80 protein-coding genes and 1 riboswitch are annotated in these 92,440 nt (G+C 68.1%); of the genes, 41 read left to right on the top strand and 39 right to left on the bottom strand.

What is annotated here, in order from left to right; genetic code table 11:
• Nucleotides 1-885: 885 nt before the first annotated feature.
• A complete protein-coding gene (locus tag ACL03I_RS22875) occupies nucleotides 886-2,346 on the top strand; it encodes a CCA tRNA nucleotidyltransferase (protein WP_379249615.1) in 1,461 nt (486 codons plus the stop codon).
• A gap of 5 nt (nucleotides 2,347-2,351) precedes the next feature.
• Here ACL03I_RS22875 and ACL03I_RS22870 read toward each other — a convergent pair whose 3' ends face one another.
• The gene (locus ACL03I_RS22870) at nucleotides 2,352-3,167 is read right to left on the bottom strand and encodes a hypothetical protein (protein WP_364434333.1); all 816 of its coding nucleotides are present in this window, start codon (nucleotides 3,165-3,167) and stop codon (nucleotides 2,352-2,354) included.
• A 139-nt stretch (nucleotides 3,168-3,306) separates the two neighbouring features.
• Between ACL03I_RS22870 and ACL03I_RS22865 the strand changes: the two genes are divergently transcribed.
• The 3 genes from ACL03I_RS22865 to ACL03I_RS22855 are packed head-to-tail and all read left to right on the top strand — an operon-like array spanning nucleotide 3,307 to nucleotide 5,633.
• Nucleotides 3,307-4,062, top strand: coding sequence for a LamB/YcsF family protein (locus ACL03I_RS22865; RefSeq protein WP_364434330.1), 756 nt, complete (start codon nucleotides 3,307-3,309; stop codon nucleotides 4,060-4,062).
• Nucleotides 4,063-4,071: 9 nt separating this feature from the next.
• A complete protein-coding gene (locus ACL03I_RS22860; protein ID WP_355078840.1) occupies nucleotides 4,072-4,779 on the top strand; it encodes a 5-oxoprolinase subunit B family protein in 708 nt (235 codons plus the stop codon).
• On the top strand, nucleotides 4,776-5,633 hold the full coding sequence (locus tag ACL03I_RS22855; protein ID WP_355078841.1) for a 5-oxoprolinase subunit C family protein: 858 nt from the start codon (nucleotides 4,776-4,778) through the stop codon (nucleotides 5,631-5,633). Before ACL03I_RS22860 ends, ACL03I_RS22855 begins: the two co-directional genes overlap by 4 nt.
• On the opposite strand, the gene ACL03I_RS22850 is transcribed toward ACL03I_RS22855, so the two are convergent.
• Nucleotides 5,603-7,288, bottom strand: coding sequence for a DUF4185 domain-containing protein (locus ACL03I_RS22850; RefSeq protein ID WP_412806912.1), 1,686 nt, complete (start codon nucleotides 7,286-7,288; stop codon nucleotides 5,603-5,605). The two genes, ACL03I_RS22855 and ACL03I_RS22850, sit on opposite strands and share 31 nt — an antisense overlap.
• Before the next feature lie 242 nt (nucleotides 7,289-7,530).
• Between ACL03I_RS22850 and ACL03I_RS22845 the strand changes: the two genes are divergently transcribed.
• On the top strand, nucleotides 7,531-8,001 hold the full coding sequence (locus ACL03I_RS22845; RefSeq protein WP_355078843.1) for a hypothetical protein: 471 nt from the start codon (nucleotides 7,531-7,533) through the stop codon (nucleotides 7,999-8,001).
• Here the strand turns inward: ACL03I_RS22845 and ACL03I_RS22840 are convergent.
• Complete coding sequence (locus ACL03I_RS22840; protein WP_379249605.1) at nucleotides 7,994-9,343, bottom strand: MFS transporter; 1,350 nt, start codon at nucleotides 9,341-9,343, stop codon at nucleotides 7,994-7,996. The two genes, ACL03I_RS22845 and ACL03I_RS22840, sit on opposite strands and share 8 nt — an antisense overlap.
• Before the next feature lie 62 nt (nucleotides 9,344-9,405).
• Nucleotides 9,406-9,870, bottom strand: a complete 465-nt coding sequence (locus ACL03I_RS22835) for an NUDIX domain-containing protein (RefSeq protein ID WP_355078844.1) — start codon at nucleotides 9,868-9,870, stop codon at nucleotides 9,406-9,408.
• A gap of 235 nt (nucleotides 9,871-10,105) precedes the next feature.
• Between ACL03I_RS22835 and ACL03I_RS22830 the strand changes: the two genes are divergently transcribed.
• Both ACL03I_RS22830 and ACL03I_RS22825 read left to right on the top strand, forming a co-directional pair.
• Complete coding sequence (locus ACL03I_RS22830; protein ID WP_412806918.1) at nucleotides 10,106-10,894, top strand: pirin family protein; 789 nt, start codon at nucleotides 10,106-10,108, stop codon at nucleotides 10,892-10,894.
• 113 nt (nucleotides 10,895-11,007) lie between these two features.
• Nucleotides 11,008-11,511, top strand: coding sequence for a DUF4190 domain-containing protein (locus ACL03I_RS22825; protein WP_355078845.1), 504 nt, complete (start codon nucleotides 11,008-11,010; stop codon nucleotides 11,509-11,511).
• On the opposite strand, the gene ACL03I_RS22820 is transcribed toward ACL03I_RS22825, so the two are convergent.
• Nucleotides 11,480-12,004, bottom strand: a complete 525-nt coding sequence (locus ACL03I_RS22820) for a hypothetical protein (protein ID WP_355078846.1) — start codon at nucleotides 12,002-12,004, stop codon at nucleotides 11,480-11,482. The genes ACL03I_RS22825 and ACL03I_RS22820 overlap by 32 nt on opposite strands.
• A 134-nt stretch (nucleotides 12,005-12,138) precedes the next feature.
• Here ACL03I_RS22820 and ACL03I_RS22815 point away from each other — a divergent pair, with 134 nt between their 5' ends.
• The 3 genes from ACL03I_RS22815 to ACL03I_RS22805 all read left to right on the top strand — a co-directional run bounded on the left by ACL03I_RS22815 (nucleotide 12,139) and on the right by ACL03I_RS22805 (nucleotide 15,516).
• The gene (locus ACL03I_RS22815; RefSeq protein WP_355078847.1) at nucleotides 12,139-12,990 is read left to right on the top strand and encodes a Scr1 family TA system antitoxin-like transcriptional regulator; all 852 of its coding nucleotides are present in this window, start codon (nucleotides 12,139-12,141) and stop codon (nucleotides 12,988-12,990) included.
• Between the two features lie 10 nt (nucleotides 12,991-13,000).
• A complete protein-coding gene (locus ACL03I_RS22810; protein ID WP_412806911.1) occupies nucleotides 13,001-13,375 on the top strand; it encodes a DUF397 domain-containing protein in 375 nt (124 codons plus the stop codon).
• A gap of 122 nt (nucleotides 13,376-13,497) precedes the next feature.
• Entirely contained in the window at nucleotides 13,498-15,516 is a 2,019-nt protein-coding gene (locus ACL03I_RS22805) for a M13 family metallopeptidase (RefSeq protein WP_412806910.1), read from the top strand.
• A 49-nt stretch (nucleotides 15,517-15,565) separates the two neighbouring features.
• Here the strand turns inward: ACL03I_RS22805 and ACL03I_RS22800 are convergent, their stop codons facing one another.
• The 8 genes from ACL03I_RS22800 to ACL03I_RS22765 all read right to left on the bottom strand — a co-directional run bounded on the left by ACL03I_RS22800 (nucleotide 15,566) and on the right by ACL03I_RS22765 (nucleotide 24,458).
• Nucleotides 15,566-16,648 carry an ABC transporter ATP-binding protein gene (locus ACL03I_RS22800; RefSeq protein ID WP_355078850.1) on the bottom strand — a complete coding sequence of 361 codons (1,083 nt, stop codon included), beginning with the start codon at nucleotides 16,646-16,648 and terminating at the stop codon, nucleotides 15,566-15,568.
• 26 nt (nucleotides 16,649-16,674) lie between these two features.
• Nucleotides 16,675-18,003: an ABC transporter substrate-binding protein gene (locus ACL03I_RS22795; protein ID WP_355078851.1), complete on the bottom strand. Its 1,329-nt coding sequence runs from the start codon at nucleotides 18,001-18,003 to the stop codon at nucleotides 16,675-16,677.
• A 19-nt stretch (nucleotides 18,004-18,022) separates the two neighbouring features.
• On the bottom strand, nucleotides 18,023-18,814 hold the full coding sequence (locus tag ACL03I_RS22790; RefSeq protein ID WP_355078969.1) for a carbohydrate ABC transporter permease: 792 nt from the start codon (nucleotides 18,812-18,814) through the stop codon (nucleotides 18,023-18,025).
• Between the two features lie 71 nt (nucleotides 18,815-18,885).
• Nucleotides 18,886-19,815, bottom strand: a complete 930-nt coding sequence (locus ACL03I_RS22785; protein ID WP_356963207.1) for a carbohydrate ABC transporter permease — start codon at nucleotides 19,813-19,815, stop codon at nucleotides 18,886-18,888.
• A 165-nt stretch (nucleotides 19,816-19,980) separates the two neighbouring features.
• Nucleotides 19,981-20,883: a L,D-transpeptidase gene (locus ACL03I_RS22780; RefSeq protein ID WP_379249588.1), complete on the bottom strand. Its 903-nt coding sequence runs from the start codon at nucleotides 20,881-20,883 to the stop codon at nucleotides 19,981-19,983.
• Nucleotides 20,884-21,191: 308 nt separating this feature from the next.
• The gene (locus tag ACL03I_RS22775) at nucleotides 21,192-22,565 is read right to left on the bottom strand and encodes a cytochrome P450 (RefSeq protein WP_412806909.1); all 1,374 of its coding nucleotides are present in this window, start codon (nucleotides 22,563-22,565) and stop codon (nucleotides 21,192-21,194) included.
• A 44-nt stretch (nucleotides 22,566-22,609) separates the two neighbouring features.
• Nucleotides 22,610-23,824: a serine hydrolase domain-containing protein gene (locus tag ACL03I_RS22770; protein WP_412806917.1), complete on the bottom strand. Its 1,215-nt coding sequence runs from the start codon at nucleotides 23,822-23,824 to the stop codon at nucleotides 22,610-22,612.
• Between the two features lie 109 nt (nucleotides 23,825-23,933).
• Nucleotides 23,934-24,458, bottom strand: coding sequence for a DUF6764 family protein (locus ACL03I_RS22765; RefSeq protein WP_355078854.1), 525 nt, complete (start codon nucleotides 24,456-24,458; stop codon nucleotides 23,934-23,936).
• Between the two features lie 186 nt (nucleotides 24,459-24,644).
• Here ACL03I_RS22765 and lppU point away from each other — a divergent pair, with 186 nt between their 5' ends.
• Both lppU and ACL03I_RS22755 read left to right on the top strand, forming a co-directional pair.
• Nucleotides 24,645-25,268, top strand: coding sequence for an LppU family putative lipoprotein (gene lppU / locus ACL03I_RS22760; RefSeq protein WP_356963201.1), 624 nt, complete (start codon nucleotides 24,645-24,647; stop codon nucleotides 25,266-25,268).
• Nucleotides 25,269-25,309: 41 nt separating this feature from the next.
• Nucleotides 25,310-26,755, top strand: a complete 1,446-nt coding sequence (locus ACL03I_RS22755; RefSeq protein ID WP_355078856.1) for an MFS transporter — start codon at nucleotides 25,310-25,312, stop codon at nucleotides 26,753-26,755.
• A 53-nt stretch (nucleotides 26,756-26,808) separates the two neighbouring features.
• On the opposite strand, the gene ACL03I_RS22750 is transcribed toward ACL03I_RS22755, so the two are convergent.
• Nucleotides 26,809-27,483, bottom strand: a complete 675-nt coding sequence (locus ACL03I_RS22750; RefSeq protein ID WP_355078857.1) for a S1 family peptidase — start codon at nucleotides 27,481-27,483, stop codon at nucleotides 26,809-26,811.
• A gap of 525 nt (nucleotides 27,484-28,008) precedes the next feature.
• Here ACL03I_RS22750 and ACL03I_RS22745 point away from each other — a divergent pair.
• The 9 genes from ACL03I_RS22745 (at nucleotide 28,009) to ACL03I_RS22705 (ending at nucleotide 37,542) form a co-directional block, all read left to right on the top strand.
• Nucleotides 28,009-28,863 (top strand): MlaE family ABC transporter permease, encoded by an 855-nt coding sequence (locus tag ACL03I_RS22745; protein ID WP_355078858.1) that lies wholly within the window; start codon nucleotides 28,009-28,011, stop codon nucleotides 28,861-28,863.
• 4 nt (nucleotides 28,864-28,867) lie between these two features.
• Nucleotides 28,868-29,731, top strand: a complete 864-nt coding sequence (locus ACL03I_RS22740; protein WP_355078859.1) for an ABC transporter permease — start codon at nucleotides 28,868-28,870, stop codon at nucleotides 29,729-29,731.
• A gap of 7 nt (nucleotides 29,732-29,738) precedes the next feature.
• On the top strand, nucleotides 29,739-31,235 hold the full coding sequence (locus tag ACL03I_RS22735; protein WP_355078860.1) for an MlaD family protein: 1,497 nt from the start codon (nucleotides 29,739-29,741) through the stop codon (nucleotides 31,233-31,235).
• The gene (locus tag ACL03I_RS22730; RefSeq protein WP_355078861.1) at nucleotides 31,232-32,275 is read left to right on the top strand and encodes an MCE family protein; all 1,044 of its coding nucleotides are present in this window, start codon (nucleotides 31,232-31,234) and stop codon (nucleotides 32,273-32,275) included. Before ACL03I_RS22735 ends, ACL03I_RS22730 begins: the two co-directional genes overlap by 4 nt.
• Nucleotides 32,272-33,273: an MCE family protein gene (locus tag ACL03I_RS22725; RefSeq protein ID WP_412806908.1), complete on the top strand. Its 1,002-nt coding sequence runs from the start codon at nucleotides 32,272-32,274 to the stop codon at nucleotides 33,271-33,273. The genes ACL03I_RS22730 and ACL03I_RS22725 overlap by 4 nt, the downstream gene beginning before the upstream one ends.
• Nucleotides 33,270-34,379, top strand: a complete 1,110-nt coding sequence (locus ACL03I_RS22720; protein ID WP_355078862.1) for an MlaD family protein — start codon at nucleotides 33,270-33,272, stop codon at nucleotides 34,377-34,379. Before ACL03I_RS22725 ends, ACL03I_RS22720 begins: the two co-directional genes overlap by 4 nt.
• Before the next feature lie 8 nt (nucleotides 34,380-34,387).
• Complete coding sequence (locus ACL03I_RS22715) at nucleotides 34,388-35,479, top strand: MlaD family protein (protein WP_364434286.1); 1,092 nt, start codon at nucleotides 34,388-34,390, stop codon at nucleotides 35,477-35,479.
• Nucleotides 35,476-36,654 (top strand): MlaD family protein, encoded by a 1,179-nt coding sequence (locus ACL03I_RS22710; RefSeq protein WP_355078864.1) that lies wholly within the window; start codon nucleotides 35,476-35,478, stop codon nucleotides 36,652-36,654. Before ACL03I_RS22715 ends, ACL03I_RS22710 begins: the two co-directional genes overlap by 4 nt.
• A gap of 132 nt (nucleotides 36,655-36,786) precedes the next feature.
• Nucleotides 36,787-37,542 carry a hypothetical protein gene (locus ACL03I_RS22705; RefSeq protein WP_355078865.1) on the top strand — a complete coding sequence of 252 codons (756 nt, stop codon included), beginning with the start codon at nucleotides 36,787-36,789 and terminating at the stop codon, nucleotides 37,540-37,542.
• Between the two features lie 77 nt (nucleotides 37,543-37,619).
• Here ACL03I_RS22705 and ACL03I_RS22700 read toward each other — a convergent pair whose 3' ends face one another.
• From ACL03I_RS22700 to ACL03I_RS22675, 6 genes are all read right to left on the bottom strand, one after another.
• Nucleotides 37,620-38,192, bottom strand: a complete 573-nt coding sequence (locus ACL03I_RS22700) for a ribonuclease H family protein (protein ID WP_355078866.1) — start codon at nucleotides 38,190-38,192, stop codon at nucleotides 37,620-37,622.
• Between the two features lie 10 nt (nucleotides 38,193-38,202).
• A complete protein-coding gene (locus ACL03I_RS22695) occupies nucleotides 38,203-38,673 on the bottom strand; it encodes an SRPBCC family protein (RefSeq protein WP_355078867.1) in 471 nt (156 codons plus the stop codon).
• A 138-nt stretch (nucleotides 38,674-38,811) separates the two neighbouring features.
• Complete coding sequence (gene lhgO, locus ACL03I_RS22690; protein WP_412806907.1) at nucleotides 38,812-39,996, bottom strand: L-2-hydroxyglutarate oxidase; 1,185 nt, start codon at nucleotides 39,994-39,996, stop codon at nucleotides 38,812-38,814.
• 22 nt (nucleotides 39,997-40,018) lie between these two features.
• Entirely contained in the window at nucleotides 40,019-40,669 is a 651-nt protein-coding gene (locus tag ACL03I_RS22685) for a hypothetical protein (RefSeq protein WP_364434274.1), read from the bottom strand.
• Nucleotides 40,670-41,016: 347 nt separating this feature from the next.
• Entirely contained in the window at nucleotides 41,017-41,808 is a 792-nt protein-coding gene (locus ACL03I_RS22680) for a TIGR03084 family metal-binding protein (protein ID WP_412806916.1), read from the bottom strand.
• Between the two features lie 112 nt (nucleotides 41,809-41,920).
• The gene (locus ACL03I_RS22675) at nucleotides 41,921-43,276 is read right to left on the bottom strand and encodes a DUF445 domain-containing protein (protein WP_364434270.1); all 1,356 of its coding nucleotides are present in this window, start codon (nucleotides 43,274-43,276) and stop codon (nucleotides 41,921-41,923) included.
• Nucleotides 43,277-43,545: 269 nt separating this feature from the next.
• Between ACL03I_RS22675 and lon the strand changes: the two genes are divergently transcribed.
• Nucleotides 43,546-45,873, top strand: a complete 2,328-nt coding sequence (gene lon / locus ACL03I_RS22670; RefSeq protein ID WP_355078977.1) for an endopeptidase La — start codon at nucleotides 43,546-43,548, stop codon at nucleotides 45,871-45,873.
• A gap of 381 nt (nucleotides 45,874-46,254) precedes the next feature.
• On the opposite strand, the gene ACL03I_RS22665 is transcribed toward lon, so the two are convergent.
• Both ACL03I_RS22665 and ACL03I_RS22660 read right to left on the bottom strand, forming a co-directional pair.
• Nucleotides 46,255-46,707, bottom strand: a complete 453-nt coding sequence (locus tag ACL03I_RS22665) for a PaaI family thioesterase (RefSeq protein ID WP_355078872.1) — start codon at nucleotides 46,705-46,707, stop codon at nucleotides 46,255-46,257.
• Nucleotides 46,704-47,288: a TetR/AcrR family transcriptional regulator gene (locus tag ACL03I_RS22660; RefSeq protein WP_355078873.1), complete on the bottom strand. Its 585-nt coding sequence runs from the start codon at nucleotides 47,286-47,288 to the stop codon at nucleotides 46,704-46,706. The genes ACL03I_RS22665 and ACL03I_RS22660 overlap by 4 nt, the downstream gene beginning before the upstream one ends.
• A gap of 189 nt (nucleotides 47,289-47,477) precedes the next feature.
• Here ACL03I_RS22660 and ACL03I_RS22655 point away from each other — a divergent pair, with 189 nt between their 5' ends.
• The 3 genes from ACL03I_RS22655 (at nucleotide 47,478) to ACL03I_RS22645 (ending at nucleotide 51,372) form a co-directional block, all read left to right on the top strand.
• The gene (locus tag ACL03I_RS22655; protein WP_412806906.1) at nucleotides 47,478-48,548 is read left to right on the top strand and encodes a DNA polymerase IV; all 1,071 of its coding nucleotides are present in this window, start codon (nucleotides 47,478-47,480) and stop codon (nucleotides 48,546-48,548) included.
• A 37-nt stretch (nucleotides 48,549-48,585) separates the two neighbouring features.
• Entirely contained in the window at nucleotides 48,586-49,581 is a 996-nt protein-coding gene (locus ACL03I_RS22650) for an oxidoreductase (RefSeq protein WP_355078875.1), read from the top strand.
• Between the two features lie 270 nt (nucleotides 49,582-49,851).
• On the top strand, nucleotides 49,852-51,372 hold the full coding sequence (locus ACL03I_RS22645) for an alpha/beta fold hydrolase (RefSeq protein WP_412806905.1): 1,521 nt from the start codon (nucleotides 49,852-49,854) through the stop codon (nucleotides 51,370-51,372).
• A 12-nt stretch (nucleotides 51,373-51,384) separates the two neighbouring features.
• On the opposite strand, the gene ACL03I_RS22640 is transcribed toward ACL03I_RS22645, so the two are convergent.
• On the bottom strand, nucleotides 51,385-53,265 hold the full coding sequence (locus ACL03I_RS22640) for an ABC transporter ATP-binding protein (RefSeq protein WP_355078877.1): 1,881 nt from the start codon (nucleotides 53,263-53,265) through the stop codon (nucleotides 51,385-51,387).
• Nucleotides 53,266-53,951: 686 nt separating this feature from the next.
• Between ACL03I_RS22640 and ACL03I_RS22635 the strand changes: the two genes are divergently transcribed.
• From ACL03I_RS22635 to ACL03I_RS22615, 5 genes are all read left to right on the top strand, one after another.
• The gene (locus ACL03I_RS22635; RefSeq protein WP_412806915.1) at nucleotides 53,952-56,741 is read left to right on the top strand and encodes an FAD-binding and (Fe-S)-binding domain-containing protein; all 2,790 of its coding nucleotides are present in this window, start codon (nucleotides 53,952-53,954) and stop codon (nucleotides 56,739-56,741) included.
• A 363-nt stretch (nucleotides 56,742-57,104) separates the two neighbouring features.
• Nucleotides 57,105-58,028, top strand: a complete 924-nt coding sequence (locus tag ACL03I_RS22630; protein WP_412806914.1) for a DNA-3-methyladenine glycosylase family protein — start codon at nucleotides 57,105-57,107, stop codon at nucleotides 58,026-58,028.
• 205 nt (nucleotides 58,029-58,233) lie between these two features.
• Nucleotides 58,234-58,704: a DNA-directed RNA polymerase subunit beta gene (locus ACL03I_RS22625; protein WP_364424856.1), complete on the top strand. Its 471-nt coding sequence runs from the start codon at nucleotides 58,234-58,236 to the stop codon at nucleotides 58,702-58,704.
• Between the two features lie 178 nt (nucleotides 58,705-58,882).
• A complete protein-coding gene (locus ACL03I_RS22620; RefSeq protein WP_355071076.1) occupies nucleotides 58,883-59,107 on the top strand; it encodes a DUF397 domain-containing protein in 225 nt (74 codons plus the stop codon).
• Nucleotides 59,108-59,196: 89 nt separating this feature from the next.
• Nucleotides 59,197-59,394: a hypothetical protein gene (locus ACL03I_RS22615; protein ID WP_355071078.1), complete on the top strand. Its 198-nt coding sequence runs from the start codon at nucleotides 59,197-59,199 to the stop codon at nucleotides 59,392-59,394.
• Between the two features lie 46 nt (nucleotides 59,395-59,440).
• On the opposite strand, the gene ACL03I_RS22610 is transcribed toward ACL03I_RS22615, so the two are convergent.
• From ACL03I_RS22610 to ACL03I_RS22600, 3 genes are read right to left on the bottom strand one after another with little or no spacing between them, the layout of a single operon-like run.
• A complete protein-coding gene (locus ACL03I_RS22610; protein ID WP_355071079.1) occupies nucleotides 59,441-60,187 on the bottom strand; it encodes a succinate dehydrogenase/fumarate reductase iron-sulfur subunit in 747 nt (248 codons plus the stop codon).
• 2 nt (nucleotides 60,188-60,189) lie between these two features.
• A complete protein-coding gene (locus ACL03I_RS22605) occupies nucleotides 60,190-62,130 on the bottom strand; it encodes a fumarate reductase/succinate dehydrogenase flavoprotein subunit (protein ID WP_412806904.1) in 1,941 nt (646 codons plus the stop codon).
• A 25-nt stretch (nucleotides 62,131-62,155) separates the two neighbouring features.
• Nucleotides 62,156-62,986: a hypothetical protein gene (locus ACL03I_RS22600; protein ID WP_355071083.1), complete on the bottom strand. Its 831-nt coding sequence runs from the start codon at nucleotides 62,984-62,986 to the stop codon at nucleotides 62,156-62,158.
• A gap of 317 nt (nucleotides 62,987-63,303) precedes the next feature.
• On the opposite strand from ACL03I_RS22600, the gene ACL03I_RS22595 reads away from it, so the two are divergent.
• Nucleotides 63,304-63,546 (top strand): hypothetical protein, encoded by a 243-nt coding sequence (locus ACL03I_RS22595; RefSeq protein WP_412806903.1) that lies wholly within the window; start codon nucleotides 63,304-63,306, stop codon nucleotides 63,544-63,546.
• Nucleotides 63,547-63,757: 211 nt separating this feature from the next.
• On the opposite strand, the gene ACL03I_RS22590 is transcribed toward ACL03I_RS22595, so the two are convergent.
• The 4 genes from ACL03I_RS22590 to ACL03I_RS22575 all read right to left on the bottom strand — a co-directional run bounded on the left by ACL03I_RS22590 (nucleotide 63,758) and on the right by ACL03I_RS22575 (nucleotide 68,826).
• Nucleotides 63,758-64,045 (bottom strand): hypothetical protein, encoded by a 288-nt coding sequence (locus ACL03I_RS22590; protein ID WP_355071084.1) that lies wholly within the window; start codon nucleotides 64,043-64,045, stop codon nucleotides 63,758-63,760.
• A gap of 191 nt (nucleotides 64,046-64,236) precedes the next feature.
• Entirely contained in the window at nucleotides 64,237-65,199 is a 963-nt protein-coding gene (locus ACL03I_RS22585; protein ID WP_412806902.1) for an alpha/beta fold hydrolase, read from the bottom strand.
• A gap of 328 nt (nucleotides 65,200-65,527) precedes the next feature.
• A complete protein-coding gene (locus tag ACL03I_RS22580) occupies nucleotides 65,528-67,483 on the bottom strand; it encodes an acyl-CoA dehydrogenase family protein (protein ID WP_356963168.1) in 1,956 nt (651 codons plus the stop codon).
• Between the two features lie 161 nt (nucleotides 67,484-67,644).
• Nucleotides 67,645-68,826 carry an ATP-binding protein gene (locus ACL03I_RS22575; protein WP_355071089.1) on the bottom strand — a complete coding sequence of 394 codons (1,182 nt, stop codon included), beginning with the start codon at nucleotides 68,824-68,826 and terminating at the stop codon, nucleotides 67,645-67,647.
• A gap of 168 nt (nucleotides 68,827-68,994) precedes the next feature.
• On the opposite strand from ACL03I_RS22575, the gene ACL03I_RS22570 reads away from it, so the two are divergent.
• The 3 genes from ACL03I_RS22570 (at nucleotide 68,995) to ACL03I_RS22560 (ending at nucleotide 70,724) form a co-directional block, all read left to right on the top strand.
• Nucleotides 68,995-69,252 (top strand): hypothetical protein, encoded by a 258-nt coding sequence (locus ACL03I_RS22570; protein WP_412806901.1) that lies wholly within the window; start codon nucleotides 68,995-68,997, stop codon nucleotides 69,250-69,252.
• A 219-nt stretch (nucleotides 69,253-69,471) separates the two neighbouring features.
• A riboswitch (cyclic di-AMP (ydaO/yuaA leader) is annotated at nucleotides 69,472-69,641 on the top strand.
• Nucleotides 69,642-69,719: 78 nt separating this feature from the next.
• Nucleotides 69,720-70,316 carry a C40 family peptidase gene (locus tag ACL03I_RS22565; protein WP_355071092.1) on the top strand — a complete coding sequence of 199 codons (597 nt, stop codon included), beginning with the start codon at nucleotides 69,720-69,722 and terminating at the stop codon, nucleotides 70,314-70,316.
• A gap of 3 nt (nucleotides 70,317-70,319) precedes the next feature.
• Complete coding sequence (locus ACL03I_RS22560; RefSeq protein ID WP_355071094.1) at nucleotides 70,320-70,724, top strand: RNA-binding S4 domain-containing protein; 405 nt, start codon at nucleotides 70,320-70,322, stop codon at nucleotides 70,722-70,724.
• A 21-nt stretch (nucleotides 70,725-70,745) separates the two neighbouring features.
• Here the strand turns inward: ACL03I_RS22560 and ACL03I_RS22555 are convergent, their stop codons facing one another.
• The 3 genes from ACL03I_RS22555 to ACL03I_RS22545 are packed head-to-tail and all read right to left on the bottom strand — an operon-like array spanning nucleotide 70,746 to nucleotide 77,967.
• Complete coding sequence (locus ACL03I_RS22555; RefSeq protein ID WP_412806900.1) at nucleotides 70,746-72,608, bottom strand: fatty acyl-AMP ligase; 1,863 nt, start codon at nucleotides 72,606-72,608, stop codon at nucleotides 70,746-70,748.
• Complete coding sequence (locus ACL03I_RS22550) at nucleotides 72,605-77,674, bottom strand: SDR family NAD(P)-dependent oxidoreductase (RefSeq protein ID WP_412806899.1); 5,070 nt, start codon at nucleotides 77,672-77,674, stop codon at nucleotides 72,605-72,607. Before ACL03I_RS22550 ends, ACL03I_RS22555 begins: the two co-directional genes overlap by 4 nt.
• Entirely contained in the window at nucleotides 77,671-77,967 is a 297-nt protein-coding gene (locus ACL03I_RS22545) for an acyl carrier protein (RefSeq protein WP_364424850.1), read from the bottom strand. Before ACL03I_RS22545 ends, ACL03I_RS22550 begins: the two co-directional genes overlap by 4 nt.
• 150 nt (nucleotides 77,968-78,117) lie before the next feature.
• On the opposite strand from ACL03I_RS22545, the gene ACL03I_RS22540 reads away from it, so the two are divergent.
• Nucleotides 78,118-79,089, top strand: a complete 972-nt coding sequence (locus ACL03I_RS22540) for an MBL fold metallo-hydrolase (protein WP_355071100.1) — start codon at nucleotides 78,118-78,120, stop codon at nucleotides 79,087-79,089.
• A 6-nt stretch (nucleotides 79,090-79,095) separates the two neighbouring features.
• Here ACL03I_RS22540 and ACL03I_RS22535 read toward each other — a convergent pair whose 3' ends face one another.
• Nucleotides 79,096-80,073, bottom strand: a complete 978-nt coding sequence (locus tag ACL03I_RS22535; protein WP_364424849.1) for an NAD(P)H-dependent flavin oxidoreductase — start codon at nucleotides 80,071-80,073, stop codon at nucleotides 79,096-79,098.
• 342 nt (nucleotides 80,074-80,415) lie between these two features.
• Here ACL03I_RS22535 and fadD5 point away from each other — a divergent pair, with 342 nt between their 5' ends.
• The gene (gene fadD5, locus ACL03I_RS22530) at nucleotides 80,416-81,987 is read left to right on the top strand and encodes a fatty-acid--CoA ligase FadD5 (RefSeq protein ID WP_412806898.1); all 1,572 of its coding nucleotides are present in this window, start codon (nucleotides 80,416-80,418) and stop codon (nucleotides 81,985-81,987) included.
• Between the two features lie 68 nt (nucleotides 81,988-82,055).
• On the top strand, nucleotides 82,056-82,658 hold the full coding sequence (locus ACL03I_RS22525) for a cysteine hydrolase family protein (protein WP_355071104.1): 603 nt from the start codon (nucleotides 82,056-82,058) through the stop codon (nucleotides 82,656-82,658).
• Between the two features lie 46 nt (nucleotides 82,659-82,704).
• On the opposite strand, the gene ACL03I_RS22520 is transcribed toward ACL03I_RS22525, so the two are convergent.
• Nucleotides 82,705-83,277: a TetR/AcrR family transcriptional regulator gene (locus tag ACL03I_RS22520; RefSeq protein WP_412806897.1), complete on the bottom strand. Its 573-nt coding sequence runs from the start codon at nucleotides 83,275-83,277 to the stop codon at nucleotides 82,705-82,707.
• A 98-nt stretch (nucleotides 83,278-83,375) separates the two neighbouring features.
• On the opposite strand from ACL03I_RS22520, the gene ACL03I_RS22515 reads away from it, so the two are divergent.
• Entirely contained in the window at nucleotides 83,376-84,074 is a 699-nt protein-coding gene (locus ACL03I_RS22515; RefSeq protein ID WP_412806896.1) for a class I SAM-dependent methyltransferase, read from the top strand.
• Here ACL03I_RS22515 and ACL03I_RS22510 read toward each other — a convergent pair.
• Nucleotides 84,071-86,443 carry a lysylphosphatidylglycerol synthase transmembrane domain-containing protein gene (locus tag ACL03I_RS22510; RefSeq protein WP_412806895.1) on the bottom strand — a complete coding sequence of 791 codons (2,373 nt, stop codon included), beginning with the start codon at nucleotides 86,441-86,443 and terminating at the stop codon, nucleotides 84,071-84,073. The two genes, ACL03I_RS22515 and ACL03I_RS22510, sit on opposite strands and share 4 nt — an antisense overlap.
• A 279-nt stretch (nucleotides 86,444-86,722) precedes the next feature.
• Here ACL03I_RS22510 and ACL03I_RS22505 point away from each other — a divergent pair, with 279 nt between their 5' ends.
• Together ACL03I_RS22505 and ACL03I_RS22500 are read left to right on the top strand one after the other, a co-directional pair.
• Nucleotides 86,723-87,622: a polysaccharide deacetylase family protein gene (locus ACL03I_RS22505; protein WP_355071111.1), complete on the top strand. Its 900-nt coding sequence runs from the start codon at nucleotides 86,723-86,725 to the stop codon at nucleotides 87,620-87,622.
• Between the two features lie 21 nt (nucleotides 87,623-87,643).
• On the top strand, nucleotides 87,644-88,513 hold the full coding sequence (locus tag ACL03I_RS22500; RefSeq protein ID WP_355071113.1) for an SDR family NAD(P)-dependent oxidoreductase: 870 nt from the start codon (nucleotides 87,644-87,646) through the stop codon (nucleotides 88,511-88,513).
• Nucleotides 88,514-88,521: 8 nt separating this feature from the next.
• On the opposite strand, the gene ACL03I_RS22495 is transcribed toward ACL03I_RS22500, so the two are convergent.
• Together ACL03I_RS22495 and ACL03I_RS22490 are read right to left on the bottom strand one after the other, a co-directional pair.
• Nucleotides 88,522-89,286 (bottom strand): SDR family NAD(P)-dependent oxidoreductase, encoded by a 765-nt coding sequence (locus ACL03I_RS22495; RefSeq protein WP_355071115.1) that lies wholly within the window; start codon nucleotides 89,284-89,286, stop codon nucleotides 88,522-88,524.
• Nucleotides 89,273-90,067, bottom strand: a complete 795-nt coding sequence (locus ACL03I_RS22490) for a 2OG-Fe(II) oxygenase family protein (RefSeq protein WP_355071117.1) — start codon at nucleotides 90,065-90,067, stop codon at nucleotides 89,273-89,275. Before ACL03I_RS22490 ends, ACL03I_RS22495 begins: the two co-directional genes overlap by 14 nt.
• A gap of 85 nt (nucleotides 90,068-90,152) precedes the next feature.
• Here ACL03I_RS22490 and ACL03I_RS22485 point away from each other — a divergent pair, with 85 nt between their 5' ends.
• Nucleotides 90,153-90,752 (top strand): DUF459 domain-containing protein, encoded by a 600-nt coding sequence (locus tag ACL03I_RS22485; protein WP_412806894.1) that lies wholly within the window; start codon nucleotides 90,153-90,155, stop codon nucleotides 90,750-90,752.
• A gap of 119 nt (nucleotides 90,753-90,871) precedes the next feature.
• Here ACL03I_RS22485 and ACL03I_RS22480 read toward each other — a convergent pair whose 3' ends face one another.
• Nucleotides 90,872-92,362, bottom strand: a complete 1,491-nt coding sequence (locus ACL03I_RS22480; RefSeq protein ID WP_412806893.1) for an ABC1 kinase family protein — start codon at nucleotides 92,360-92,362, stop codon at nucleotides 90,872-90,874.
• Between the last annotated feature and the right edge of the window lie 78 nt (nucleotides 92,363-92,440).

Below are 92,440 nucleotides of genomic sequence, written 5' to 3'. Positions count from 1 at the left end.
CCGGCCAACCGTTGTTTTTTCTTCTCCCCCCGCGGGGGGCGGGGGTTGGCCGGGCCCGCTTGGGGGGGGGGTTGGGCGCGCCCGCCGCTTGCTCCTTCGTCGCGTACGCGGCGGCCGCGCAAACGCGAGCCGGGCCGCGAACGACGGATGCTCGGTCTCGCTTCGCTCGAAAGTCGTGGTCAGGGTGCGCTGGGCGCGTAGGTGCCGGAGCGCGGACCGGGTGTGGGCGAGTGGGGCGGCCGGGTGTCGGATCGGTCGGCACGGTGTGGTTCGACGTGGTTTTGACGGTCGTTCTGCTCGGCACGGGCGGTGATCGGCGGATGCTCGGTTCAGGACGGTATTTGTTCGGCCGCGACTTCGAGCCGTGTGTCCGCGGCCTTCGTGCGGGTGACGGCCGCTGGCGACTTCGAGGCGGTCACCTGGGCGGGAGCCGGGCCGCGAACGACGGATGCTCGGTCTCGCTGCGCTCGAAGGTCGTGGTCGAGGTGCGCCGGGGCGCTGATAAGTATCCGGACCTCGGTGTGTAGTGCTGGGCGCATGTCGATTGGTGCTGGTGATGCGTCGTGGATGTGTTGGCTGGTCGATGTGTGCGTTCGTGGTTGTTCGGGTCGCTCCGCCGCAGGCGGATGCCGGGCTTCGTTCTGCCCGGACCTTCGTGGTTCGGTGCACGCGCCTCCGAGCGATCGGCGGTCACCGCAGGCCTGTGGCTTGGAGGTACCGGCGTCTCGGCTCGAACTGGTTCGGTGCACGGAGCGGATTCGGTGAGTGGCTGACGGGTGTGCGGGCGCCGCTGGCTGGGTTGATGTCGGTGTCCTTATATATCTGGGCTGCCGCGGCGGACTTGGCTGCGATAACCGTTGGCGCGGCTCGGTAAGCTGCTCATTCGTGGTTGCGCCGAAGTCCAAGGACGCTGTGCTGGATAGACGTACCCGATTGCTGGCCGCCGCGGCGGTGACGCTCGGGGGGCTGTCGGATGTGCTGACGCCGCTGGGCGAGATGTTCGCGGCCCGGGGGCACGAGTTGTACCTGGTGGGTGGCAGCGTGCGGGACGCGGTGCTCGGCAGGCTGGGGACCGACCTGGATTTCACCACCGACGCGCGGCCGGACGCGGTGCAGGACATCTTGCGCGGATGGGCGGACCATCTGTGGGACACCGGGGGCCTGGCGTTCGGCACGGTCAGCGCGGCCAAGGACCGGCAGCAACTGGAGATCACCACGTTCCGCGCCGACAGCTATGACCGGGTGTCCCGCAACCCGGAGGTGACCTTCGGCGACTCGCTCGAGGAAGACCTGGTCCGCCGCGACTTCACGGTGAACGCGATGGCGGTGCGGATCGGCGCGGACGGCGCGCTGGAGTTCGTCGATCCGCTCGACGGCATGACCGCGCTGCTCGACGGCGTGCTGGACACGCCTGCCGCGCCGGAGGATTCGTTCAACGATGATCCGTTGCGGATGCTGCGCGCCGCGCGGTTCGTCTCCCAGCTGGGGTTCGAGCCGCATCCCCGCGTCCGTGCGGCGATCACCGAGATGGCCGACCAGATCGACCGCATCACCGCCGAGCGGGTGCGGGTGGAGCTGGACAAGCTGATCGGCGGGGCGCATCCGATCGACGGCATCAACGTCATGTGTGAGACCGGGCTGGCGCAGCGGGTGCTTCCCGAGGTGCCCGCGATGAAGCTGGAGATCGACGAGCACCACCAGCACAAGGACGTCTACTGGCATTCGCTCACCGTGCTCGAACAGGCCATCGATCAGGAGGAGGGCGACCCCGACCTGGTGCTGCGCTGGGCCGCGCTGCTGCACGACATCGGCAAGCCCGACACCAAGCGCAACGAGCCGGGCGGTGGCGTCAGCTTCCACCACCACGAGGTGGTCGGCGCGAAGATGGTGCGCAAACGGATGCGCGCGCTGAAGTACCCGAAGCAATTCACCGAGGACGTCGCCCGGCTGGTCTTCCTGCACCTGCGCTTCCACGGTTACGGCAAGGGCCAGTGGACCGACTCCGCGGTCCGTCGCTACGTCACCGACGCCGCCGAGCTGCTCCCCCGCCTGCACAAGTTGGTCCGGGCCGACTGCACCACTCGCAACAAGCGCAGGGCCGCCGCGCTGCGCGCCACCTACGACGAACTGGAAACGCGGATCGAGCGGTTGCGGGAGCAGGAGGATCTGGCCAAGGTCCGCCCGGACCTGGATGGCAACGCGATCATGGAGCTGCTCGGCCTGCCCCCGGGCCCCGAGGTGGGCCGGGCCTGGCGCCATCTGAAGGAACTGCGCTTGGACCACGGCCCGCTCAGCCGGGACGAAGCCGAGGCGGCGCTGCTCGAATGGTGGAAGACGCAGGCCTGAGCAGGTCAGAAGACGATCAGGGTGGTGCCGGCCAGGATCGCCGAGCGCATCTGGGCGAGGTCGAAGGACCCGGCGATTTCCGGCAGTTCGACGCGGAAGCGGATCAGGTCGCCTTCCCGTTGGGCGCGTACGATCCGCGCGTTCTCGGGCAGGTGCTCCAGCGGCAGAACGGGGACGTCGATCATGCGGCGCGGAACGCGGAAGCCGAGCCAGGTCACTCGCCGTACCGCGATGTCCAGGCGGTTGTCCGTGACCGACGCGTCCACCAGGGCGGTGACCAGTCGTCTGCGGTGCCTTGCTCGGATCAGCCCGCCGGAGTGCACGTCCAAGTCCCAGTCCAGCGGCTGGGTGTTGAGCCATCCGACCAGCGCCGCCGTGGTGACGGTGCCGATGAGGTCGAGCCGGGCGGTGCGCACCTTCGTCGGCACGCCCGGAATCAGGCGGACGCCGTGCGCGATCACCGTCACGGACTCGATCGGGTGATCGTCCCAGCGCAGCCGCGACAGCACGGTCTTGGTCTGGAAGTGCGCGCCGCGACGGCGCACCTTCAGCACTTGCAAGGTGGCGTGCAGGTTGTGACCGAGCAGGGTCGCGCTGACCTCCTGTCCGCCGAACCGGCTCAGGATGCCCTCGCTGAGCATGGTCATCAGCACGTCCGGCAGCAGCGCTGTGACGGTGCCCGCGCCGAGGTCGGCGACCGGATCCATCCAGGCCGTGCTGAGCGTGACCCACTGCTCCAGCCAGGACTGATCGAACAGGCGCTTTCCGAGATCGACGGCCCGAAGCGGCGACCAGGACTTCGGATCGAAATACGTGGCCATGATTGGATCGAGCGTACTTGGCCCGGGGCCCCGGACTCGTGCGCTGTGACCCAGGTCGCGCGGATCGGCCGTCCTTGCCTGGGTGAACGCTCGAGCACGAGAATCGAAAGGCCGGTCACACACCGCTGGGAGGACGCACATGGCGCTGGATCTGAACAGTGATCTCGGCGAGGGCTTCGGGCCGTGGACGATGGGCGACGACGCCGCCATGCTCGACATCGTCACCAGCGCGAACATCGCCTGCGGATTCCACGCGGGTGACCCCGCGATCATGCGCAGGACCTGTGGGCTCGCGGTGGAGAAGGGAGTGCGGATCGGCGCCCATGTGGGTTATCGCGATCTGGCCGGTTTCGGTCGGCGCGAGATCGCCGTCGCGCCCGGTGAGCTGCGCGACGAGGTGCTGTATCAGATCGGCGGCCTCGACGCTTTCGCGAAGGCCGCAGGAGACCGGGTGCGCTACGTGAAACCGCATGGGGCCCTCTATCACTCGGCCGCGCGCGATCGGAAGCTGGCCGATGCGGTGCTGGCCGCGATGGCGGAGTACGACCCGCGGCTGGCCCTGCTCGGCCCCGCCGGAACGCAGTTGGAGTCGGCCGCGGAGGCTGCCGGGGTGCGCTTCGTCGGAGAAGGATTCGCCGACCGCGCGTACACCCCCGATGGCTCGCTGGCACCGCGCGGCACGCCGGGGGCGGTATTGGGGCCGCAGGACGCGGTGGCTCAAGCGATCTCGATCGCCAAGTCGGGAGCCACGCGCACTGCCGATGGATCCGGCGAGGTCGCGGTGCACGCCGCGAGTATCTGCGTGCACGGCGATTCGCCCGCGGCGGTGGAGATGGCCCGGCACATCCGCACCGCGCTGGACGAAGTCGGGGTGCCGGTGGAGTCGTTCGGCTGAGGCCGCGAGATGAAGACGACGGGCGCGGTGACGCACGCGCAGCGGAAAGCGGCCGAGGAAGCGATCCGGTCGGCGGGTGATCGGGCGTTGCTGATCACTCCCCCTCGGCGAGACACGGTGGTGGAGCTCGTCACCGCGCTGCGGGAGCGTCCGATACCCGGCGTGCAGGACTTCCTTCCGGCCGCGGAAACCGTACTTCTGACGCTCGATTCACCGCGCGCCGCGGAAGCGGTGCACCGGTCGCTGACCACGCTCTTGGTCACCTTGAACGCCGAGCGGTCGGCCGCTGTTTCCCGTGGAACATCGGCAGACAAAGCTCTCCGCGTCGAACCAGTGTCGATTCCGGTGCGCTACGACGGCGCCGACCTCGACGACGTGGCCAGGATGCTGGACGTCACGACCGCGGAAGTGATCGCCGCGCACACCGGGACGGTGTGGCGGTGTGCATTCGTCGGATTCGCGCCGGGCTTCGGCTACCTGGAATCGCCTGACGGACGGTTGTCCGTCGCGCGCAGAGCGCAGGCGCGTACATCGATTCCGGCGGGCGCCGTCGCCCTTGCCGGTGGATACAGTGCGGTGTATCCGCGGAGCACGCCCGGGGGGTGGCAGCTGATCGGGACCACCGACCTCAGGATGTGGGATGTCGAGCGCGACCCGCCCGCGTTGATCCGCGCGGGCGCCACGGTTCGATTCCTCGACGCGAGGGACGGCGGATGATCGTCGTCGAAGCGGTCGGTCCGCTGGCGACCATCCAGGATCTCGGGCGGCCGGGCTGGTTCGATTCCGGTGTCGGGCCCGCGGGGGCGGCGGATCGCGGGTCGCTGCGACTGGCCAATCGGTTGGTCGGCAACCCGGAGGGGCATGCGGCGATCGAAGTGCTGCTCGGTGGCCTCGCGCTGCACGCCGAGGAGCACGTCATGCTGGCGGTGACGGGTGCTCCGGCCCCCGCTACCGTCGACGGCAGGCCCGTTGGTCACGCGAGCGTGCTGGAACTCGAACCGGGACAGGCGCTGCGGCTGGGCTACGCGTCGGTCGGGCTCCGCAGCTATGTCGCGGTGCGCGGCGGCATCGACGTGCCGGAGACGCTCGGTTCCCGTAGCCGCGACACCATGTCTGGTTTGGGGCCGGAACCGCTGCGGAAAGGTGATCGCCTCCCGGTCGGATCTTCTCCGCACACGATCCCGGTCGTGGACTTCGCCCCTGTCGCCGAGTTACCCGCGGACGTCGTCACCGTGCGCGCCGTGCTCGGTCCGCGCGACGATTGGTTCGCCGACGCCACGGCCTTGTTCGCGGGCGAGTGGGAGATCTCCCCCGACACCGACCGGATCGGCGCCCGATTGGAACGTCGCACCGGCCCGGCGCTGACCAGGAAGGTCACCCGCGAACTGCCGACCGAAGGCATGGCGCTCGGCTCGATCCAGGTGCCGCCGAGCGGACAACCGGTCGTCTTCCTGGCCGATCACCCGGTCACCGGCGGATATCCGGTGGTCGCGGTGGTCGTCGACGCCGACGTCGACGCCATCGCGCAGACGCGGCCCGGTCAACCCGTGCGGTTCGTGCGGGCGGGCTGACCCCGGTTCGCTCCCGGCTGGAGCCGGGCGTGCATCAGGTACACGTTGTAGCTGTCCCACGCCGAGAGCATGAAGTACAGGTCCTCCCCGGTCGACCACGGATGGATGAACCCGCCGTAGGACTTCGGGTAGTCGGCGGTGGACACCAGCGGGATCGCGTCCGTCCACGCACCCTGCGGGCTCGCCGCGGTACGCAGCACGATCGCGCCCCGGGCCGAATCCAGGTACACCATCTGCCACTGCTCGGTCTTCCGGTCGTAGCGCACCGAGAGCTCGCTGGCGATGCCGAGCACCAACGGGGTGGCCTCGTTCTCGGCGGCAGGCGCCCAGGTGCCGCCCACCCAATACTGATACGCGGACTTGTTCAGCACCTGGTGCTTCGGCACACGCGCCAGCGCGATCGTGCCGATGCGTCCGTTGGGTGTGCCGAACATGTAGACGTAATCGCCCTGCGGCACCATCGCCGCGACCTGGAACTTGCCGAGCCCGAACAGGTTCTCCCACTTGGCGTGCTGGTCTTTCTTCCAGGTGCGCCCGCGGTCGTCGGAATAGGCGAGGCCGCCGTAGTTGGTCCACCACAGACCCGGTATGCGGCTCCATCTGTTCACCGACATGTAGCTGAGATACTGCCGATTCCCGATGGCGAACCCGGAGGTCGGGATGGTGGTGGTCTCCCAGTTCTTGATCTTGCGGCTGCCCAGGATCTCAGCGGCGTGGCAGCGGCTGTCCTGCGCGAAGGAGTCCAGCGTCAGGCCGTCGGACAGATCGCGGTCGGTGCTGAAACCGATGACGTTGCTGCGCCAGTCCTGGTCGTCGTTGCCCGCGCCGCCGACACCCCAGCCTTTGCCGAAGGTGTCGCCGAAAACCACGGCGATCTCGCCGGGCGTCGTCTCCCACATGAGGCCGAGATCGGTGCCGTCGACCTGCCAGCGCATGTCGGTGCGGTTCTCCGAGCCGTGTCCGGTCACCTGGCCGACCAGCTGGACCGACTCGACCGTCGGCGCGGCCACCGGCGCCGCGAGCGGGCCGGGTTCGGCCGGATGTACGACCTGTGGCGGAGCTGGCTGTGGCTCCTCACCGGGCCCTCCGGGAACCGGGACCGGTATCGGCTCGGTCTCCGGCTTGAATTCGATGCGCGGCAGTTTGACCGGCGACCCGGAACCGGAGGAAGAACCGGAGTCATCGTTCGAACCGGAGCCGGAACCGCTGCCCGAACCGGATCCGGATGACGAGCCGGAGGAGCCGGGTTTCTCGTCGGTGCCCGTCTCGGGCGTCGGGCTGGGATCGGGATCGGGCTCGGGATGTGCGGGGTAGTCCCTGATGTCCGGGCACGGGTTTTCACACGGATTCTCCGGCAGCGGATCCGGGACGATCCGTGTGTTGTCGTGCGGTGGGTCGGGCACGGGGACCGGAGTGAGTTCCGGGATCGGGACGGGAATGTCGATCTGCGGCGGCAGCGGTGGCGGCGGAGGCTGCGCGGGATCGGGTTCGCGGTTGAGCGGGTCGAAACCGACTTCACCGCAACTGTTGACCGGCGGCGGCGCCCACGGAAACGGTGCGGCCTGCGCGGTGGGCGTCGGTACGGTGAGGACGCCGGCGAGCAGTGCGCCGAACAAGGCGGGTACACAAGGCGATTTGCTTCCGGATGCGCGCATCAGGTCGGCCCGGCCGCGCTCGTCAGGCGATCGGATGTCCGGTGGCGGACCGAGCCTCCCACGCGCTCAGCAGTTCTCGTACCGCATCGGGGTCGTGCACCGGAGAACCCATGTCGTGTTGTCTCCTGTCGGTCGGTTGCTGACGAGCCAACTTACCGGAACAACCGCTGGGAACGGGGACGGCGAATCGAAAAAGACCCGCGCAATGGAACCGGCGCCGGGCCGCGTGCGTCCAAGGACATATGAACGAGATCGAGTACGTGTTCGGCACCGGTGACGGAGTCGTGCACGTCTGGACGAGCGAGGCCGACCTGGAACTCGGCGACACGGGCGCGGCCGACGCGGTGCGGCTGGACTTCGACGGAGACGGCATCGCCGATGACGCGCTGTGGGATTCGGCTGGTTCGGGCCGCGCCGATATCGCCGCGCTGGATCTGGACGACGACGGCGTGCTCGACCATTTCTTCACCGATCCCACCGGCCTCGGCACGTGGAACCATCAGATCACCGGCCTACCCGGCGATACGGCGAGCGAGCCGCTGGACTGGAGCGTGCGCACGGACACGGAGGCGCCGGATCGTCTGCTCGGCGAAGCACGACTATCGGATTCGCGGCGGGATGCCGATCGTTCGGAGGACGACGCGTTGCCCGAGCACCTCGCACACCTGAACCGCGACCGGCGCGACCCGGGCGACGATCCGCTGCTCAGCTGACCGCGCGGCGGCGCGTGTTCAGCGCGATGGCCACGATCCCCGCGGCGTAGATGGCGGCGCCGGCCAGCACCACGATCGCCGATCGGCCGTCGTTCGGAATGATCAGGGCCGCGATCACGATCGCCAGCACGAACGCGACATTGAACACCGTGTCCTGCAACGCGAACACCTGGCCGCGGCGGGCGTCGTCGATGTCTATCTGCATGGTCGCGTCACCGGTCAGCTTGATCGTCTGCCCGGCGAGTCCCAGCAGGAACGCACCGATCAAGAGGAGTTCGTGCGCACGCTCCACCGCGGCGCCCGAGTCGGCGAACGCGATCGGCGTGACCAGCGTGAGTTGCACCAGCATCGCGGTGATCAGACCGGCCACCACGGTGCGCGCGCGGCCCAGCCGCGGAATGAGCAGCGGCGCGACGACGGCGGCTACCAGCATGCCCGCCGCGGTGGCGGCGATCGTGACGCCGAAACCGACCAGGCCACCACTGAGCCCGGAGCCGTCCACCGGGGTCTGGCGCAGCACCAGCACCATGATCAGCGTATTCATGCCGAAGACGATCCGATGGGTGCCGATGCCCAGCATCGCCGTCGTGACCGCTTTCGATTCCCACACCGCCGTGGCCCCGGTACGCAGACCGGTAGCGATCGCGTGCACGGTGTTGTCGCCCTTCGCCGCGCCGGGCGCCGGGCCGAGCACGCGCGGCCGGAACCCCGCCGCCAGCGCCGCGCCCAGCAGCGACCCGATACCGCTGATCGCCACCGCGACCGCCGAGGCGAAGTCTCCCGCCCCGATCAGTCCGATCACACCCACCGCGACGGCCGCACCGGCACCAGCGCACCCGGAGGCCACTGTGGCCAGCACCGAGTTCATCGGCACCAGCCACGCCTGCGGCAGTACGCGCGGCAGCGCGGCCGAGACGCCCGCGAGCACGAATCGGCTGACGCCCACCACCGCCAAAGCCAGCAACAGCAGCGGCGTCTCGCCGGCCCCGGCCAGCAGCCCTGCGCTGACCAGCGCGATCAGCACCGCGCGCAGCACGTTGGCGACCAGCAGCACGGTGCGCCGGTCCCAGCGATCCAGCAGTGCGCCCGCGTACGGCCCGATCAGCGAATATGGCAGCAGCAGCACCGCGAAGCCCGCCGCGATGGCCAGCGGATCGGTCTGCCGTTCGGGGTTGAACAGAATCGCGCCGGACAGGGCCGCCTGGAACATCCCGTCGCCGAATTGCCCTGCGAAACGCACCACGGCCAGCCGCGACACGCCCGGGCTCTGCCGAAGTGTTGCGCGCAGTCCACCCGGCCGTTGCTCTGCGGGAGTGAGGCCTTCGGCGTGACCAGTCGACACGTTCGCGAGCGTACTGTGTTCGCCGACCACGCCGCACCACGCGCGTCGGCGCCGACAGCGTCTCAGACCCGGTCGACCAGCGTGCTCACCGTCGCGCGCATGTCCGGCGCCATCGGCAGCTCGTCGAGCGTGCCCGCGTCGATCCAGGCGAACGCGTCGTGCTCGCCCGGCGCGAGGGCGACATCGCCGGGTTCCGCCTCCACGACGAAGCTGTATTTCCGCACTTTCGACTTGGTACGGGTGGCGTAATCGAATCCACCGAGGAAGTCGAGGACCGCGCGCATCCGCAGCCCTGTTTCCTCCAGCAATTCTCGTTCGACGCACTCGGCGAATGTCTCGCCGGTTTCGACGCCACCGCCGGGCAGTTCGTACATACCGCCGTGATAGTCGTCGGCGACGCGGCGCACCACCAGAAGCCTGCCTTCGCGGAACACGGCGACGCCGACCACGAAATGCGCGATGCCATCCCGGTGTGCTTCGCTGCGGAGTTGCTGTTCGATCAGGGCGAGGTCATCGGGGTCCAGCACGTCGCTACCTCCGGTTGTCGTTGTGACGCTTGGCAATCGGGGCCGGGCCGGGATATCCGACGAGGTGGCCCGACGTTTCGACGTACCGGTTGGTTCTGCTCGCCTGCCGTTCACCTTCCGGTCGCTCGCGTAAAATGCCGAGTGCGGCACAATTTACTAGGAATGCGGAGTACCGCGGCGGAAGTGCTCCTACCCTGAATGGCGATCGGTGCACGGTCCCGAGAGGAGGACCATGATGTCCACACTCACGACACCACACATCGATGTCCACCGTGGCGGCGACCGCATGAAGACGCGGGTCTCCTGGCTGGATTCGAAGCATTCGTTCTCCTTCGGGGAACATTACGATCCCGACAACACCCACCACGGCTTGCTGCTGGTCAACAACGAGGACATCGTGTCCCCCGGGCTGGGATTCGACACCCACCCGCATCGGGACATGGAGATCGTCACCTGGGTGCTCGGTGGCAGCCTGGTGCATCAGGATTCCCTCGGCCACAGCGGTGTCATCTACCCGGGCCTGGCCCAGCGCATGAGCGCGGGCACCGGCATCCTGCATTCGGAGAAGAACGACTCGTGGCGTCTGGACGGCCGCATTCCCGAACACGAGCAGCCGGTGCATTTCGTGCAGATGTGGGTGGTGCCCGACGAGCCCGGGCTGACCCCGGGCTACGAGCAGCTCGAAATCGACGACGAACTCGCGGGAGGTGGTCTGGTCACGGTCGCCTCGGGCCTGCCCCGCTACCGCGATCGCACCGCGATCGCCATCAACAGCAGCCATTCGGCGCTGCACGTGGCGCGCATGACGAGCGCGGAGCCGGGCGCCGAGCAAGTGATCGACCTACCCGATGCGCCATACCTGCACTTGTTCGTAGCGCGCGGGGAGGTGGACATGGAGGGGGTCGGCCCGTTGTATAAGGGGGACGCGGTGCGTTTGACCAGGTCAGGTGGCCAACGCGTGGTGGCGCGGCAGCCGTCGGAAGTTCTGATCTGGGAGATGCACGCGCGGCTCGGCGCCCAGTAGCCGGTTCGCATTAACATCCGTCCTCGGGAAGCGCGATCAGTAGGCGACCGCCGCGCACCCCGGACCACCTCGTCCGGACCGAGCATCGCGAGGCACCGACGGAGAGGAAGTCCATGTCGCAATATCCGCCCCCGCCGCCCGGTCAGTACCCGCCGCCGGGGCAATACCCACAGCCGCCGGGCGGCCAGTATCCGGGCCGGCCCGACTACTGGCAGGAATCGCCGAAGGGCCGCGGCCTGGCGATCACCGCGCTGGTGCTCGGCATCCTCGCATTGCTGTTCTTCTGGACGATCATCGGCGGCTATCTGTGCGGCATCTTCGCGGTCATCCTGGGCATCGTCGCGGTGTTCAAGGCCCGCGCGGGCACCGCGGGGGGTATGGGCATGGCGATCACCGGCATCGTCCTCGGCGCGCTCGGCATCGTCGGCGCAGTGCTGCTCACCGTCGTGGGTTACAACTTCTTCATCAACTCGGGCGGCAAGGACTTCGTGGACTGCGTGAACAAAGCGAACAACGATCAGTCCAAGATCGAGCAGTGCGAGCGCGAGTGGAATCAGAAGCTGCAGGACAAGTACAGCGTCACCCTCACTCCGCCATCCGCGCCGACGCCCCGGTAGCCGAGGCGCACGCCCGGGTCGTGGCGATCACCTCGGCGAAGTCGCGGCGAAAGTCGCCGTCCGGCGCCACGACCCAGGTTCGGTAGCCGCCGTGCTCGTCGGCGGGCGACGGCAGAACGATGTGGCTGCCCGGCAGTGCGATCGACGCGCAGATCCGGAAGAGGTCGGCGAACAGCCCGGTGTCCAGATACGAGTTGTCGGTGGGGCCGGTCAGGAAGGTCCAGCGGCACGCGCGTGGATGCGCGATGACCGGGCCGGGCCGAGGTTCGGGACCGGCGGCGAGCCGCTCGAGCACCCGGCGGCCGAACTCCGCGGGCATCACGACCGCTCCGACCGAGCCGACTTCCAGCATGATGCGACCAAGGATCGGGTCCACGAGTCCGTACAGCCCGTGGTCGCCGCGATAGCGACGGCAGCGAGCGAACGCGTCCTGGATCGACGGGAAATCCGTGGACGCGAGATGCCTGCCCGATTCGATGCGCGATGTACCCATGACGAACAACCTCGCCTCGCAGTGGTGGGACGCGTGCTCGGAAGAATCGATCGCTGTCTCGACCCTAGTCGCGGGCAAGATGCTTGACAATAGTCACCGCCCCGCGCGTCCGAGTCGGCGTAGCATCCCGACACATGGCACCCGTCTCGCCTACCGTTGCCCGCTGGGAGCTGGTGCTGCGGCTGCGTGAACTGCGGGAACAGCGTGGGTTCGACTCCGCGGGTTTCGCCAGACAGGTGGGCTTCACCCCGGCCAACTGGTCGCACGTGGAGAAGGGCAGGCGGGTACTGACCACCAAGACCATCGGTCCGGTGCTCGAACTGCTCGACGTGGAAGCCGAGGAGCGCGTGGAATTGCTGGCCCTGCTGGAGGCCAGCAAGCAGCGTGGCTGGTGGGCGAAGTCCTCGGCATTGATCGGACCCGAGCTGCAACGGCTGTACGGCATGGAATCCGGCGCCCAGAGCATCCGCAGCTACGACAGCCTCGTCGTGCCGGGTCTGTTGCAGACCGAGGACTACGCTCGCGCGCTGATCAGCGCCGACGTGATGATCCGGCCGGTCCAGGTCGAACAGCTGGTGGCGATCCGGATGCGGCGCCAAGAGCGGCTGCGCGGCGCGGACCCGGTGGAACTCACCGCCGTCTTCGGCGAGGGCACGCTGCTACAGCAGACCGGAGGTCCGGACGTGCTGCGCGGGCAGTTGGACTATCTGGCCGACCTGATCGAGGAACTCGACACCGTCGAGGTGCGCGTGATCCCGTTCGCGGCCACCGCCGGCGCGGTGCTCGGCGGATCCAGTTTCCACCTCATCGACTTCGCGGGCGAACAGCTGCCGACCTTCGGCTGGGTGGAGAGCGCGGTGTTCGGCGGGGCCGTCGAGGACCCGGATCTGGTCCGCGATCTACGCTTCGCCTACCTGCGCGCGGTGGACCAATCCTTGTCGAGAGTGGAGTCATTGGCCCTGATCAGGCGCTATTCCCGCGTGTAAAATCCTGCCCATGGCCATCACCGCACGGCCGGTACGCACCGGCTGGTTCACATCGACCAGATCGAACAATGGCAACCAATGCGTCGAGGTCCGGTTCGATGGTGATGCGGTGCTCATCCGTGACAGCAAATATCGCCGCGACCCGGCAAACCGCCATGCCGAAGAGCCCGTCATCACCGTCACCGCAGCCGAATGGACCGCGTTCCTCGACGCGGTACGCATCCGCGGGCGATCGGATGGCGAATTGAGCGCGCACCCCGCCGCCGACGGCCACACCACACTGCGCCACGGCGAAGTCACCCTCACCTACACAACGGAGGAGTGGGACGCCTTCCTGCTGGGCGCGCACGACGGCGAATTCGATCGTGTCGTCTTGCCCGCCTGACTTCCCATAGGACTCGCACGCTCCGCGCGTTCCCTACATCGACGTGGGCGAACAGACCAGGAAAGACGGTTCGAGGTCGTCGCGCACGGCCGACGCACGCGCTTGTCGGCATACTGGACACCGTGACTTCCGAACTGACCCGTCCTTCCGGTATCGATCTGTCCTACCTCGACGAGGACGTGCGGGTGCAGGACGACTTGTTCGCGCACGTCAACGGCAAATGGCTGGCAGACCACCAGATCCCCGCCGACCGGGCCGTGGACGGCGCCTTCCGCGCGCTGTACGACCAGGCGGAGCTGGACGTGCAGGCAATCATCCAGAATGCCGCGGCGAGCGACGCCGAACCGGGCAGCGAGACCCGCAAGATCGGTGACCTCTACTCCAGCTTCATGGACACCGACGCGGTGGCCGCCGCCGGGCTCGCGCCGATCGCCGCCGAACTCGCCGCGATCGCGGAGGTCGGCGACAAGGGTACTTTCGCTTCGCTGCTCGGCCGGTTGCAGCGCACCGGCGTCGGGGGCGCCGTCGCCGTTTTCGTCGACACCGACGACAAGGACTCCAACCGCTATCTGGCGCACGCCACCCAGTCCGGCATCGGCCTGCCCGACGAGTCGTACTACCGGCAGGACGAGTTCGCCGAGATCCGCGCGAAGTACATCGCGCACATCGACCGCATGTTCGCCCTGGCCGCCGCCGACCCGCAGGTCGCCGGACTGCTCCCGGAAGAACTCGACACCGTCGGCGCACGGGTCTTCGAGCTGGAGCGGAAACTGGCCGCCGGGCACTGGGATGTGGTGCGCCGCAGGGACGCCGAACTCAGGTACAACCTGACCACCTTCGACGCGCTGGCCGCGGACAACCCCGAGTTCGACTGGTCCGCGTGGACGGCCGCGCTGGCCGAGGGCGTCGACGCGGCAGGAGCCGAGCTGTTCGCCGAGGTGGTGGTCCGCCAGCCGGACTACCTGCGCGCGTTCGCGCGGCTGTGGGCCGACGAGCCGCTCGCCGACTGGCAGGCGTGGGCGGCTTGGCGGGTGCTCCGCGCGCGGGCGCCGTATTTGACCGACGCGGTGGTCGAGGAGAACTTCGACTTCTACGGCCGCACGCTCACCGGCGCGGAGGAGAACCGGGAGCGCTGGAAGCGCGGCGTCGGGCTGGTGCAAGACCTGCTCGGCGAGGCGGTCGGCAAGATCTATGTGGCCGAACATTTCCCGCCGCAGGCCAAGGCCCGCATGGTCGAGCTGGTGGCCAATCTGCGGGAGGCCTACCGCCGCAATATCGCCGAGCTGGAGTGGATGGGCCAGGGCACCCGGATCGCCGCGCTGGCGAAGCTGGAGAAGTTCACCCCGAAGATCGGCTATCCGGACAAGTGGCGGGACTACTCGGGCGTGGTGATCGATCCGGCCGATCTGGTCGGCAACTACCGCAGGGGCTACGCGGCCGAACACGATCGGGATCTGAACAAGCTCGGCGGTCCGGTCGACCGCGACGAATGGTTCATGACCCCGCAGACGGTGAACGCCTACTACAACCCGGGCATGAACGAGATCGTCTTCCCGGCCGCCATCCTCCAGCCGCCGTTCTTCGACATGAATGCCGACGACGCGGCCAACTACGGCGGCATCGGCGCGGTGATCGGTCACGAGATCGGGCACGGCTTCGACGACCAAGGCGCGAAGTACGACGGCGACGGCAACATGGTGGATTGGTGGACCGACGAGGACCGGGCCGAATTCGGTGAGCGGACGCGAGCGCTGATCGAGCAGTACGACGTGCTCTCCCCCAAGGACCTGCCGGACGAGCACACGGTGAACGGGCAGTTCACCATCGGCGAGAACATCGGCGACCTCGGCGGTCTGTCCATCGCGCTGCAGGCGTACAAGATCTCGCTGGGCGATGCCGCGGCGCCGGAGATCGACGGGCTCACCGGCCTGCAACGGGTGTTCTACGGGTGGGCGCAGGTGTGGCGCACGAAAGCACGGACGGAGGAGGCGATCCGCCGCCTCGCCACCGACCCGCACTCGCCGGCGGAGTTCCGCTGCAATGCGGTGGTGCGCAATATCGACAGCTTCCATGAGGCGTTCGATGTCAAACCCGGCGACGCGCTGTACCTGGAACCCGCTGAGCGCGTGAAAATCTGGTAGTTCCTCGAGCCGAGGCGGTCCGACTGGACCGTCTCGGCCGCGCGAGTGGTCAGCGCAGGCGGTCCTCCGTCCCCGCGTCGAAGAAGAAGACGTCCTCCGGTCTGGGCCGAAGATACAACCGGTCACCGAGCCGCACCTGGAAGCGGCGGTCGACGCGCGCGACGACCTTCCCGGAGCGGCTGTTCCAGTCCTCGGCGATGCCGTGGCTGTAGACGAACGACTCCGCGCCGAGTTCTTCCAGCAGTTCGGCGTCCACCGCCAGGCCGTCGGCGGGCTCCGCGGTGACCTCCCAGGACTCGGGCCGTACCCCGACTACCACCCGGGCGCGAGATCTCGCGGCGGGCGGCAGCGGTATTCGTAGGTCGCCGAGCACCGCCGCGCCGTCGCGCACCGGCGCTTCCAGCAGGTTCATGCCCGGTGAGCCGATGAATCCCGCCACGAAGGTATTCACCGGATCGTCGTAGAGCACGCGCGGCGCGGCGATCTGCTGCAACTTGCCTTCGCGCAGCACCGCCACCCGATCACCCATGGTCATCGCCTCTACTTGGTCGTGGGTGACGTACACCGTGGTGGTGCCGAGTCGTTTCTGCAAGGCCGCGATCTGCGAGCGCGTGCTCACCCGCAGTTTCGCGTCCAGGTTCGACAGCGGCTCGTCCATGCAGAACACCTGGGGACGCCGAACGATGGCCCGCCCCATGGCGACGCGCTGCCGCTGCCCGCCGGACAGCCGGGCGGGCTTGCGGTCGAGCAGGTGCTCGAGCTCGAGCATCTTCGCCGCCTCGCGGACGCGCACCAGCGTGTCGGCCTTGTTCACGCCCGCGTTGCGCAGGGCGAAGCCCATGTTCTGCGCGACGGTCATATTGGGATACAGCGCGTAGCTCTGGAACACCATCGCCACGTCCCGTGCCCGCGGCGGCAATCCGGTGACGTCCTTGCCGCCGATCAGGATGCGCCCTTGGGCAACGGATTCCAGGCCCGCGAGCATGCGCAGACTGGTCGACTTGCCGCATCCCGACGGACCGACGAGCACGACGAACTCACCGTCGGCGATGTCGAGTTCGAGCTGGTCGACGGCAGGCGTCTGCGCGCCGGGATACCGGTGCGTGACGCCTTCGAACTGCACGGTGGCCATGCTTGTCGGTCTCCTCGGGGCGAGCGCTACTTCGGCAGCTTCGGCGTGATCTGCCGATCGATGATCGCTTGCAGCTGACTGGTGACGTTCGCGAACGTGGCGGCCACGTCGGCGTTCTGCAGACCGATCTGCTCCAAGCCGGTGCCGATGATCTGGTCGCCGCCCGGTACGAACACCCGGGCGTAGTCCTGCGACTTGGTCAACGGCAGCTGATCGATCGCGACTTTCGAGTTGGGGTTCTTCGCGAGGAAGTCCTGCTCGCTCTGGTCGTTCACGGCCGACTTGCGCACCGGCATGTAGCCCGTGCCCTGCGAGAAGTACGCGGTGTTCTGCGCGTTGGTGACGAACTCGATGAACTTCAGCGCGTTCACCTTTCGCTCGTCGGAGATGCGCGCCGGAATCGCCAGGCCCGCACCGCCGGTGGTGACGCCGGGTCCGTTCGGATGCGGGAGGAAGGCGGTGCCGAAAGTCAGCTTGCCCTCGGCGTTCTTCTGGATGCCGCGCAGGTCGCCGGTCGAGGCGATGGTGGAGGCGATCACTCCGGTGCCGAAGTCCACCGCGATCTGCGGCTTGATGCCCGCGTACCTCTTGGCGTTGATCATGGTGCGCAGGAACGTGCCCGCCGCGATGGTGCCGGGGTCGTTGAACTTCAGCGTCCACTTGTCCGAGTACGCGCCGCCGAAGGTCCAGTTCGGGCCCTGAAAGGTCCAGGCGAGATAGTTCTTGGCGTCACCCCAGCCGTGCGCGAGCTTGCCCTCGCCGACGACCTCCTGCAGCTTCGGGCCCCACTCGTCGAACTCCTGCCAGCTCTGCGGGCCGCGGTCGGGCAGGCCGGCCCGGTTCCATACGTCCTTGTTGTAGTAGAACAGCGGGGTCGAGCGGGCGTAGGGCAGTGCGTAGTGCTTGCCGTTGAACTGGTAGTCGGCGACCAGGGAGTCGACGTAGTCGTCCAGCCGCACGCCCGCGTCGGCGAAGTGGCCGTCGAGCGGTTCGATGGTGCCGTTCAGCGCGTAGTTGAACCACCAGACGTCGGAGAGCACCACGATGTCCGGCAGATCCCCGCCCGACAGCGCCGCGTTGAACTTCTGCGACACCTCTTCGTAGTTCTTGCCCGCGTCGACCAGGTTCACCGTCAGGTCGGGGTACTTCTCGTGGAAGCGACGGATGAGTTCGGTCTCGAGCTCCTTCGAAGTGCCCGGGTGGTTGGACCAGAAGGTGAGCGTCTTGGCGTCGCCGGACTGTTTGCCGCCGCCTCCGGTGCCCGCGCACGCGGTCAGCGCCGCTCCCGCCGTGAGCGCGCCGGTCAGTCCGAGGAATCCGCGCCGGGTCAGCGCCGGGAACTGTGCAGTGGACACGTGGTTTCTCCTTGATCGGTTAACCCTTGACCGCACCGGAGGTGAGGCCTTTGATCATGTGGCGTTGCAGCACCAGGAAGACCACGAGGATCGGCAGCATGGTCAGCAGAGTTCCCGCCATGACCGGTCCCCAATTGGTGACGCTCGGGTTCTCGGTGTTCTGCAACAAGGTCAGGCCGACCGGCAAGGTGGCGACCGTCGTGTCGTCGGCCATCAGGAAGGGCCAGAGGTATTCATTCCATTCGTTGACCAGCGTCACGACCGCGAAGGCGACCATGGTCGGCCCGGACATCGGCAGCACCACCCTGGTGAGCAACCGCCACCAGTTCGCGCCGTCCATCCGCGCCGCCTCGATCACTTCCGAGGGCAGCGAGAGGAAGTGATTGCGCATGAGGAAGGTGCCGAAGGCGACGCCGCAGAGCGGAACGATGATGCCCTGGAAAGTGTTCCGCCAGCCGAGCTGAGCGATCAGCGCGTAGTTGGAGATCACCGTGATCTGGTTGGGCACCATCAGCGCCGCGATGATCACCAGGAATACCACCGTCTTGCCCGGAAAACGCAGGAACACCAAGCCGTACGCGCTGAATACGCCGAGCACGAACTTCACCGCGGAGACGACGCCGGTGACGATCAGCGAATTGCGCAGGAAGGTCCAGAACGGCAGCGTCGTGGTGGCCTCCCGGTAGTTCTCCGGGTGCCAGCTGTGCGGCCAGTACACGGCGGGCTGCACGTAGATGTCGGGCCTCGCCTTGAACGAGGTGATGAAGATCCAGAACAGCGGGACGCCGACGATGATCAGCACGCATGCCATCGCCGCGTAGCCGAGTAGAGTCACCGCCCGCTGCCTGCGCCGATAGGAAAGCGTCTGCACGCCCACGTCTTTCACTGCTGTCCCCGATCCATGACCCGCACCTGAACCAGCGTCACCACGAGCAGCACCAGGAACATGACGGTGGCCACGGTCGCGCCGTAGCCGGCCCGGAAATTGCGAAAGGACTCCTGGTAGACCTGGTAGACCATGGTCGTCGTGCCGGTGCCGAGCGGGCCGCCGCGGGTCATCACGTTGATGATGTCGAAGACCTGCAACGAATTCAGCAGCACCGTGATGGACAGGAAGAAGGTGGTCGGCCGCAACTGCGGCAGCAAGACCTTGGTGAACGTCGTCCAGGAGCTCGCGCCGTCGATCTGCGCGGCTTCCATCAGATCGGTCCGGATGCCTTGCAGCGCCGCCAGATAGATGACGAAGGTATAGCCGAGGTTCTTCCAGATGTAGGTCACCGTCACCATGAACAGCGCCCACCGCGGATTCTGGTAGAAGTCCGGCACGTCGTGCACGCCGAGCCGATGCAGTGCGTCCTGGATCAGGCCGAAGCTCGGATCGAAGATGAACTGGAAAGCTACGCCGATGGCGGCGCCGGAGATGACGAACGGCGCGAAGATCGCCGAGCGGACCACGTTGCGGCCGAACAGCTTCCGATCCAGCAGCAGCGCCAGCGCCAGTCCGAGCACCATGCTGCCCGCCACCGCCGCGAGGGTGAACACCACGGTGTTGGTGACGATGTCCCAGGAATCCGGCCTGCTCCACCATTCGCGGTAGTTGTCGAAACCGACGAATGTGGCGACCGGATCGGAGATGTTCCAGTCGAACAGCGACAGCCGGATGTTGTCGATCAGCGGCCGGTAGACGAACAGCGCCAGGAGCGCGAGATTCGGCAGCACCAAGACCAGGAACAGGGCGTAGTCCCGCCAAGGACGGTGGCGCAGACCGCGTCCCGGTGGCTGCGGCAGTACTCGCTCCGGCCTGGTACGCACGGCGGTGACTCTACGGACCGGAGCAAACAGCCGGTTACGATCGCCCGCCGTCGCGCTGAACTTCTCGCGCACGGGCCAAGTAGAGCAAAAGCCGAACACTACGATCGGCTACTTCGAGCAATTGATCGTAATGTTCGGCTTCGCGCCGCTGCGGGTTACCGCAACTTAGTTCCAGTCCCCCAGGCCGTCACTTGCGCTGAGCGTGCCGCCCTGGGTGTTCTGCACGATCACCGGGTCGCCGCGGCGCGCGTTCTCGAAGAACCACTTGGCGTCCTCGGTGCTGACGTTCAGGCAGCCGTGGCTGGCGTTGGAGACGCCCTGCTGGGCGACCGACCACGGCGCGGCGTGCACGAAGATGCCGCTGTTGGAGATGCGGGTCGCGTACTCGACCTCGAGCTTGTAGCCCTCGGGGTCGGTGACCGGAACGCCGTAGGTCGACGAGTCCATGGTCATCTTGCGCAGCTGCTCGCCGACGATGTAGGTGCCGTTCGGCGTCTCGTGCTTGGGCTTGCCCATCGAGGTGGGCATCTCCTTCACCACCTCGCCGTTGCGGGTGATGGTGATGGTGTGCGTCTCGTCGTCGGCGGTGGTCACGAAGGCGTCGCCGATGCGGAACGAGCTGGTGGTGCCGCCCGCCTGCACCTGCACGTCGGTGTTGTCCGGCCAGAACTCGTCCGGCCGCCAGCGCACCTGCTTGTCGCCGCGCCAGTAGAAGTGTCCCGGCGCTGACTTCGAGGCGGTGATCTTGATGGCCTTCTCGGCGGCGGCGTGATCGGCCACCGGTTCCTTGAAGGTGATGATGATCGGCTGCGCGACGCCGACGACCTCGCCGTCGGCGATGTTGATCGAGGGCGGAGCGAAGTTCGCCTGCGGCTCGGGCTCGGTGGCGGCGGCGGCCGAGCCGGTGCCGATCCCCGGAGGAAGCGGTTCGGCCTGAGCGGGCGCGACGAGCAGAACACCGGCTGCCGCGATCGCGGCCGACAGCAGGACGCCCTCGCGCATCCGGCGGGCTAGCCGCGCTCCCTTGCGGGGAGCAGGCGACGACCCGGTGTGCAAAGCGGCATGCATAGGTTTCTCGTCCATTCCATCTCTCGCGCGCACGCGAACGCGCGCGTAGCGAGATTTCTTCATTTCAGCGCGGAGCCAGAAGAGCGCCCCACTGGTATCGACGGCCCGACCCGTCGTCCATTCCTACCGTCCGGACGCGCGTCGTATCCACCCGCGTTTCAGATTGATGCAGCACCAGTGCTTGTTGTGGCATGGGTCACAAATGCTCTGATTGGGTATCGAAGCGGGCAAATGTGCCGGTCACGACGGATCGGACAACCGCGGAGCGCGGTCGCTCGATTCGCGAAAGACGGTTCACAGCAAACTTATTAGTGACGAAGCTCACTGACCACGTCGAACAAAATCGGGCGACGCGGACCGGTCGCGATATTGTGCGGCACCGAGAGCGGGACGCTTCCGCGCGCATACCGCGGGGCGAGCCACAGGCTTACCCGCGCCAGGATGGTGGCCAGCGCGATCCGCAACTCGTAGTCCGCGAGGGTCGCGCCGATGCAGCGCCGATGGCCGCCGCCGAACGGCGCGAACTCGAACGGCCGGTAGCGGCGGTCGACGAAGCGGGACGGGTCGAAGCGCCCCGGGTCGGTCCACACCTCGGGATCGGAGTGCAGCAATGGCACCGCTATCCCCATCGTCTCGCCCGGTGCGAGCGTGACGCCGCGCAGCGCGAACGGTTCGGTCAGCCGGCGCAGGACGATCGGTACCGGCGGGTGCAGCCGCAGGGTCTCCTGGCAGACGGCATCGAGGTAGGGCAGTGCGGCCAGCTCCGCCGGACCGGCCTCCCGACCGGCGTCGTCGAGCTCGCGCCGCAGGCGGGCCAGTGCCTCGGGTGCGCGGTGCAACCGGAACAGTGCCCAGACCAGGGAGGTCGCGGTGGTCTCGTGCCCGGCAACCAGCAAGGTGCGTATCTGCTCGCACAACTCGTCATCGGCGTCGTCGGGATAAGCGGACAGCAACATGTCGAGTACGTCGGCGGATGGTGTGGCGGGATGCTGACGCCGGTGTGCGATGTCGACTCGGATCAACCGATCCAGTCGCTCCCGTGCGGCGCGGAACCGATCCCACGGCCCGTGCCCGTGCAGTCCGCGGCGCAGCGTGGGCAACAGCAGTAACGGCCCGGAGAACGCGGTGATGAAGTCCGTCACCGCGGTGGTGTACTCCGCTTGCCGCCGCGGGTCGCGTGCACCGAACACCACCGTCGTGATCACCCGGAGCGTGAGGGCTCGCGCCGCCGCCCGCGCATCGATACGCGTACCCGCCGCCCACTTCTGACCGCTCTCTCCGGCCAGCTCCCGTACGGTGGCTTCCTGGATCAACGCGCCGTACTCCCGTATCCGGGCACTGTGAAAGGCGGGGGTGAGCAGGGCGCGGTCGCGGCGATGGCGCTCGCCCGAAGCCAGGATCAGCGACGCGGCGCCGACCATCGGTTCGATCGGATTCGGACGCGGCGGCTCGGAGAACATCACCGGCGAGCGGAACAACTCGCGGGCGCCGGCGGCCGTCCCGGTGAACAGCACCGCGCCGAAGCCGGGAAATCGAACGTAGAACGGGTCGCCTTCCCGCGCCCTGCGCCAGCGGAAGTACCGATCGAAATCGCTGCCCGCGGCCAGGGCGTGCAGCACGGTCGCGCGCGGCACACGCGGTCCCGCCCGGCAGGCACCCGCCTCGGTTCGTGGTGTGCTCACGTCCATACCGAGAAACACGAGGCCGCGACCGGAGCGGTTCGAAGCTAGCCCGCGGCCTGCTTGTGCTTGCGCACCGTGCCCTGCGCCGTCGCCGCCAGCCGCGCCAGCCTGGCGTCGCCGAGCGCGGTCACCATGCTGCCGAGCCCGTTGGTGACGAACGCGATCGACATGCGGAGATCCGGATCGGCGTACGCGCCGGACCCGCCGACGCCGTAATGGCCGAACGCGTGCCTCGGCTGCTGCTTGGACATCAGTACCGGGCGGTGGTAACCGAGTGTGAAATGAATCGGCACACCGAGTACGTAGTCCCGGCTCTGGGTGGGCTGCACCTGCCCGATCGTCTCGATCGTCCGCGGATCCAGGAACCGCACGGTCTGCTCGGCGCCGACCCCGGGCGGCTTCCGGTCCGCATTGGCTGCGTAGACCACGCCGCCGTTGGCCAACGCGCCGTACATACGCGCCAGTGCGCGCGCGGAGAACACGCCATTCCAGCCCGGCATCACCGCGTCGTGCACCCGGGGGTCGTGGACCAGTTCGTCGAAGCTTTCCGGCATGCCCGCCTCGGCCAGGCCGCGCACCGGCCGCACCCAGGACAGTACGGAGGAGGCGGTGTTCCAGCGGATTCCCGGCGGTCCGAGGTGGCGGTAGATCTTGGCGATCCGGTGCCGTTCGGATTCCGGGACGCGGAACCAGTACTCGTCCATGCCGAGCGGCTCGGCGATCTCGGTGCGCAACACCTCGGTGAACGGTGTGCCCGTCGCCCGTTGCACGAGTTCGGCGACCAGCCAGCCGAAGGTGATCGCGTGATAGCCGGAGGTACGGATGCGCCGGGGGTCCGCCGGACTCTCGGCCAGGGCGCGGACCACGGCGTCGTAGTGCAGGATGCCTTCGCGGCCGGGAACCAGGCCGCGCACCCGGTGCAAGCCGGCGCGGTGGCAGAGCACGTCACGGACGGTGATGTCGTCTTTACCGTGCGCGGCGAACTCCGGCCAGTACTCGGCCATCGAAATGTCGTAGTCGATCAGACCCCGTTCGGCCAGGCGGTGGACGACCGTCGAGGCCACGCCCTTACCCGTGGAGAAGGTCAGCGCGACGGTATCGCCGTTCCAGCGCCGCTCCTTGTCCGCCCAGCCTGCCCAGATATCGACCACCGGCTTGCCGTCGAGGTAGACCGCGAGCGCCCCGCCACCGCGCGCAGGCTGAGCGAACAGGCCGAAGAACTGATCTGCCAGCCGGATGAAACGCGGATCGACCAGCATTTCATGCGGTGCAGCCAGCTTTCCGCTGGCCGAATCGGCGGGTTCGAAGTCGTCCGCCGCCATTGCCGAAACCATGGGGTCACCTCCTGACCGCCGTTAGCCGGGCTGGTCAACCAGGGTAACCCGTTCCATGGGTGCGCCAGAGCCCAAAAGGCGTGGCGAGGCACGCGTCGCCGCTGTCGGCATTCCACGCGAAGGCCGCCGCGCCCAGACAGACGACCGTTTGTTCGGCGGTCTCCACCCCCGCTCGCGACCCTTCCAACGCGATCGAGATCGCGAACGTCCGCATGCCCGGTTCCGTGGTCGAGGTCATGGCGACGGCGTCCGGGCCGAGACCGAGCGCGACGGGGACCCCGCCCGCGCCCTCGCTCGCACCGACGCCTCCCGCAGCGCCGATCCCGATGGCCGTCGCGCCCGAGGTCGCGTTGGCGTAGCCGACACCGTCGATCCCGGTGGCACGGGCCTGGCCGTAGCTATCGGTCGCCGCGCGGCAGGCCGTCTCCCCATCGATGAGGGTGACATCGGTTCCGTGCTCGGATCGGCAGTGCACATCGGTGGCGGCAGCCATACCCGGAACGAAGAGGGAGCCTCCGATCGCGGCGGTCGAACACGCGATTGCGCTGATCAGCTTCACCGGGGACTCCTCTCGCACCAGAAAACCCACCATACCCAGAGCTCTTGGCGGCGGTTCGTTTCCGGCTCCGGCTCGACGTGCGCTCGGTCGATGGTGTATTCATGGCGTGGTATTTCAAGCGCAGCATGGCAACTTCGGATCACGGGGGCGTGAGTTCGCCGGCGTTACAGCTCGGGAGGACTGTACGTGTCTCGTCAACTGACCTGGGGTCGTCTCGCTTTCGCCGGATTGGCCGTCGCGGCCGGATTGTCGCTGGTCGGTTGCACTTCCACGATCAGCGGTACCGCCCAGCCTGCCGTGGACGGGACGATCGACGCGGTGTCGGTGACCAACACGCCGAAGCCGTCCTCGGGCAGGCCGACGCCGAGCACCAGCAAGCCGACGCCGAGCAAGCCGAGCGGAAACACCGATTTCGACGCGAGCATCGGCGACTGCGTGAAGCTCGGCGGCACCACCACCAACGCCACCATCGAGAAGGCGTCGTGCGGCAGCCGCGAGTCGAACTACAAGGTGATCGCGAAGGCGGCGAAGAGCTCGCAGTGCAGCAGCGACGCCGACAACTACTACGCCGAGACCGTCAACGGCATCGAGCAGGGCGCGCTGTGCCTGGATATCGACTGGGTGGTCGGCGGCTGCATGGACGTCGGCGGTGACGACCCCAAGCGCATCGACTGCACCGGTTCCTCCCCGGTGAAGGGCGTCAAGGTGGTCAAGCGCGTGGACAGCGCCGATGACGTGAACGTCTGCGGCAGCGGCACCGGATACGTCTACGACAAGCGCCGTTTCGTCATCTGCGTCCAGGAACTCTGACCCGGACTTCCCAACGCCTGCCTGCCACTAGGTTGGGGTAGGTGAGCACCACCGAGCTACCGCGGCTGCGGTCGGGCACCGGTCGTTGGATCCTGCTGGCCACCATCCTCGGATCGTCGGTCGCCTCGCTCGACGCGACGGTCGTCAACATCGCGCTGCCGCGGATCGGGGAATCGCTGGACACGGACGTCGCCGGGCTGCAATGGACGTTGAACGGCTACACCCTGACCCTCGCGTCGTTCATCCTGCTCGGCGGGTCGCTCGGCGACAAGCTCGGCCGTCGCCGGGTGTTCGTCTGGGGCACCGTGGCTTTCGCGGTCGCCTCGGTGCTGTGCGGCGTCGCGACGACCATCGAGTTGCTGGTCGCGGCCCGGATCCTGCAGGGCGTCGCGGGCGCGATGCTCACACCGGGCAGCCTGGCTCTGATCTCCTCGTCCATCGATCGCCGAGATCAAGGCGCGGCGATCGGCCTGTGGTCCGGCTTCGGCGGTGTGGCGGGCGCGCTCGGCCCGTTCCTCGGCGGCTGGCTCATCGACATCGCGGGCTGGCGCTCCATCTTCTTCCTCAACGTTCCGCTGACCCTCGTCGTCGTGCTGGTCGCGTTGCGGCATGTGCCAGAGAGCCACGATCCCGACGCCGCCCCCGAACTCGACGTGCCCGGCGCATTGGTGGTGGCGCTGGCGCTCGGTGCGCTGACCCTCGGACTGATCGACAAGATGCCCGTCCTCGTCGTGGCAGGCGTCGCGCTGCTGCTGGCGTTCGTCGTGATCGAACTGCGTAGCGACCACCCGCTGGTGCCGCCCTCGCTGTTCCGCTCGCGGGTGTTCACCGCGGCGAACCTCGTGACGCTCGCGGTCTACGCCGCCCTCGGTGGCGTGTTCTTCCTGTTGGTGCTGGAACTGCAACTGGTGGCGGGGTACTCGCCGCTGATGTCCGGCGTCGCGACCGTGCCGATCACGTTGATCATGCTGGCGCTGTCGGCTCCCGCCGGGCGCTGGGCGCAGCGGCACGGACCGCGCATCCCGATGACCACGGGACCGCTGCTGGCGGCGGCGGGCCTGGTGCTGTTGCAGCGCATCGGGCCCGACACCACCTATCTCACCGATGTACTGCCCGGTGTTCTCGTCTTCGGGCTGGGGCTCGCCGCGCTGGTCGCGCCGCTCACCGGTGCGGTGCTCGGCGCGGTGCCAGCGAGCGAGGCGGGCATCGCCTCGGGCGTGAACAACGCCGTGGCGCGCACCGCGCAACTGCTCGCGGTGGCGGCGCTGCCCGGACTCGCGGGCATTTCGGGCGCGCTGGGTGATCCGGCCGCCTTCGACCAGGGCTTCGCCACCGCGATGTGGCTGAGCGCCGGGCTGTTGGTGACCGGCGCGGTGCTCGCCGCCGTATTGCTGCGTCCCGAGCGGCACGCACCCACGCTGGACAGCGTCGACTGCATGCCGCAGTGCGCGGTCGCGGGTCCGGCGGTGGCGCCCAGCGAAAAATGAGCGGCCCGAACGCGTCGCTCGCGTTCGGGCCGCTCGTCGGGATTCGCCGGCGATCAGATCGGGATGTAACCCGCCCCGACACCGCCGCGTCCGTTGATGTCGGCCATGATCGCGCTCATGTTGGTCCCGACCTCAGGACCGAAGCAGGCGATGGCCAGGTAAGCGTTCACCATGCCGACCAGCGTCGTACCGACGACGACCGGCGCACCGGAGTCGCCTTCGACCACGCACATCTGGCTCCAGGTCTCGACGTTCGTCCGGAAGACGTCACCCCAGGCGAGACCACAGGTGTTGCCGGTCGTGCGCCCTTCCTTGCAGACGATCTGCGGGAAGCTGGCAGGCGCGCCGACTCCGGTGATAGTGACGTTGCCGACCCGGTTCACCGGGGTGATCTTGCCCGGATCGAACTGGATGACGGCGTAGTCGAGATCGTGGTTGGAGTAGGCGAACCGGCCGATCACGCCAGAGCCCCGATCGGATTCGGCGTAGACCTGTGCGCCAGGGTCGCCGCAGTGACCTGCGGTCAGGCCGACCAGACGGCCCGCGTTGTCGTGGCCGACCGTCGTGACCGTGCACTCGAACTGGTTGTCGATGATGATGCCGGATCCACCGCCCAACACCGGCGGGCCCGGGTCGGCGTTAGCGGACCCTGCGCCCGTGCCGAGCAGCGCCGCGCCCAGGGCGACGGCGAAGGCGGCGTTGGCCACCTTGGCGAGTTTGCTGAACATGTCCCTCCAGACGTCGGAAGCCCGCACGATATCAATCTGTCGCACCCATCGTGTCAGTAATCGGTCTCGGGCGCGTCACCACTACGGGGTTGTCCCCACTGCTCGGGGCTTCAATCCTATTTCATACAACTGTGATCAAATGTATCTTACGAGCCCAATAGCGATTCGCTATCGCAATTGTGAAAATCGCGTGGTCGTTCGTGCCTCGGTGATAGTAAGGAGGCGTCGCGTTGGTCTCCGGAAACAAATCCGATTTTCGATGAGAATTATCCAAAGTAATTCGCCGAATGACCGGAAGCGATCGGGCATTCCCGCAGTTCGGCTGTAGCTTGTGCCAGAGCTCGGCTGGTCAACTTTGGTGTGGTTCCCAATGTTCCGCGCCCTAACCATTGCTTTCCGGCAACGGTGAGGAACATCTATGACTGCGATCACAAGTGGATGGTGTGTTCTGCACTACTCCGTAGTAAGGTGCGTCAAGCAAACGAGTCGCCGGGGCTACCAACCGGCGTCGAGGAGGATTAGCCAGTGCAGTCGACCGAGAGTCCACCATCAGGGTCACGGTTCAGTGGTGCGGTCGATTGGACGAGGTCTTACTGGCAAGATCATCCCAAGCGTTCGCTGGAGACCTTCGGCAGACAGATCACGATGGGCTTCGCCGCTGTCGCCGAACTGTTCGTCTCGATTTTCCGCAGGCGCTTCCCCTTCGCTGAGTTCGTCCGGCAGTGCGCGTTCATGGCCAGCGTCTCCGCGGCGCCCACGCTGCTGGTCGCCATCCCGATCGGCGTCATCGTCTCGATTCAGGTCGGCTCGGTCGCCGGGCAGGTCGGCGCCACCTCGTTCATCGGCGCGGCCAACGGCCTCGGCATCATCCAGCAGGGCGCTCCGCTGGTCACCTCGCTGATGATCGCGGGCGCCGTCGGCTCCGCGGTCTGCGCCGATCTCGGCTCGCGCACCATCCGCGAGGAGATCGACGCCATGAAGGTGATGGGCGTCGATCCGATGCGCAGGCTGGTCGCTCCGCGTCTGGGCGCGGCGATGCTGGTGAGCGTGCTGCTGTGCGGCTTCGTCGTCTTCGTCGGCTTCTTGACCGGCTACATCTTCAATATCTTCGCGCAGAACGGTACGCCGGGTTCCTACGTCGGCACCTTCTCTTCGTTCGCGGTTACCACCGATCTGCTTGTCGCTCTGGCGAAATCGCTGATTTTCGGTCTGCTGGCGGCAATCATCGCCTGCGACACCGGATTGAACACCCGGGGCGGTCCCGGCGGTGTCGCGAACTCGGTGAATTCCGCCGTGGTGAGCTCCGCCATCATGCTGTTCGGGGTGAACCTCATCATCACCCAGGTTTACAACGCACTATTCCCGTCACAGGTGGTCTGAGCCGGTGTCATCAACCTATGTACCGCCGCTGCTGCGGCCTCTCCAGGCGTTCCGGAAATCCGCGCAGGCTCCGGTCGATCTGCTCGCCAGGCTCGGCCACCAGGTGTTCTTCCTGTTGCGTTCGATCGGCTCGATCCCGCTGGCGCTGCGGCACTACCCCAAGGAAGTGTGGCGCCTGCTTTCGGATGTCACCTGGGGCAACGGCAACCTCGTCGTCGGCGGCGGCACCATCGGCGTCGTCGTCATTCTGAGTGCGTTCGGCGGCATGACCGTCGGCATCCAGGGTTACAACTCGCTGAACCTGCTCGGCCTGAGTCCGATCACGGGTGCGATCTCGGCGTTCGCGACGACTCGCGAACTCGGCCCGCTGCTCGCCACGCTGGCCTTCGCCGCTCAGGCGGGCTGCCGGTTCACCGCGCAGCTCGGCGCCATGCGCATCTCCGAGGAGATCGACGCGCTGGAGTCCATCGCCATCCGGCCGCTGCCGTATCTGATCAGCACCAGGATGTTCGCGTCGATGGTGGCCATCATCCCGCTCTATTGCCTCGGCCTCACGATGGCCTACGTCTCCTGCTCGCTGACGGTGCAGCTGATCGGCGGCACCGCCACCGGCACCTACCAGCACTACTTCTACCAGTTCCTCGTCCCGACCGACGTCATCTATTCGCTGATCAAGGCGATCCTGTTCGTCGCGATCACCACGTTCATCCAGTGCTACTACGGCTTCTTCGCCTCCGGTGGCCCCGAGGGCGTCGGCGTGGCCGCGGGCCGCGCGATCAAGATGTGCATCATCGCGGTCGTTTTCGCGAACCTGTTCATGACATTGGCGATCTGGGGCGTCAACCCCGGCATCCGGATCTCGGGGTAGACACCAGATGATCATCGATCCCAGTGGGCGCGGGCCCACGATGCGGCAGCTGCTCATCGCAGGCGTGTGCGGTCTGGTCGTGTTCGCGCTGGTGCTCGGCTTCCTGATGCTGCGCTACAAGGGCTACTTCCAGGAGAAGGTCAACGTCACCGCGAACCTGACCACCACGGGTGACGGTCTGCCCGAGCAGGCCGACGTCAAGTTCCGCGGCGTGCTCGTCGGCGCGGTGAAGACGGTCGACGTGGCGGCCAAGGGCGAGCTGCAGCAGGTGCGGATCGAGATGAAGCCGGAGTTCGCCGGCGACATCCCGTCCAACGTGACCGCTCGCGTGGTGCCGAGCAACCTGTTCGCCGTCACCTCCGTCGAACTCGTCTTCAACGGTCCGGCCGACCAGTACCTGCACGAGGGCTCGGTCATCGAGGAAGACCGCAGCAAGGGCACCATCGCGCTGCAGGACACGCTCACCACGGTCCGCAACATCCTCGACAAGATCGATCCGGTGCAGTTCGGCCGGGTGCTGGGCACCCTGTCGCAGGCTCTCGACGGCAGCGGCCGGATGCCCGGCTCCACCGTCGAGCGGCTGGACCGCTGGCTGCTGGCCGTCGACGAGTCGATTCCCGATCTCGGTGTGCTGCTCGGCGACTTCTCCGCGTCGTTCCACGCGCTCAACCAGTCCGCGCCCGAGCTGGTCGACGTGCTCGGCAGCTCGGTGCAGACCGCACGCACCATCGCCGACCGGCGCAGCGAGCTGGTCTCGCTGATCACCGGCACCAGCGGAACCATCGACACGGTGAACGACCTGTTCGCGCGTAACCCGAACGTGGGTATCGAGGTCACCGCGGGCACGAACGACATGTTCGGCGCCCTCGCCGCGGACCCCGACGCGATCACCAGGAGCCTGCTGAACCTCAGCGAGACCATGCGCCGGATGGACACCACGTTCACCTGGGGTCCGCAGAAGCAGCAGGTCTGGGACGCGGGCATCACGCTCACCCCGTACCGGCCCTACACCGTGGCCGACTGCCCGCGCTACGGCGAGATGGTCGGACCGAGCTGCTACACCGCCCCCGCTGTCGCCGATGTCGGCGAGCTGCCGGAGCAGCTGAAGCCGCGGGCGCTCGCCTCGGCCGCCGGGCTTCCTCCGGTGGTGCCGATGCCCGGTCTGCCGCTGATTCCCGGCGTCACCACCCCGGATCCGAACCGCGCCACCGCGGCCGCCCCGACCGGCGGCGCTCCCGCTCCGTTCGCGGGCACCCCGCTCGAGGGTCTGTTCCCCATGCTGCCCCCGGGCCTGCTCCCGCCCGCCGCGGCTCCAGCGCCCGCGCCCGCGGCTCCGGCCGCCGCGCCGGGGGGCACGCCGTCGGCGGCGCCGATCTCCTACCGGGGTGACTCGGCGATCACCGCGCTGCTCGGCCGCACGCCGACCACCGCCGAATACCTGCTGCTGAGCACGATTCTGAAGGGCGGAACCATGCAGGTGGCCGACAACGGTGCCGCACGATGAGCATTCGCAAACCGCTGATCGGATTCAGCATCTTCGCCATCGTGTCGATCCTGGTGACGGTGGTGGTGTGGAACACGCTGGCGCGCATCGTCAGCGGCGACACCTACACCTACTCCGCCACGTTCTCCGATGTGCTCGGCCTGCACGAGGGCGACGACGTCCGCATGGCGGGCGTTCGGGTCGGCAAGGTCGAGAAGATCGAGCTCGGCCGCGACGGGAATCTGAAGAAGTCGGTCGCCAAGGTCACCTTCGTGGTGCAGCGCGACCAGACGATCTACAACGACACCAAAGCGCTGGTCCGCTACCAGAATCTGATCGGTCAGCGGTACGTGGCGCTGGCCCCCGGCAAGGGGTCGAACCCCGCGCCGCTGAAGAACAACGGTTCCATCCCGATCGACCGCACCGAGCCGTCGTTCGACGTGTCGGGTCTGCTGAACGGGTTCCAGCCGCTGTTCCAGGTGTTGCAGCCCGAACAGGTCAACCGGCTGTCGGAAACCTTCATCCAGGCATTGCAAGGTGACGGCGTCTCGCTGAGCGCGTTCATCGTCCAGGCCGCCCAGCTGGCCACCGACTTCCAGCGCAGGGACGCGATCCTGTCCGATGTGATCACCAACCTGTCGGGCGTGATGTCCGGGTTGGCGAAACGAGGTGATGAATTGGAGACCCTGGTGACCCAGACCCGGGCCTTGATCGGCGGGCTGTACGAACAGGGACAGTCGTTGCTCGCCTCGACCGAGCAGATCGCGAGCGCGACCACATCGGTGGTCGGCATGCTCGACCGGGTCCAGCCGAGTCTGCGCACGGCGCAGAACTCCACCAGCGCGGCGCTGACGCTACTGCTGGACAACGGCGCCAAGCTCGACCAAGCCGCGATCGACCTGCCGAACGTCCTGTCGGCGGCGGGCAGGCACACCTCGGAGGGCGGCTACGCCAACGCCTACCTGTGCGGCCTGGACGTGTCGCTCTACGGCGTCCTGTTCCCCCGCGGCCTGTTCTCCCAGATCGGTGGCACCTCGCACTCGGCGGTGTGCCGCCCATGATGACGAAGCTCAGGTCCAGGTTCGAGAGCAACCGGTACTTCTGGTTGGGCATCATCGGCGGCGCCCTCATCGTGGTGCTGCTGCTGGTGTCCAGCGTCTACAAGCTGATCGGCGTCGGCGAGCAGTCGATCAAGGCCGAGTTCGTGCAGGCCGCGGGCATCAGGGTCGGCGACAAGGTGAACATCGCCGGGGTGTCCTCGGGCCGGGTGGTCGGCGCCGAACTAGAGGGCAGTCACGTGCTGCTCACGCTGAGCGTCAGCGACGACGTGAAACTCGGCCCCGACGCGCGTGCCTCGATCAAGATGGCCACGCTGCTCGGCGCCAGGTACGTCGACCTCGAGCCGGGCGACGGCTCGGGTCTGAAGGGCAAGCGGATCCCGGTGTCCAACACCACGGTTCCGTACAACCTGGCCGACGTGGTGCAGGTCGGCACCCCGAAGTTCGAGGCGCTCGACACCAAGAAGCTGGCCGATTCGCTGAACCTGATCAACGAGCAGATGAACGGCTCGCCCCAGCTCACCGCCCAGGCGCTGGACAGCGTCGGCGCGCTGGCCAAGGTCATCGACAGCCGCAAGACCGAAGTGGACGCCCTGCTCAAGGATCTGGATCGGGTCACAAGGATCCTCGCCGACAACCGCAACAGCATCCTGCTGGTGATCACCCAGGGCGAGGCCATCGCCAACCGGGTGATGGAGCGCCAGGCGCTGCTGCGCCAACTGCTGGACAACGTCGCGGCGCTGACCAAGCAGCTGGAGGCGATCGGAGCGGAGAACAACGATCAGCTCGGCCCGACCATCCAGCAGCTGAACACCATGGCCGAGGGCCTGCAGAAGAACAAGGACAACCTGGATCGGATGCTGTCGCTCATGCCGCCGACCCTGCGCTACCTCGCCAACTCCTGGGGTGGCAGCGGTCCGTACGGCGATGTCGGCCTGCCGTGGCTTTTCCCGGACAACTGGTTGTGCTTCGCCCAAGTTATCGAGGGGTGCCAGGGATGAAATTCCGCACGGGCTTTCCGCTGAGGACCGTCGCGAAGACGCTCCTGATCAGCGCCGCCGCGCTGACGGTCGGCAGCTGCTCGCTGTTGCCGAGTTCGGTGAACGACGCGTTGGGCAACACCCTGCGGATCACCGCCGACTTCGACAACATCGCGGGCATCTACGAAGGCAACCCGATCACGGTGCTCGGGCTCGACGTGGGCAAGGTCGACAAGATCGTGCCCAAGGGCACGCTGATCGAGGTGCACATGTCCCTCGACAAGGACGTGAAGATCCCGCAGGACGCGATGGCCGCGATCATCTCGCCGTCCATCGTGACCGACCGGCACATCGAACTCACCCCCGTGTACACCGGCGGTGCGACCTTGTCCGACGGTTCGCACCTGCCCAAGGCCCGCACCAAGACCCCGGTCGAGCTGGACACGATGATCAAGACCATCGATCAGTTCGCCGCCGCGTTGAAGCCGGAGCCGGGCCAGGAGGGCATCGGCCCGTTGTCGGGCCGGGTGCTCTACCCGATGCTCAACGGCAACGGCGAGAAGATCCGCGACACCCTCAACGCGCTGTCCAGCGCGCTGAAGGTCGGTGTGGACAACAAGGACGCGATCTCCAGCATCATCATCAAGCTGAACGACCTCACCACCATGCTGGCCGACAACGATCAGTCGGTGCGCGATTTCAGCAACCGGGTGACCCAGATGACCGGCCTGCTCGCCGAACAGGCTCCCGGCTTGCAGGCCACACTCGACCAGTTGCTCGCCTTCCTGCAGAACACGAGCACCACGCTGACGCAGTACCAGGACCAGTTGCAGGGCACGATGACCGGCCTGACCAACGTGACCCAGCAGCTGCGCGACAACGCTCGCGGCCTCACCGAGGTCGCCGACCTGGCGCCGATGGTCATGCAGAACGTCGACAACATCATCAACCGCGAGCACCAGTACGTCCGGTTGCACGCGGTGATCGGCACCGCGCTGTCGGGTGAGATCGTCAGCCTGTTCTGCGAACGCATCCAGATGAAGGCCGATGGCTGCCGCACCGGGAACATGCAGGACTTCGGCCCCGACTACGGGCTCACCGCCGCACTGCTCGGACTGACGAAATGACGTACCGAATGACGATCAAGGCACGCAGGGCACTGGTCGCCGTCGCCGCGGTGGCCGGTGTGGCGGTCACCTCCGGCTGCGGGCTCACCGTGGAGAAGCTGCCGCTGCCGAAACCGGGCCAGGGCGGGGAGACCTACACCATCCACGCGGTCTTCGAGAACGCGCTGAACCTGCCCGACCAGGCGAAGGTGAAGATCGGCGGTTCGGACGTCGGCGTGGTCACCGACATCAAGACCAAGAACTTCCAGGCCATCGTGGACCTGACCATCCGCAAGGACATCGAGTTGCCCAAGGGCAGCACGGCGGAACTGCGTCAGGCCACCCCGCTCGGTGACGTGTTCGTCGCGGTGTCCAAGCCCAAGACCGAGCCCGGCGCGGCAATGCTGCACGACGGCGACACGCTCACCATCGACAGCACCTCGGCGGGCGCGACCGTCGAGCAGTTGCTCATCTCGGTCTCCATGCTGTTCAACGGCGGCGGCATCGCCAGCCTCTCCAAGCTCGGCTCGGAGCTGGACTCCATCGTCGGCGGGCGTGGCGAGCAGCTCGCCCATCTGATCACCGAGATGACCGGAGTGGTCGGCAGTTTGAACGCCAACTCCGCCCGGGTGGACAGCGTGCTCGGCGAGTTCAGCACCCTCGCCAACACCATCGAGGGGCGGCGCTCGGAGCTCGGCGAGGTGGCCGACACGTTGCCGCAGATGATCGGCGCGATCGCCGAGAACAACCGGGCCCTCGGCGATCTGCTCACCAAGCTGTCCACCACCAGCGCCGCGCTGGGCGACTACGCGAACACCTCGACCGAGAACCTGAACGGACTGCTGCAGAACACCCATCAGCTGATGGACGCGATCGCCAAGACCGGTGACGGCTTCGGCGTCCTGCTGGATCGGCTGCGTGTAATTCGGCCGAAGGTGGACGCGACCTTCCGCGGCAGCAGTTTCGCGGTGTACGCGACCGCGACCAACCTGGACATCAGCGCGCTCACCGATCCGCAGCACGGCAAGCTCCAGGATCTCAACGACTTGCAGGACTTCGCGGGCAGCCTGATCCAGGTGCTCCAACTCGTTCAGGGTCGAGTGGCGGGAGGCCAGCGATGACCTCCGTGCGCAAAGTGTTCGGAAGCAAGATCTTCCTGTCGAACCTGGGTCTGGTGCTCGTGCTGCTGGTCGGCGCCGCCTACCTGATGGTGAACGTGATGCGGGTGAACCCGCTGCGGTCCGACTACACGGTCACGGTGAATCTGGACCGTTCCGGTGGTCTGCAGCCGGGCAACGACGTGACGTTGCGCGGCTGGCGCATCGGCAAGGTGACCTCGATCCAGCTGACCGATCGCGGCCAGTCCATCGCCGCCACCGCGCAGATCGAGTCGAAGTACAAGATCCCGGTGGACACCCAGATCGCGGTGCAAGCGCTGTCCGGTGCGGGTGAGCAGTACATCGACTTCCGGCCGAACGCCGAGCAGGGGCCCTATCTGGCCAACGGCGCGGTGATCAAGTTCGATCCGGACAAGATCCACACGCCCACGCCGGTGTGGTCGGTGTTGGACAACTCCAGCGCCCTGATCGCGCAGATCGACCCGGATCACTTCCAGGTCATCCTGAACGAGCTGGACATCGCGCTGAGCGGAGGCCCGGATCAGCTGCGCGGGCTGGTCAACGGCATCAGCTTGGCGATGGCGGGCCTGGATTCGCTGCTGCCGCAGACCACGAATCTGATCACCAACCTGCGCACGATCGCGAACACCACGTCCATGGCGCAGCCCGATCTGGCCACGCTGACCAGCAACTCCGGCGTGCTGTTCGAGCAGTTCAACAAGGCGAACGCGGAACTGCAACGGGTGCTGGAGACGGCGCCGGGCCAGCTCACCAGCCTGGGCGCGGTGGTGGACAAGACGGCCGATCCGATCACCAGCCTGGCGACCAACTTCCAGGCGATCACGAAGGCGGCGCAGCTGCGACTGCCCGCGCTGCGCGCGCTGTTCCCCTCGCTCGCGCTCGGTGGCGAAGCGCTCGGCATTCCGGCGCACGACGGCGAGTTCCACGCGATGATCGACATCTGGCCGCGGCCGTTCTGCACCTACAACACTCCCAAGATCCGCAACGAGGTCGTGCAGGACGGCACGATCCCGAAGTGGAACTACTGTGAGAACCCGCCGCCGGGTCAGCAGATCCGCGGCGCCGCCAACGCGCCGCGGCCCGACGTGCCCGACAACGGCGCGCACATGCCGCCGGGTGTGGATCCCAACGAGCGGACGCTGCCTCCGGTGCGGTGAGTCGTACCCGGCCCGGCGGTCGTCCCGCCGGGCGGGCATACTCGCCGGTGGAACCCGTAAGGTTCGCTGTCGCGGGCCGCTGAAGCCAATCGGTGCGCACCGACGCGCGCCGGGAAAGTGCAGGTTTTATCGATGTCTACCGACGACGCCGAGACCGGCAAGGACGCCGAGACCACGCCCGCCTCCGACCACGACACCGACGCGGTGACCGAGAAGTCGCAGGATGCCGCCGGCGCGGCGAAGCCCGACCTGTCCAAGGCGGAGAAGGCAGACAAGGCCGGGAAATCCACCTCGCTTCCGCTGGTGGCCGCGTTCGTGGCCGGCGTGCTCGCGGTCGCCGCGATCACCGCGGTGGTCGTGTTCTTCTTGCAGGGCAAGGATCGCGGCGACAAGCTCGACGCGATCCGCGACTCGACCAACGCCGCGTGCGCGTTCGGCAAGGACGTCTCGGTCTACGACTACTCGAAGAATCTCGACGACTACTTCACCACGGTGAAGGCGGGCTCGTCGGGCGAGTTCCTCAAGGAGTTCGACGACGCGACCAAGGCGTTGAAGGACGCCATGGTGCAGGCCAAGGTCAAATCCTGGGTCGATGACGTGCAGTGCGGCTACCAGTCCGGTGACCAGACCTCGGCCAAGGTGTTGGTGACCCTCACGCAGTACCGGACCAACTTCACCCAGGCCAACCCCGAGCGGCAGTTCGTCGTGGTGATCGCCCAGCTGCACAAGTCGGGCGACAAGTGGCTGGTCGAGAAGCTCGATTCGCCGATGTTGAAGGGCGCGGGCACCGGCCTGCCGGGCGCTCCCGCGCCGGGCGGTGCTCCCGCGCCGGGCGCGCCGGGGCAGCCCGCACCGTCTGGTCAGCCCGTACCGCAGCCGGGCAACTAGCCGAGCGCCTCCGGCGGTGGGCCGAGCCACCACCGCCGGAGGTCATTCGGGCAGCTCGCGGCGCTTCGGCGGGCGCATCAGAACAGCGTCAGAGCCTGTGGCGCCGACGGCGCGGCCGCCTTCCCCGCGGCCTCGTCTTTCGGCGCTTCCGGCGCCGTCGGCGTTTCCTCCACAGTCACCGCGAGCATTTCCACGGTGTTCGCCTCGGCGACAGCCGCGGTGACCGCGGCCTGCCGAGCCGCTTCTCCGGCCAGTGCGTCTGCCTGCTCGTTGAAATAGTTGCCGACGTGTCCGCGCACCCAACGAAACCGGACCGGTCCCGGCCTGCTCGCGATGGCCCGATCGATCTGCCGGACGAGTTCGACGTTCTTCACCGCCCCACCGGTCGACGTGCGCCAGCCGTTGAGCCGCCATCCCGACACCCACTCCGAGGCGCATTTGATGGCGTAGAGCGAATCGCTCTCGATGAGCAGGGGTTCGGACCCGGGGTGGGCGACGATCGCCTCCAGCACCGCGCGCAACTCCGCGACCTGGTTGGTTCCGGAAGCGGCTCCCCCACTCGCCGAGGAGCCCTGATGATTGACCCAAGCCCAGCCGATGGCGCCGCCGGGATTGCGGAGGCAGGATCCGTCGGTGCTCACGATGATCATGGCTGGCACCCTACGCAATCCGACCGACAAGATCGGTACCGTGGAATTCCTCTATCTCCCTCCGTAACCGCGACTCCGTGCGGCGCAACGCCGTTCTCACCGCGGCGTCGAGCAGGCCGGCGCTCAGGCGTCCGAGCACTCCGCGAGGTGGACTGTACTCCGCCTCGGAGGTCAGCACCGAGCGCCCGTAACCGAGCGGGTCGAAGCGCAGCCGCAGTGTGCCGGAGAAATGTCCGCGCAGTGCGTACCCGATCACCGCGTTGCGGCGGTATTCGGTGATCTCGCAGGTGGCGGTCGGCTGCCAGAGCGCGAGGCGGCTGGTGGTGGCGAAGACCGCGCCGAGTCCGCGGTCCTGGTCGCCGGTCGGTACGAAGTCCGCGATCCCGAACATCCAATCCGGTACGAATAGATGGTTGTCCGTGTAGTTGAAAGCGACCTCGACGGGCGCTCCGACGTCACTCGCGTACTTGATGTGGCCCATAGGCCCTCCCTGTTCCACGACTGGCGTTAAAAGTACTACAGCTCTCCTCTTTATTCGAGGGCTCGGCGCGATTCGATGCGACGAATCGCAAGATTGCGACCGAGTAGTTGCTTGGGAAAAGGCTCCTCCGGCGCGCGCTCAGAGTTGGTCGACGATGTGTTCCGCGATCGGCATGGCCGAGGTCGCCGCAGGTGAAGGGGCGTTGAGCAGATGAACCGAGCGCTCGGTGCGCTCGATCATGAAGTCGTGCACCAAAGTTCCTTCTCGCAATACCGCTTGCGCGCGAATTCCTGCTTCCCGAGGGAGCAGATCGGCGAGCGTCAGCTCCGGACAGTAGCGGCGGCACTGTGCCAGGTATCCCCGCTTGAACAGCGAATTGCGCAGCTCTCGCAGGCCGGTGCGCACGTTCGCCTTGGCGACGCGGTGGAAACCTGGGAACCCGAGCACTTCTCGCGCGTCCCGCAGGTCCAGACTGCCTTTGCGGTAGCCCTCCCGCGCGAGACCGAGCACCGCGTTCGGACCCACCGTGAGCGCTCCGTCGATCGTCGGGCTCAGATGCACGCCTAGGAAAGGCAATTCCGGATCGGGGATCGGATAGATCAACGTGCTGACCAGGCCGTTGCGCTCCTGCGGCAGCTGGTAGTACTCACCACGGAAGGGAACGATGCGAAAGTCGGTGCGCAGCCCGGCGGCTCGTGCCATCCGGTCGGCTTGCAGCCCCGCGCAGACCACCAGGCGGCGAGCTGTCCACGATCCGGTCGGGCCGGCGGCGGTCACCGCGTTCGAGGTCTCGGTGAGCGTCGCGACCTCGGCGCCCAGCACGAATTCGCCACCGGCGCAGCGGAGTTCCTCGGCCAGCGCCTCGGTCACCCGAGTGAAGTCGATGATGCCGGTATCCGGGACGAAGAGGGCGCCGACACCGGTGACGCGCGGTTCTCGCCGCGCGAGTTCCGCGGCGTCGATCAGTTCGACGGCCACGCCGTTGACGACGGAACGTTCATGCAGTGCGAGCATGCGTCCGTACTCGGCATCGTCGGTGGCGACCAGCAATTTGCCGCAGACCCGGTACGGAATGCCGTGTGCCGCCGCGAAATCCTTGGTCCATCGCGCACCCCGGCGGCACAGCTCGGCCTTCAGGCTGTCCGGTGGATAGTAGATGCCGGAGTGGATGACGCCGCTGTTGTGCCCCGTCTGATGGACTGCCAGACGCTCTGCCTTCTCCAGCAGCACCAGGCTCGCACCGGGATGGCGCACCAGGATCCGGTGCGCGGTCGCCACGCCGACGATGCCGCCGCCGATGACGCAGAAGTCGTAGGCGCTCATGCCGAGCAGGGTAAACGGTGTGTCACACCACGGTGGAATCCGCTGCGCCGTGCGTGGACGCGCGTTCGTCGGTTCCCTTCGGCGCGGGAGCGGGGTGCCGATCCAGGTGCAGGTCGTGCTCGCCCAGACTCGGGTCGGAGAACGCCACTCGCACCTCGCCACGCTGGGTATCGAGGTCGGTGCGCATGGTGGTCACGGCGCCCGGTTGCTCCGGCACGGAGCCGGAGCGGAACAGACCCGTGAGCGCCGTCAAGGCGTTCGTGTCCACGGTGATCGAGACCGTGTCGGCCGCGCTCTCCGCGACTTGCGCGCCGACGTAGGCGTCACCGAATCGAACTTTCCCGCCCAGAGGCGTGCGCCCAGGCGGTGTGGCAGGCGAATCGACCTGCGGCTCGGCGATTTCCGGCTGGCGGGCACGCGGAGCGGAAACCGCTGCGGGCAAGACGAAGCTGTTGCCGGTCAGCACGGGATAGAAGCCCGTGCCTCGTCCGCGATCGGGCTCGTCCGGGGCCGCTGGGGTGACCGGCGCGGCGATCGGAGTATCGGGGCGCTGCGTATCGGCGATCTGGTGGACGATATAGGCGCCGGCCGCGACGGTCAGGCTGAGGCTGGCCGCACCGGCGAGCACGACGGCGGCATGCCGTGCGACCTGGGCAGGTCGGTGTGCTGTCACGATGCGCTCCTTTCCCTGCGACGCTGCTCCCCACAGGCGATCAGCACCATGGAAAGCTGTACGCCCGACCAGATTACCTGTGCGGTGGAGGGGCATACCTGATCGAAGAGAGCAGAATCACAACGCGCGCGGCCCGGGGCGAGCCGGTGCGCCCTGGCGTGCATGGCGTCGATGTTTCCGTGAACGCACGGGCGGGTAAATATTCGGGTAGCTGGCGAGCGCCATTCTCGACTGCCATCTCGAGACACCCGGCCAACGGCGTCCGGCCGTCGACATGAACACGGCGCACCCAAGTGTGGCGCTCGCCCGCTCCCGATTCCGCATGGATCGGGCCGGGTGTGGGCGGGTCAGGCGAACTGGCCCGCTGTCCTTCCTTCGCCCGTCGGCCCCGCGAAAGCCTGTGCGATGGTGAGCCATTCCGCGGCGTCGTCGCCGTGCGCCAAGATTTCCAGATCGTTCGGATGGCGGCGCTGTGTCACCAGCAGACAGAAGTCGAGTGCGGGTCCGGTCACCCGCTGTTCGGCGTCCTCGGGGCCCCACGACCAGATGGTGCGATCCGGCGCGGTGAGTTCGACCCGGAATTCCGCTGCGGGCGGAGTCTTTCCGTGCACGGTGTAGGCGAAATTCCTGGTGCGCACGCCGATATGGGCCACGGTGCGCAACCGCGCCGTGGGCGAGCGGTGCACGCCGATGGCATCGGCCACGTCCTGCCCGTGCGCCCAGGTCTCCATGATGCGGGCGGTGATCATCGACGCGGCGCTCATGGGCGGGCCGAACCACGGCAGTTTGGCGCCCGCGGGCACGGCGCGCAGTGCGGCGGTGAGCGACGCGCGCCCACGCCGCCAGCGGTAAAGCAACTCGGCGGGCGGTTCGGTCGCGGCCTTCTCGGCGGCCTCGTCGACGAACGTGAGCGCGCGAGGTCCGGCTTCGGTCAGCAACTGCTGGAAGCGGGCGGCGTCCGCGGTGGCGATCGCCGCGATCTCATCGGTCCAGGCCAGATGCCCGATCTGGTGTGCGATGGTCCACCCGGGCGCGGGTGTGGCGCGCGCCCATTCCGCGGGCGCCAGCGGGGCGACGAGTCGTTCCAGGTCCGCGCATTCGTCGGCGAAGTCGCCGAGCAACGCCTCTAGATCAGCCATCTGTGCCCCTGCCGGTTCCGGGCCCACCGCCTCGTGCGCCACCGTGTCCAGCATCGCAGCGAGCCCAAAAAAAGGCAAGCATGCTTGTTTTATCTTGCCGGTTCCGGCCCTGCTACCAGCCGAAAAGGATCAAGTGGGCGGCTCCGACGACGAGTCCGAGGACCGCACCGTGCAGATACAGCAGCCAGGCGTCCTGCTCGACGGAGGCGTAGAACATCTCCATGAACTCCCCTGGCGTGAGCCGCCGCAGCTTACGCGCGGCGAACTCGTCGATGGTCTTGGCCTGCTCCCGGGTGAATTCCTCGTCCTCGACCAGGGTCGGCGCCAAGCCGACCGCGGCGCCCGCTGCGCCCACCGTGAGGTTGTCGAACTGGCGACGCCCCAGCGCCGCCCGCACGAGTGCGGTGGTCGGCCCGAGCTGACGATGGATCTCGTCGGCGATCAAGCGCTCCAGCAACTGCCTGGTCTTGTCCCCGTTCGGGCCTTCCAGCAGCTCCTTGGACAGATTCGGCAGCGTCAGCACCTGGTAGGCCAGGATGTGCGCCAGATCGGTCGCCGCTTGCGGCTGCCGTTTGGCCAGCAGTGCTTGCTTCCACAGGTACTTGTACCTCGGTTGCGGATCACCCGGCTCGAACACCATCTTCACCGCGATGACGTTCACGATCACGCCGATCGCCGCCGAGGCGAGCAGCACGATCACCCAGCCGGGGACCCAGCCCAGCACCGGAATCTGCTGGTGCACGTGCAGGTACAGAGCCAGCAGCACGCCGAAGGGCGCGCCGAGCAAGCCGATGCGCACCATGAAGCGCAGTTCGGGCGCCGCGATGGTGGTGGTCAAGTCCTTCAGAATGGCCGGGTTGTCCTGCAGGTAGCGGATCACGAAACCCTTGATGCCGATCAACTGGTCGACGTTGTCGCCCAGCGACGCGAACGCGCGGCGCGACAGTGCGGGCAGTTCCCGATCCACTCGCTGGTAGATCAGCTGCTTGGCGGCGCGCGGCACCGTACGCCACAGGTCCGGGTTCTCCCGGTACATCAGCTCGTCCACCAGCGGGCGCACCTGCTGCCGCGCCAGCACCGCGATGTAGTCGGCGATGCCGTCGAGATCGAGTTCGTGGATGAAATCCTTGGGGCTGCCGATCCGCATCAGGGCCTTGTCCACGCAGATGCTGGCCATCTTCTCCGCCCGCGCCGGGATGAAGCCCTGGAATCCGAGGCGCAGGCCGTCGCCGGAGAAGGTCGGCAGCACTTGCACCCGGCGGGGGAAGTACGGATAGAGCACGTGCAGACCCGGGATGCGGATGCCGCGAAAGACGATCGGCCAGAACAGCATCAGCACGCCGGTCCAGTTCGTCAGCCATCCCGCCAGCGCGCTGAAGATCGGGAACGTGATCAGGTCGACCACGAATTTCGGCTGCCCGGTCACGCTCTCCCAGTCGATGAACACGCCAGCGGCGAGCGACGACATCGATGGGACTCCCTAGGCCGATCCGGCGGTACCGCCGGTATGAGATATCAAGGCCCCAACGTTCTCATTGCCTTGGACGGGGTGTCAACGCGAAGCGGGGGCCGCACCGGTCGGCACTTCGCCGTCAGCGAACGGACCGGTCGGGGCGGAACAAACCCACACACCCCGGGGTTGAGTAGGCATCGCTCAACTTTTGGAAGGTCGAAGACGTGACTACACCTCAGAACCTGCCGGTGCTGTTCCTGACCGATCCGATCGTGCTGCCGGGCATGGTCGTGCCCATCGAACTGGACGAATCGGCGCAGGCCGCGATCGATGCCGCGCGCGCCGCAAAGACCGACGCCGTGCTGCTCGCGCCGCGGCTGAACGAGGGCTACGCCACCTACGGCGTGGTCGCCACCATCGAACAGGTCGGCCGGATGCGCGGCGGAGCCCCGGCGGCCGTCCTCAAGGCCGAACGGCGCGCCAAGATCGGGCACGGTGTCACCGGGCCGGGGGCCGCGCTGTGGGTGGAGGCCGAGCCGGTCGAGACGCCTGCTCCGGACGGCCGCACGAAGGAACTGGCCGCCGAATACAAGAAGCTGGTCGTCTCGGTGCTGCAACGCCGCGAGGCCTGGCAGATCATCGACGCGGTCAATCAGCTGACCGACCCGTCGGCCATCGCCGACACCGCGGGTTACGCCCCGTACCTGACTTCCGAGCAGAAGCGTGAACTGCTCGAGACCCCCGACGCGGCCGAGCGGCTGACCACGCTGATCGAGTGGACCAAGGCGCACATCGCCGAGGCCGAGATCAGCGAGAAGATCAGCGAAGACGTGCGCGAGGGCATGGAGAAGAGCCAGCGCGAATTCCTGCTGCGCCAGCAGCTCAACGCGATCCGCAAGGAACTCGGCGAGGACGAGCCCGACGGCGCCGACGACTACCGCACCCGCGTCGAGCAGGCCGACCTGCCCGACACCGTGCGTGAGGCGGCGCTGCGCGAAGTCGGCAGGCTGGAGCGTGCCAGCGATCAGAGCCCGGAATCCGGCTGGATCCGGACCTGGCTGGACACCGTGCTCGAGCTGCCGTGGACGGTGAAGACCACCGACAGCGCCGACGTCTCGGCCGCCCGCGCGGTGCTGGACGCCGACCACCACGGCTTGGACGAGGTCAAGGACCGAATGGTCGAGTACCTGGCCGTCCGCGCTCGCCGGGCCGCCCGCGGCCTGGAGGTGGTCGGCGGACGCGGGTCCGGCGCGGTGCTGGTGCTGGTCGGTCCGCCCGGCGTGGGCAAGACCTCGCTGGGAGAGTCCGTGGCGCGAGCGCTCGGCCGCAAGTTCGTCCGCGTGGCCCTGGGCGGCGTGCGTGACGAGGCCGAGATCCGCGGTCACCGCCGCACCTACGTCGGCGCGCTGCCCGGCCGGATCGTGCGGGCCATGAAGGAAGCCGGTTCGATGAACCCGGTCGTCCTGCTGGACGAGATCGACAAGGTCGGCTCGGACTTCCGCGGCGACCCGGCGGCCGCGTTGCTCGAGGTGCTGGACCCGGCGCAGAACCACACGTTCCGCGATCACTACCTGGATCTGGACCTGGACCTGTCCGACGTGCTGTTCATCGCGACCGCGAACGTCATGGAGACCATCCCCGGCCCGCTGCTGGACCGGATGGAACTGATCACCGTCGACGGCTACACCGAGGACGACAAGGTGGCCATCGCGCGCGACTTCTTGGTGCCGCGGCAGCTGGAGCGCAACGCGCTGACCGCCGAGGAGGTGTCGATCAGCGAGGAAGCGCTGCGCGAGATCGCCGCCGACTACACCAGGGAGGCCGGGGTCAGGCAGATGGAGCGGCTGATCGCCAAGGCGCTGCGCAAAGCGGCCACGCGGCTGTCGGAGCGCGAAACCGGATCTGGTTACGACCCCGAACTGGGTTACGACGTCGAGCGTGACGCCGGAGCCCTGACGATCGGTCTGGACGACCTGAAGGACTACTTGGGTCGTCCGCGCTTCACTCCCGACTCGGTGGAACGCACGGCCGTCCCGGGTGTGGCCACCGGCCTCGCCGTGACCGGCGCGGGCGGCGACGTCCTCTACATCGAGGCGAACGCCGCCGAGGGCGAGCGCTCGCTGACCCTCACCGGCCAGCTCGGCGACGTCATGAAGGAGTCGGCACAGATCGCGCTGACCTACGTGCGCTCGCACCTGGAGGAGATCGGCATCGAGCCGTCGGTGCTTGATCGCAATATCCACATCCACTTCCCGGCGGGTGCGGTGCCGAAGGACGGGCCGTCCGCGGGCGTCACGATGGTCACCGCCCTGGTGTCGCTGGCGCTGGGTCGTCAGGTGCGATCGGACGTCGGCATGACCGGTGAGGTCACGCTGAACGGCCGGGTGCTGCCGATCGGCGGCGTGAAGCAGAAGCTGCTCGCCGCCCAGCGGGCCGGATTGAAGACGGTGTTCATCCCGGCGCGCAACGAGCCGGATCTGGACGACGTTCCGGCGGAAGTGCTGGCCGCGCTGGACGTCCGGCCGGTCGCCGACGTGGCCGACATCCTGGCCTACGCGATCGAGCCGGTCGCCGAGCCTGCCTTGGGGCCTGCCTTCGCGGCGACCGCCTGATGGGTGCGATCGGACGTAGTCCGTCCTCAGCCCACGCATGGCCGGAGCGAAGGCGGAGGTACGCCTGACCTTGGACGGAACGGGCCGGGCACGGAGCGTATCCGGGCCCGGCCCTTCGCATGTCGCGATCGGCGGAGGGACGTTGGTGAAGCACCGGAGCGGCTCATCGCTCGCCGTGCCCGGTGTGGCCACCATCGACGGACCTCGCCACACCGGGTCGGCGGCTGACCCTCGCCGAATGTGCTGTGTCGCAACGCACTTGCCGAGCTGCGGCACAGGCGGTCGGCGGATCTCGTTCCTGAGTACGCCCGCGCGCCGACACCCCGGCCAGTGCCGCCGTCACCCGATAGCGCGGGCCGCGTGCGAACGGACGTCGTGAGGTCAGGGGCTGGTGTTCGTGCCGGCCAGGTCCGTTTCCGCGAGCCGGGTGGTGCCTTGGCCCACCGCGCACAGGACCGGTTCGCGCCCGGAGCTTTCCGCGTAGATCGCGCAGTGGGCAACCGCCTGGCGGCGCGTCGCCCCGGTGACGGATGCCTCGATGCGCAACCGGTCGCCGGCGGCGGGCCGCAGGTAGGTGATGGTGACACCTCCGGTGAGGACGTTCGCGCCGAGAACCGTTCCCGCGGCGAAGGTGAGGGCGTTGTCGGCGGCATAGGCGAGCACGCCGCCGTGCACGTAGCCGAATTGCTGGGTCAGTTCGCGGCGCAGCGGGATGATCAGGGTCGCGGCGCCGTCGCCGAAGGCGGTGATCTCGGTGCCGATCAGCGTGGCGAAGGGCTGTGCGGCGAGTATCTTCTTGGCGCTGTCCAGGTCGAGGGTGTTGGTGGCGGTCACTCGGACAGCTGCCCTGCGGCCGCGGTGCGATCGGCGGCGAGCGCCAGCCAGGCGGCGTCGGCCAGCTCGCCCGCGACTTCGGCAGGGGCGATGCGCATGTCACCGCCCAGCCACTGCCGGGTGTATTCCTGCGCCGGACCCAGCCACAGCGCGTAGACCAGATCGATGGGCAGATCGCGCACCACCCCGTATCCTGCGTGGGTGCGCCACCACCGCGTCACGTCGGACATGAAGCGGCGATTGCTCTCGCTCTCGCGCACTCCCGGCGGCCGCGCGGAGGTGAGTACCGTTGCGCGATATTGATTTTCGCTCACCCACCGCAAGTGTTCGCGCACACCGGCGGTGACGCCTTCCCGCGCGTCGGCGCTGTCGCCGACCACCGCCCAGAAATGCTTCTGATAGTCCGCCAGCGCGTTGGCCCACACCTGCCGGTACAGGTCGGCCTTGTCCGGGAAGTGGTGGTAGAGCGCACCGACGCTGGCGCCCGCCGCGCCCCGGATCTGGGTCAGCGTTGCGTCGAGCGCTCCGTGCTCGGCGAACTGGCGCTCGGCTGCCAGTAGCAACCGATCTCGAATCTTCATATCCAGAATTTAGTTCTGTTCTGCGGGCCGCGCAATGTCAGGACATCCGTGTGAGGGGGATCAGGCAGTGGGACTCATCGCGGTGCTGCGGACGATGGCACGACCGGCGGCGGGTGCGGCGATGCCGGTCGGCGGGCGCTCGCGCCGGAATTGCGGCCGGGTGTCGCACCCCTGCGGTAAGAACGGCATGTGGCCAGATGGCTGTTGCATGTCGATCTCGATCAGTTCCAGGCGGCGGTGGAGTTCCGCCGTCATCCGGAACTGCGGGGGCTGCCGGTCATCGTCGGCGGCCACGGCGATCCCGCCGAACCGCGCAAGGTGGTGACCTGCGCGTCCTATCCGGCGCGTGGGTTCGGTGTGCGGGCCGGAATGCCGCTGCGCAGCGCTCAGCGCAAGTGCCCCGACGGAGTGTTCCTTCCTTTGGACATGGCCGCCTACGAGGACGCCTCCGACGAGGTCATGGCCCTGCTGCGGACGTTTCCGGGGCGGGTCGAGGTGTGGGGTTGGGACGAGGCGTTCCTCGCCGCCGACACCGACGACCCGGAAGCCCTCGCGCAGCAGGTGCGCGACGCGATCGCCGGACTGGAACTGACCTGCTCGATCGGCATCGGGGACAACAAGCTCACCGCCAAGCTCGCGACCGGCTTCGCCAAGTCGGCGGGCAAGTCGTCGGCCGAGCCCGCCGCCGATGTGGGCGCCGCCGCGGGCGTCTTCCGGCTCACCGCCGCGAACTGGACCGAGGTGATGGCCCATCGCCCGACCAACGCGCTCTGGGGCATCGGCAACCGCATCGCCGCCCGGCTCGCCGAACTCGGTATCGGGACCGTAGGAGAGCTGATGACGGCGGACCGGCATCGACTCGCCGCCGAGTTCGGGCCGAACACCGGTCCGTATCTCTGGGTGCTCGGCCACGGCAAAGGCGATACGGACGTCACCACCGAACCGCGAATCCCGATCGGCCGCAGCAAATCCGAGACCTTCCCGCACGATCTGACCGATCCAGGCGAAATCCGCGCCCAGGTCGCTCGGCTGGCCACCGAGGTCGCCGAGGAGATGGCCGCGGCGGGCCGGATCGGCACCCGCGTTTCGGTGACGGTGCGCACGAACACCTTCTTCACACGCAGCAAACAGGAAAAACTGCCCGAACCGACCATCGACGTCGCGCGAATCGCCGAGACGGCGCTGCGCATCATCGAACGGTTCGACCTCGACCGCCCGGTTCGTCTGCTCGGCGTGCGGCTGGAACTCCTGCCGCGGTAACTCCCGGACCCGTCCGGACGCTCGTATGCTCGTCCGCATGGAGTTCTGGGCGATGGTGGCACACGAATCGGATAGCGGGATCGTCCTGACCCGGCAGCAGGCCGGCGAGGATTTCCTCGGGCCGGGTGACGTGACGATCAAAGTGCACTACTCGAGCGCGAACTACAAGGACGGGCTGGCGATCACCAAGGGCGGCGGTGTGGTGCGCAACTACCCGATCGTCCCTGGGATCGACATCGTCGGCGAGGTGGTCGAGTCCGCCGACGACGATTTCGCCCCGGGTGACCAGGTGATCGCGCACGGATACGACATCGGTGTCGCGCACAACGGCGGCTTCGCCGAATACGCCAGGGTGCCCGCCGAATGGGTGGTCAAGCTGGAGGGCCTGAGCCTGCGCGACGCGGCCGCGCTCGGCACCGCCGGGTTCACCGCGGCCCTGAGCGTGCAGGCCCTGCTCGATCGCGGCCTCATGCCGGACGCGGGCCCGGTGCTGGTCACCGGCGCGACCGGCGGGGTCGGCAGCGTGAGCATCGACATTCTCTCTGGCCTCGGCTTCGAAGTCATCGCTTCCACCGGCAAGACCGACGCGAACGATCTGCTCAGCGAGATCGGTGCGAACGAGGTGATCGGCAGGCTGCCGGAGGACCCGAACGCCAAGCCGCGGCCATTGACCAAAGCGCGGTGGGCCGCGGCCGTGGACAGCGTCGGCGGCGCGTCGCTGGCCTACGTGCTGAGCGCCATCGGCTACGGCGGCGCGGTCGCGGCCAGCGGGCTCACCGGCGGAGCGGAACTGCCCACTACGGTGATGCCGTTCATTCTGCGCGGCGTCACCCTGGAAGGCATCGATTCGGTCAACCTTCCGATCGAGCGCCGCAGGGAGGTGTGGGCCCAGCTCGGCAAAGAACTACGACCGCAGCATCTTTCGACCTTGGAGAACTACGCTCCGATCACCGATGTGGAGCGGGTGCTGCACTCCATCCGCAACGGCAGCCACCGGGGGCGCACCGTTCTCGGCGTCAAGGGCGAATTCTGACCGCAAGTCCTCGGTAGCGCTCGGACGACATCCACGCCGGATGCGTTCCGGACCTACCGAGACCGCAGGGCATGAGACCGATCAGCGAAGCCCGGCTCGATTCGTTCGAGCCGGGCTTCGCCGATTTGCCCGAGCGTGCTCCCCTTCCGCGGACGGCCTCGATCGGAGCTCGCCGCGCGGGGGAAGCCGTTGCCACCGTCGCGAGCACCGATCCGATACGGTTCTTCCGCATCCACCTACGTGCTCGCTCCGGTCGAGAGGCGAATTTCGTTGTCCACGAATACGTTCTGGCGTTCGATGTCGATAGTGGCGGTGTCCGCACTGCTGGCCGCGCCCGCGTACGGCCGGGCCGAGCCGGTGGCCGACTCGCACCCGAGCGGCGCGGACCGCTTCTACCGCCAGACGCTCGAGTGGAAGCCGTGCGGCGTCGAGAACTTGGACAAAGCCGGTGGCGAGTGCGCGAATGTCCTCGTGCCGCTCGACTACGGGCGTCCCGACGGTCGCACGATCACCTTGGCGATATCCCGGGTGAAGGCGAGCGATCCGGCGCGGCGGCGGGGCATCCTGGTGTCGAATCCGGGCGGTCCCGGCGGCCCGGGCCTGGACAGTGTGGATCTGCTCGGTGATGTGCTGTCGCCCGACGTGCTGGCGAGTTACGACCTGATCGGGATGGACCCGCGCGGAGTCGGCGAATCGACCTCGAGTCCGCGGTGCGGGTGGCCGGTCGGCGAGATGGTCCGGTCGGCGGGCCTTGATCCGCTGGGTTTCGTGCACGACACCGTTCAGTCCGCAGGCATGGCCGCGAGCTGCGTGGTTCGTGATCCGGAGTTGGTGCGGCAGTTCACCACTCGCAATACGGCGCGGGACATGGACGTCGTCCGGGCGGCCCTGGGCGAGGAGAAGATCAATTTCTACGGCTTGTCCTACGGCACGTATCTCGGGGCGGTGTTCACCCAGATGTTCCCCGAGCGCAGCGATCGGGTCGTCCTCGACAGCGCGATCGACCCGGATCGGTATTGGACGGGCTTGGTACAGGATTGGGGACCCGCCGACGAGATCGCGCTGGACGATTGGGCGGTGTGGGCCGCCGCCCACGACGAAGAGTTCCGGCTCGGCGCGACACCGCAGCAAGTGCGCGCGAAGATCGAGGAGCTGGTTCGCATCGTCCACCGCCAGCCGATCGTCATCGACGGATTCGCGATCGACGACCATTGGTTGCCGTTCATCCTGCACGCCTTGCTGTGGAACTTCCGGCTGAACGAACCGCTGGCCGCGACGGTGCGCGAACTCGCCGACGCCGCGGGCGGTCCGCCCACGACCTCGCAGACGCCGCGGTTGCGCGCCATCGTGGCGGCGCTGCGGGACAACGAGAACTCCGTCCTGGCGGAGGTCGCATGCGGCGATGTCAGCGCGCCCATCGATCCCCTCTGGTACTGGCGCAATATCGAGGAGAGCCGGGCCACGCAACCGGTGTTCGGCGCGCTGGCGGGCAACATTCAGCCGTGCGCCTTCTGGCCTCGACCGGTCGAACCCGCGACCGTGGTCCGGAACGCGGTGCCCGCCCTCATCGTGCAGGCGACGGGAGATCCGCGCACTCCCTATGCGCACGGCGTCCGGCTGCACCAGTATCTGTCGCAGTCGCGGATGGTCACTTTGCAAGACGTCCGTATCCACATGACGTTCCGGCCGGAGCTGAGCAGTTGCGTGAACAACGCGATCAACACCTACTTCGGCGCGGGAACCCTGCAGGACGCCGACACGACCTGTACCGCGGACCAGACGGCGAGCTGACCGGACGACGGATCACGCCGCGGCCGTGACGGGTTCCTCGGCGAACTGCGTGCGGTACAGCTCCGCGTAGCGGCCATCGGCGTTCAGCAGCTCGGGGTGCGTGCCGCGTTCCACGATCCGGCCGTCTTCCAGAACCAGGATCTGGTCGGCGGCGCGGATGGTGGACAGCCGGTGTGCGATCACCAGCGCGGTCCGGCCCTCCAGCGCTTCGGACAGCGCCTCCTGCACGGCGGCTTCCGAGGTCGAGTCCAGCGAAGCGGTCGCCTCGTCCAGGATCACCACGCGCGGCTGCTTGAGCAGCAGGCGCGCGATGGTCAGGCGCTGGCGTTCACCGCCGGAGAGCCGGTAGCCGCGCTCGCCGACCACGGTCTCCAGCCCGTCCGGTAGCGACGCGACCAAGTCGCGCAGCCGGGCGCGCTGGAGTGCGTCCCAGAGTTCGTCCTCGGTGGCCTCCGGCCGCGCGAGCAGCAGATTGGCGCGAATGGTGTCGTGGAACAGGTGTCCGTCCTGGGTGACGAGCCCGACCGTGTCGCGGATCGATCCGGTGGTCAGCTCGCGCACGTCCACGCCGTTCAACCGCACCGCGCCCGCGTCTACGTCGTAGAGGCGGGAGACCAGCTGCGCGATGGTCGACTTGCCCGCGCCCGACGAGCCGACCAGCGCGATCAGCTGACCGGGCTCAGCGCGCAGCGACACGTCGTGCAGCACCTCCACCCCGCCGCGGGTGTCCAGATTCGCCACGTCCTCCAGCGAGGCCAGCGACACCTTGTCGGCCGACGGGTAGCCGAAGCGCACCGCGTCCAGCTCCACCGCGACCGGGCCCGCCGGCACCGTTTTCGCATCCGGCGCGTCCTCGATCAGCGGCTTCAGGTCGAGTACTTCGAAGACGCGCTCGAAGCTCACCAGCGCGGCCATGATCTCCATCCGGGCGCTGGCCAGCGCGGTGAGCGGCGTGTAGAGCCTGGTCAGCAGCAGCGATAGCGATACCACCGCGCCCGCGTCCAATTGCCCGCGCAGCGCGTACCAGCCGCCGAGCCCGTACACCAAGGCGATCGCCAGCGCGGACACCAGCGTGAGCGAGGTGACGAAGACCGTTTGCAGCATCGCGGTGCGCACGCCGATGTTCCGCACCCGGCGGGCCCGCAGCGCGAATTCGTCGGACTCCTGTTCCGGACGACCGAACAGCTTGACCAGCGTCGCGCCCGGCGCGGAGAACCGCTCGGTCATCTGGGTGCTCATCGCCGCGTTCAGCCGGGCCGCTTCCCGCTGCAAATCGGCTAGGCGGTTGCCCATCCGGCGCGCAGGCAGCACGAATACCGGAAGCAACACCAGCGCCAGCAACGTGATCTGCCACGAGATGCTGATCATCACCCCGAGGGTCAACACGAGGGTCACCAGATTGGCCACCACGCCGGACAGGGTGTCGCTGAACGCGCGCTGGGCGCCGATGACGTCGTTGTTCAACCGGCTGACCAGCGCGCCGGTCCTGGTTCGGGTGAAGAAGGCGACGGGCATCTTCTGCACGTGGTCGAACACGGCGGTGCGCAGGTCGAGGATGAGCCCTTCCCCGATTCGCGCCGACATCCACCGGGTCGCCACCCCTAGTCCGGCGTCGAACACCGCGAGCACGCCGATCACCACCGCGAGGACGACCACCACCCGCGGCGCAGCGCCGCCGACTATGTGGTCGACGACCCGGCCCGCCAGCACCGGCGTGGCCACGGCGAGTACCGCCGATATCACGCTGAACAGCAGGAACGCGCCGATCCGCCGCCGGTGCGGCGCGGCGAACCGAACGATGCGCCCTGCGGTGGCGCGGCGGAACGGGCGCTGTTCCTGTGGCGCGTTCGCCCGCCGGTACATCTGGCTCCACGCCACGGATTCGATGCTCACGTTGTTCTCCCTCTCGCTCCCCGCCCCATCCAAGACCTGGCCACCGACACTAAGACCTCAACAATGGTTGAGTTCAAGTCGATTCCGGGCAGGCGGTGTTTCCGCCCACGGCGAAACCGACCGCAGCCCGAGCCCCTCACTCATCCCCGGGCGGGCTGAGGTCCGCGGAACTGACGCATCGGGCGCACAAGCGCAGCAGTTCCGCACGGGCGGATAGCCCAACTGGAACACGGAGGCACCGGTTCCCCAAGGGCGCTGTCCGGATCTCGATGCGGCGAACCAGCGACTACGACCGCACGGCCTTCGAGCTTCTGAAGTCGAACTCGAGAAGGATTCTTGTCGGGCCGACAAGTGATCTCGTGGCGACCACATCGCGGTTATTGCGAGCGGTCGGTCCAAAGGACTACCCGGTCCCCGGCGAGCCACACCTGCCGACAAACCTGACAATCGCCGCCCCGACCCCGCGCACTGGGTCAGGGGCTTACATACAAACGCGCTCAGCGCACCGCAACCACGTCTTTCGAGCGAAGCGAGACCGAGCATCCGCCGTTCGCGGCCCGGCTCGCGTCCGAGCGGCCGCCGCGTCCGCGACGAAGTCGCCAGCGGCGGTCGCTCGGACGCGAGCCATGAAGGGGCCGTGAACACCCAGCGCCGCAGGCGCTGGAAAAATCAACACCGTGAACCGTATGGCGGCGCTGCGCGCCAGGATCGCGGGTGAGGCCGACGCCTCCGAGCGGCGGCGGGCGGAGTACTCCTCGGACGCGTCGAACTATCGGGTTCTCCCGGCGGCGGTCGTCTTTCCGCGGACCGACGAGGACGTCGCGGTCACCTTGGAGTTCGCCGGAGCCGAGGGGCTGCCGGTGACCGCGCGCGGCGCGGGGACGTCGGTGGCGGGCAATGCGATCGGTCCCGGGCTGGTGCTCGATTTCAGCAGGCATATGAACCGGATCGTGGCGATCGATGCGGCCGCGCGCGTGGCTACCGTGCAGCCGGGCGTGGTGCTGTCGGAGCTGCAGCGCGCGGCCCGTCCGCACGGACTGCGCTTCGGACCGGACCCTTCGACACAGAATCGCTGCACGCTCGGCGGCATGATCGGCAACAACGCGTGCGGGCCGCGCGCCGTCGCGTGGGGCCGCACCTCCGACACGGTGCGCGAACTGCGCATCCTGGACGGCACCCGCACCGAACGCACACTGGCCGCCGACCTGTCCGCGGTGCCGGGTCTCGCGGAATTCAGCCGAGCGAATCTCGCGGTGTTGCGCACCGATCTCGGGCGCTTCGACCGCCAGGCGTCCGGATACGGTTTGGAACATCTGCTGCCCGAGCGCGGCGCGTCGGCGGCGAAGGCGTTCGTCGGCAGCGAGGGCACCTGTGGTCTGCTGCTGGACGCGACCGTCGAGCTGGTCGAGCTGCCCGCGGCCACCGTGCTCACGGTGCTCGGCTACCCGGACATCGCCACCGCGGCCGATGATGTCGCCGCCGTGCTGGCCTGCGTGCCGATCGCGGTGGAGGGCATCGACGCGCGGCTGGTCGACGTGGTCAGGGCGCATCGGGGAACGGTGCCCGACCTGCCGCGCGGTGGCGGTTGGCTGTTCGTGGAGACCGTGGGCGCGACGCAGGCCGACGCGCTGGCCGTCGCACAGCGACTGTGCCGGACGGCGGGCGCGATGGACAGCAGGATCGTCACCGATCCCGGTACCGCCGCGCAGCTGTGGCGGATCAGGGCCGACGGCGCGGGGCTGGCCGGTCGCACGCCGGACGGGCGGCCGGCCTGGCCGGGCTGGGAGGACGCGGCCGTCCCACCGGAACGGCTCGGCTCCTACCTCCGCGATTTCGCCGCGCTGACGCGCGAGCACGGTGTCGACGGGCTGCTCTACGGGCACATCGGCGACGGCTGCATCCACGTCCGCCTCGATCTTCCGATCGCCGACGCGCCGCGGCGCTTCCGCGCCTTCCTGTTCGACGCGGCGGAGCTGGTCGTCCGGCACGGCGGTTCGCTGTCCGGCGAGCACGGCGACGGCCGGGCTCGCTCCGAGTTGCTCTCGGCGATGTACTCCCCCGCGGTGCTCGATGTCTTCGCCGGGTACAAGGCCTTGTTCGACCCCGGCGACATCTTGAATCCGGGCGTGCTCGTCGCGCCGCGTCCGATCGATGCCGACCTGCGGCTGGCCGGACTCGGTGACGTCGGCACATCGAACGGTTACCCGCTCGGAGAAGACGACGGCGATATGAGCGTCGCGGTGCACCGCTGCGTCGGCGTCGGCAAATGCCGGGCCGACGGCGGTTTCATGTGCCCGTCTTACCAGGCGACCCGGGACGAGAAGGACAGCACACGCGGGCGGGCGAGGGTGCTGCAAGAGGTGGTGCGCGGCGCGCTGCCCTGGTCGTCGGAGGCCGTCGCCGAGTCGCTCGATCTGTGCCTGTCCTGCCGGGCGTGCCGGTCGGACTGCCCGGCGGGCGTGGACATGGCCACCTACAAGTCGGAGACGCTGTATCGCCGCTACCGCCACCGGCTCCGGCCGATCGATCACTATTCGCTGGGCTGGTTGCCTCGATGGCTGTCCGCCGCGAGCCGGATGCCGCGGGTCGTCAACGCGCTGGCGGGCCGGACCGCGCTGCGTCGAGCCGGGCTGCGGGCGGCAGGCATCGACCCGCGTCGTGAGGTGCCGCGCTTGGCAGCGCGTACGTTCCGCCGCATCTGGCGCGATCTGGACGAAGGCGCGCGCCTGGCCGAGTCCGCCTACGCGCCCGAGGTGCGGGCCGAAAGCGGTGTCTCCGGCGAGGTGATGCTGTGGATCGATACCTTCACCGACGTGTTCGACCCGGAGATCGCCTTGGCCGCGGCGCGGCTGCTTGCCACCTTGGGCTACCGCGTTCGCATCCCCGAGCAACGCGTCTGCTGCGGACTCACCTGGATCAGCACCGGTCAGCTCGACGGCGCCCGCGCGCGGTTGCGGGCCACGTTGACCGCGTTGCAGGAGCATGTGGAGGCGGGTGGAGTGGTCGTGGGACTGGAACCGTCCTGCACCGCGGTTCTGCGCGCGGACCTCACGGAATTGTTGCCGGACGATCCCAGATCCGCCCCGACCGCCGCCGCGGTGCGCACCTTGGCCGAATTCCTCGCCGATCAGCCCTCCTGGCGCCCCCCGCAGCGCACCGGCCGATCGGTGGTGGTTCAACCGCATTGTCACCAGCACGCGATTCTCGGATTCGATGCCGATCGCCATTTATTAGCCAGTATGGGCGTGACGGTGACGGAAATCACCGGGTGCTGCGGTCTGGCGGGAAATTTCGGAATGCAGTCGGGCCATTACGACATTTCGGTCGCGGTGGCCGAGAGCGGCATGCTCCCCGCGCTGCGCGCCGCGGGAGACGACGCGATCCTCCTCGCCGATGGCTTTTCCTGCCGCACTCAGGCCGCGTCCCTCGCTGGGCGCCGGGCGCGGCACATCGCGCAATTCCTACTGGGCGAGTGACCTTTTGGGGTGCCCGCCGGACAGGCAGGGCGGGCGCCGCGCGGTTCAGCTGCCGAACGGCAGGGTGCCCGGCGGAATCTGGTAGCCCGAGCTGCCCGCGGAAACTCCACCCCAGGCGTTGAGCAGCCAGTTGAGCAGATTGGTGATCATCGAAGAACCTCCGTCATTGCTACTGCCAGATATTTGCCGAACGAAAACAATATCGCCGTGAATCTCATGCCGTTACATCTGATTGCGAAACCATAATCATGTGCGATCGGTATGAATGGCTTTAGGTGTGGCTCAGATAATAATCCGCGTGTCCCGGTGGAGGGGGACGCGGCGCCGCGCGCCGCACCGGGCAGAATGTCTCGGGTGCGCAGCATGACGGTCGAGCCGGGAGCCAGCCGGACCGTGACCACGGATCGGCCGATCGACCTGGCGTGCACGCTCGCTCCCCTCGGTCGCGGCACCGGCGATCCGTGCCATCGGGTGACCGGCGACGGCGCGCACTGGCACGCCTCCCGTCTGCCGACCGGGCCGGTCACCTACCGCCTCGCCCAGTCCGATCCGCGCACTGTGCAGGCCCGCGCCTGGGGGCCGGGCGCGGCGGAATTCCTCGCGGGTCTCGAGCACATGCTCTGCCTGGACGAGGATGTCTCGGCGTTCCTCCCGGACCATCCGAAACTCGTCGATGCCCATCGCCGTTTTCCCGGGCTGCGCATGCTGCGCACGGGCTTGGTCTTCGAAGCCCTTGTGCCGTCGGTGCTGGAGCAAAAGGTGCACACCGTCTCCGCGCGGGCGTCGTGGCGGAAACTGGTGCGGCAGTACGGCGAACCGGCGCCCGGCCCCGCACCGGAGGGAATGCGGCTGCCGCCGGACGCGGACACTTGGCGGCGAATTCCCTCCTGGGTGTACCACCGGGCCAATGTCGGACCGCAACGCGCGCAGACCATCGTGCGCGCGGCTCGGATCGCCGAATCGCTGGAGCGCGCGGCCCGGGTCGATCCGGTCGAGGCGGCACGAAGGTTGTGCGGTGTCCCCGGTATCGGGGTGTGGACGGCCGCGGAGATCGCGCAGCGGGCTTTCGGCGACGCGGACGCGCTGTCGGTCGGCGATTACCACCTGTCCGCCGCGGTCGGCTGGACTCTGCTCGGCCGTCCCATGGATGACGATGCGATGGTCGAATACCTGGAGCCGCTGCGCCCGCACCGTTATCGAGCGATCCGCCTGCTGGAAATCAGCGGCCACTTCTACAAGCCGAAGTTCGGCCCGCGCACCCCGCTGACCGATCACACCTGGCACTGAGTTCACAGCGGCCCCTCGGCGCGTTCACTTTTCCGCAGTTTTGCCCATTCTTTATCAGTCGGTTCCGGCCGGAGAAAAGCAAAACTATAGGTAGTCGCGCCACACTCGGCCATCGCCGCATTCTCATCGGTACGCGAGCGGTAGCCGGAGGGGTTCCGTATGGCGCGCACTCATCGTCGAACCACACAACTGCAGGGGGTTGTCAGTGGAGCAGAGGCCACTCGGGGATACGCCACGATCCAGATGCCTGTTCTACCGGCGGGAATGCGATCTGCCCGCCGTTGTGGATCCGCCCGAGCTCGGCCGGATCGTGATGCGCGCGGGGTCGGTGTGGGCGTTGACCATGCCGAGCAGCCTGGGTCAGGCGGTCAAGGCGCACATGCAGAGCAAGAGCGTGCGGCTGGGCCCGATCCTGGCGCACCCGCGCTCGAATCGATGGACCTTCCTGATCGCGCCGGACCTGCCGGAAAACGATACGCGCCTGTTCGCGGAGTTGTTCCGGCTCAACGTCTCGGTCTGCCGCACGGGGTCGACGATCGCGTTGCCGTCCCCGACGGCGTCGGTCGGCGCGATTCGGTCTTGGATAGTGCCGCCACGGAACAGGTTTCGCCCGTCCGGCCGGGTGGTCGTCGCGGCCATTCGTGCGTGGGCGGAGCCCGCGCCACGCCGCCGCTGAGCGCAGGCGGCGAATCACGTGGTCGGTCGGAGTACCGGGCCGTTCTTCGTCGGTTGTTCGCCCGACAGCGCCGGTCGGCGGCGGTACTATCGGGCGCGCGTGCGTGCGCCCAGCGGTGGTGCTGGGTTCTCGGTCCGTACACACGTCTCCCACGGCAGATAGCGAAGGAGTCCGTCTCGTGAGCATTCAAGGCAACACGAACATCGACCTGTCCGGCGCCACGTGGCGGAGGGCCGGGGAAGGGGCGGGCAACGACAGCGTCGAAGTGGCGCTGCTCGCCGACGGACACGTGGGAATGCGCAACGGGAACGATCCCGAGGGGCCGGTGCTGATCTTCACGCCCGCGGAGTGGGCCGCCTTCACCGCCGGTGTGCAGGACGGAGAGTTCGACCGGCCGCGATAAGGCACGGCCGCCTTCGAAGATCACGGAATGACACATTTTCGGCAACGAAAAGACGTTTATCGAGGCCGAATACGGGTAGCCCATCATCTGTGGACCGAGGGCTCAAGAGTTCCCATCCCCGGTACCGGAAATTGCGGCCGGACGATTGGGTGGAATGGCTGATCGTCGCGCTGTTGTTCGCGGTGTCGGCGGTCGGAGTCTTCGTCCTCACCAGCTCGCTGTTGTCGGCGCTGCTCGTCGGCATGCTGGTGTGGGTCGTGGCCCTCGGCGTCGTGGCCATGTTGTAAGGGTGCGCCGACCGGCCGGGGATCGCCCCGGCCGGTTGTCCGGCGTCTATCGGCGGAACAGCTTGTTGCCCAGCCAGACCAGCGGGTCGTACTTGCGGTCGGCCACCCGTTCCTTCATCGGGATCAACGCGTTGTCGGTGATCTTGATGTGCTCGGGGCAGACCTCGGTACAGCATTTGGTGATGTTGCACAGACCGAGCCCTTGCTCGTCCTGGGCGAGTTCGGTGCGGTCGCCCGCATCCAGCGGGTGCATCTCCAATTCACTGATCCGCATCAAATAGCGCGGTCCGGCGAACGCTTTCTTGTTCTCTTCGTGGTCACGCACCACGTGACAGGTGTTCTGGCACAGGAAGCACTCGATGCACTTGCGGAATTCCTGCGAACGTTCGACGTCGACCTGCTTCATCCGGTACTCGCCCGGTTTGAGATCGGCGGGTGGCGTGAAAGACGGTATCTCCCGCGCCTTTTCGTAATTGAACGACACGTCCGTCACGAGGTCCTTGATCACGGGGAAGGTGCGCATCGGCGTCACCGTGATCACTTCGTCCTGGGTGAAGGTGGACATCCGGGTCATGCACAGCAGGCGCGGCCGCCCGTTCACTTCGGCCGAACAGGAACCGCACTTGCCCGCCTTGCAGTTCCAGCGCACGGCCAAATCGGGCGCCTGGGTGGCCTGTAGCCGGTGGATGATGTCGAGTACGACCTCGCCCTCGTTCACCAGCACGGTGAAATCCTGCAGTTCTCCGCCGTCGAGATCGCCGCGCCATACGCGGAATTTGGCGTCGTAACCCATCGTTACGCCTCTCGCTCCGTCGATTGCCCGGCCGCGGCCGGGTGCCCGGCGAGTTCATCCGGGGTGTAGTACTTCTCGAGCTCGCCGAGATCGAAGAGGGCGAGCAGGTCCGATCGCATCGGGATCTGATCCTTGCGCGTCACGGTGACGCCGGGGATCGGGTCGCAGGCCGTGCCCGGATCCACCGCGCAGACCAGCAGTTTGTTCCGCCAGTCGGGGTCCATCGACGGGTGGTCGTCCCGGGTGTGCCCGCCGCGGCTCTCGGTCCGCAGCAGCGCCGCGTGCGCCACGCATTCGCTGACCAGCAGCATGTTCTGCAGGTCGAGCGCGAGATGCCAGCCGGGGTTGAACTGGCGGTGGCCCTCGACGGTCACCTGGCGGAACCGGGCACGCAACTCGGCGAGTTGGTCGATCGCCTCGCGCACCTCGTGTTCCTTGCGGATGATGCCGACCAGGTCGTTCATCGTCTGCTGCAAATCGGTGTGCAAGGTGTAGGGGTTCTCGCCTTTGCCGTCGGCGGGCGGATCGAACGGCGCCACGGCGGCCTTCGCGGCGTTCGTGACATCGTCGTCCGCGACTGCGGGCCGCTCGCCGAGCTGTTCCACATAGGCCGCGGCCCCGAGCCCGGCCCGGCGGCCGAACACCAGCAGGTCGGACAGCGAGTTCCCGCCGAGGCGGTTGGACCCGTGCATGCCGCCGGAACACTCACCCGCGGCGAACAGACCGGGCACCGTGGCCGCGCCGGTGTCCGGATCGACCTCGACTCCGCCCATCACGTAGTGACAGGTGGGCCCGACCTCCATCGGTTCCTTCGTGATGTCGACGTCCGCCAGCTCTTTGAACTGATGGTGCATCGAAGGCAGTCGTCGCACGATCTCCTCGGCGGGCATCCGGGAAGCGATGTCGAGGTAGACGCCGCCGTGCTCGGTGCCGCGCCCGGCCTTGACCTCTTCGTTGATGGCGCGGGCGACCTCGTCACGCGGCAGCAGGTCCGGTGTGCGGCGAGCGGAGTCGTTGTCGCGCAGCCACTGGTCGGCCTCTTCCTCGGTCTCGGCGTACTGCCCCTTGAAGACCGGCGGAATGTAGTCGAACATGAACCGCTTGTCCTCGGTGTTCTTCAGCACCCCGCCGTCGCCGCGTACGCCCTCGGTGACCAGGATGCCCTTCACGCTGGGCGGCCAGACCATGCCGGTGGGGTGGAACTGCAGGAACTCCATGTTGATCAGCGTCGCGCCCGCGCGCAGCGCCAGCGCGTGCCCGTCGCCGGTGTACTCCCAGGAGTTCGAGGTCACCTTGTACGACTTGCCGATGCCGCCGGTCGCCAGGACCACCGCGGGGGTCTCGAACAGGATGAAGCGGCCGGATTCGCGCCAGTAACCGAACGCGCCGGAGATGCGGTCACCGTCCTTGAGCAATTCGGTGATGGTGCATTCGGCGAAGACTTTGATGCGCTTCTCGTAGTCACCGGTCTCGGCGAAATCCTCCTGTTGCAGCGACACGATCTTCTGCTGCATGGTGCGGATGATCTCGAGGCCGGTCCGGTCGCCGACATGCGCGAGCCGCGGGTAGGTGTGGCCGCCGAAATTGCGCTGACTGATGCGGCCGTCCGCCGTCCGGTCGAACAGCGCCCCGTAGGTCTCCAGTTCCCACACTCGATCGGGCGCTTCCTGAGCATGCAATTCGGCCATGCGCCAGTTGTTCAGGAACTTGCCGCCGCGCATCGTGTCCCGGAAATGAACCTGCCAATTGTCCTTCTCGTTCGCGTTGCCCATCGACGCCGCGCAGCCGCCTTCGGCCATCACGGTGTGCGCTTTGCCGAACAGCGACTTGCACACCACAGCGACGGACAGGCCGTGCTCCCTGGCTTCGATGACCGCCCGCAATCCGGCGCCGCCCGCTCCGATCACGACGACGTCGTACTTGTGCCGTTCCACTTCTGCCATGCAGAGAAACTCCTCGATGAGGCGGTCAGTCGATGAACCGCAGGTCCGAAATCGTTTGGCTGGCAACCAACATGACGTAGAAGTCGGTCAGCACGAGCGTGCCGAGAGTGGTCCAGGCCAGCGCCATGTGCCGGGTGTTCAGCTTGGAGACCTGAGTCCAGAACCAGTAGCGCACCGGATGCGCGGAGAAGTTCTTGAGCCGTCCACCCGCGATGTGCCTGCACGAGTGGCACGACAGCGTGTAGGCCCACAGCAGGATCACGTTGACCAGCAGCACGATATTGCCGAGGCCGAAACCGAAGCCACCGGTCTTGCCGTGGAAGGCGACGATGGCGTCGTAGGTGTTGATCACCGAAACCACCAGGGCCACATAGAAGAAGTAGCGATGCGCGTTCTGGACGATCAGCGGCAGCCTGGTCTCACCGGTGTACTTGGCGTGCGGCTCGGCCACGGCGCAGGCGGGCGGGGAGAACCACACCGCCCGGTAGTAGGCCTTGCGGTAGTAGTAGCAGGTCAGGCGGAAACCGAGCAGGAAGGGCAGCACCACGAAGCCCAGCGGCAGGATCGCGGGCAGATCGCCGAAAGGGGTGCCGAAATGGCTGGAGCCCTCGACGCAGGAAGTGCTCAGGCACGGTGAATAGAACGGGGTCAGATAGTGATAGTCCGGGACCCAATATGCCGTGCGCACATACGATCTGATCGTCGCGTAGATGACGAACGCGGCTAGCCCGAGCACCGTGACGAGTGGGGGGATCCACCATCGGTCGGTGCGCAACGTGCGATCCGAGATTCGGGCCCTTGTTCTGCTGAATACGCCGGTGCCCGCTTCGGGGGCGGCGGTCGGTGCGGCACTCACAGGCGGATGCCTCGCTGATCTTGTGTGCGGGTGGTCATCGTTACCTCCGCAATCGAATGTGATGCTGAGCACCATACGACACGTGCGCTATTGATCGAACGGGGTCTCGACAAACATGCCCCGCCGTCAACCGTATGATTTGCGCCACATCAGGCACGCCTCATGCTTGTCTACGCGGGTTCCGGGCCAACCGGACTTTTCGAAGTCACCTTCCGCGAAACAAGATTCGAGCAGGCAAAAACGGAATGCCGGAATTGTCTCTTCAACCGCAGGGTGAAGACATCGATCGTCGGCCATATCCGACCGGAATCAACCTGTTGACCTGTTCGGATGCACCCGGCAACGGGAGGGTGCGACTGGAGCGCCTGTGCAGGCAGCGGCACGCGCCGCGCGGCCTCGCCGGATGTCGGTCTCGATGGTGTGCCCGCCGCGGTGACCGAACGCTCGGTGCGGGAACCGACACGGGTGGCGGTCTCGGCGCTGGTGCGCGGGAGAACGACTCGATCATCGCGCCGGGCAAGGTGAACATCTTCATCGCGCTCGGTGTCCGGCGGGGGTGAGCGGCTTGCGCACCATGGCGGGTCGCTGCACGAACTGTGTCGTGCGGAGGACCGATACGGCTCAGACGTCCATCGCGCGCTGTGCGATCACGGCGGCGCCGTGCGCCAGGCCGCCGGGACCGCGCGCGGCCCGGTGGCACGGGTGCGGCCGCCACGGCAGGCATCGGGCAGGGAGTACCGCGATGGGCGGCGCGCGCCGCCCACCCCGGAACTACTTCGTCCGCGGACGGGAGTGGAAGCCGAGCCCCTCGTCCTGTGCGCCCATCCAAGCGGCCTCGTCGGACTTGCTGTCCGGCACGTAGATGACGTCTTGGGCGGTCCGCCGCACCTCCGGCGGCGGTGACTGCTCGAGTTCGTCGGCGTCGATGGCGAGGCGCTCGAGGTCGTTCTCCAACCGCCGCACCGTGCTGGCGTCGCCGTACTGGGTGCGGAGTACGCCGATGGATTGCCGGAGTTGGCCGACCGCGTAGCGTAGTTCCGCGAATTCGCTGCGAGTCATCGATACCTCCTGGATTCCCTGGCGGACATGCGAACTCGGTGCCGTGACGCGCGGTTGCCCGTTCGTCTTGGGCCGCGCTGTACCGAGCCGTGTGACCCACCACACAACGTGATCTACAACACAGTACCGAAAGAATTCGATCCTGGCTCGCGTGCGGTCGAAATCCGATGGTTGCCGCCCGCTTGCCGAGCTCAGCCCGCTGCGGCGTACCCGGCACCCGACGGCGCCGCGGCGAACGCGCGCTCGGCGAGTCCGGCGATGGACAGCGCGACTTCTTCGGCCCGCTCGAGCAGCACGCTGTGCCCGGCGCCTTCGAGCCGGACCAGTTCGGAACCGGCCAGCTGGGAGGCCAGTGCCACCGAGTGCGCGAACGGGAAGATGAGGTCCGCCGAGCCCGCCAGCACCAGCGTGGGAATCGCGCCGAGCCGGTGCAGAGTCGCCGTCTCGTCGAAGGTGATCAGCGAGTGCAGGAATCCGGCCATGGTCAGCAGCGGCGTGTCGTTCAGCATGGCCGTGGCCAGCGCGGCGATCCGCGGGTTCACCTTCCTGGTGCCGAATTCGGCCTCGCGCAGGATCGGCGTGAACAAGCGGCGGGTCAGGTGCCTGGACGCCTGCATCACCCTCGGGGCGTGCGTGACGGCGGCTTGCAGCGAGTTCACCGCCCGCCGGTTCAACAGGCGCGCCAGCCCCACCTCGGTGATCCCGGCGGCAGCGGCCGCGAGCAACCCGACGCCTGCGATCCGCGTGCCGATGGCCTGCGGGTAGAGCCGGGCGTAGGCGAGCACGACCATCGCGCCCATCGAGTGGCCGACCAGGATCACCGGACCGGCCGGCGCGACCGTCCGCAACACGGTGTCCAGGTCGTACCCGAGCTGTTCGATGGTGTAGGTCGACGGATGCGCCACCCCGGATTCGCCGTGGCCGCGGTGATCGTAGAACACCATCCTGGTGTCGTCTCCCCACTGCCGCAGGAGGTGCTCGCGCAGGTAGATCCAGGATTCGGTGCGCAGGCAGTGGCCGTGCACGAAGACGACGGTCGCGAGGGCGTCGTCGCCGCCGAAGACGCGGACCGCGAGGGGAACGCCGTCTTCGGCCGACACTGTGACGTGGTGGCCGTCGTGATCTACGGCGCGGCGGGCGATGGTCGTGGACATGGCACCCTCCTGTGGGCGCGGCGCATGTTCGGCGCCTCTTGCCCAGATGTCGCACTGGATTTCCGCCCCGTTAACCCCCTACACCTGCCGTTACGTACACGTTGTCCAACCGACGCTGCAGGTCGATCGAGCAGCTGGCTTCGCTCGCACAGAAAAATCTACGAAATAGTAGTCGAAAAACTAGATAGCTTTAGATTGCCCTGATCGCTATGCGGCGCGCTCGCGAAAAATATCTGCGGTTCTCTAGGAGAATTCCGATATTGGCGAATAGTTCGCGAGCGACTGCCCGCCGCACGCTCGGGCGGGCGTGCGGCGGGTCCGCTACCGCTCAGGCTTCCGCGTGGGGACGCGTGGACGGCAGGAATGGATGCAGGAGGTTCTCCTCGGTGGACGGGCCCATCTGCCACTCCGCGATCCACGGGCCGGTCCCCTCGCTCGGGTCGAGCACGCCGCCCTCCAGCCATTCGTAGCGGCCGTCGAGCACGCCGCGGGTGAGGGTGCGGTCGTCGTCGTCGGTGTTGTCCCACAGCGCGTCGAACAACTCGCGCACGCGCAGCCGCGACTGCCTGCAGAAGGTGTCCGCCAGTTCTTCGGCCGCCTTGCCCTCCGGCGCGTCGGCGGCGCGCAACGCGTGGGCTCGCACGCAGGCCGCCGACATCGCGAACAGCTCGGCGCCGATGTCGACGATCCGGCCGAGGAAGTTCTGCCGGTACTCCAGGCCCGCCTGCCACCGGCCCATCGCGTACATCAGGGACCTGGCCTGCTTGCGCGCACTGCGCTCGACGAAGCGCAAATGCCGGGCCAGCACGCCGAATTCGGTGTACGCCGCGGGTACCGTCCCCGCGCCGACCGCGAGCTGCGGGAACCACTTGGCGTAGAAACCCGTCGCGCCGACCGCGGCCTTCGCCTTGTCCTTGAACTCTGCTTTGCGGTCGACCAGCGCGCCGGCGGCCGCCATGTGCGCGTCGGCCATCTCCCTGGCGATCAGCAACCGCATGATCTCGCTGGAGCCTTCGAAGATGCGGTTGATCCGCAGATCGCGCACCAGCTGCTCGGCGGGGACGGCCCGCTCGCCCCGCGCGGCGAGCGAGGCCGCCGTCTCGTAGCCGCGGCCGCCGCGGATCTGCACGAGTTCGTCGGCGATCCGGCAGCTCATCTCACTGGCCCACAGCTTGGCCAGCGCCGCTTCGATCCGGATGTCGTTGCGGCCCTCGTCGGACATGGTGGCCGACAGATCGAGCGCCGCCTCCAGCGCGAACGTCGTCGCCGCGATGAACGCGATCTTCTGACCGACGGCCGCGTGCTCGCCGACCGGCCTGCCCCACTGCACCCGCTGGGTGCTCCACTCCCGCGCGATCTTCAGCGACCACTTGGCGGCGGCGGTGCACAACGCGGGGATGGCGAGCCTGCCCGCGTTCAGGGTGGTGAGCGCGATCTTGAGGCCGTCGCCCTCCCGGCCGATCAGGTTGCGCTTGGGCACCCGGACGTCGTGCATCCGGGTCAGGCCGTTCTCGATGCCGCGCAAGCCCATGAACGAGTTGCGCCGCTCGACGGTGATGCCCGGTGAGTCGGCTTCGACCACGAACGCCGAGATGCCACCGCGGTGCCCCTCGCTCTTGGGCACGCGTGCCATCACCACCAGCAACTCGGCGACCACGCCGTTGGTCGTCCACAGCTTCACGCCGTTGAGCAGGTAGGCCTCGCCGTCCTCGGTCGGCGTCGCGGTACTGGCCATCCTGGCCGGATCGGAGCCCACGTCGGGCTCGGTGAGCAGGAACGCGCTGACCGCCCCGGCCGCGCAGCGGGGCAGGAACTCGGCCTTCTGCTCGTCGGTGCCCGCCAGTTTCAGCGGTTCGGGCACCCCGATCGACTGATGTGCGGACAGCAGCACGCCGAGGCTCGGGTGCGCCGAGCCGACCAGCATCAACGCTCGGTTGTAGCCGAACTGGGAAAGTCCCTGGCCGCCGAACGATTGTGGGATCTTCAGGCCGAAGCAACCGAGTTCGGCCAGGCCCTTGACGTACTCGTCCGGGATCCGGCTCTCCGCTTCGATCACCGATCCGTCGATGGACTCGCACAGCGTCCGCAGCCGGGACAGGAACGCCTCGGTCCGCTCGGCGTCCTCGGGGCCGGGCTCCGGATACGGGTGGATCAGGTCGAGCCGGAACCGCCCCAGGAACATTTCCTTGGCGAAGGACGGCTTGGCCCAGCTCGTTTCGCGGGATTCCTCGACCAGTGCGCGGGCCTGTTCTTCGGTGGCGTCGACTTTCGCGGCTGTCGCCATGATGTCCTCCCTCGGACGTGATCAGGATCACATCCGAGTGTAGGAGGGTTTGTTACTCATCGGTAGGCCTGCTGGTCGAGATAAATCTACGAATATCTATTGATCTTGAAAGACGGGCGAATAGTTGGCAATCAATCGCTGCGCGCGCGGCCGGTGGGCGCTCAGACCGAGCGCAGATAGCGGCCGAAGTGCGGCACCGTGAATCCGATGGTGCCGCGCTCGGCGGAGTAGATGAGGCCTTTCTTGATCAGGCCGTCCCGGGCGGGCGAGAGGGAAGCCGGTTTGCGGCCGAGTTCGTTGGCCACCGCCGCGGTCGCCACCGGCCCGTCGTCGCCGGACAGGTCGGCCATGGCGCGCATGTATTCCCGCTCAGCGGGGGTAGCCCGCTCATAACGGGAACCGAAGAATCCGACCGCCAACTCTTCCTCGGCGGCGGGCGAGGCCACCTCCACATCCTCGGCCGTGATCGGGCTCTCCGGCGCCTGATCCCATGCGGCCTTGCCGTACGCCTGCACGAAATACGGGTAACCATCGGCCTTGCTGTACAACGAGTCCAATGCCTCGTCGGTGAACTTCACATCCTCGCGCTGGGCGGGCGCGATCAGCGCTTGGTCGGCGGACTCCCGATCCAGGCGGTCGATGCGGTGATAGCTGAATAGTCGTTCCGAGTAGCTCTTCGAGGCGGACAGCACCGCGGGTAGGTGCGGCAGGCCCGCGCCCACCACGATCAGCGGTGCGGCGTCCTGGCTCAGTTCGTGGCACGCGCCGCAGATCGCGGAGATGTCGGCGGGCCCCAGATCCTGCATCTCGTCGATGAAGATCGCGATGCCGACGCCGATGTCACCGGCCAGCGCCGCCGCCTCGACCAGCAGCTCCACCAGATCGATCTCGATGTCGCCGGAATCGGCCCGGCCGCTCACCGCGGGCACGTCGATGCCGGGCTGCCAGCGTTCCCGCATGCCCTTGTCCGCGGTGGACCGCAGCGCGAAAGCCTTGAGGATGCCGAGGAAGTCGTCCACCCGTTCCGGATTGCGGTGCGCCGTCGCGATCGCACGCGCCGCCATGTGCAGCGCCGAGGACAGCGGGCGGCGCAATTCCTGGTCCGGGCGCGCCTCGATCTTGCCGGTGCCCCAGCCGCGCGAGATGGCGGCCGAGCGAAGCTGGTTGAGCAACACCGTCTTCCCGACGCCGCGCAAGCCGGTGAGCATGACGCTGCGTTCCGGCCTGCCGCGCGCGACGCGTTCGAGCACGATGTCGAAAGCCGTGAGTTGCTTGTCGCGCCCGGCCAATTCGGGCGGGCGCTGTCCCGCCCCAGGGGCATACGGATTCCGCACGGGGTCCATGCCCCGACACCGTAGCGCGTTTCGTCCGGATAATCTGGGCACATCTATGGTGTGTTCTAGAAAGCCTTAGCGTTTCGTATTGCACTATTGCTCTCGCCGCCGGCTCTCTAGGCTGGTTGCGGTTCGCCAGAACGGTCGCGCGGCACGGCGGCGCGGGAACGGAGGGGCATGTCCGACGAACCACCTCTCGCCGGCCTCGCCGAGGTAGTCGGGTCTTGGAACGTGCCGGCGGGCGCCACGGTGGCCCAGCGCATCCGGTCCAACATCCTCGTCGCGATCGAGCGGGGCTACGACGATCCACAGCTGGTCGCCGATCTCGCGGTCGGCCCGCTGGTCATGGCGCTCGGCAAGCTCGAGGTCGAGCTGGCCGAGGCGCGCCGCAGGATCGACGAACTCGAGCGCGCGGTGCACAGAACGCGCCCCTGAACCCGAGTGGTCGGACGGGCCGGCGATGTCCTTCGGTGACCTCGCGCCGCCCGGCGAGATCAGTCCGTGACCTTCGCTTGGGCGGCCATTTTCCGCCGATCCAAGCGGGCTCCGGTCGTGATGGAAAAGACGCAGCTCTGTGGGGTGGACAACATCGCGTCGGCGCCGTAATCTCTTCGTGACTTAGTGGAACCAGTCGCTTCGTAAGAGAAACGGCGCCACTAGTTACCGCCTTAACGGCTGTCGGGGCCAACCGGTCTCGGCTGTCGTACCGGGGACCCACAGGTTCGTCTGGGGTGAATCCTCGAGGCCGATTTCGGTCGCGAGGTAGGGCCGCTCTCCCGGCCCGAGCCCGTCAGCTAACCCGGTCGGCGGGAGAGCAGCAAGATCGGAGACGTAGCTCGGTGGGTAAACACAGCTTGCAACGGGATTCTCGGGTTCCGAATTCCGTCAAGGGTGCGATTGTCATGGGTGCGGTGGCCGCGACCGGCGCCATGCCCGCGATTCCGGCCATGGCCGCGACCATCAACGTTCCCGGTGTCGGCAATTTCGATGTTCCGCAGGAATGGGAACAGCCGGTCCAGCAGCTCAATCAGCAGATCCAGCAGGCGCTCGCGGCTGTTCCCGCCGCCCCTGCCCAGGCGCCGCAAGAGGTCGCTCCTCAGGCTCCCAATTTCGCGCCCATGCTGCCGGGCCTGTTCGGCCAGCAGCAGAGCAACTCCCCGGGTGACATCGCCCTCGACGCCGCCAGGACCAAGGTCGGCGCCCAGTACTCCTGGGGCGCGGCGGGTCCCCGCTCCTTCGACTGCTCCGGTCTCGTCCAGTGGGCTTTCCGTCAGGCGGGCATCGAGCTTCCCCGCACCAGCTTCGAGCAGTCGCACGTCGGCGCTCCGGTCGCTTACAACGAGCTGAAGCCGGGTGACATCGTCATCACCAACGGCGGCGGTCACGTCGGCATCTACGCGGGCGACAACAAGCTCCTGAACGCGGTGCAGACGGGTACGCCGGTGTCCTACACGCCGCTGCGCCCCGACATGGTGGTCACCGCACGCCGTATCGTCTAACGAGTGGCCCGCGCCGAATCCGGCATCCAGAACATCGCCACCCAGGCCCGCGTTGATTCGTGGACCTGGGCGGTGCGTCTGTTCAAGACCAGATCCGCCGCTGCGGAGGCATGTCGTGGCGGGCACGTCCGGGTGAACGGCGCGACAGTCAAGCCCGCACAGCCCGTGCGTCCCGGTGACGAGGTGCGCGTCCGCGCGGGCGGTATCGAACGCATTGTCATCGTGGAGCGGATCGTCACCAAGCGCGTCGGCGCTCCGATCGCCGCGCAGTGCTTGATCGATCGCAGTCCGCCTCCTCCCCCGCGCGAAATCCTGGCGAGCATGCCCCGCCGTGACCGCGGCGCAGGGCGGCCCACCAAGCGCGAGCGTCGCGAGACCGACCGTCTCATGGGCCGAGACGAGCACTGAACGAAAGCCGGCGACCGCTGGTCAGATCATGGCCACCGGGCTGAGTTGGCCCGCCAGATAGCGTGCCCTGCACTCGCCGCGGCGGAGCTTTCCGCTGCTGGTCTTGGGGATTCGCCCCGGCTCGAGGAGCAGTACCGCACCGGGCATCACCTCGTGGGTGGACGCGACCGCGGTGCGGATGCGCCGGGCCAGGGCGAACAGTTCGATCGGCTCGCGTCCGTCGACCGTGCCGAGTTCGGCGGCAACGACCAGGTCTTCGCGCAGCCCGTCGTCGTGCCCGAACGCCGTCACGTGACCCGGCCTGACCTCGGGCGCGCATGCCTGCACCGTCGCCTCGATGTCGGCGGGATAGTGATTGCGTCCGTCGACCACGATGACGTCCTTGCGGCGGCCCGCGATGTAGAGCTGGCCCTCGTGCTGGAAGCCGAGATCGCCGGTGCGCAGCCAGCGGGCAGTGCTTCCCGGCAGCGTGGCGCAGAATATCTCCGCCGTGGCATCCGGTCTCCCGAAATATCCGTCGCACACATTGTCTCCGGCCACCCAGATCTCGCCGACGCGTCCAGCGGGCAGCGCGGTTCCGAGCACCGGATCGACGATCCGCAGCTGTTGTCCAGCGGGGGCGCCGCACCCGACCAGTGGCACACCGTCCACGGATCCCGCCGCGTCCTCGGACAGCGCGACCGCGCGGCCTTCGGACAGTGCGGCGCGGTCGAAACGGTGCCATACCGGGTTCTCGTGCTGGTCGCAGACGGTGACCGTCAGGGTGGCCTCGGCCAAGCCGAAGCCGGGAGTGTGCGCGTGATGGCGAAAACCGTAAGGGGCGAAGGTCTCGGTGAACTCCTGCAAGGCGTCGGCGCGGACCGGCTCCGAGCCGTTGAGCACGATGTCCAGTCCGGACAGGTCCAGCCCGGCCCGCTCGGCGGGGGTGGTGCCGGACACCGCGAGTTTCAGGCCGAAATTGGGACACCCCGTGGTACCGGCGCGGTAGTCGGCGATCGCGCGCAGCCAGCGGACGGGGCGCTTCACGAACTCGGCGGGCGCCAGCGTGATGCCGTGCACGCCCAGGAAGAGTGGCAGCGAAAGGCCGAGGATCAGACCCATGTCGTGGAAGAACGGCAGCCAGGTCACGACGGGCCGATCGTCCGCGACCGACACGGCGTGCCCGAGTTGCGTCAACGCCGTGGCGAGATTGTCGTGCGTGACCCGGACGCCCGCGGGAGACTTCGTCGATCCGGAGGTGTACTGCAAATAGGCCAGCTCGTCGCACACCGGATCGATCACCGGTGCGGCCGACGGCGTGGCGGGACGAATGCCGGGTGCGACGAAGCGTGTCTCGAGTGACCCCGCGCGGCGTGCCGTCGGGTCGGCCACGCTCGCCGACGCCATCGCGGTAGGCGCGCCGGACCTGATTCCCTCGACTGAACCCCATTCCGGCACAGCCGGGTTCGCGGACATGGTGAGTACTCGGCCCAACGCGGTGCCCAAGATCGGCGCGGTGATCTCGTCGTGAGCGGAGAGCAGGCTGAGCGAGGGCCTGGCATCGGCCAGGACGGCGTGCAGGCGTTCGCGGTTGCGTGCGCCCGCGGCCGGGAACAGCGGCACCGCGACTCGATTGCTGTACAGGCAGGCGAGAAACGCCACCGCGTAGTCGATGCCGTGGGCGCAGAGGATGCCCACGCGGTCGCCGGGGGCGCTTTCCTGCCGCAGTCGTGCGGCCAGCGCGCCCGACGCGGCATGCAGGCGCGCGTAGGTCAGCGTGACGGGCTTGCGTTCCTGGACACGGAACCGCAGCTCGGTGAAGGCGGGCCCGTCCGGGCGGGTGGCGGCCCACGCGGCCACCGAAGTCGCGAGACCATTTCCCGCCGGGTGGTCGCCGCGGCTCACGAGGTCTCTCCGGTGTTCGCGGCGACCCGATCCAGCAGGGCGGCGCCGAGGGCGGTGATGGTGGGGTGTTTGAACAACTCCGCCGTCGCGATCCGGACGCGTAGCCGCGCTTCCAGGTTTCGGCGCATCTCGATCGCGAGCAACGAACTGAGTCCGAGGTCGTTGAAGTCGGCCCCGGCGTCGATGTGCTCGGCGGGCAGATCGAGCGTGCTCGCCAGAACGCGGCGGATGGTCGTGGTCAGCGGTTCGGCGGGCTCGGGCGTGCGCTCACTCGCCTCGGCGCGGGCGGGCCCGGGGTCGGGACGGCCGACGGGCACGAGCAGATTCGTCAAACGGATCGCGATCGGGGAAGTGTCGGTCGTCGGCGTGTGCTCCAGCGCCAGGAGGTATGGGCCGTCGTAGCGCAGGACCTGGGACAGTACGGCACTTCCGCCCGGCAAGTCGAACGCGCCGATGCCCGCTCGACGCAAATGGCTCGCGCCGCCCGCCGCCGCGGCGAGGCCGGAATCCCACAGCCCCCAGCCGACGCTCAGGATCCGTCTGCCCGGATCACGCTGCGCGAGTGCGTCCATCGCGGCGTTGGCGGCAGCGTACGCGGCCTGCCCCGGCGCACCGAGGGCGCCGGTGGCCGAGGAGAACAGCAATACGAAGTCGGTGGCGTCGGTGGCGGTGAGCTCGATCAGATTGCCCGCCGCGGTGGATTTGGGCAGGAACGTCCTGGTCAGCTGGCCCGCGGTAATCGCGTCGAACCCGGCGTCCTCCAGCACGCCCGCCGCGTGCACGACACCACGGATCATCGAGTCGGAGGCCCGGATGTCGCTGAGCGCGTTGGCCAGGTCGTCCCGGTCGGCGGCGTCGCAGCGCACCACGACGATGCGGTCCTCCAAGCCGTCGAGCAGCGCGGGCACCGGGCGAGGCGCCCTGGTCAGCACCACCACGTCGCGCGCGCCCGCGTCGAGCAACCAGCGCACGGCGACCGAGCCGAGCGTGCCCAGTCCGCCGGTGACGACGTATGTTCCGTTCGCGTCGACGCTGACGGCAGGCACGGCGCGTGGTCGCGCGGGCGTGAAGCGACGCACCGCGGTCTCGCCCGCCGACAGGCGCAGCTCGTCGGGAACGGCGCTGTCGGTGGTCGCCACCAGGCGGGTGAGCAGCGGCAGGTTCCTAGGGTCGGAATCGGCCCAGACCAGGCGCACCGTACGACCCGTCTCCAGTTGCAGCGACCGCACCAGCCCGGCGATCGCCGCGGGGACGACCGAGGCCGCCGCGGCGGGCTCATCGGGCCGCGGAAGCGGGCGGGCCGGATCCTCGTGCGGCAGTACCACCGTCACGGACGCGGTGGCGTCGTGAGCGGAGATCAGTTGCAGCAGTTCGAGGACACGACCGGCCGCCGCGGCGCTCTTGCCCGCGCTCACGCCGAAACCGCTGGGCCAGACGGCCACTACGGCGTGGTCACCGCTGCGCCCGGCCAGTACCGCGCTGACGAGCGAGCTCGCGTCGTCCGGTTCCCGCGCGATCCGCTCGGTGGGCAGCTCGGCGTCCAGCGCGCGAGCGAGCCGGACGGCGAGGTCGGAGGCGCCGACCACCACCGCGCGCCGCACGAGGGTCGCGGGTGCGTCACCGAGCCCGAGTGAACCGGGATCGCGCGACTCCCAGGACTCCTGACGGAAGGGCGCGTTTCGCGTTTCGTGTTCGGCGTGCGCCGTGCGAAGCCTGCCGAGCCCCTCCTCGTCGGTGGGGTCGGCATAGCGAATGTGTACACCGGAGAAGGCGAGACAGGGCACCCCGTGCTGGTCGGTCGCGATGACGTCGCCGATCAATCCGGTGTCGGCGCGCTCGCGGACCAGCGCGTGCACCTCGAGCACGTGGCGATTCGGTTCATGTGACAGCCAGGCCGAGTCGATGCCGATCGGCAGCGGAATCGACGTGCCGGGCAATTCGTCGAACACCGCCGCGGCGAGCACATGCAGGCAGCCGTCCAGCGTCGCGGTGCGATGCAATTCGGCGGCGTCGAACAGGCCCAGCGCCCGTCCGGTGCCCGCGGCGATGCCGCGCAGCGTGCGGAATCGCGGACCGTACTCCAGCCGTCTGCGGCGCAATTCCTGGTAGAAGACGCCGGTGGTGATGACGCGCATGTGATGTCTTGCGGCCCGGTTTGCGTCGACCACCCGCATCCATGCGACGATATCCGCGGGTGTGGGGTCACCGGCGGGCCGGGCCGAAGCCAGCGTTCCGGTGCCCGTGACCTCCGCCCGTACGCTTTCCTCCGCTCCCGGCCCGCGATAGACGACCTCGGGCAGGGCGCTGGGATCGGTCCTCTCATGTACGGCGAAGTCGGCCAGTGCGGCCGCCCCCGCCGTGTCCTTGGCGAGCCGCAGCAGCCGCCGCAGCCAGAAGACGGCGGGCACGATGTTGTCGCCCTGTACCACGTGATGAGTCAGATCCTCGGCGGCGAAGGCGGATTCGGGGACGTGCGCGCTCGCGGGTCCGGCCACCAGCAGCGGGAATTTCCGCTTGCGCCACTGCCGCGGTACGGGTGTGCCGAAGGGGCCGAGTGCGGACCAGTCGACCGGCCGCCCCTCCAGGTACAGCCCGGCCACGCCGGTGAGGAAGCCGCTCGCCTCGTCATCGCGCAGCGCCACGGCATGCGTGCCGTCGCGGAAGTCCGGGTACTCCCGCACCGCCGCGAGCAACACCGGCTGCGGGCCGATCTCCACCACGGTGGCGATGCCGTCTTCGGCCGCGCGCTCGAGCGCGGCCGCCAATTCCACCGTGCCCGCGGCATTCTCCGTCCAGTAGTCGCGGTCCATAGCGGCGGTGGTGATTTTCGCGCCGCGCCGCGCCGTCGAATACACCGGCAGGCGCGGCGTCAGGGGCGTGATCTCGGTCAACGCCGCGACGAAAGGCGCGAGCACGGTGGTGACCTGCGGGCTGTGCGCGGCGAAGTCGACCGCGAGCCTGCGCGCGAACATGTTGCGGCGGGTGGCTCGCCGCACCAGCGTGTCGATATAGCGCGGGGTGCCGGACACGACTACCGACCTCGGGCCGTTGATCGCGGCGACGGCCACTTCCGATCGCATCGGCTCCACGAGTTTGGCCGCCTCGCCCGGGGCCGCCTCCAGCACTGCCATCGCGCCGCGCCCGTCCAGATGCGCCAGCGTCGCGCTGCGCAGCACCACCACGCGCGCCGCGTCCGCGAGGGTCAGCGCGCCGCTCACCGCCGCCGCCGCGATCTCGCCGAGACTGTGGCCTGCCACCGCATCAGGGCGGATCCCCCATGCCGCCAGCAATTTCACCAGCGCCACCTGGAAGGCGAACAACGCGGGCTGCACCAGATCGGTGGCTTGCGCCGCACCCGCGGAGGTGAAACCGTGACGCGGCGTCCAGACCCGCGGCCCGCCCGCCGTCACGATCGCGTCGGTCGCCTCGGCGAGTGCGGCGGCGAAGACCGGATATCGCGCCGCCAGCGCACGGCCCATCTTCGGATGCTGGCCGCCTTGCCCGGAGAACAGGAACAACAGCCCGCCACGGCGGCGGTTCGCCACGGGGCCCAGCGCCGCGTCGGCGTCGCCGTGGCCGAGCGTGCGCAACCGGTGCACCGCGTCGGCGTGATCGTGCGCGAGGATCGCGGCCCGGGTCGGCTCCGGCACCGCTCGCGCCGCCGCTGCGACCGATTCGGGCAAGGAGGGCCCTGTTCGGTCGAATTCATCGGCCAGCCGCAGCGCGCGGTCGCGCAGTTCCTCCTCGTCACGTGCGGTGAGCGGCAGCAGTATCGGGAAGTGCGCATCGTGTTCGGCCCGCGCTCGCGTGGCGCCGCGGAGCACGAGATGCGCGATCGTGCCGCCGAATCCGAACGAGCTGATGCCCGCCACGCGTTCCGTCGCGTCCACCCCGCTCCAGTCCACCGGCTCGGTGGGCACGCGCAGGCCGCGCTCGGCCAAGTGCAGCAGCGGATGCTCGGTGTGCACGTTGATCGTCGGGGCGATCACCCCGTGGTGGACGGACAGCGCGGTCTTCACCATCCCGGTGACTCCGGCGGCGGCCTCCAGATGCCCGATGTTGGACTTCACCGAACCGATCCAGATCGGGTCGTCCGCGCCGGGCCCGAGCGCGGCGGCGAGCGCGCCGACCTCCACCGCGTCACCCAAAGGCGTTCCGGTGCCGTGGCATTCGATGTACCCCGCGCTGCTGGGCGGGCGCCCGGCTCGCGACCACGCGGCCCGCAACGTCTCCTGCTGTGCGCGGCCGTTCGGCGCGTACAGGCCGTTGGAGCGGCCGTCCGATCCGACGGCGGTTCCGACGATCTCCGCGTACACCCGGTTGCCCTCGCGTACCGCGTCCGCGCTGCGCTGCAGAATCACCACGGCGCAGCCGTCGCCGCGGGTGTAACCGTCCGCGGCGACGTCGAACGGCGTCGAGCGTCCGCCGGGCGACAGGAAGCCGCCCTCGGCCAGGTAGTTCGAGGTGTGTTCCAGCAAGACGAGATTGACGCCGCCCACGATGGCGAACGGGACGGCGCCGTCGGCGAGCAGCCGGACCGCGAGGTCGACCGCGGCGAGCGAGGACGAGCATGCGCTGTCGAGTACCAGACTCGGCCCGTGCAGGTCGAGCACGTACGACAACCGGTTGGCGATGATGCTGAGCGCCGACCCGGTCACCGCGTAGGGCGCGTCGTGACCCGCGCGGCCGAGCACCGCGATGCCGTGGTCGTACCCCGACGCGCCGAAGACGACGGCCGCGCCGGAACCCCGCGTGCGATAGCCGATCCCGGCGTCGTCGAGCGCCTCGACCGCGACTTCCAGCGCGAGCCGCTGCTGCGGATCCATCAGCGCGGCCTCGCGGTCGGAGATGGCGAACCAGTCGTTGTCGAAGGACTCGACATCCGCGAGGTACCCGCCGCGCCGCGAGCCCAGCCGCCCGGCGGGCGGGGCGGACGTGGCGTCCCGGCCCTCGAGCAACAGCTGCCAGAACTCGGCGACGCTCGCCGCCCCGGGCAGTCGGCAGCCGATGCCGATGATGGAGACGGGTGGATGCGAGCCGACGGAATCAGTGGCCGCGCTGCTCATCGCATCGCGAGATACTCGACAAGCTGTTCGATGTCCGGATGGTCGTAGAGCGCGGTCAGCGGAACTTCGACTCCCATGGCGTCCTCGAGATAGGCGGTCAGCCTCGCGAGCTGAGTGGAACCGAGGCCGAGATCGGTGAATGGCGAGCTGGTCGACACCGAGGCGGCGTCGACACCTAGTAGATCCGCTACGGCAAGGACGGCGGCACAAGTGAGTGCGGTGCGTCGGCTATTGCCGAGCGAACCGTCGTGTTCCGGTGCACCACTGTGCCCGTCCGGAAGACCGGGCCGCATCGCGTCCTCCCTCCCCGTCTCCCCGGCTGCTGTCACCGCTCGAGAACGGTACCCCCGCGATTATGCCGCAGAAACCGCCCGGAGCAACGTCGCATATCCGCTGCCTGCCCGGCTCTTTCGCGAACCGGCGTGATCACATACCGTGGCACCGTGACCGAACCGGACAGCGGTGCCGCCACCCGTGCCGAGCGCACGCCGACTCTGCCCACCCTGCTGCGCTGCTGCGCCGCCCTGGCGGCCACGCCGGGCCGGTTGTTGCGGCCGCGCCGCCCCGACACCGCCCTGCTGGCGAACCTCGAAGCGCTGCCGCCGCCCGCCGCGAGCGCCACGGTCCGGCTGACCGTGCTCACCCAGGCCACCATGTCGGCGCCGACCACGATCGTGGCCGAGGGCGTGCGCAGCCTGCGGGAGATGCGGCTGTCGATGGCGGCGTTCCTGGTCGAGCATCCGAAGGCGCGGTTCCTGGTCGACCCGGCCCTGTGTGCGGGCGTGCACGAGCGCGTGCTGCCCGAATTGCCGTTCCCGGTGCCGCTGCTCGTCGCGCCGGACAAGCCGGTGCTCGGGCTGTCCGACGCGCTCGCCGCGCACGATGTCGCGGGCGAGGACATCGATTTCGTGGTGCCGACCCATCTGCACTGGGATCACGTCTCCGGCCTGCTGGAGCTGCCCGCCTCGGTCGAGATCCGATTGCCCGGAGTCGAGTACGACTGGGCGATGGGCGGCCCGCACGCACCGGCCGGTGTGGCGCGCGGACCGCTGCGTGGGCGCAGTTTCGACCGCTTCGAGCTGGACGGACCGCCCGTGCTGACCTTCCCGCGCAGCAAGGACCTGTTCGGCGACGGCTCCGTGCTGCTGGTCGATCTCGCGGGCCACACGCCGGGCAGCATCGGCGTATTGCTCGCGGTGGACGACGGCAGCCGCGTGCTGTTCGCCGGCGACGCCGTCTGGAGCAAGTTGCAGGTCGATCTGCTGCGGGAGAAGGCGCCCATGCCGGGCAAGCTGTTCGACGCCGACCGGGACGCCGCCTTCACCACGATCCATCGCCTGCACGCGCTGCCCGACGGCATCGAACTCGTCGCGAGCCACGACTACGCGGCCGTCACCGCCCGCGCGGCCAAGTAAACGCGGTCAGCCGACCACCACGGTTTCGGCCAGACGGGCCGTGATCAGCTCCTCGGCCTCGGTGACCATCCGGCCGATCAGCTCGGCGCAGGTCGGGATGTCGTGGATCAGGCCCTGGCACAGGCCGACCGACCAGATGCCCGCGTCCAGGTCGCCCTCCTCGAACACCCGGCGGCCGCGCGCTCCCGCCACCAGGTCCCGCACGTCGTCGAAGGTGCCGCCGGACTTCTCGATCTCGACGACCTTGCGGCTGATCTCGTTGTCCGCCACCCGCGCCGTGTTGCGCATGGTGCGGAAGATGAGCTGGGTGTCGCGCTCGGAGTTCGCGACGATCTTCTCCTTGACCTTCTGATCGATCGAGGACTCCTGCGTGCACAGGAACCGGGTGCCCATGTTGACGCCGTCCGCGCCGAGGGCGAGCGCGGCGACCAGGCCGCGGGCGTCGGCGATGCCGCCGGAGGCGATCATCGGGATGCTCAGCTCCCGTGCGGCGGCCGGGATGAGCACCAGGCCGGGGACGTCGTCCTCACCGGGGTGGCCCGCGCATTCGAAGCCATCGATGCTCACTCCGTCCACGCCGATCCGCTCGGCCTTCAGCGCGTGCCGCACGCTGGTGCACTTGTGCAGCACCTTGATGCCCGCGTCCTTGTAGTACGGCAGGAACGGTTCGGGGTTGCTGCCTGCCGTTTCGACGATCCCGACGCCGCTGTCGATGATCGCCCGCACGTATTCCGCGTACGGCGGCGGATTGATCGACGGCAGGATGGTGACGTTCACGCCGAACGGCTTGTCGGTGAGTTCTCTGGTGCGCTCGATCTCGCGGAGCAGGTCGTCCGGGGTCGGCTGGGTCAGCGCCGTGATGAAGCCGAGCCCGCCCGCGTTGGCGACGGCCGCGACGAGTTCGGCCCGCCCGACCCACATCATGCCGCCCTGCACGATCGGGTGTTCCACCCCGAACTTCTCGGTGAACCTGGTCCGCAGCATTGCGCTTCTCCTATGTCTCGCGCGGGCGTGCCGGTTCGCCCGTTCGGGTCGATGGTGACACGAGAATCGGCCCGTCTTCAACTCACAAGTGAGCCGAGGTTCGCATATTTGACGATCTTCATCGCTGCCGTTTCCGCTTCGCAACCGTTCGGTGGGAGGTCAAATGGCCTGCTAGAAGAGTTCAAGCCGAACCGGGTCCCAGCTCCGGGCTGATTAACCCGGATTCATTCCGCAATCTCTTGCCGGGCGTTTAAGTTAGTTGATATTCTGCACGCGATTCAGCCCGTCGCCGCCGTCGGACCACCCGGCGGGCCGATGACGGTCCGAGAGGAGTTCGTGGCAATGACCACCGGGGCAGCAGCGCTCGACGAGCCGATCAGGTCGCGGCGTAATCACTGGAACAACCAGATCGCCGTGCACGCGCAGATGCGCCCGGACGCGGTCGCGATCCGGTTCCGTGGCGTGGACACGACCTGGCGGCAGTTGCACGAGCGGTCGCTGAAGTTCGCCGACGGACTGGCGCGCCGGGGCGTCGGGTTCGGCGACCGGGTGCTGATCCTGGCGCTGAATTACCCGGAATACCTCGAGGCCGTGTTCGGCATCAACGCGCTGGGCGCGATCGCGGTCCCGGTCAACTTCCGGCTCACGCCGCCGGAGGTCGCCTATATCGTCGGCGACAGCGGGGCCAAGGCGGTCGTCACCGATACCGTGCTGCGGCCGCTGGCCGCCGCCGTGCGAGCGCAGGCGCCCGCCCTGGAGACCCTCGTGGTGATCGGCGGCGCGTCCGAGGACGGCGTGATCGGCTACGACGACCTGATCGCCGAATCGGGTGAGTCGCACACCCCGCTGGACATCCCCGAGGACACCCCCAGCCTCATCATGTACACCTCGGGCACCACCGGCAGCCCGAAGGGCGCGGTGCTGACCCACGCGAATATGAACGCGCAGGCGCTGACCTGCATCCGAGCGCTGGCGCTGGAACCCGACTCGATCGGGCTGTGCACCTCGCCGCTGTTCCACATCGCCGGTCTCGGTAGCCTCGCGCCCGCCTTCCTGCTGGGCTCGAAGACGGTGCTGCATCCGCTCGGCGCCTTCGACGCCGGTGAGTTCCTGGACGCGCTGGAGCGCGAGCAGGCCACCTCCGCGTTCTGCGTGCCCGCGCAGTGGCAGCTGGTCTGCGACCATCCGACGGTGAAGGATCGCAAGCTCGCGCTCGAGGTGCTCAGCTGGGGCGCCGCGCCCGCCTCCGACACCGTGCTGCGCGCGATGGCCGAGTGCTTCCCGAACTCGTTCAACGTCGCGGTGTTCGGCCAGACGGAGATGTCGCCGATCACCTGCGTGCTGGAGGGCAAGGACGCCATCCGCAAGCTCGGCTCGGTCGGCAAGGTGATCCCCACCATCCAGGCGCGCATCGTCGACGACGAGATGAACGACGTCGCGCCCGGCGAAGTGGGCGAGATCGTCTATCGCGGTCCCACGCTCATGCAGGGCTACTGGAACAAGCCGGAAGCCACCGCCGAGGCCTTCGCGGGCGGCTGGTTCCACTCCGGCGACCTGGTCCGCCAGGACGAAGAGGGCTTCGTCTACGTGGTGGACCGCAAGAAGGACATGATCATCTCCGGTGGCGAGAACATCTACTGCGCCGAGGTGGAGAACGTCCTGTTCGCCCACCCGAAGATCCGGGAGGCCGCGGTGGTGGGCCGCACGCACGAGAAGTGGGGTGAGGTGCCGGTCGCGGTGGTCGCCCTGCACAACCCGGACGACGAGCTGACCTTGGCCGAGTTGGAGCCGTTCCTCAACGAGAACCTCGCGCGCTACAAGCACCCCAAGGAGCTGGTGCTGCTTGCCGAGCTGCCGCGCAATGCGAGCGGCAAGGTGGTCAAAGTCCAGTTGCGCAAGGACTATTCGTCCTGAGCGTGCGGTGCGTTCGGTTTCACGTGAATCGGACAATGCACGCGGGCGCGGATGCGTAAGGTCGTCACATGGCGATCCGACGCATCCGCGCCGCTGTGCTGGCGCTGCACTGGCAGGTGAATGTCATTCGGCCGGAGGGGTTCTTCGGTCCCATGCTGGCCGCGCCCGTGGCGGCTTCTGGCGTCGTGGCGCGGGCGACGGACTTCCACGCCGCGGCGCTCGCGGCGCGGCTGCCGGTGGTCTTCACCCGGTTCACCATTCCGATCGGCGAAGGAGAACTGGTGCGCAACACCGGATTCATGCGCTCGGTCGGCGCGGCGCAGACCGAGTTCCGGCCGGAATCACCGGGCGCCGCGATCATTCCGGAGATGGCGGCGCAGCCGACGGAAGTCTTCGACAACCAGAAACTCTCCGGCCTGGCGGGCAGCAAACTGCCGGAATGGTTGGCCGATCAAGGGATCGAGACGCTCTTCGTCACTGGCGTCGCCACCAACCTGACCGTCGAGCAGACCGCACGGCACGGCACCGATCTCGGCTTCACCGTGCACCCGGTAGCCGACTGCGTGGCCGCCGCCACCCCGGAAGCGCACGAAGCCGCTTTGGCCAACCTCGAACTCGTCACCGCGGGCAGTGTGCGCGCCGCGGATGCGCTGGAACTGATCAGCGGCTGAGCATCGCCGCGGAGGAAATGGCTTCTCGGCCCACGCGGAAGGCCGGTCACCCACTCCGTCCGGCCAACCCTGGACCGATGAGGCGGACCACCTGCTGGTACGCCTCCTCGGCCGAGAGCGGTGGGTGTCCTTCCGCGATCGCGCCGAGCAGGCCGACGACACCCCAGGACAGGAACGTCACGGTGGTCGCGAACTCGTCTTCCGGCATCGTCAGCCGGTCGCGCAGCCGCTCGGCGAGGATCTGCGCGACCATCACCCGCGTGGTGCGCAATAGCACGGTGCCGCTCTTGCGGCCGAGCAGCGCCCGGTAGATCTCCGGGTGACCGGCGGCCAGCTCGAACAGCGTGCGCACCGGCGCGAGCGGTTCGGGAGCGTCCGCGTCGGTCTCGGCCGCGGTCATGGCCGCGCGCAGGTAGTCGGTGCTGCTGCGCAGCAGCAGATCGTCTTTGTCCCGGTAGTGGGTGTAGAACGTCGACCGCCCGACGTCCGCGCGCTCGAGGATGTCGCGGACGGTGATCCGGTCGTAGGCGCCTTCGACCATGAGTTCGATCAGCGCTCGGTGCAGCGAGGCCCTGGTGCGCCGGACCCGGCGATCGGCGCTGTCCTGTTCTTCCGGCACGGTGCCTCCCGGACAAATGTCTCGTACGCGTCCGATTACGGACGGTTTCCGTGGCATTGATCCTGGTCGGCACGGCCATATCGGCAGATCCTGAACTCATGTCCGGAAACGAACACCAGTCTGCCACCGATAGCCACCCCGACGTCGGCGTGCTGCTCACCCAACCGCGCCGCTACCGTGCCCTCAAAGCCGCGCTTCTACTCGGCCGGGCGAACCGCCTGAACGCCCGGCTCGCCGAGTTGGCTCGTCCCGCCGCCGGCGCCGAGGTCGTCGATGTCGGTTGCGGTCCGGGCGACCTCGCTCGCGTGCTCGCTCGCCGCGTCGGCCGGGTCACCGGCGTCGATCCGTCGCCGCAGATGATCGACTACGCGACCGCGCGCTCACATGACCTGGCCAATTGCCGGTTCGAAGTCGGGACGGCACAGGATCTTCCGCTGCCCGACGCGTCCGCCGATCTCGTGACCTCGACCTTCGCGATGCATCACATCCCCGCGTCGCACCGTGCCGACGCCATCGCGCAGATGTTCCGGGTATTGCGCCCGGGCGGCCGGCTGCTGCTCGCCGACACGCTGCCGACCGATCCGTTGCTCTCCACCGTGGTGCGCGTCATGGCGAGATTCGCGGCGCACCGCACCCACGATGCCGATCACGACCACGGTGATCCACTGGCGGGCATCGATATCCGCCGGTATCGAGACGACCTGCGCGCGAACGGTTTCGAAAGTGTCGAATTCGTCGCGGTCCGCCCCGCAACCGCCGTGCTGCTGGCGAACAAACCAGGCGAGACCGCCGCTTAGATCAGGTCCTTCTTCGCCAGCCAGCGCATGGCGCCCCAGCCGCAGAACACCGGAAGCCAGCAGGTGAGTACGCGGTAGAGCAGCACCGAGGGCACCGCGATGTTCGCGGGCAGGCCGAAGGCGGCCAGACCACCGATCAGCGCCGCCTCGACCGCGCCGACACCGCCCGGGGTCGGCGCGGCCGCGGCCAGCGTGCCGCCGATCATGGTGACGATCGTGACGGTGATGAAGGTGGTGCCGCCGCCGAACGCCTGCACGCTGGCCCACAGCGCGCCCGCCATACCGACGGTGAGCGCCGCGCATCCGCCGATGATCACCGCGGAACGTTTGGGATCGCGGGCCAGGTCGGCGAGTTCGCCGATGACCTCCTGCAACTGCGGCCGCACCGCGTCGTTCAGCCAGCGGCGCAGTTTCGGCACGAACATGAACGCGCCGACGATCCCGACGCCCACGCCGGCGAGCAGATACAGCACCGTGGCGTGCGGGACGAAATGCGACAGGTCCGTCGAGGTGCCCGCCAGGATGCTGAACGCGAGCAGCAGGCCGACATGCGTGATCACCTGCACCGCCTGTTGCAGCGCGACCGCGGCGGTGGCGCGCACCGTGCCGATACCTGACTTCTGCAGAAACCGCACGCTCAACGCGAGTCCGCCGACGCCTGCGGGGGTGGTGGTCGCGGCGAAAGTATTGGCGACCTGCATGATGAGCAGATTCCGGATGTTCACCGCGCCGAACGCACAGGCCCACAGCGCCGCCGCCGCGCCGACGTAGGTCAGGGCGGAGACGAGCAGGCCGAGCAGCGCCCACCACCAGTTCGCCGTGCGCAGCTGGGTGAAGAAGGTCGGCACGGCGCTGATGAACGGGTAGGCGACGTACACCAGCCCGATCAGCAGGACCAACTGGATGATCTGGTTGCGGGAGAACCGGGTGATCTGCTCGGCTTCGATCCGGTCCTGACCGGTCTGTTTGCGCACCTCGTCGCGGGCGTCGGACAGCGCGGTCTTCCATTCCGGGACCGCTTTGCGGATGCCGGTCGGGATGGCCGACTTGGTCAACCGGCCCGCCGCGGCGAGTACCCGCGCCTCACCCAGGGTTTCGATCGCCGCGCGCACGGCGGGCTCCTTGCCGAACGTCGCGGTGGTCGTCACCAGCAACTGGGCGATGTCGGATTGCAGTTGCGCGTCCGACGCTCCGTATTCGGCGTTGCCGAAGCCGCCGAACAGTGTGACGCCGTCGGCCACACGGATGTCGACCGGCCGCAGGTCGCCGTGTGAGATCTGCTTCTGTTGCAGAGTGTCCAGCGCTCGCCACACTCCGGGCAGCACTTCGGCGGACTGTTCGGTGATCGCCGTGCCGCACGGCTGCGTGTGCGCGTACAACATCCAGCCACGCGACAGCGCGGCGACCGCGACGGGGGTGCCGCTGCCGAGCCCCAGGTCGGCGACGGCGATCGCCATGAGCGCGCGATGCTCGACCGCACGGTGCATGGAACCGTGGATGGCCGCGGTTTCGCTGGAGCGGAAGGTCAGCCAGCGCCACAGCTGGCGCAGCGCGCCGAAACTGCGCTGGTTCTTGCCGAACATCTCGACGAGCAGCTCGCGTTCCGGCCCTTCGATGGCGGCGGCGAGCACCAACGGACCGCGGCCCGCCGGATGCACCACGGTGAACCCGGTGACCGTGTGACCACGATTGGCGAGCACCCGCACGGCCGCGTCGAGCGGGACCTCCAGCGCGGGCGTGCCCACCACGAGCACGATCACCGCGCCGACCAGCCAGCCGACCGCGAGCCCGAACATCGCCCGGGCGGGCACCACGGTGCTGACCGCGAGGTGGATCGGCGCGAACGCCAGCAGCAGGAACCACAACCACCGCCGCGGGCGGGTGGGCAGCCACGGACTGGCGACGGTGAGCATGGCGGCGATCATCGCGATCCAGCGCGGATCGTCGAGGAACTGGGACAGGAAGGTGTCCAACCGGTCCGGCACCTGCAGATGCCATTTCGGCGCGGAGAGGCCGGTGCCGGTGATGGACAACAGCAATCCCGCTACCGCCCCGGCAGCGGCGTAGCCGGCGAGCAGCTTCCACTGCCTGCCGATGATCAGCTCGATCAGGATCGCGAACGGCAGCGCGAGAATCGCCATGCCGTAGACCAGGTACACCAGGTTCGACTGGTCCGGGTTGAGGAAACCGACGATGTTGGAGACCGAGCGTTCCAGGGCCAGCCATTCCGGGCGGGTGATCAGTGAGGCCGCGATCACGACTGCCACCCACAGTGTTGCGAGGACGACCCGGATGATGTCGCTCGTGCGCCGGATCAGCGGCTGTAGCAGGCTCCCCGTGACCGGGATCTCCCGCCCGTCCACTCGCATGCTCGCCCGCCTCTCCGGGTATTCAGGCCGTACTGGTTGGAGCCGCGAGACCCGCGTTCAGGTCCTGCGTCGAGTGCCGCTCCCCTTTTCTGGGCGTACCCGGTGAGTTACCCATGTGCGTACGAAGTCTGTTGTTACGTTCGCTGCACGATACCGGCTGGTGTGGACGATCCGGCTCGCGGAACCCCGCCGCTGTCTCCGCTCGGTTGTGCAGTGTGCCGGACATCACTCACGCTCGAGGTTGATCTTCACATCGGTGTCAAGTTTCAGCATGAGGGCATGGACAACGAACTCTTCGAGTACAGCCCGATCGTCGATCGTCCGCCGTTGCGGTGGCCCGGCGGTGCCAGGGTGGCGTTCTATGTCGGACTCAATGTCGAGCACTATCGGGTGGACCGGCCGTCCACGAGCATCTTTCCCGGTACTGCCGGGCTCGCGCCGGATCCGCTGAACTACGGCTGGCGTGATTACGGACCGCGGGTGGGCATCTGGCGGGTGATCGAGGTGCTCGACCGGCACGGTATCCGGGCCAGCGCGTTGCTGAATTCCGATGTCGCCGAGCGGTATCCGCAGATCATCGCGGCGGGTGTACGGCGGGACTGGGCGTGGCTCGCGCACGGGAAGAACAACTCGATCTTCCAGCCGGACGTTCCGGCGGAGGAGGAGGGCGCCTACCTCGCCGATGTGGTCGCGACCATCGAGCGCGCGACCGGACGCAGGCCGCGCGGCTGGATGGGGCCCGCGCTCACCGAGTCCTTCCGCACCCCGTCGCTGCTGGCCGAACTCGGCCTCGGCTACGTCCTCGACTGGACCAACGACGACCAGCCCTATCCCCTGTCGGTACCCGGCGTGCTCAGTGTCCCTTACTCGGTGGAACTCAACGACAACACACTGTTCCTCGGCAAAGCCACCAGCGGACCGGATTTCGTGCGCATGGTCCGCGATCAGTTCGACCAGCTCTACGCCGAGTCGGCCGACAGCGGGCGGGTCATGGCGCTGGCCCTGCACCCCTTCGTGATCGGGCAGGCTTTCCGGATCAAATACCTGGACGAAGCACTCGCATACGTGTCGGGCCACCCGAGAGTGTGGCTGACCACCAGCGACGAGATCGCCGCCCACTACTCGAGCGCGTCGGTGCTTGCCGAACCCGCGCGAGCCGATGACGATCGGGTCAGGTAAACCGATCTGCGAGAGGCAGCGATGGCAGCGCAGGAACAGACACAGGACCAGGACCTCACCGGAAAGACGGTGGTGGTGACCGGCGCGAGCTCGGGCATCGGCGCCGCAGCGGCGCAGCGGCTCGCGGCTCGCGGCGCCACCGTCGCCGTCGTCGGCCGATCACCGGAGCGCACCGCCGAGGTGGCGGCGAAGGCGGGCGCGCAGCCGTTCGTCGCCGACTTCGCCCGGCTCGACGACGTGCGCAAGCTGGCCGACCAACTGCTCGACCGGTACCCGACGATCGACGTGCTGGCCAACAACGCGGGCGGCGCGTGGCCCAAGCGGACGGTCACCGACGACGGCAACGAACTCACCTTCCAGGTCAATCACCTGTCCCCGTTCCTGCTGACCAACCTGCTGCTGGAGCGTTTGACCCGTTCGCGGGCCCGGGTGGTGAACACCGCGAGCACGACCTACCGGATGGCGAAGCTGGACTTGGACACGGCCAACGCGCCGACCGGCTCGTTCAACCAGCTCGGCGCGTACGGCGCGTCCAAACTGGCGAACATCTTGTTCACCAGGGAACTGGCCCGCCGCACCGAGGGCACCGGCATCACCACCGCGGCCTTCCACCCCGGTGTGGTCGCGACCCATGTCTACGACAACGCGCCGCTCGGCTTCGGCTGGTTCGTCCGGTCTCCGCTGGCGCGCCCGTTCTTCATCCAGCCGGACAAGGGCGCCGAGCCGCTGGTGCATTTGGCCACGACCGCCGACGGTGCGGCGATCAACGGCCAGTACTTCCATCGTTTCCGACTGGAGCCGCCGCGCAACAAGCAGGCGGTCGACGCCGATCTCGCGGGACGGCTCTGGACGCTGTCCGAGCGGGCCACCGGGCTCACGTCGACCGAATAGTCAGGCGGTCACGGTTCTGTGAGCCGGAGTGAGGAGCCCGCTGCCCGCTCCGGCTCGACACCGACCCCGTACACCCCACCGGACACCGCGCCCGCGTCCAGCTCGACGATCGCCCGCGCGACTTGCTCGGTGGGGACCAGGGCCGGAAAAGTGGTCGGGGCGATCGCGTTCGCGCGCACCCCGAACTCGGCGAACTCGGCGGCGATATTCCGGGTCAGCTGGTTGAGCGCGGCTTTCGACGCGGAGTACAGCGTCTGTGCCGGGTAGACCTCCGAGCCGGAGATGCTCGAGACATTGACGATGTTGCGGTTGCGCGCGCGATTCTCGGGTCCCGCGTGCAACCAGCATCGTTGTGCCAGCCGCGCCGAAAGACGCAGGGGTACCGCTACGTTCAGCGCGAAGTGCGGATCGAAGTCGTCCAGCGCTGCGTCGCCGTCGACGATGCCGCCCGGATGCAGCCGGACGTGCGCCGCGTTGTTCACCAGCAGGTCGACTCCGCCGAACCGGGCCAGCGCCAGATCGACCACCCGTTCCACTTCACCCGGCTCGGTCAGATCCGACCGCACCACGAACACACGGGAATCGTTCTCGGGCACGGTCGCGTTCGGCGCCAGCGGATCGATGTACCACTCCAGCTGCGACGGCACCGCGGGTGTGCGCGTGCGGCACACGGCGACGATGTCGTAGTCGCGGTAGTAGGCCTGGCAGAACGCGTCGCCCAGCGTGCCGCTCGCACCGGTGAGCAGGCAGACGCGGCGTTCACCAGTGGACAATCTTGTCTCCTCCCCAGCGCCGTTCGGCGTCCGCCTTGGTGCGGTGCACCCACATCACCACGCTGTTGCGGTCGTTGACGTTGTTGCCCGCGAACGTGTGCCAGGTGCGCGGGGTGACCTCGAACAGCAGCAGCGAATTGTCCAGCGGCGGGACGAGGGACACGCACGGCAGCGCGGCTCCCTGGGCGACGTGGTCGTACAGCGCGGTCTCGCCGCCGTCGCCCGGCTGCCATCCCGGATTGCCCAGATAGAACAGCACCGCGACGCCGCGCACGGTCTCGCGCGCGACGACGCCGGGCGCGCGTGCCCCAGTTTTGGTGTGCACGGTGGCGTCGGGCAGGCGTACTTCGCCGGGACCGGGCGGCTGGCCGGGGAACCAGGCCGGGTTGAGATCGTTGTGCGGCCAGCCGAACGGGCTGCCCGGCCCGTGGTGGTGCACCGATCCTTCGACGTCGCCGGTCGGTTCGACACCCCCGAGCCGGGCGACCAGGTCGTGCCACTCGCGTGAGGTGAACACCGCGAGCGGGCCGTCGCGTAGGTCCCCCAGCCGAATTCCGTCGGCGCTGTAGCCGTCTGCGACCGGGGCGACCAGGTCGGGGCGCTCGCCGCGAACCCGCTCCAGTTGCTCGGTCAACCGCTGATAGAACTCGGGAACGAAGACATCGCGGGCGTACACGTGCGGAAAGGGCCTGCTGCGCCGGATCCAGCGTCGGTGGGCGAACAACTCTGCGAACCACTGCGGAACCGGCGGTGTCGCGAGCTCCGGCTCGGTTGTCACCATTACTCCCTCCCGGTCGAACCTCCGTGATCATATTGCCCGTACCCGGAACACGCGGGCCGGTCGCGGCCCTGCGAGGATCACGCGAATGAACCGGGATCTGCGTGTGTGTTTCGTCGGGGATTCGTTCGTCGCCGGTGTCGGCGACCCGGATTTCCGGGGGTGGGTGGGCAGGCTCGCGTCCGCGGCACATGCGGAAGGGATTCCGCTGACGGCCTACAACCTCGGGGTGCGCAGACAGACCTCGGCCGAGATCCTGCGGCGCTTCCGCGCCGAATGCGCGCCCCGCCTGCCGGACGGCGTGGACGCGCGGGTCGTGCTCTCCTTCGGCGTGAACGACGCCATGCACGAGAACGGCGGTTCGCGGGTCGCGCCCGACGAGTCGGTGGCCAACCTCGGCGAGTTGCTCGCGCAGGCGGGCGAGCGAGGTTGGCCGGTGCTGATGGTCGCTCCGCCGCCGATCGCCGACGACGAGCACAATGCCCGCACCGCCGCACTGGACGAGCGATTCGCGCAGGTCTGCGCCGCGGCGGAGGTGCCGTACGTGCGAGTGCACCAGCTACTGCGCGACAGCGCGGTGTGGGCCGCCGACGTGCGCGCGGGTGACGGGGCGCACCCAGGGGCCGCGGGTTACGAGGAGATGGCCGCGCTCATCGTTCCGCAGTGGCGCGCGTGGCTGTCGCGGTGACACGTCGATTTCGGATCGTATAGGGTAATCTGTCTCAGACAGAACAGGCTACTATTTCGAATTCGGCGTCACCGACCCGGCGTTGCACCGAAATCCCCTGCGCCCCAAAGTGACCGGAATTACCCGATCGACATTCCCCGCTCGGCCGCCTCTGCCCGCCGTCTCCGCGCGGGCTCCAGATCCAGCGTCGGCGAACCGCCCTTCGGCACCTCGTCCGAGACGAACGCTTCGCTCAATTCCGGTACCCAACGGACGATCTCGTCGCGATAAGGACCTTCAGTCTCCAGCTGACCGAGCACGCCAACGAGCGTGAGGAACGAGCGGGCGAACGGCGTGAAGTAGGCGGGCATGGTCAGCTGCCGGACCACATTGGTCAATCGAGGATTAGTAGTGCGCAACACTTGTCGCCGCAACCAGCGGGTGGTCAGCCGGTAGGTCTCGTGCCGGAAGGGTTCACCGCAGGGAGTGATGGCGGCGTAGAGCGCGTCGCTGTCGAGAGCGAGTTCGTTCGCCACGAAGCCGTGTCGGCGCGTGGCGTCGGCCAGATCTCCTGGCCCGCCTCGGAATATCGCTTTACAGCAGTCGAGCGTCAGTTCGCCGAAACCCGCAGGAGGCCACGGGCTGCACGCGCCGAAGTCCATGACGCCGAGCCGGCCGTCCGGCAGCACGCGGAAGTTGCCCGGATGCGGATCGGCGTACAGCAGGCCGTGGCGAGCCCAGCCGGAGGTCACGAAGCGGACCATGAGCATGCCCACCCGGTCACGCTCGGCCTGCGTGCCCGCGGCGAGGACGCGCGGTACGGGTGTGCCATCGATCCATTCGCTGATCAGCACGTCACCATGTTGCGCAACCACATTCGGCACATAGAAGTCGGGATCATCCGCGTAGGCCGCAGCGAAGGCGCGCTGATGCTCGGCTTCCGCCGCATAGTCGAGTTCCCCTGCGACCGACGCGCAGATCGCTTCGGTCACCGCCTTCACGTCCGCGCCCGGCAGGAAAACCGTGGCGAGATAGGAGATCCGGCGCAGGTGGTCCAAATCGCGGGCCACCGCCTGCCTGCCGCCGGGATACATCACCTTGACCGCGACCGGTCTGCCGTCGTGCCAGATCGCCCGGTGCACCTGCCCTAGCGAGGCCGCGGCGGCGCGTCGATCATCGAATTCGCGGAAGTGCGAATGCCATTCCGTCCCCATGCTTTCGGCTATGGCAGCGCGGACGGTGTGCGGCAGCATCGCGGGCGCGGCGTCCTGCAACCTGCTGAGCGCGATCCGGTACGGCTCGGCCACCTCCCGCGGCAGTGCCAGCTCGTAGATGGCCAGCAGTTGCCCCAGCTTCGCGGCGCAGCCTTTCAGCTCGCCGAGCACCTCGAAGATGTGCTGCGCGGTGCGGAGCTGAATGTCCCGATTGACTTCTTCGGCCGATCTGCCGAGCGCCCGCTTGCCGATGCCCGCGGCCTGCCGTCCCGCGAAGGCCACCGGCAGCGCGGCCAGTTTCGCGCCGCGAACAGCGCCGTGAACAGGCGGTATGTCGTGGGAACGCGACGCGAAGAGCCGGGATCGTTTGCCCGCGGCCCCCGGCTCGGGGCGCTCTCCGATGGGCCGGATGGTCATGACTCACCTCACAGTCGCGGGCACAAGTGTGACACAGGTGCAGTACCCGACAGTAGGGCTTAGACTGTCTGGGACGTG

Source organism: Nocardia sichangensis (assembly GCF_047200615.1).
In the GTDB taxonomy this organism is placed as follows: domain Bacteria; phylum Actinomycetota; class Actinomycetes; order Mycobacteriales; family Mycobacteriaceae; genus Nocardia; species Nocardia sichangensis.
The sequence above is the reverse complement of the archived record's forward strand: the minus strand, read 5'-3'. Positions and strand labels throughout refer to the sequence as shown.

Excerpts from the sequence above, each read along its gene's own strand:
- ACL03I_RS22870 (WP_364434333.1), bottom strand. The coding sequence starts at position 3,167 with ATGGCCACGTATTTCGATCCGAAGTCCTGGTCGCCGCTTCGGGCCGTC.
- ACL03I_RS22865 (WP_364434330.1), top strand. The coding sequence starts at position 3,307 with ATGGCGCTGGATCTGAACAGTGATCTCGGCGAGGGCTTCGGGCCGTGG.
- ACL03I_RS22860 (WP_355078840.1), top strand. The coding sequence starts at position 4,072 with ATGAAGACGACGGGCGCGGTGACGCACGCGCAGCGGAAAGCGGCCGAG.
- ACL03I_RS22855 (WP_355078841.1), top strand. The coding sequence starts at position 4,776 with ATGATCGTCGTCGAAGCGGTCGGTCCGCTGGCGACCATCCAGGATCTC.
- ACL03I_RS22850 (WP_412806912.1), bottom strand. The coding sequence starts at position 7,288 with ATGCGCGCATCCGGAAGCAAATCGCCTTGTGTACCCGCCTTGTTCGGC.
- ACL03I_RS22845 (WP_355078843.1), top strand. The coding sequence starts at position 7,531 with ATGAACGAGATCGAGTACGTGTTCGGCACCGGTGACGGAGTCGTGCAC.
- ACL03I_RS22830 (WP_412806918.1), top strand. The coding sequence starts at position 10,106 with ATGTCCACACTCACGACACCACACATCGATGTCCACCGTGGCGGCGAC.
- ACL03I_RS22825 (WP_355078845.1), top strand. The coding sequence starts at position 11,008 with ATGTCGCAATATCCGCCCCCGCCGCCCGGTCAGTACCCGCCGCCGGGG.
- ACL03I_RS22820 (WP_355078846.1), bottom strand. The coding sequence starts at position 12,004 with ATGGGTACATCGCGCATCGAATCGGGCAGGCATCTCGCGTCCACGGAT.
- ACL03I_RS22815 (WP_355078847.1), top strand. The coding sequence starts at position 12,139 with ATGGCACCCGTCTCGCCTACCGTTGCCCGCTGGGAGCTGGTGCTGCGG.
- ACL03I_RS22810 (WP_412806911.1), top strand. The coding sequence starts at position 13,001 with ATGGCCATCACCGCACGGCCGGTACGCACCGGCTGGTTCACATCGACC.
- ACL03I_RS22800 (WP_355078850.1), bottom strand. The coding sequence starts at position 16,648 with ATGGCCACCGTGCAGTTCGAAGGCGTCACGCACCGGTATCCCGGCGCG.
- ACL03I_RS22790 (WP_355078969.1), bottom strand. The coding sequence starts at position 18,814 with ATGGCATGCGTGCTGATCATCGTCGGCGTCCCGCTGTTCTGGATCTTC.
- ACL03I_RS22780 (WP_379249588.1), bottom strand. The coding sequence starts at position 20,883 with ATGCATGCCGCTTTGCACACCGGGTCGTCGCCTGCTCCCCGCAAGGGA.
- ACL03I_RS22770 (WP_412806917.1), bottom strand. The coding sequence starts at position 23,824 with ATGCTGGTCGATCCGCGTTTCATCCGGCTGGCAGATCAGTTCTTCGGC.
- ACL03I_RS22750 (WP_355078857.1), bottom strand. The coding sequence starts at position 27,483 with ATGTTCAGCAAACTCGCCAAGGTGGCCAACGCCGCCTTCGCCGTCGCC.
- ACL03I_RS22735 (WP_355078860.1), top strand. The coding sequence starts at position 29,739 with ATGATCATCGATCCCAGTGGGCGCGGGCCCACGATGCGGCAGCTGCTC.
- ACL03I_RS22730 (WP_355078861.1), top strand. The coding sequence starts at position 31,232 with ATGAGCATTCGCAAACCGCTGATCGGATTCAGCATCTTCGCCATCGTG.
- ACL03I_RS22725 (WP_412806908.1), top strand. The coding sequence starts at position 32,272 with ATGATGACGAAGCTCAGGTCCAGGTTCGAGAGCAACCGGTACTTCTGG.
- ACL03I_RS22720 (WP_355078862.1), top strand. The coding sequence starts at position 33,270 with ATGAAATTCCGCACGGGCTTTCCGCTGAGGACCGTCGCGAAGACGCTC.
- ACL03I_RS22715 (WP_364434286.1), top strand. The coding sequence starts at position 34,388 with ATGACGATCAAGGCACGCAGGGCACTGGTCGCCGTCGCCGCGGTGGCC.
- ACL03I_RS22710 (WP_355078864.1), top strand. The coding sequence starts at position 35,476 with ATGACCTCCGTGCGCAAAGTGTTCGGAAGCAAGATCTTCCTGTCGAAC.
- ACL03I_RS22705 (WP_355078865.1), top strand. The coding sequence starts at position 36,787 with ATGTCTACCGACGACGCCGAGACCGGCAAGGACGCCGAGACCACGCCC.
- ACL03I_RS22700 (WP_355078866.1), bottom strand. The coding sequence starts at position 38,192 with ATGATCATCGTGAGCACCGACGGATCCTGCCTCCGCAATCCCGGCGGC.
- ACL03I_RS22695 (WP_355078867.1), bottom strand. The coding sequence starts at position 38,673 with ATGGGCCACATCAAGTACGCGAGTGACGTCGGAGCGCCCGTCGAGGTC.
- lhgO (WP_412806907.1), bottom strand. The coding sequence starts at position 39,996 with ATGAGCGCCTACGACTTCTGCGTCATCGGCGGCGGCATCGTCGGCGTG.
- ACL03I_RS22680 (WP_412806916.1), bottom strand. The coding sequence starts at position 41,808 with ATGGCTGATCTAGAGGCGTTGCTCGGCGACTTCGCCGACGAATGCGCG.
- ACL03I_RS22675 (WP_364434270.1), bottom strand. The coding sequence starts at position 43,276 with ATGTCGTCGCTCGCCGCTGGCGTGTTCATCGACTGGGAGAGCGTGACC.
- lon (WP_355078977.1), top strand. The coding sequence starts at position 43,546 with ATGGTCGTGCCCATCGAACTGGACGAATCGGCGCAGGCCGCGATCGAT.
- ACL03I_RS22660 (WP_355078873.1), bottom strand. The coding sequence starts at position 47,288 with ATGAAGATTCGAGATCGGTTGCTACTGGCAGCCGAGCGCCAGTTCGCC.
- ACL03I_RS22650 (WP_355078875.1), top strand. The coding sequence starts at position 48,586 with ATGGAGTTCTGGGCGATGGTGGCACACGAATCGGATAGCGGGATCGTC.
- ACL03I_RS22635 (WP_412806915.1), top strand. The coding sequence starts at position 53,952 with ATGGCGGCGCTGCGCGCCAGGATCGCGGGTGAGGCCGACGCCTCCGAG.
- ACL03I_RS22630 (WP_412806914.1), top strand. The coding sequence starts at position 57,105 with ATGACGGTCGAGCCGGGAGCCAGCCGGACCGTGACCACGGATCGGCCG.
- ACL03I_RS22610 (WP_355071079.1), bottom strand. The coding sequence starts at position 60,187 with ATGGGTTACGACGCCAAATTCCGCGTATGGCGCGGCGATCTCGACGGC.
- ACL03I_RS22605 (WP_412806904.1), bottom strand. The coding sequence starts at position 62,130 with ATGGCAGAAGTGGAACGGCACAAGTACGACGTCGTCGTGATCGGAGCG.
- ACL03I_RS22590 (WP_355071084.1), bottom strand. The coding sequence starts at position 64,045 with ATGACTCGCAGCGAATTCGCGGAACTACGCTACGCGGTCGGCCAACTC.
- ACL03I_RS22585 (WP_412806902.1), bottom strand. The coding sequence starts at position 65,199 with ATGTCCACGACCATCGCCCGCCGCGCCGTAGATCACGACGGCCACCAC.
- ACL03I_RS22580 (WP_356963168.1), bottom strand. The coding sequence starts at position 67,483 with ATGGCGACAGCCGCGAAAGTCGACGCCACCGAAGAACAGGCCCGCGCA.
- ACL03I_RS22575 (WP_355071089.1), bottom strand. The coding sequence starts at position 68,826 with ATGGACCCCGTGCGGAATCCGTATGCCCCTGGGGCGGGACAGCGCCCG.
- ACL03I_RS22570 (WP_412806901.1), top strand. The coding sequence starts at position 68,995 with ATGTCCGACGAACCACCTCTCGCCGGCCTCGCCGAGGTAGTCGGGTCT.
- ACL03I_RS22565 (WP_355071092.1), top strand. The coding sequence starts at position 69,720 with ATGGGTGCGGTGGCCGCGACCGGCGCCATGCCCGCGATTCCGGCCATG.
- ACL03I_RS22550 (WP_412806899.1), bottom strand. The coding sequence starts at position 77,674 with ATGAGCAGCGCGGCCACTGATTCCGTCGGCTCGCATCCACCCGTCTCC.
- ACL03I_RS22545 (WP_364424850.1), bottom strand. The coding sequence starts at position 77,967 with ATGCGGCCCGGTCTTCCGGACGGGCACAGTGGTGCACCGGAACACGAC.
- ACL03I_RS22535 (WP_364424849.1), bottom strand. The coding sequence starts at position 80,073 with ATGCTGCGGACCAGGTTCACCGAGAAGTTCGGGGTGGAACACCCGATC.
- fadD5 (WP_412806898.1), top strand. The coding sequence starts at position 80,416 with ATGACCACCGGGGCAGCAGCGCTCGACGAGCCGATCAGGTCGCGGCGT.
- ACL03I_RS22525 (WP_355071104.1), top strand. The coding sequence starts at position 82,056 with ATGGCGATCCGACGCATCCGCGCCGCTGTGCTGGCGCTGCACTGGCAG.
- ACL03I_RS22515 (WP_412806896.1), top strand. The coding sequence starts at position 83,376 with ATGTCCGGAAACGAACACCAGTCTGCCACCGATAGCCACCCCGACGTC.
- ACL03I_RS22510 (WP_412806895.1), bottom strand. The coding sequence starts at position 86,443 with ATGCGAGTGGACGGGCGGGAGATCCCGGTCACGGGGAGCCTGCTACAG.
- ACL03I_RS22505 (WP_355071111.1), top strand. The coding sequence starts at position 86,723 with ATGGACAACGAACTCTTCGAGTACAGCCCGATCGTCGATCGTCCGCCG.
- ACL03I_RS22500 (WP_355071113.1), top strand. The coding sequence starts at position 87,644 with ATGGCAGCGCAGGAACAGACACAGGACCAGGACCTCACCGGAAAGACG.
- ACL03I_RS22490 (WP_355071117.1), bottom strand. The coding sequence starts at position 90,067 with ATGGTGACAACCGAGCCGGAGCTCGCGACACCGCCGGTTCCGCAGTGG.
- ACL03I_RS22485 (WP_412806894.1), top strand. The coding sequence starts at position 90,153 with ATGAACCGGGATCTGCGTGTGTGTTTCGTCGGGGATTCGTTCGTCGCC.
- ACL03I_RS22480 (WP_412806893.1), bottom strand. The coding sequence starts at position 92,362 with ATGACCATCCGGCCCATCGGAGAGCGCCCCGAGCCGGGGGCCGCGGGC.